This is a genomic window from Plantactinospora sp. B6F1 (assembly GCF_040120695.1).
In the GTDB taxonomy this organism is placed as follows: Bacteria; Actinomycetota; Actinomycetes; order Mycobacteriales; family Micromonosporaceae; genus Plantactinospora.
This window is the reverse complement of record NZ_JBEEAC010000011.1, coordinates 115,343-208,878: the sequence shown is the minus strand read 5'-3', so window position 1 is coordinate 208,878 and position 93,536 is coordinate 115,343. Positions and strand designations below refer to the sequence as shown.

At 71.6% G+C, this 93,536-nt stretch carries 73 protein-coding genes, 1 tRNA gene, 5 pseudogenes and 1 riboswitch (1 of these 80 cut by a window edge); of the genes and pseudogenes, 36 read left to right on the top strand and 43 right to left on the bottom strand.

Annotated features, from left to right (window positions below; all coding sequences use genetic code 11):
* On the top strand, window positions 1-960 hold a 960-nt coding region (locus ABNF97_RS17075; protein ID WP_502930499.1), incomplete at its 5' end, for a protein kinase domain-containing protein.
* A 225-nt stretch (window positions 961-1,185) separates the two neighbouring features.
* Here the strand turns inward: ABNF97_RS17075 and ABNF97_RS17070 are convergent.
* Entirely contained in the window at window positions 1,186-4,251 is a 3,066-nt protein-coding gene (locus tag ABNF97_RS17070) for an AfsR/SARP family transcriptional regulator (protein WP_349339101.1), read from the bottom strand.
* A 295-nt stretch (window positions 4,252-4,546) separates the two neighbouring features.
* Entirely contained in the window at window positions 4,547-5,509 is a 963-nt protein-coding gene (locus ABNF97_RS17065) for a TIGR03557 family F420-dependent LLM class oxidoreductase (RefSeq protein ID WP_349339100.1), read from the bottom strand.
* A 219-nt stretch (window positions 5,510-5,728) separates the two neighbouring features.
* Here ABNF97_RS17065 and ABNF97_RS17060 point away from each other — a divergent pair, with 219 nt between their 5' ends.
* Together ABNF97_RS17060 and ABNF97_RS17055 are read left to right on the top strand one after the other, a co-directional pair.
* Window positions 5,729-5,896: a hypothetical protein gene (locus ABNF97_RS17060; RefSeq protein ID WP_349339099.1), complete on the top strand. Its 168-nt coding sequence runs from the start codon at window positions 5,729-5,731 to the stop codon at window positions 5,894-5,896.
* Window positions 5,897-6,015: 119 nt separating this feature from the next.
* A complete protein-coding gene (locus ABNF97_RS17055; protein ID WP_349339098.1) occupies window positions 6,016-7,419 on the top strand; it encodes a cellulase family glycosylhydrolase in 1,404 nt (467 codons plus the stop codon).
* Window positions 7,420-7,506: 87 nt separating this feature from the next.
* Here ABNF97_RS17055 and ABNF97_RS17050 read toward each other — a convergent pair whose 3' ends face one another.
* Entirely contained in the window at window positions 7,507-8,394 is an 888-nt protein-coding gene (locus ABNF97_RS17050) for an LLM class flavin-dependent oxidoreductase (protein ID WP_349339097.1), read from the bottom strand.
* A gap of 183 nt (window positions 8,395-8,577) precedes the next feature.
* Here ABNF97_RS17050 and ABNF97_RS17045 point away from each other — a divergent pair, with 183 nt between their 5' ends.
* The gene (locus tag ABNF97_RS17045) at window positions 8,578-9,528 is read left to right on the top strand and encodes a sporulation protein (RefSeq protein WP_130463849.1); all 951 of its coding nucleotides are present in this window, start codon (window positions 8,578-8,580) and stop codon (window positions 9,526-9,528) included.
* 115 nt (window positions 9,529-9,643) lie between these two features.
* On the opposite strand, the gene ABNF97_RS17040 is transcribed toward ABNF97_RS17045, so the two are convergent.
* Entirely contained in the window at window positions 9,644-10,051 is a 408-nt protein-coding gene (locus ABNF97_RS17040; RefSeq protein WP_207230575.1) for a hypothetical protein, read from the bottom strand.
* 237 nt (window positions 10,052-10,288) lie between these two features.
* Here ABNF97_RS17040 and ABNF97_RS17035 point away from each other — a divergent pair, with 237 nt between their 5' ends.
* Complete coding sequence (locus ABNF97_RS17035) at window positions 10,289-10,690, top strand: hypothetical protein (protein WP_130466138.1); 402 nt, start codon at window positions 10,289-10,291, stop codon at window positions 10,688-10,690.
* A 121-nt stretch (window positions 10,691-10,811) separates the two neighbouring features.
* Here ABNF97_RS17035 and ABNF97_RS17030 read toward each other — a convergent pair whose 3' ends face one another.
* Complete coding sequence (locus ABNF97_RS17030) at window positions 10,812-13,109, bottom strand: HelD family protein (protein WP_502930500.1); 2,298 nt, start codon at window positions 13,107-13,109, stop codon at window positions 10,812-10,814.
* A gap of 403 nt (window positions 13,110-13,512) precedes the next feature.
* Window positions 13,513-14,631 (bottom strand): LolA family protein, encoded by a 1,119-nt coding sequence (locus ABNF97_RS17025; protein ID WP_349339096.1) that lies wholly within the window; start codon window positions 14,629-14,631, stop codon window positions 13,513-13,515.
* A 114-nt stretch (window positions 14,632-14,745) separates the two neighbouring features.
* Here ABNF97_RS17025 and ABNF97_RS17020 point away from each other — a divergent pair, with 114 nt between their 5' ends.
* Together ABNF97_RS17020 and ABNF97_RS17015 are read left to right on the top strand one after the other, a co-directional pair.
* Window positions 14,746-15,402, top strand: a complete 657-nt coding sequence (locus tag ABNF97_RS17020; protein WP_349339095.1) for a response regulator transcription factor — start codon at window positions 14,746-14,748, stop codon at window positions 15,400-15,402.
* Between the two features lie 157 nt (window positions 15,403-15,559).
* A pseudogene (locus ABNF97_RS17015) lies at window positions 15,560-16,888 on the top strand (HAMP domain-containing sensor histidine kinase); the annotation flags it as partial.
* Between the two features lie 1,118 nt (window positions 16,889-18,006).
* Here ABNF97_RS17015 and ABNF97_RS34185 read toward each other — a convergent pair.
* A pseudogene (locus ABNF97_RS34185) lies at window positions 18,007-18,930 on the bottom strand (tetratricopeptide repeat protein); the annotation flags it as partial.
* 190 nt (window positions 18,931-19,120) lie between these two features.
* Here ABNF97_RS34185 and ABNF97_RS17005 point away from each other — a divergent pair.
* Complete coding sequence (locus ABNF97_RS17005) at window positions 19,121-20,059, top strand: hypothetical protein (protein ID WP_130463845.1); 939 nt, start codon at window positions 19,121-19,123, stop codon at window positions 20,057-20,059.
* A 90-nt stretch (window positions 20,060-20,149) separates the two neighbouring features.
* Here ABNF97_RS17005 and ABNF97_RS17000 read toward each other — a convergent pair whose 3' ends face one another.
* Both ABNF97_RS17000 and ABNF97_RS16995 read right to left on the bottom strand, forming a co-directional pair.
* Window positions 20,150-20,332, bottom strand: a complete 183-nt coding sequence (locus ABNF97_RS17000) for a DUF4236 domain-containing protein (RefSeq protein WP_130463844.1) — start codon at window positions 20,330-20,332, stop codon at window positions 20,150-20,152.
* Between the two features lie 225 nt (window positions 20,333-20,557).
* Window positions 20,558-21,496 carry an AraC family transcriptional regulator gene (locus tag ABNF97_RS16995; RefSeq protein ID WP_502930498.1) on the bottom strand — a complete coding sequence of 313 codons (939 nt, stop codon included), beginning with the start codon at window positions 21,494-21,496 and terminating at the stop codon, window positions 20,558-20,560.
* A 379-nt stretch (window positions 21,497-21,875) separates the two neighbouring features.
* On the opposite strand from ABNF97_RS16995, the gene ABNF97_RS16990 reads away from it, so the two are divergent.
* Entirely contained in the window at window positions 21,876-22,652 is a 777-nt protein-coding gene (locus tag ABNF97_RS16990; protein WP_130463842.1) for a glucose 1-dehydrogenase, read from the top strand.
* A gap of 115 nt (window positions 22,653-22,767) precedes the next feature.
* Here ABNF97_RS16990 and ABNF97_RS16985 read toward each other — a convergent pair whose 3' ends face one another.
* Window positions 22,768-23,199 (bottom strand): SsgA family sporulation/cell division regulator, encoded by a 432-nt coding sequence (locus tag ABNF97_RS16985; protein ID WP_101365276.1) that lies wholly within the window; start codon window positions 23,197-23,199, stop codon window positions 22,768-22,770.
* A 328-nt stretch (window positions 23,200-23,527) separates the two neighbouring features.
* Here ABNF97_RS16985 and ABNF97_RS16980 point away from each other — a divergent pair, with 328 nt between their 5' ends.
* A complete protein-coding gene (locus tag ABNF97_RS16980) occupies window positions 23,528-24,091 on the top strand; it encodes a TIGR02611 family protein (RefSeq protein WP_130466135.1) in 564 nt (187 codons plus the stop codon).
* A 50-nt stretch (window positions 24,092-24,141) separates the two neighbouring features.
* A tRNA-Val gene (locus ABNF97_RS16975) sits at window positions 24,142-24,216 on the top strand.
* A gap of 510 nt (window positions 24,217-24,726) precedes the next feature.
* Here the strand turns inward: ABNF97_RS16975 and ABNF97_RS16970 are convergent.
* Genes ABNF97_RS16970 through ABNF97_RS16960 form a run of 3 tightly spaced genes read right to left on the bottom strand, consistent with a single transcriptional unit; the run spans window position 24,727 to window position 27,685 of the window.
* Entirely contained in the window at window positions 24,727-25,749 is a 1,023-nt protein-coding gene (locus tag ABNF97_RS16970; RefSeq protein WP_349339093.1) for a DUF1611 domain-containing protein, read from the bottom strand.
* The gene (locus tag ABNF97_RS16965) at window positions 25,746-27,416 is read right to left on the bottom strand and encodes a TrpB-like pyridoxal phosphate-dependent enzyme (protein WP_349339092.1); all 1,671 of its coding nucleotides are present in this window, start codon (window positions 27,414-27,416) and stop codon (window positions 25,746-25,748) included. Before ABNF97_RS16965 ends, ABNF97_RS16970 begins: the two co-directional genes overlap by 4 nt.
* Window positions 27,413-27,685: a BMC domain-containing protein gene (locus tag ABNF97_RS16960; RefSeq protein ID WP_349339106.1), complete on the bottom strand. Its 273-nt coding sequence runs from the start codon at window positions 27,683-27,685 to the stop codon at window positions 27,413-27,415. The genes ABNF97_RS16965 and ABNF97_RS16960 overlap by 4 nt, the downstream gene beginning before the upstream one ends.
* Before the next feature lie 78 nt (window positions 27,686-27,763).
* Between ABNF97_RS16960 and ABNF97_RS34180 the strand changes: the two genes are divergently transcribed.
* Both ABNF97_RS34180 and ABNF97_RS16955 read left to right on the top strand, forming a co-directional pair.
* Window positions 27,764-28,069, top strand: a complete 306-nt coding sequence (locus ABNF97_RS34180; RefSeq protein ID WP_502930497.1) for an ABC transporter permease — start codon at window positions 27,764-27,766, stop codon at window positions 28,067-28,069.
* Entirely contained in the window at window positions 28,069-28,827 is a 759-nt protein-coding gene (locus tag ABNF97_RS16955; RefSeq protein ID WP_349339091.1) for an ABC transporter permease, read from the top strand. The genes ABNF97_RS34180 and ABNF97_RS16955 overlap by 1 nt, the downstream gene beginning before the upstream one ends.
* Window positions 28,828-28,875: 48 nt before the next feature.
* On the opposite strand, the gene ABNF97_RS16950 is transcribed toward ABNF97_RS16955, so the two are convergent.
* The 8 genes from ABNF97_RS16950 to ABNF97_RS16915 form a co-directional block, all read right to left on the bottom strand.
* Window positions 28,876-29,364 carry a GNAT family N-acetyltransferase gene (locus ABNF97_RS16950; RefSeq protein WP_486484960.1) on the bottom strand — a complete coding sequence of 163 codons (489 nt, stop codon included), beginning with the start codon at window positions 29,362-29,364 and terminating at the stop codon, window positions 28,876-28,878.
* A 353-nt stretch (window positions 29,365-29,717) separates the two neighbouring features.
* Complete coding sequence (locus tag ABNF97_RS16945) at window positions 29,718-29,852, bottom strand: hypothetical protein (protein WP_349339089.1); 135 nt, start codon at window positions 29,850-29,852, stop codon at window positions 29,718-29,720.
* A 60-nt stretch (window positions 29,853-29,912) separates the two neighbouring features.
* Window positions 29,913-31,058, bottom strand: a complete 1,146-nt coding sequence (gene dgoD, locus ABNF97_RS16940; protein ID WP_349339088.1) for a galactonate dehydratase — start codon at window positions 31,056-31,058, stop codon at window positions 29,913-29,915.
* Between the two features lie 82 nt (window positions 31,059-31,140).
* On the bottom strand, window positions 31,141-31,851 hold the full coding sequence (locus ABNF97_RS16935; RefSeq protein ID WP_130463799.1) for an FCD domain-containing protein: 711 nt from the start codon (window positions 31,849-31,851) through the stop codon (window positions 31,141-31,143).
* A 54-nt stretch (window positions 31,852-31,905) separates the two neighbouring features.
* Window positions 31,906-32,667 carry an SDR family NAD(P)-dependent oxidoreductase gene (locus ABNF97_RS16930; protein ID WP_349339087.1) on the bottom strand — a complete coding sequence of 254 codons (762 nt, stop codon included), beginning with the start codon at window positions 32,665-32,667 and terminating at the stop codon, window positions 31,906-31,908.
* 293 nt (window positions 32,668-32,960) lie between these two features.
* The gene (locus ABNF97_RS16925; protein WP_349339086.1) at window positions 32,961-34,349 is read right to left on the bottom strand and encodes a condensation domain-containing protein; all 1,389 of its coding nucleotides are present in this window, start codon (window positions 34,347-34,349) and stop codon (window positions 32,961-32,963) included.
* Window positions 34,350-34,383: 34 nt separating this feature from the next.
* On the bottom strand, window positions 34,384-34,593 hold the full coding sequence (locus ABNF97_RS16920) for a hypothetical protein (protein ID WP_349339085.1): 210 nt from the start codon (window positions 34,591-34,593) through the stop codon (window positions 34,384-34,386).
* A gap of 296 nt (window positions 34,594-34,889) precedes the next feature.
* Window positions 34,890-35,888: a helix-turn-helix domain-containing protein gene (locus ABNF97_RS16915; RefSeq protein WP_349339084.1), complete on the bottom strand. Its 999-nt coding sequence runs from the start codon at window positions 35,886-35,888 to the stop codon at window positions 34,890-34,892.
* 323 nt (window positions 35,889-36,211) lie between these two features.
* Between ABNF97_RS16915 and ABNF97_RS16910 the strand changes: the two genes are divergently transcribed.
* Entirely contained in the window at window positions 36,212-37,231 is a 1,020-nt protein-coding gene (locus ABNF97_RS16910) for an NAD-dependent epimerase/dehydratase family protein (RefSeq protein WP_130466133.1), read from the top strand.
* Window positions 37,232-37,299: 68 nt separating this feature from the next.
* Window positions 37,300-37,839, top strand: a complete 540-nt coding sequence (locus ABNF97_RS16905) for a GNAT family N-acetyltransferase (RefSeq protein WP_349339083.1) — start codon at window positions 37,300-37,302, stop codon at window positions 37,837-37,839.
* A gap of 14 nt (window positions 37,840-37,853) precedes the next feature.
* Here the strand turns inward: ABNF97_RS16905 and ABNF97_RS16900 are convergent, their stop codons facing one another.
* Both ABNF97_RS16900 and ABNF97_RS16895 read right to left on the bottom strand, forming a co-directional pair.
* Window positions 37,854-38,633, bottom strand: coding sequence for a nucleotidyltransferase domain-containing protein (locus ABNF97_RS16900; RefSeq protein WP_349339105.1), 780 nt, complete (start codon window positions 38,631-38,633; stop codon window positions 37,854-37,856).
* A 56-nt stretch (window positions 38,634-38,689) separates the two neighbouring features.
* Complete coding sequence (locus tag ABNF97_RS16895) at window positions 38,690-39,631, bottom strand: nucleotidyltransferase domain-containing protein (RefSeq protein WP_349339082.1); 942 nt, start codon at window positions 39,629-39,631, stop codon at window positions 38,690-38,692.
* Window positions 39,632-39,934: 303 nt separating this feature from the next.
* Between ABNF97_RS16895 and ABNF97_RS16890 the strand changes: the two genes are divergently transcribed.
* From ABNF97_RS16890 to ABNF97_RS16875, 4 genes and pseudogenes are all read left to right on the top strand, one after another.
* Window positions 39,935-41,992 carry a toprim domain-containing protein gene (locus ABNF97_RS16890; RefSeq protein WP_130463792.1) on the top strand — a complete coding sequence of 686 codons (2,058 nt, stop codon included), beginning with the start codon at window positions 39,935-39,937 and terminating at the stop codon, window positions 41,990-41,992.
* A 79-nt stretch (window positions 41,993-42,071) separates the two neighbouring features.
* A pseudogene (locus ABNF97_RS16885) lies at window positions 42,072-42,332 on the top strand (DNA gyrase subunit A); the annotation flags it as partial.
* 171 nt (window positions 42,333-42,503) lie between these two features.
* A pseudogene (locus ABNF97_RS16880) lies at window positions 42,504-43,118 on the top strand (LAGLIDADG family homing endonuclease); the annotation flags it as partial.
* Between the two features lie 429 nt (window positions 43,119-43,547).
* Window positions 43,548-45,908: pseudogene (locus ABNF97_RS16875) on the top strand (DNA topoisomerase (ATP-hydrolyzing)); the annotation flags it as partial.
* 27 nt (window positions 45,909-45,935) lie between these two features.
* Here ABNF97_RS16875 and ABNF97_RS16870 read toward each other — a convergent pair.
* Window positions 45,936-46,088 (bottom strand): hypothetical protein, encoded by a 153-nt coding sequence (locus ABNF97_RS16870; protein ID WP_502930496.1) that lies wholly within the window; start codon window positions 46,086-46,088, stop codon window positions 45,936-45,938.
* A gap of 170 nt (window positions 46,089-46,258) precedes the next feature.
* On the opposite strand from ABNF97_RS16870, the gene ABNF97_RS16865 reads away from it, so the two are divergent.
* Entirely contained in the window at window positions 46,259-47,452 is a 1,194-nt protein-coding gene (locus tag ABNF97_RS16865) for a protein kinase family protein (RefSeq protein ID WP_349339081.1), read from the top strand.
* A 7-nt stretch (window positions 47,453-47,459) separates the two neighbouring features.
* Here the strand turns inward: ABNF97_RS16865 and ABNF97_RS16860 are convergent, their stop codons facing one another.
* The 3 genes from ABNF97_RS16860 to mdlC form a co-directional block, all read right to left on the bottom strand.
* Window positions 47,460-47,693, bottom strand: coding sequence for a hypothetical protein (locus ABNF97_RS16860; protein ID WP_349339080.1), 234 nt, complete (start codon window positions 47,691-47,693; stop codon window positions 47,460-47,462).
* A gap of 84 nt (window positions 47,694-47,777) precedes the next feature.
* Window positions 47,778-48,479 carry a hypothetical protein gene (locus ABNF97_RS16855; protein ID WP_349339079.1) on the bottom strand — a complete coding sequence of 234 codons (702 nt, stop codon included), beginning with the start codon at window positions 48,477-48,479 and terminating at the stop codon, window positions 47,778-47,780.
* Window positions 48,480-48,868: 389 nt separating this feature from the next.
* Entirely contained in the window at window positions 48,869-50,473 is a 1,605-nt protein-coding gene (gene mdlC, locus ABNF97_RS16850; protein WP_349339078.1) for a benzoylformate decarboxylase, read from the bottom strand.
* A gap of 255 nt (window positions 50,474-50,728) precedes the next feature.
* Window positions 50,729-50,870: riboswitch (cyclic di-AMP (ydaO/yuaA leader) on the top strand.
* A 452-nt stretch (window positions 50,871-51,322) separates the two neighbouring features.
* Here mdlC and ABNF97_RS16845 point away from each other — a divergent pair.
* A complete protein-coding gene (locus ABNF97_RS16845) occupies window positions 51,323-52,195 on the top strand; it encodes a C39 family peptidase (protein ID WP_349339077.1) in 873 nt (290 codons plus the stop codon).
* A 133-nt stretch (window positions 52,196-52,328) separates the two neighbouring features.
* On the opposite strand, the gene ABNF97_RS16840 is transcribed toward ABNF97_RS16845, so the two are convergent.
* From ABNF97_RS16840 to ABNF97_RS16815, 6 genes are all read right to left on the bottom strand, one after another.
* Complete coding sequence (locus tag ABNF97_RS16840; RefSeq protein ID WP_130463787.1) at window positions 52,329-52,862, bottom strand: DUF2231 domain-containing protein; 534 nt, start codon at window positions 52,860-52,862, stop codon at window positions 52,329-52,331.
* A 205-nt stretch (window positions 52,863-53,067) separates the two neighbouring features.
* The gene (locus ABNF97_RS16835; protein WP_349339076.1) at window positions 53,068-53,868 is read right to left on the bottom strand and encodes a GNAT family N-acetyltransferase; all 801 of its coding nucleotides are present in this window, start codon (window positions 53,866-53,868) and stop codon (window positions 53,068-53,070) included.
* A 31-nt stretch (window positions 53,869-53,899) separates the two neighbouring features.
* Window positions 53,900-55,600 carry a CDP-glycerol glycerophosphotransferase family protein gene (locus ABNF97_RS16830; protein WP_349339075.1) on the bottom strand — a complete coding sequence of 567 codons (1,701 nt, stop codon included), beginning with the start codon at window positions 55,598-55,600 and terminating at the stop codon, window positions 53,900-53,902.
* Window positions 55,601-55,673: 73 nt separating this feature from the next.
* Window positions 55,674-57,335: an SDR family NAD(P)-dependent oxidoreductase gene (locus tag ABNF97_RS16825; protein ID WP_502930495.1), complete on the bottom strand. Its 1,662-nt coding sequence runs from the start codon at window positions 57,333-57,335 to the stop codon at window positions 55,674-55,676.
* 216 nt (window positions 57,336-57,551) lie between these two features.
* A complete protein-coding gene (locus ABNF97_RS16820) occupies window positions 57,552-58,325 on the bottom strand; it encodes an ATP-binding cassette domain-containing protein (RefSeq protein ID WP_130466130.1) in 774 nt (257 codons plus the stop codon).
* 22 nt (window positions 58,326-58,347) lie between these two features.
* On the bottom strand, window positions 58,348-59,244 hold the full coding sequence (locus ABNF97_RS16815) for an ABC transporter permease (protein ID WP_130463785.1): 897 nt from the start codon (window positions 59,242-59,244) through the stop codon (window positions 58,348-58,350).
* Window positions 59,245-59,397: 153 nt separating this feature from the next.
* On the opposite strand from ABNF97_RS16815, the gene ABNF97_RS16810 reads away from it, so the two are divergent.
* From ABNF97_RS16810 to ABNF97_RS16790, 5 genes are all read left to right on the top strand, one after another.
* Window positions 59,398-60,045 carry a TetR/AcrR family transcriptional regulator C-terminal ligand-binding domain-containing protein gene (locus tag ABNF97_RS16810; protein ID WP_130463784.1) on the top strand — a complete coding sequence of 216 codons (648 nt, stop codon included), beginning with the start codon at window positions 59,398-59,400 and terminating at the stop codon, window positions 60,043-60,045.
* Between the two features lie 85 nt (window positions 60,046-60,130).
* On the top strand, window positions 60,131-61,240 hold the full coding sequence (locus ABNF97_RS16805) for an aminotransferase class I/II-fold pyridoxal phosphate-dependent enzyme (RefSeq protein ID WP_130463783.1): 1,110 nt from the start codon (window positions 60,131-60,133) through the stop codon (window positions 61,238-61,240).
* The gene (locus tag ABNF97_RS16800) at window positions 61,237-62,283 is read left to right on the top strand and encodes a Gfo/Idh/MocA family oxidoreductase (protein ID WP_130463782.1); all 1,047 of its coding nucleotides are present in this window, start codon (window positions 61,237-61,239) and stop codon (window positions 62,281-62,283) included. The genes ABNF97_RS16805 and ABNF97_RS16800 overlap by 4 nt, the downstream gene beginning before the upstream one ends.
* Before the next feature lie 25 nt (window positions 62,284-62,308).
* The gene (locus tag ABNF97_RS16795; protein WP_349339074.1) at window positions 62,309-63,913 is read left to right on the top strand and encodes a glycosyltransferase family 4 protein; all 1,605 of its coding nucleotides are present in this window, start codon (window positions 62,309-62,311) and stop codon (window positions 63,911-63,913) included.
* A 236-nt stretch (window positions 63,914-64,149) separates the two neighbouring features.
* Window positions 64,150-65,565 carry a N,N-dimethylformamidase beta subunit family domain-containing protein gene (locus tag ABNF97_RS16790; RefSeq protein WP_349339073.1) on the top strand — a complete coding sequence of 472 codons (1,416 nt, stop codon included), beginning with the start codon at window positions 64,150-64,152 and terminating at the stop codon, window positions 65,563-65,565.
* A 51-nt stretch (window positions 65,566-65,616) separates the two neighbouring features.
* Here the strand turns inward: ABNF97_RS16790 and ABNF97_RS16785 are convergent, their stop codons facing one another.
* The 3 genes from ABNF97_RS16785 to wecB all read right to left on the bottom strand — a co-directional run bounded on the left by ABNF97_RS16785 (window position 65,617) and on the right by wecB (window position 70,354).
* Window positions 65,617-67,749, bottom strand: a complete 2,133-nt coding sequence (locus ABNF97_RS16785; protein WP_349339072.1) for a glycosyltransferase family 1 protein — start codon at window positions 67,747-67,749, stop codon at window positions 65,617-65,619.
* Between the two features lie 6 nt (window positions 67,750-67,755).
* Complete coding sequence (locus tag ABNF97_RS16780) at window positions 67,756-69,099, bottom strand: glycosyltransferase (RefSeq protein ID WP_349339071.1); 1,344 nt, start codon at window positions 69,097-69,099, stop codon at window positions 67,756-67,758.
* Window positions 69,100-69,265: 166 nt separating this feature from the next.
* Window positions 69,266-70,354, bottom strand: a complete 1,089-nt coding sequence (gene wecB, locus ABNF97_RS16775; protein ID WP_130466128.1) for a non-hydrolyzing UDP-N-acetylglucosamine 2-epimerase — start codon at window positions 70,352-70,354, stop codon at window positions 69,266-69,268.
* A gap of 434 nt (window positions 70,355-70,788) precedes the next feature.
* On the opposite strand from wecB, the gene ABNF97_RS16770 reads away from it, so the two are divergent.
* From ABNF97_RS16770 to ABNF97_RS16745, 6 genes are all read left to right on the top strand, one after another.
* Window positions 70,789-72,468, top strand: coding sequence for a glycosyltransferase family protein (locus ABNF97_RS16770; RefSeq protein ID WP_349339070.1), 1,680 nt, complete (start codon window positions 70,789-70,791; stop codon window positions 72,466-72,468).
* 97 nt (window positions 72,469-72,565) lie between these two features.
* A complete protein-coding gene (locus ABNF97_RS16765) occupies window positions 72,566-74,113 on the top strand; it encodes a glycosyltransferase (RefSeq protein WP_349339069.1) in 1,548 nt (515 codons plus the stop codon).
* A 138-nt stretch (window positions 74,114-74,251) separates the two neighbouring features.
* Window positions 74,252-75,508 (top strand): nucleotide sugar dehydrogenase, encoded by a 1,257-nt coding sequence (locus tag ABNF97_RS16760; protein ID WP_130463777.1) that lies wholly within the window; start codon window positions 74,252-74,254, stop codon window positions 75,506-75,508.
* Between the two features lie 245 nt (window positions 75,509-75,753).
* The gene (locus ABNF97_RS16755; protein ID WP_349339103.1) at window positions 75,754-77,382 is read left to right on the top strand and encodes a glycosyltransferase family 4 protein; all 1,629 of its coding nucleotides are present in this window, start codon (window positions 75,754-75,756) and stop codon (window positions 77,380-77,382) included.
* The gene (locus tag ABNF97_RS16750) at window positions 77,382-78,953 is read left to right on the top strand and encodes a glycosyltransferase (protein ID WP_130463776.1); all 1,572 of its coding nucleotides are present in this window, start codon (window positions 77,382-77,384) and stop codon (window positions 78,951-78,953) included. Before ABNF97_RS16755 ends, ABNF97_RS16750 begins: the two co-directional genes overlap by 1 nt.
* Window positions 78,954-78,958: 5 nt before the next feature.
* Window positions 78,959-80,242, top strand: a complete 1,284-nt coding sequence (locus ABNF97_RS16745; protein WP_349339068.1) for a nucleotide sugar dehydrogenase — start codon at window positions 78,959-78,961, stop codon at window positions 80,240-80,242.
* A 245-nt stretch (window positions 80,243-80,487) separates the two neighbouring features.
* On the opposite strand, the gene ABNF97_RS16740 is transcribed toward ABNF97_RS16745, so the two are convergent.
* Window positions 80,488-81,045, bottom strand: coding sequence for an acyltransferase (locus tag ABNF97_RS16740; protein WP_349339102.1), 558 nt, complete (start codon window positions 81,043-81,045; stop codon window positions 80,488-80,490).
* A 45-nt stretch (window positions 81,046-81,090) separates the two neighbouring features.
* Window positions 81,091-82,842, bottom strand: coding sequence for a hypothetical protein (locus ABNF97_RS16735; protein WP_349339067.1), 1,752 nt, complete (start codon window positions 82,840-82,842; stop codon window positions 81,091-81,093).
* A gap of 179 nt (window positions 82,843-83,021) precedes the next feature.
* Between ABNF97_RS16735 and ABNF97_RS16730 the strand changes: the two genes are divergently transcribed.
* The gene (locus ABNF97_RS16730) at window positions 83,022-84,077 is read left to right on the top strand and encodes an App1 family protein phosphatidate phosphatase (RefSeq protein ID WP_486484959.1); all 1,056 of its coding nucleotides are present in this window, start codon (window positions 83,022-83,024) and stop codon (window positions 84,075-84,077) included.
* Window positions 84,078-84,140: 63 nt separating this feature from the next.
* On the opposite strand, the gene ABNF97_RS16725 is transcribed toward ABNF97_RS16730, so the two are convergent.
* Window positions 84,141-84,494: a metalloregulator ArsR/SmtB family transcription factor gene (locus ABNF97_RS16725; RefSeq protein ID WP_130463773.1), complete on the bottom strand. Its 354-nt coding sequence runs from the start codon at window positions 84,492-84,494 to the stop codon at window positions 84,141-84,143.
* 140 nt (window positions 84,495-84,634) lie between these two features.
* Between ABNF97_RS16725 and ABNF97_RS16720 the strand changes: the two genes are divergently transcribed.
* Window positions 84,635-85,504 (top strand): PhzF family phenazine biosynthesis isomerase, encoded by an 870-nt coding sequence (locus ABNF97_RS16720; protein WP_130463772.1) that lies wholly within the window; start codon window positions 84,635-84,637, stop codon window positions 85,502-85,504.
* A gap of 212 nt (window positions 85,505-85,716) precedes the next feature.
* Here ABNF97_RS16720 and ABNF97_RS16715 read toward each other — a convergent pair whose 3' ends face one another.
* The gene (locus tag ABNF97_RS16715; protein WP_349339066.1) at window positions 85,717-86,238 is read right to left on the bottom strand and encodes a hypothetical protein; all 522 of its coding nucleotides are present in this window, start codon (window positions 86,236-86,238) and stop codon (window positions 85,717-85,719) included.
* Between the two features lie 427 nt (window positions 86,239-86,665).
* Between ABNF97_RS16715 and ABNF97_RS16710 the strand changes: the two genes are divergently transcribed.
* Window positions 86,666-87,184, top strand: a complete 519-nt coding sequence (locus tag ABNF97_RS16710; protein WP_349339065.1) for an RNA polymerase sigma factor — start codon at window positions 86,666-86,668, stop codon at window positions 87,182-87,184.
* A complete protein-coding gene (locus tag ABNF97_RS16705; RefSeq protein WP_349339064.1) occupies window positions 87,174-88,418 on the top strand; it encodes a WD40/YVTN/BNR-like repeat-containing protein in 1,245 nt (414 codons plus the stop codon). The genes ABNF97_RS16710 and ABNF97_RS16705 overlap by 11 nt, the downstream gene beginning before the upstream one ends.
* Before the next feature lie 208 nt (window positions 88,419-88,626).
* Here the strand turns inward: ABNF97_RS16705 and glgB are convergent, their stop codons facing one another.
* From glgB to glgA, 3 genes are all read right to left on the bottom strand, one after another.
* On the bottom strand, window positions 88,627-90,783 hold the full coding sequence (gene glgB, locus ABNF97_RS16700; protein WP_349339063.1) for a 1,4-alpha-glucan branching protein GlgB: 2,157 nt from the start codon (window positions 90,781-90,783) through the stop codon (window positions 88,627-88,629).
* Window positions 90,771-92,819, bottom strand: a complete 2,049-nt coding sequence (locus tag ABNF97_RS16695; RefSeq protein ID WP_349339062.1) for an alpha-1,4-glucan--maltose-1-phosphate maltosyltransferase — start codon at window positions 92,817-92,819, stop codon at window positions 90,771-90,773. Before ABNF97_RS16695 ends, glgB begins: the two co-directional genes overlap by 13 nt.
* A 143-nt stretch (window positions 92,820-92,962) precedes the next feature.
* On the bottom strand, window positions 92,963-93,536 hold the 3' end of the coding sequence (gene glgA, locus ABNF97_RS16690; protein ID WP_349339061.1) for a glycogen synthase. 653 nt of this gene lie beyond the right edge of the window; only the last 574 of its 1,227 coding nucleotides appear in the window; its start codon lies beyond the right edge, outside the window; its stop codon occupies window positions 92,963-92,965.

Here is a 93,536-nt window from a genome sequence, read left to right as displayed (position 1 = left end):
ACAGGGCTGTGGGGGCCTGTCGACCCGACCGGACCGGCCGAGGTTCTGATCGGCGGCAGGTATGCGGTCACCGGCGCGATCCGGCAGGCGAACAAGGGTGGCGTCTACCGGGCTCGGGACCTGCGTACCGGAGTCGGGGTCCTGATCAAGGAGGCCCGACCCTATGTCGGGGTTGACGCGTACGACCGGGACGTCCGGGACCTGCTCGGGCACGAGGCGCGGGTGTTGCGGCACCTGCTCCCGCTCGGCGTGACGCCCCGTCCACTGCGCGAGTTCGTGCAGGGCGACCACCGGTTCCTCGTCGAGGAACTGCTCCCGGGGTCGGCACTCTCCGCTGACGTGCCGGACCTTTCGGCGGTCGATCCGCACCGGCCGGCCTGGCAGCACCTGCTCGGCCGGCTGGCCCGGCTGCTCGGCGCGGTGCACGCGGTCGGCGTGGTACTCCGGGACCTGACGCCGGAAAACGTGCTGCTGCTGCCGGACGGGGAACTCCGGCTGGTCGACCTGGAACTGGCCGCGTTGCGTACCGGCGGGCCGGACGACTGGTCCTACTTCGACCTGCGGCTCTCCGGCGCTGTCGGGTTCGTCGCGCCGGAGCTGTGGCGGGGCGCGGCGCCGGACCCGGCAGCCGACCTCTTCAGCCTCGGCGTGCTGGCCCTGTGGCTGGCCGGCCGGGTCTCGCCGGCCGGCCTCGACGTGGCGGGTACCGGCTCGTGGGCCGGATCGGCCGGGCGGCCGGTGCGGTGGCCGGAGGAGTGGGTGGCGACGTTGCTCCAGCCGTCGCTCAACGGGCCACCGGTCCCGGCGCCGTTGCGCCGGATCGTCATCGGTCTGCTCCGGGCGGAGCCGGCCGGAAGGATCGGGCTGGACGAGGTGGTCGCGCTCTGCGCCGAGGCCTCCGGTCCGGCCGCTCCGCCGATCTCCGCTCCGGTCGGGTGCCGACCTGCCGTGCAGCCGTAGTCGTGTCGGGGACGATCAGGATCGGTGGGTCGCCGCCGCGCCAGTGCCCGGCCGTAATCAGTCGGTTCATGACGTCGCGTAGCTGGGAGGGGGTCACGGCCGTGGCGTCGTCGGTCGGCCCGAGGCGTGCCACGTCCAGACCTGCGTTCTCATCTGCAGCCGGCCTCTCCTCAGCGTCCGGGTTGGTGCGGGTCCGCAACCGTGCCAGATCGACCCGGCCGGCGTTCAACCCGTCGTATCAGCCCTTACGACATCCGGCGGGCGCCGAGCTTGACCTAACCCTGGCGCCGGCGCGGCAATGGCCGGCCGGCGTGCCGGCGGCTCGGGCTGGTCGGCGGAGCAGAGGATCGGGGTGGCCCGGGGCGCGATCCCGATCCGTCGGATCACCCCGCGCAGCGTTCCTGTCCGCCGTAGCGAGGCCGGCTCGTCGACGCCGCACCGCACCCCCACACCGACCGGTTTCGCGCCGACCGGTTTCGCGCCGACCGGTTTCGCGCCGACCGGCTTCGCGCCGACCGGCTTCGCCGCCGGACCGGGATGCTGCCCGGCCAGCCACTGGCCAGGATGCTGCCCGGCCAGCCACTGGACGGCCGCGCAGGCCGCCGCCCGGTCCGGATCGTCCAGCTCGTCGAAGAGCCGCCGGGCGGCCCGCGCCGCCGTCCAGGCAGCGGCGGATTCGGCCCGGGAGAGCAGCAGCAGGGCGTTGCCGAGCGACAGCAGCGCCTGGCCGCGATCGACACCTCGCCGGTCACGTAGCGCGGCACGACCGTGCTCGACCGCGCGCTGCCACAGCTCGGTCAGGCCGCGCTGGTGCAGGAAGTTCGTCGGTGCCACCGCCAGCCGCCAGGCCAACTCGGTGTCGCCGAGTCCGGCGGCCTGCCCGGCGGCGCCGACCAGCAGGTGCCGTTCGGCACCGAGCCAGCCGAGTGGGTCGGCGTCGACGGCGCGCAGGAGTTCCTCGGCCGGCCCGAATCCGGGCGGCTGGCCGATCGCACCGGCCGGGAAGACCTGGTCGGGTACCTGCCTATCGGCGCGCAGCGCCAGGTCCAGCAGCCACCAGTACGCCCGGCGGTGCGCCGTCGCCCGGGTCGGCGGTGGATCGTCGACGCCGACCCGTTCCGCCGCGTACAGCCGGACGAGCTCCGGCATCCGGTAACGGGGCAGCCCTGTGCGACGGTCCGGTACCGGCCGCACCAGACCAGCATCGGTCAGGGCGGCGAGCGCCTGCTCGGCACTACTCTCGTCGGTGTCCAGCAGCGGGACAGCGAGCCAGCCGGGGAATTCGGCCACCGGCAGCGCGCCGAGCCGCCGCAGCAGTGTCGCAGGTTCCGTTCCCAGCAGCTGGTACGCCTCGGCCAGCCCGCGCCGCACGTCCCGGTCGCCCTCGGCGAGCCGGTCGAGCCGCCGGGTGCTGTCGGCGAGCCGGTCGACGGCCTGGGCCAGCGACCGGTCGGCCCGGACCGCGAGTCGGCTTCCGGTGACCCGGATCGCCAGCGGGAGCCGGTCGCAGAGCTGCACCGTCCGGTGCACGGCCGGTAGATCGCCGACCGCCCGTTCCGGCAGCATCCCGGTGAGCAGCCGGACCGCCGGCTCGACCGGCAGCACGTCGAGGGTGACCCGGTGGGCGCCCTCCAGGCCGGTCAGCGGGCGTCGGCCGGTCACCAGCGCCGCCGAGGCCGGCCCGGTGGGCAGCAGCGGGCGTACCTGCGCCTCGTCGGCGGCGCCGTCGAGCAGGACCAGGATCCGGCGCCGCGCCACCATCGACCGGTAGAGGTCACGCCGCTCGGTACGGCCGTCCGGAACGGCTTCCCCAGGTACGCCGAGCGCACGGAGAAACCCGCCGAGCACCTGGTACGGGTCCACCGGCACCCCCTGGCCGTCGACGAGTTCGGCGTACAGGCAGCCGTCCGGGTGCGCGGGGCCGGCGTCCCAGCCGGCTCGGACCGCCAGCGCCGTCTTGCCGACCCCGGGCAGGCCGGAGACGACCACCACCGCCGGTCCGGTCCGCTCGGTGGCGTCGTCGAGGGCGCGGCGGATTCGGGTCAGTTCGGCTTCCCGCCCGACGAAGTCGGCGACGGCGGGCGGCAGTTGCCACGGGGCGTCCCCGGTGCGTCCGGCCGTACCGTCCCGGCCGCTTGGCCGACGGCGGTCCGGGCCGCCCGGTTGCCCGCCGGGCCGCCGACCGGGCAGCCCACCCCGGCGTCGACCCGGTCGTCCGGCCACCCGACGACGGGCCGGCGGCCCGCCCGGTCGCCGTCCCGGCCGGTTCGCGTTGGTGCAGCCGGAGTCGACAGCGGTCACCAACGACGCTCCCGGCACCGCCGACACACCTTCGAACCCCGCTCCCACATCTCCGGGCGTCGTCTCCGCACAAGCGCACACCGGACCGGACACCGGAGCGGGGTACCGGATGGAGGCCGGTACCGCCGCCGTGGGCATCCCGGGCGCCGTACCGGTCGACATCGGAGCGGGTTCTCGGCCGGCGCTCCCGGGGACGGTCGTCGGCACCCGGTGGCGCGGCCCGGGTGCGGTGGTCGGGAGGTCGAGCGCGGGATCGCGGTTGAGGATCCGGTGCTGCAGCTCGGTGAGGCGCGGACCGGGCTCGATGCCGACCTCGTCGGCGAGTCGCCGCCGGAAGTCCTGCAAGGCCGTGAGCGCGTCGGTGACCCGGCCACAGCGGTAGAGCGCGAGCACCAGGTTCTCCCGGAAACGTTCGTTGAACGGATCCGCGGCAACCACCCCGACCAGTTCGGTGACCAGGTCGGCGTGTCGGCCGAGGGCGAGTTCGAGTTCGATGCGGCGGGCCCGGATCGCGGCCCGCCGCTCGGTGAGCAGGGTGGCCGCCGTGCCGACCAGTTGCCCGGGCACTCCGGCCAGCGCGGATCCGCGCCACAGGTCGAGTGCGGACCTCAGCCGAGCGACGGCCTCGTCGGGTCGGCCGGTCGAGGCGGCCCGCTCCGCCTCGGCGACGTACCGTTCGAACAGCAGCGCGTCGAGTTCGTCGGTCGTGACGGCGAGCCGGTAACCGGCCGTCTCGGTGTGCACCACGGGCCGCTGCGCGCCGTCCCGGGCGAGCAGCCGGCGCAGTTGGGACACCACGATGGTCAGTTGGCTGCGGGCAGTCGGCGGCGCGTGCCAGCCCCACACCGCCTCGATCAGCCGGTCGGTCGGCACCGTCCGGTTGGCCTCCAGGAGCAGGGTCGCGAGCAGGGTCGAGACCCGGGCGCTCCGGATCCGGAGTGGAGCACCGGCAACCTCGACCGACAGTGGACCCAGGATTCTGAACCGCATGATCGTCTCCGTCGCGTCGCCGCGCGACAGCCGTACGACTGCCTGGGGCCGAGCCTGGTGCACCGCCTGGGGCCGAGCCAGGGACAGCTGACCCGGCCGTCCGGGAGGAATGCCCGACACGCCGGGCACGCCCCGAGACGTCGGCCGGTCGGTCGAGCGCCGGCCGGCCGATCAGAGGAGCAGATTGACGAGTACGGTCAGCAGGATCGAGCCGATGATCGAGATCAGGATCATCAGCAGGCAGCCCAGTCCGCCACCGAGCGGGCGTACCTCGACGCGGCCGAATCGCATCGGATCACATCTCCCGGAGCCGGGGCAGCAGCTCGCGCTCGGCCCAGTCCAGGAACGTCGGCTGGCCGTCGACGCCGACCTGTACGAACGCCACATCGGTGAAACCGGCGTCGACGTACTTCCGGAACGCCTCCACGTGCGAGTCCAGGTCCGGTCCGCAGGGTACGAGCTCTGCGACGTCCTCGGGCCGGATCGCCGCGGTGGCGCTGACGAAGGACTCCGGCCCGGGCAACTCGGCCTTGACGGTCCAGTTCAGCGCGGCCCACCGCCACTGGTCGTGCACCGTCTTGCGGCAGTCGTCGGCGTCCGGGCCGTAGCAGATCGCCGCCTGTCCGTACCGGGGCTTGCCGGTGCCGCCGCGTTCGTCGTACATCCGGACCACGGCCGCGTCCGGGGTGTCGCAGACCAGCGCGTCGGCGTACTCGACGGCCAGCTCGACCGAGTGCGGCCCCGAGGCCGCGAGGGCGATCGGAATGGGGTCGGCCGGCCGGTCCCAGAGGTACGCCTCGGGCACCTCGAAGTGGTTGCCGGAGTAGGAGAGGTTGTCCCCGTCGAGCAGCGGCCGGATGATCTGCAACGCCTCCTCCAGCATCTCGTGCCGTTGGTGCACGTACGGCCAGGCGCCCGCCACGTGCTCGTTGAGGTTCTCGCCGGCACCGAGCGAGAGGGTGAACCGGCCGTCCGACATCACCCCGATCGTCGCCGCCTTCTGCGCCACCACGGCCGGGTGGTACCGCCGGATCGGGCAGGTGACGTAGGTCATCAGCTTGACCCGGGAGGTGGCGTGGGCAACCGCGCCGAGCACCGACCAGGCGTAGGGAGAGTGGCCCTGTGAGGCCAACCAGGGGTAGTAGTGGTCGGAGATGACCAGGTAGTCGAAGCCGGCCTGTTCCGCCCGGACCGCCTGGTCGACCAGCTCCTTGGGTCCGGTCTGTTCACACATCAACGTGTAGCCCACTCCGACCATGCCGACCTCCTCCGTCGTCCGATTCCGGTTGTTACCCCGCCTGTCGTCGGTCAACCCCGCCCCTCCGGCTCGGCGTGCAGCGATGTCCTTGACTGTCCGGCGGTGACCGGAGTAAGTTGCCTGAACCGGTTAAGACTCGCCGGTGCATCATCCTTGTGGTGGGGATGACGGCGTCCGCGGCGGTCGGTCACCGCATCGCCCGGGCGCCGCCCGGCGTGCGTGTGGCGCTTCCCCGGGGTCGACGGCTACTCCGGACGACCCGGCGAGGGCACGGTGGCGCACGAGCTGGCCGGAGGCGGTGAGCTTCTGGCGACCACCGCCGACCTGACCCGGCTCGCCCAGAAGGTGCGCGGCCCGGGCGGCGGGTTACTTAACCGGTTGCGTTAATCGGTTCATCGTCCTACCCTGATCCGTGCCGGCGCAGGGAGTTGGGCGGCGACTGTCGGGCTGCAGTTGCCAATTCCCCCACACCTGTCCCCGTCCCGGGGTCCTCCCTGAGGTAGGTCATGAAAAGACGAATCTACGCCGTCGCATCGTCGCTGCTCACGCTCGTTGTCGCCGCAACCGTCTCGCTGTTCGTGGCGGCCCCGCCGGCACAGGCGGCGGCCGGCTTCACCGTGAGCGGCGGCCGGCTCATCGACGCGCGCGGCAACCAGTTCATCATGCGCGGCGTCAGCCACGCGCACACCTGGTACACCAGCCAAACCGGTTCATTTGCGAACATCAAGTCCTTGGGTGCGAACACCGTACGGGTGGTGCTGAGCAGTGGTGCCCGGTGGACCCAGAACAGCGCCAGCGACGTCGCCAACGTCATCTCGCTGTGCAAGGCCAACCGGCTGATCTGCGTACTGGAGGTGCACGACACCACCGGGTACGGCGAGGAGGGCGCGGCGATCAGCCTCGACCAGGCGGTCGACTACTGGATCAGCATCCAGAGCGCGCTGACCGGCCAGGAGAACTACGTCATCCTCAACATCGGCAACGAGCCGTTCGGCAACAACGAGAGCGTCAGCGCGACCTGGCCGACCGCCACCAGCAACGCGATCAACCGGCTGCGCGACGCCGGCTTCGACCACACCATCATGGTCGACGCGCCGATGTGGGGCCAGGACTGGCGCTTCATCATGCGGGACAACGCCCAGAGCGTCTTCGCCTCGGACCCGGACCGGAACACCGTCTTCTCGATCCACATGTACGGCGTCTTCGACACCGCCGCCGAGATCACCGACTACCTCGGCCGGTTCCGCAGCGCCAACCTGCCGATCGTGGTGGGGGAGTTCGGGCACGACCACTCGGACGGGAACCCGGACGAGGACACCATCATGTCGTACACCCAACAGCACGGGATCGGCTACATCGGCTGGTCCTGGAGCGGCAACGGGGGCGGCGTCGAATACCTCGACATGGTGACCAACTTCAACCCGAGCCAGTTGACCTCCTGGGGGCAGCGGATCTTCAACGGGGCTAACGGGATCCGGCAGACCGCCCGGCAGGCGACGGTCTACGACAGCAGCACCCCGACGATCTCGCCGACCACCCGCCCGCCGACGACTCCGCCCACCACCCGCCCGCCGACGACTCCGCCGACGACCACGCCTCCGGTCGGCAGCCGGGGCTGCACCGCCAGCTACGCCATCACCGGCCAGTGGCAGGGCGGCTTCCAGGCCGACGTCCGGGTGACCGCCGGCAGCGCGGCGATCAGCGGCTGGACCGTCAGTTGGACCTTCGCCAACGGGCAGCGGATCAACCAGTCGTGGAACGTGACGATCACCAGCAGCGGGTCGGCGGTGACCGCCCGGAACGTCTCGTACAACGGCAGCCTCGGGGCCGGGGCCAGCACCGCGTTCGGCTTCATCGGCACCTGGAACGGCACCAACAGCGCACCGACGCTGAGCTGCGCCGCCAGCTGACCACCAGGTGCAGGCCGGCCCCGACGGCCAGTGCCGGCAACCGGTGGCCGGGTCCTTCCGCGGGCCCGGCCACCGGGCCGGGGACGGTCAGCTCCGGCCGGGCAGCCGGGGCAGCACCTCGGCGGCAACCTCCGCGAGGATCGCCTCGTCTCCGGCGTACCAGCTCGACTCGCGCGGCCAGTGCGTGACGACGTCGGTGAAGCCCAGCTCGGCGGCCCGACCGACGGCCTCGGTGAAGTACCCGACGCTGCGCAGTGAGAAGACGGGCGCGGAGTCGAGGGAGAGATAGCGGTCCAGGGTGCCGGGATCACGGCCGGAGGCGGCCAGGATCTCGTCCATCCGGCCGGCGAGGTCGGCTACGGAGCGCCACCACGCCGCCAGGTCGTCGCCGTCCGGTACGCCGGTGGTCACCCAGCCCTGGCCGTGCCGGGCGGCGAGCCGCAGCGAGCGTGGCCCGTTCGCGGCGACGACGAACGGGACCCGGGGCGTCTGGACACAGCCCGGGTTGCTCCGCGCGTCGACAGCCGCGTAGTACTCGCCCCGCCAGGTGACGCCGTCCTTCCGGAGCAGCCGGTCGAGCAGATCGGTGAACTCGGTGAACCGGTCGACCCGGTGCCGGGCAGAGAGTGCCCCGGCGCCGAGTACGGCGGCGTCGAAGCCGATCCCGCCGGCGCCGAGCCCCAGCAGCAGCCGCCCGTCCGAGACGTCGTCCAGCGCGGTGATCTGTCGGGCGAAGTGCACCGGATGCCGGAAGTTGGGCGAGGCGACCAGGGTGCCCAACCGGATCCGGGAGGTCACCATCGCGGCCGAGGTGAGGGTGCCCATCGCGTCGAACCACGGCCCGTCGACCAGGTCGCGCCAGCCCAGGTGGTCGTACGTCCAGGCGTGGTCGAAGCCCCACTCGTCGGCCTGGCGCCACCGGCGCTCGGCCACGGACCACCGTCGGTCGGGAAGGATCACGATGCCTACGCGCATGATCCCAGAGCCTACGGCTGTCGCGCCGCGGCTCCGGCCGGGTCACCCGAACCGGTGACCGGCGGACGCTCACAGCCACCTCACAGCTACGGTGAATACTGTCACCAAGGTGGTGTGTTGATCCATCGTGGAATCTGCCTGCCGAACCCGCGGCACACATCCGCCGTAAACAGGAGTATCTCTATGGTCTTCAAGAAGATGTTGAGCGCCCTCGGCGTCGGCGGTCCCAGTGTGGACACTGTGCTGACGAATCCCAACACCCGGCCCGGCCTGATGCTGGAGGGGCAGGTCAACCTGCGCGGCGGGGAGTCCGCAGCCGACATCGAGCAGATCACCGTCGCGCTGGTCACCCGGGTCGAGATGGAGGCCGGTGACAGCGAGTACGCCGGCACCATGGAGTTCTACCGCCTTCCGGTGAGCGGCGCGATGCGCCTGGACGCCAAGCAGGAACTGGCGATTCCGTTCCAGCTCCCGGTCCCCTGGGAGACCCCGATCACCGACGTTTACGGTCAGCGCCTGCGCGGCATGACGATGGGGCTGCGCACCGAACTCGCGGTGGCCCGGGCGGTGGACAAGGGTGACCTGGACGCCATCGCGGTCCACCCGCTGCCGGTGCAGGAGAAGATCCTGGAGGCGTTCGCCCAACTCGGCTTCCAGTTCAAGAGCGCTGACCTGGAGCGCGGGCACATCTACGGCGTGCAGCAGACGCTGCCGTTCTACCAGGAGATCGAGTTCCTCGCCGCCCCGCAGTACGCGCACACGATCCGGGAGGTCGAGCTGACCTTCGTCACCAGCCAGCAGGGTGTGGACGTCATCATCGAGTGCGACAAGCGTGGCGGAATGTTCAGCGGCGGGCACGACAGCGTCGGGCGGTACACGGCCGAGCACGCCGGGGTCGACCAGGTCGACTGGCGGCAGCGGGTGGAGGGCTGGCTGGCGCAGACGGTGCAGAGCTACGCCCGGCACGGCGGGCTGCAGCAGCACTACGGGCATCCCGGCAAGCAGGGTCACCACGGCGGTCACGGCATCGGCGGCGTCGTCGCCGGTGCCGCCCTCGGGATGGCCGGTGGCATGATCGCCGGCGAGATGCTGGAGGACGCCTTCGAGGGCGACTTCGGCGACTTCGGCGAGTAAACAGCAGGCGAAAGGTCGCGGTCCCCCCCCCACTCGGCGGGGACCGCGACCCGTGGCAGTCGCCACTGCTCGGGACGTTCCGGCGCGCCCGACGCATCAGGCACGCACAGCGTCGTTACCTGTTCGCCCGGTCCGCCCGGTCGGCCCGTCGCCAGGCGCTACCGAGCTTCGCCAGACCACGGCTACCCAGGTAGGCGATGGTCAGCAGGGTGATGAAGAACCACGCGTTGTCCGCGCGGAACACGTCCACGCCGACGGAGTTCCGGCCGACCAACTCGGAGGCGAGCAGAACGCCACCCACCGCGGCCAGATAGATATAGAACTCCGTCGTCTTGTACGCCGGCTTGGTCTCGCTACCCGGGTTCCGGCGCGCCGGCTCGTCCATCCGGCGCTGCATCTCCGACAGGGTCTGCTGTATCTGCTGGTTGGAGATGTGCTGGGCACCCATCTCCCGGGTCGGTGCCGACTGCATGTCCGTCACCTGCTGGCCCATCGGCTGCCTGGAAGGGGTCTGCGTGCTCATCTTTCCTCCTCGGATTCGATGAGATCTCTTCCGACCGCCGCCGGTCACGGCACTGCCGCGCCGGTGGCACCGGTTGGCTACCCGGCGGGTCCGGCCACAAACAGCCGCTGACCGGCTAACCGTTGGCTGCGCGGGCGGTGGTGCGGGGCGGCGACTGTGCCGGTGGCGTTTGCCGACCCGGGCACCGGGGACACCTCGGACAACGACAACTCGGCGAGGTGGTGGACCGTGGCGGACGTGCGCGGCGGGGACGAACAGCGGGAGTCGGCGCGGCGGAGCGAAGACCGGATCGGGGGCGGCAAGTACCGCCCCGGCGCGGTGGAGGAGGTCAGCCTGCCGGTCGACGGGGTACGGGAGGCGCACGAACGCGACATCGAGGATTCGACGGACCGGGCGGCCGATCCGGACGTACTGCGCGACGGCGGTCCGACCCGGAACCGGGGCGTGAGCACCACCACCGGTACCGACCGGCGGGCCGGCTCGGCGAACGTACGCCGTCAACCCCGCCGACCCGGCGGAAAGGTGGCACCCACCACCACCGGGGACGCGACCACCGGCGGAACCAATCCGCCGGCGGCCGGCTCCACCAGTGACGCCTCCGGACCCACGCCGCAGATCGGCAACTTCACGGACAGGTGAGCCCGTCTGACCTGAACCGCGCACGGACAGGTCAGCCCGTCCGACCTGAACCGCGCCGCGACGGTTCGCCACGACGGAGCGCAAGGCGGTTCGGCTCGCCTGACCGGCCGCCGTCTCCGGCTCAGCCGACCCGGAGGATGCCCAGTCGCTGGGTAGCCCGGGTGAGCGCCACGTAGAGGTCGCTGCGCCCGCGCGGGGACTCGGCGACGATCCGGTCCGGATCGACCACCAGGACCGAGTCAAACTCCAGCCCCTTGGCCTGGGCGACCGTCAACAGCACCACCCGGCTGGTCAGCTCCGGATCGTCCCCGAGCGCCACCTCGGGCTCCGCCTCGGTGGCCGCCCGGCCCAACTCGTCGACCCGGCCGGCCGGCACGATCACCCCGACCCGGCCGGAGCCGACACCGGCCACCTCGGCCCGGACCGCCTCGACCAGCCGTCCGGGCAGCTCACCGGCACCGACCCCGACGTCCCAGGGCTGCTCGCCGGTGTCGCGTACCGCGCGGGGTGGGGTCAGCGTCGGGTCGATCTCCGTTAGCACCTTCGCGGCCACCGCCAGGATCTCCGACGGGGTCCGGTAGCTGACCGTCAGCTCCTCCAGCCGCCACCGGTCACCGACGTACGGCTCCAGCACCGGCCACCAGGACGAGGTGCCGGCCAGGGCACCCGTCTGGGCCACGTCACCGACCAGCGTCATCGAGCGGCTCGGGCAGCGGCGCATCAGCACCCGCCAGGCCATCGGGGAAAGTTCCTGCGCCTCGTCCACGATCACGTGCCCGAAGGCCCAGTTCCGGTCCGCCGCAGCCCGCTCGGCGGTGCTCAACTGCTCCCCGTCGGCCTGCCGCTCGGCCAGCCGGTCGGCCACGAGCAGGTCGGTGACGTCGAGCATCCCGTCCTCGGCGTCGGGCTCGTCCTCGAAGTCGATCGACTTGGAACCGGCAGCGATCTCCAGCACGCCCTCGGCGTACTCGAGCTCGGCCTGCCGCTGCCGGGCTGCGCGGGTCCGGGCCGCGCGATCGTCCTCGCCGAGCAGTTCCGCCGCCTCGTCCAGCAGCGGTACGTCGGCCGGGCTCCAGCCGCCCCACGGCTCGCGCCGCAGCGCCGCCCGCTGTGCCTCGTCGAGGTTCGCCGCCGCGACCGCGAGCCGCTGCTCCGAGGCGAACAGCCCGGCCACCACCTGTTGCGGGGTGAGTACCGGCCAGAGCCAGTCCAGCACCGCCTGCACCTCCGGCTCGGCCCGCAGCTCGCGCCGGAACTCGGCGAGGTCGGCCTCGTCGAGCAGGTTCTCCCCGCCCAGCGGGTCGGCGCCGATCCGCTCGGCGAGCTGGTCGGCGAGGGCGTGGATGATCTCGATGTCGAAGAGTGGCCGGGCCAGGTTGTGCGGCCGGTCCGCGCGGCGGACCCGGTCCCGGGCGGCGGCGACCGTGGCCGGATCGAGCGCCAGCCGGTCCCGCTCGATGTTGATCTCGATCGGCTCGTCCGGCACCCGCTGCCGGTCCCGGATCGCGGCGGCCAGCACCTCGACCATGTCGAGCCGGCCCTTGAGTTCGGCGACCTCGGCCGGTTCGGGCCGGGTCGCGGTGATCCCGGGGAAGAGCTCGCCGACGGTACGCAGCAGCACGCCGGTCTCGGCGAGGGTCGGCAACACCTGCGAGATGTAGCGCAGGAAGGTCGCGTTCGGACCGACCAGCAGCACGCCCCGGGTGGAGAGGATCCGGCGGTGCGTGTAGAGCAGGTACGCCGCCCGGTGCAGCGCCACCGCCGTCTTCCCGGTGCCGGGACCGCCCTGCACCACGAGCACCCCGTCGAGGTCGGCCCGGATCACCCGGTCCTGCTCGGCCTGGATGGTCCGGACGATGTCGGTCATCCGGCCGGTACGGCTGGCGTTGACCGCCGCCAGCAGCGCCGCCTCGCCGGTCAACCCGCCCCGGTCACCGGCCTGTCCGGCGGCATCCAGATCCAGCACCTCGTCGTCGAGGCCGACCACCTCGCGGTCCCGGGTCCGGATGTGCCGGCGTCGGCGCACCCCGTCCGGGGCGGCGGCGGTGGCGAGATAGAACGGTCGGGCCGCCGGGGCGCGCCAGTCCAGCAGCACCGGCTCGTACTCGCCGTCGCCGTCGAAGACGCCGATCCGGCCGATGTAGCGGCGGGTGCCGTCGTCGAGGTCCAGCCGGCCGAAACAGAGGCCCTGCTCGACCGCGCCGAGCCGGTCGATCTGCTCGGCGTACATCCGTACCGTGCCGTCGCGCTGCGAGCGCTCCTGCTGGGTACCGCCGGTGTTGCGCAGTGCGTTGCGCAGTCGCCGGCTGGCCTGGGTACGCAGTTCGTCGAGGCGGCCGTAGAGCATGGAGACGTACCGCTGTTCGGCGGGGATGTCATCCTGGGTCCGGTCGGTGGGCCCGGGCTGCCCGCCCGCCACCGACTCGTCCGCGCGGAAGTGCGCGGTGCGTCCGATCGGCTCGTCGACCGGCTCTTCGAGACGCTGGTCGGGCGAAAAACCGGATTGCTTTGACAAACCGTCTCCCCATTGCTAGCCTTTGCAGGGAACGGCATTCTGCCGTTCTTTTTTGTTTCCGAACTGAGAAACGATAGCGCGTTTCCGCGCCGGCATCCATCGGTCGCCCCATCCCGCGGCCCCGTCACCTGGCGGGGTGTGCCGGCGTCGCCTCAACCGAGGTGGCAGGCACCCGGCGGGCACGGGAGACCGCCAGGTCGACGGCGTCCACCGCGACCTGGCGGTCGAATTGCTCGATCAGGCTCCCGTTTCGGCCCCCGGCCCGGCGGTGCCGGGAACCGCTGACCTGGCGTTCAGGGCGACCTCCTCACCTGTCCTGGGCGACCTCGTAGAGCCGTTCCGGCCGCACCGCACCGACGAGTACCCGCCCGTCATCGGTGAGCAGGGCGGTGAAGAGCTTGCCGGTGACCAGCCGACCACTGCCCCATTCGCCGGTCACCTCGGGCAGCCCGCCCAGCAGGCCCCGCAGCAGGCCGGCCTCCGTGCCGTCGGTCTCCGTGTCGTCGGTCTCCGACTCCGCGATCCCGGCGAGTTGCGGAACCTTGGCCACCAGTACGCTCGTCCATCCGCTTCCGACCACCGTCGGCCGCTCCACCCCGATCGGCAGCGCCGGTCGACCCTCCGGTCGGGCCGCCTCGGTCACCACCGTTCCGGGCGGGGGGTTGAAGGCGAACTGGGCCGGGTCCGGTCGCTCGAAGTCGATCCGGGTGAACGCCACCTCGAAGGCGGGCTTGCTGGTGCCCTCCGGTACGACCTGGAAGCGCAGCGGCACGTGTTCGACGGCGTCGATCGCGATCGTTATCCGGTCCACCAGCGAGGTGGCGTCCCGGGGTTCGAGCACCAGTTCGTACGCGTCCCGACCGGCGATCGAGGCCGACCGTCCGACCCGGACCCGGGTGCTCGGATCCACCGCCGCCAGCGCCTGCTCGGCGGCCTCCTGCGGGGTTACCGGCAGGTGGCCGGGCCCGGCGGTCGGGCCGGCGTGGTCCAGGTCGCTGTGGTCCAGGGTGCTGTGCTCGGCCCGGTTGGCCTGGCTGTCCCAGACCCATACGTCCTTTCCGTTGCGGATGACGTCGGTCTCGCCGAGCGTGCCGAGCAGCGCGATCCGGGTCCGGTCCGGACCGGCGTGCCAGACCCGCAGGGTGTGCGTGCCGGAGACCAGCGAGGTCAGCTCGGCGCTGCCGCGTCCGCCGATGCCGGGCAGGCTCGGCAGCCCGAGGTCGGCGCGCTTGATGACCGTGCCCGAGAGCCCGTCGAGGCGGGCGGTCTGCAGGTCGACGAGGAGCTGTGCGGCGCTGCGCTCGGGCAGGTTCGGCTCGGCGGCCGAGGCGAACGTGCCGACCGCCGCACCTCCGCCGAGAATCGCCAGGGCCGCCCCGGTCGGGACCAGCCACCGCAGCGCGGGCCGGGTTTGCAAAACGGACATGTTCGTACCTCCTGACCACCATGCTGCGCCTGCCGCGCTGTGAAACCACTGAGAACCGCCGTCGGCTCACTCAGCCGGGTGTGGTTGCCCCGGCCGGGATGGCACGCTTGTCCGGTGCGATTGCTGGTGGTGGAGGACGAGGCCCGACTGGCCACGGCGCTGCAACGCGGCCTCTCGGCGGAGGGCTTCGTCGTCGACGTGGCCGGTACCGGGCCGGACGGGCTGGACCTGGCCCGGCACGGCGGGTACGACGCGATGATCCTGGACGTGATGCTGCCCGGGCTCTCCGGTTACCGGGTGGTTCGGCAACTGCGGGCCGAGAAGCACTGGCTGCCGGTGCTGATGCTCTCCGCCAAGGACGGCGAGTACGACCAGGCCGACGGGCTGGACTGCGGTGCGGACGACTACCTGACCAAACCCTTCTCCTACGTGGTGCTGCTGGCCCGGTTGAGAGCCCTGCTCCGCAGGGGCGCGCCGCGCCGCCCGGTGATACTGGTCGCCGGTGACCTGAGCCTGGATCCGGCCCGCCGCCGGGTCACCCGGGACGGGGTCGAGGTGGATCTCACCGCTCGGGAGTACGCCCTGCTGGAGTACCTGCTCCGCCGGGCCGGTGAGGTGGTCTCCAAGACCGAGCTGCTGGACCACGTCTGGGACGCGAGCCTGCGTACCGCGCCGAACGCCGTCGAGGTCTACGTCGGCTACCTACGTCGCAAGATCGGCCGGGACCGGCTGGAGACGATCCGCGGCGCCGGCTACCGGCTGGTGGCATGACTCGCTCGGCGCTAGGTCACCCGGGGGCGCTTCTCCGCGTGGAGCGTGAAGCGCTCGCCGACGTCGGGACCGGAGCCCTCCGGTGATCCGGCTCCGGGGCGGCCGGCGCGGCTGGCGACGGCCGTGGCGGAAACTGAGCCTGCGCGCCCGACTCACCATCATCAGCGCGGCGGGGCTTGCCGCCGGCCTTGCCGTCGGCGGGCTGGTGCTGCTCGGCGCGCTCGGCTACGCGCTTCAGCGCACCGTCGACACCGAGGCGCTGAAGACCGCCGAGGCGGTGGCCCGGCTCGCCGGTCAGAACGCGCTGCCCGACCCGCTGCCGGTCGCCGGCGGTCAGGTACGCGTCCAGGTGCTCGACGGGCAGGGCCGAATCCGGGCCGCCTCGATCGACGCCGACCGGCTGGTCCCGATGCTCTACCCGGACGAGCTGCGGCGATTCCAGGCCGGGGAACGGGACCGGTTCTACCTGCCCGGCCGACGGCTCGGCCTGGACGGTCCGATCCGGGTCGTCGCGGTGCCCGCCGGACCGGCCGCCGATCCGCACACCGTGCTCGTGGCCAAGTCCACCGCGGACGTGCGGCACAGCGTGACCGTGGTCCGGACCATCCTGCTGGTCAGCTTTCCGCTGCTTCTGGTCGCGCTCGCCGCGGTCGCCTGGCGGGTGGTCGGCGCCACCCTCCGACCGGTCGAGGCGTTGCGGGCCGGCGCCGAGGAGATCACCGGCGGGACCCGGCCGGGTAGGTTGCCGCTGCCCGCCTCACACGACGAGATCCGCCGGTTGGCGGTGACCCTGAACGGCATGCTGGGCCGGCTGGAGACGGCCCGGGCCCGGCAGCGCGCCTTCGTCGCCGACGCCGCGCACGAGCTGCGCAGCCCGCTGGCCAACCTGCGGACCCAGCTCGAGGTCGCGCAGCGGCTCGGTCCGGCGACGCACTGGCCGGCGGTCGCCGACGACCTGCTCGCCGACACCCAGCGGCTCAGCCGGCTCGTCGACGACCTGCTGCTGCTCGCCCGCTTGGACGAGGCGGGTGCCCGGCCACCCCGGGCAGCCGAACCGGTCGAGCTGGGGGAGTTGCTGACCGAGGTCGCCGAGCGGTATCCGGCGCCGCCGCTGCGGGTGGTGGCACCGGGCTCGCCGCTCTGGGTGCTGGCCGAGCCGGACGCGCTGACCCGGATCCTCGGCAACCTGCTGGACAACGCGGTACGGCACACCGCCAGCGAGGTGGTGCTGGAGGCCGGCCCTGGCGACCGGACCGCCGCGGCGTACCACCTGGTGACGGTCACCGACGACGGGCCCGGCATCCCCGCCCGGGACCGGGACCGGGTCTTCGGCCGGTTCACCCGGCTGGACGACGCCCGGGCCCGGGACGCGGGCGGCGCCGGGCTCGGACTGGCCATCGTCCGGGAACTGGTACGCCGCCAGGGCGGCACGGTGACCCTCGCCGACGCCGGACCGGGACTGCGGGTCGAGGTACGCCTGCCGGCCGAGCGTCCGGCGTCCGAGGGCCACGACGCCCCGATGTCGACACGGCCGCCGGTCGGTGTTCAGCGTGTCGACGGTGATCTGCCGGGCCGTTCGGTGCAGACCGGATCGGCCGCACCGATGACGCTCCCGGAGTAGACGACCGAGACCGAGAAGCAGTAGTTGTCCCGGGTGTCCAGCCCGTAGACCACGTAGCCGGTGGAGCCGGCCGGCAGTTCCTGGAACGGCCGGAGTTCCTGCCCGGCCCGCCCGCCAGCCAGTACCACCGGGCCCTCGGCGCCGTTCGGGTAGCTCCAGCCCAGCGTCACGCTGCTCCGGCTGTCGGCCAGGGTCACCGAACCGGGCGGGGTGCCGGGGGAGGCAGGCGGCGGCGTGCGCGGTGATGCGGCCGGAGTGCTGGTCGCCGGCCCGGGAGCCGGCGGCGCTGGCTCGTCGTCCCCGGTGGGCCCGAACCCGAGCACCACGGCGGCCGTGCCGAGCAGGACCAGGACCACCAGGCCGGCGACGACCATCATCGGCAGCCGGCGGCTCGCGGGTTGCGGCCGGTGGATCCGTACCGGCAACCGGGGCGACCGTCTCTCCGGCAGGTTCCGGATCTCGGGTACCTGCCCGGCGGCGAGGCCGGCGGCGTGACCGTCCGGGAGTTCCGGGTAGGTCTGCTCGCCGCCCGGCGGGGTGGGTCCGGAAGGGCCCTCCGGTCGCCACGGCTCGGTGGGGGCAGGTTCGGGGTGCCGACCGACCGGGTGGTCGTCGCCGTCGGGGCTACTGCGGGTTACGTCCGGCGGCCACCAGCCGTACTCCGGATCGTCCTCGTCGGCGACCGGCCCCACAGCGGGGGAGACGCCCGGCCCGGACCGGTCCGCCGCGCTGCGGGGTGGCGGCACCGGTGGCCCGGCCGGCGGCGGGGTGCTCCACCGGGGTGGTGGTTCGACGAGCGGCGCGGGCGGCAGTCGGGGCGGCGGCACCTGCGGGATGTCGGTGCCGGCACCGGCGGGCCGGGTCGGCGGAGGGGGCCGGAAGCGTAGTGGTGGCGGCTCCTCACGCGGCGGCAGCTCGACGTCCGGCGGATGCTCCCCGCCGTGCTGGGGAGGTGCCGTCGGGTACGACGACGCCGCATGCTGCGGGCCACCCTGCCGCGGAGCGGCGTGCTGCGGGTGGTGCGGCTGCTCCGGATGGTGCGCGTGCTGCGGGGACCCGGCGTGCTCCTGGCGCACGGCGTACGGTGCTGGCTGCTCGTCGTACGGTGCTGGCTCGGCGTGCCGGGGTTCGGGGCGCCACGGCTCGGCGTACCCCCCGCCGGGCCGGCCGGTCGGCGTGTGCGGATCGTCCTCGGGCTCCGGCGGCGGGTCGGCGCAGACGTGGTCGGGATCGGCTGCCGCCCGGGCGAGGGCCGCGACCTGGGTCGCCAGCGGATGGTCGGCCGGCAGGTGCTCCCGGCACAGTTCGCGGGCCAGGGCCAGGTGTTCGTGCGCCCGGGTGAAGAGCCCACAGTCCCGTTGCATCGCGCCGAGCCGGGCCAGCATCCGAATCCCGCCCGGATGGCCGTCGCCGTAGACCTCCCGGTGCAGCTCCCAGGCGTCCTCCAGCCTGTTCCGGGCCAGCGTGCACTCGCCCTGGGCGTACTCGACGGTGGCCAGGTCGGCGTGCGCGGCGAGTACCCGCAACGACTCCGGACCGTCGGTCGCGGTGAGTTCGATGATCACGTCTCGGTACAGTCGGGCGGCCCGGACGTGGCTGCCGACCCGGTGAAGTACGGCGGCGAGGGTCGCCGCGGTCGCCACGGTCCGCTGGTCGGCGGCGCCGTACAGCCGGGTTGCCGCGGAGTGGGCGAACATGGCCCAGCCCTGCGCCGCGTGCGGGTCCCCGAGCGCCACCAGTATCCGGGCCTGGAGGCCGGCTGCCTCGGCCAACTCGACGGAGGCGTGCCCGGGACTCGGGTCGACGGCGTCCAGTGGGGGGCCGAGCAGATTCCGGGCCCCGGCCAGGTCACCGGCTGCCACGAGCGCGTTCGCGTGCTGGATGAGTTCCCCGAAGCCGGAAGCCACGCCCCATCGTGCTCGCCCGGCGACGTTCAGTACAAGAGGGCAGGTGGTGGCAGTTTCGTCGTCATGTCGGGCAATCCGTGGCCGAGCCTGTGCCCGATATCCCGACGGTCGACGGCTCGCCGAGCAGACTCGGGGCGGCGGGGCGGCCGTCGAGATGACAGGGGCGGGCCGGGCGGAGTAGAACCGCAGCATGTCCAGTGACCCGATCGGCGTCGTCAAACGGGAACTGCTGGTACGCCAGCTCGACTCCTGGGCGCCTGCCGCGCTGCACCGGTCCCGCCGGGCCACCTTCGCGCAGGCGTACGCCGGAGCGGACGGCGGCGTCGCGGACGCCGCGCTACGGGTCTTCGGTGAGTTCGCCGACCTGCTGCACGGTCGGCGGATGACGGCACTGACGTGCGGTCGGGCCGACGATCAGGACCTCGCCGCACGGCACGCGGCGGTGCAGTCGGAACTGCCCGGCGGACTGGCCGCACACCTGGTGCCGGGCGGTGTCGACCGGTTGCCGGTGGCGCTGAAGGCGGCCGCCGCGAACGGCGCTCCGATCCTCGCCTACCTGGACGTTACCGGCGCCTACCTGGACGGTGCCGGCGGTCCGGAGCCCGCCGCGCAGGTCCTCGCCGCGGTGGCCGGTGGCCGGCCCGCCGAACTGTTGCTGGTGCTCGATCCTCCGGCCTGGTCCCGTGCTGACCACCGGAGTCGGTTGACCGAGGCCGGACTGCCGTTGGTGACCGAGGTCGAGCTGGTCGCCGACGACCGGGCCGAGGTGCTGATCTTCGCTACCGCCGCCGGTAGGCGGCTGGACGCGTTCAAGAACGCGCTCTGGGCGGTGGACGAGTACGCCGGGGTGTGCTACCGGGATCCCGGCGATCCGCAGGGGCATCTGCTCGACATCTCGCTGACGCCGCATCCCGGGCCGCTGCGGCGGGAACTGCTGGCCCGCCTGGCGTCCGTCGGCCCGGCGTCCGTCACCGAACTGCGCCAGTTCACCGCCGAGCGGACCGTCTACCGTCCGGCGGACACCAACCGGGTACTCGGCGCGTTGCTGGCCGCCGGGTTGGTGAGTCGGGAACCCGAGGCGGGTCGGCTCGGCGGTGACGTCACCATCACCGCCAGGCCGCCGGCCTGAGCATCGGCCGCTGGACCGGTCCCGGGCGCTGAGCCGCAGGCGTGCGCGCCGTGGAACCGGGGTGCGGTGGCGGCGCTGGCCGCCACCGCCTCATCGCGACCGCGACTTGTCCTGCTTCCAGGAAAGCGGCCCGGGCAGGTCGACCCGGTGCGCGCGGGCCCGGGAGTTCCACGACCAGCGTCCGATCTTGATACTCCAGGACGAGAAGCCGTTCTCGGTGAAGTTGAGGATCAACGGACCGAACTTCTTCCGCTTGCGGAACATCAGACCCACGACCAGGCTCCCTTCGGGACAACACTCTCGGAGTGGCCGGGAAGTTCCCCATACGGGTGTTCGGCAAACTCGCGCCGGCATCGGTGGCGGTCACGACGTTCCGCACCGGACGGTCCGCGTTCCGCACCGGACGGTCCGCCGATGGTCGATGCCACGCACCCGGCGGGTCACCGGCGGGCGGTGGGGTTCCGGCCGGTCACGGGTGGACGGTGGTGCTTCGCCCGGTCACCGGTGGACGGTGGGGTTCCGGCCGGGCAGTCCGGCCCGGAAGGCACCGGGACTGTGCCCGACCGCGCGCTGGAAGAACCGCCCGAAGTTGGTCGGCTCCGGAAAGCCGAGCCGGCGGCCGACCTCGGCCACCGGCAGGTCGGTCGCGGCGAGCAGCCGCCGGGCCTCCAGCGCCACCCGCTCGTCGATCACCTGCTTGGCGCTGCGTCCGGTGGCGGCCAGACAGGCCCGGGTCAGGGTACGCACCGAGCAGTCCAGCCGCCCGGCGTAGTCCTCGACCCGGCGGGTCCGCCCGTACGAGCGCTCGACCTCCTGCCACAGCCGCCCGAACATGCCGGTCGGATCCGTGCCGTCCGGGGTGCCGCCGTTCGCCGAGTTCCGGCTGCGCGCTGCGACGCCGGGCGCCACCGGATCGGGAACGGCGGTCTCGCGCGGGAGCAGGGCCAACCGCAGCAGCAGTACGGCGAGCTGGTGCCGCAGCAGGTCGGCGGCGAGTACGCCGCCACCGTGCCGCTGGCAGTCCACCACCAGTTGGCTGACCTCGTTGATCACCGCGTCCTCGTCCTCACCGGCGAGTTGCCAGTAACCGGCCGCGTACGGCGGGCCGACCGGCGGGACACCGAGGTGGCGCATGGTCTCCGGGGTCCAGCAGACCATCACCGCATCGAGTCCGCTCTGCCCGCCGTGCTGGACGACCTGCCCGGGCCGTACCCAGAGCAGCGACCCCGGCCGGCACGGGTACGCCCGGAAGTCGATCTCCTGCGTGCCGTGTCCGACGGTGACCAGGATGAGCAGGTGTCGATCGACCAGCAGCGGACCTCGACGGGCTGGATTGAGCAGATAGTCGCGCAGGGTGAGAGTGCGGATACCCGCCCAGGCCGGCTGGGCCGGCACCTCGCCCGGTTCACCGGGAAGCTGACCGAATCGGACCATCACCTGCGACGTTAGCCGCCGTCTGCCCGCCACGCACCCCTCGGCCGGGCCCGCGTCCGGAACCCGACCGTGGCGGCCGGGCGCCCGCCGACCGACCTGTCGGGGTGCTGGTGCTCCCGGGCTGGTAGCAATCTCGGGGAGATCGCCCGGAAGGCGGACCAGCGGATCCCGGGTGCCGCCGAGCCGTCATCCCCGGGCGTCCGGTTGGGCTCGCCGACACCGAGCGGATGATCGCGGGCGTCGGTCGGGCTCGCCGGGACCGGGGCGCAGCGCGCCCTGCCGGGCCGAGTTGTCCGGTCGGGGTGATCGGGATTAGGTTGCCGGACAGTACGCCAACCGGGTCGGGCGACATCCGACCGACCCACGGCCTCCAGAGGTGCGCATGCCAGGGCTGTTCTCGGTCGAGGACAAGGCGGTGCTGGTCACCGGCGGTACCCGGGGGATCGGTCTGATGATCGCCCGAGGATTTGTCGAGGCCGGCGCTCAGGTGATCATCTCGTCCCGCAAGGCGGACGTCTGCGCCGAGGTCGCCGAGCAGCTCTCCGAGGTCGGACGCTGCGTGGCGATCCCGGCGGATCTCTCCAGCGCGGCCGGGGCGGCCCGGCTCGCCGAGCAGGTCCTGGCCCGGGTGCCCGCGCTGGACGTTCTGGTCAACAACGCCGGTGCGACCTGGGGGGCACCGCTGGAGGCGTACCCGGAGAGCGCCTTCGACAAGCTCTGGGCGGTGAACGTCAAGGCGGTGTTCCAGCTGACCACCGCCCTGCTGCCCGCGCTGCGCGCCTCGGCCAGCGCCGACGACCCGGCCCGCGTGATCAACATCGGCTCGATCGACGGCATCCGGGTGCCCTGGATGGAGGTGTACGCCTACTCGGCCACCAAGGCGGCGGTGCACATGCTGACCCGGAGCCTGGCCCACCAGCTGTCTCCGGAGCACATCACGGTGAACGCGATCGCGCCCGGCCCGTTCGAGAGCAAGATGATGGCGTTCGCGCTGGACGACCCGGCGACCCGGGCGACGATCGAGCATCAGGTGCCGCTCGGCCGGATCGGTCGGCCCGACGACATGGCAGGTGCCGCGATCTATCTGGCGTCCCGGGCCGGGGCGTACCTCACCGGAGCGGTCATTCCGGTCGACGGCGGCATCACCACGCATGGTTGACCACTGCGGGGTCGATCAGCACAGACCCGCGCATACGCCGCGCGGACCTCGGCAGGGTCCGCGCGGCGTGGCGTTCCGGCGACGTGACGTGCCCGCGAGGCCGTCGCGGGGACGATCAGCGACCGGCCAGCAGTCGGTTGACCGCCGTGTCGACGTCGAGGTGGTCTCCTTCCCTGCCCCGGGGGACCACCACGTACGTCCGGCGCAGGAACCTGACCAGGACGCTGCGCGGCACCTCGAACAGTGCGTTACCGTCCGGTGATGAGAGCGCGAGCGCGACGAAGTCGCCTCGGGGCGTGGCCCAGGGCCAGACCCGGACGTCGCCGATCCCGGCCGGCTCATCGAGACCGGTGACGAGCAGTTCCCGCGCGAAGGACCAGCTGACCGCTTCGCCCCCGGCGGATTCCGCATGGAACAGGACATGGACCGCATACGGGTCGGCTGGGTCGTAGCGCAGGCTGGCGCGCACGGGCAGAGCCGTGGCGTCAGGTGCAACGAGCCTTAACGACGTCTCGACCTCGACCGTGGTCGGTCGGATGACACTCATGGACGTTCTCCCCCCGGCACCGCTGCGGGACGTATGTGTCCCGCCTTTCCCATCCTCAGCTGCTACTCATGGTTACGCTCCGCCATACGCTGATATCACCCAGTAGTGGGAGATGGCTTCCTAGTCACCGATCGAAATCGAATCTTTATGTAGGATGTCCAGTTCTGCCCAGGTACTCGATCCCACCCGACGCCGGATGGTTCAGCCGTCGACTCACTCCGGTAACGTCCAGTCGTCCTGTTGAGTGACGGGCGGGGCGACACTGGGGGTTGAAATGGCTACGAATCCATCCTCAATGGAGAAATCGGCTCTGCTCGGCGCGTCAGGGATGAACGGGGTCGGCGCCGGAGTCCGCTCCGGTGTTTCGGGGGCGGTCGAAGAGCGGAGGTACGACGTGCCGGAGAACGAGCGCGTCTCACCGGGGGAGCGGCCCGGACCTGCGACGGAGTCATCTACCTGCACCAGCGCGGCGGTGCCGCTCGAGCCGTTGGTGACGCAGACCCGGTGGCAACGGGTGCGCCGGACGCTGGAGATCATCCGGGCCAATCCGTCCGGCCGGATCGCGTTGAAGGTTTTCGTGGCGGTCGCGGGTGCGATCGTCGTCACACTCGGTCTCGTGTTGATTCCGCTACCGGGCCCCGGCTGGCTGATCGTGATCGGTGGGCTGGGTATCTGGGCGGTGGAGTTCCTCTGGGCCAAACGGCTACTCGGCTTCACCCGTCGACACGTACAGAGCTGGGCAAGTTGGGTACGGGAACAGTCCCTGTTGGTCCGGATCGTCCTCGGGTCGGTCGGGCTGGTGTTCGTGGCGATGGTGGTCTGGCTGTCGGTAAGGGCGAGCCTCGGCATCGACCTCGTCGCCGGGTTCCTGCACTACATCGCGACGCACTGACCCCGAAGTCGCGCAGGCTCCGGCCAATCGGGTACAGTCGTCCGCGCTGAGGGCGATTAGCTCAGCGGGAGAGCGCTTCGTTCACACCGAAGAGGTCACTGGTTCGATCCCAGTATCGCCCACCACAGTTGGCAGTGCGCGAACGGCGTGTTCGCTGTCGGAGAGGGCTGGTCCGTCGAGGGCCAGCCCTACGTGGTTGCTGGTAGTAGGGAGTTCGAAGATCGGCCGCAGGGCTCGGCGCTGGCCCGGTGGATGTCGCAGCCGGCACCGGTGCCGTACCGGACGCGGCTCCAGCAGGTGTAATAGGGCGGTAGCTGGTGCTGCGGTCGGACGCGTACGCCGCCCGCCTTGCCAAACCGTCGCAGACGAACATGAGCACGTCGGCGACCTCCACGAGTTGGAAATGCCGTGGGGCAGTCCCCCCGAGCCTGGCCCCGCGATACCGCTCACCTCAGCGTGCTTGCCGCCCCGGCCGAACGCGGACAAGGGCTCACGCGTCGTCGCCACCACAGCCGTCGCCGCCGCACCAGAAGCGTCTGCTACCCCCGTGCGGGGCTCGCCCAGCGGCATCACGACGAGTGGCCCGAGCAGGTCCACTTCAGCGAATTGGCTCCCTGGCGGCCAGCCGCTCGGCCTCAGAACTCGGCGATCAGGTCGACCAGTTCCTCGTACCCGGAGGGCGCCGGCATGACCACTGGGCGGCCGAGGCGGGCGGCGAGGTCGGCGCGTCTCCGGGCGGCCTGGTCCGGCGTCATGCCACCGGCCATCGCGACCACGCCGACCACGACGGCGCGGCGTTGGTGGCTGGAGAGCCGTTCCAGCAGGTCGATCTCGTCGGCGACATCGGCGATGCGGCGGTCGAAGTAGGCCATCCGGCTCCGCTCCAGGTCGTGGCAGAAGACCAGGAGGTTCGGTGCGGCGCCGTGCAACAGGGCCAGGCTGACCCCGGAGTACGCGGGATGCAGTATCGAGCCCTGTCCCTCCACCAGGATGTACCGGGCGCCGCCTCGGGCCGCCTCGAGCACCATGCTCTCGGTGACTCCGGCGGCGAAGTCGGACTTGACCGCATCGACCGCCGCCCCGTCGCCGGCGATGTACATCGCGGTCTGGCCGGTGGCGACGAAGCTGGCCGCCGCCCCGCGCGTACGCAGGCCCCGCCACAGCTCCAGCGCGGTGGTCATCTTGCCCGCGGCGCAGTCCGAGCCGACGGTGAGCAGGACCGTGGTCTCCAGCTTGGCCGCCGCTCCGGTGGCGACCAGCTCCGGCACCTGCCGGTGGCGGAGCTCGACGATGCGGTGGGCGCTCCCGGTCAGTTCGGGGTGCTCGGTGAGCCGGGTGTGCAGGCCACTGACGATCCACATGTCACGCTTCGCGGCGTCGGCGATGACGGAGACCATGTGGGACGTGGCCTCGCCGCCGGGCGGTGCCGCACCGATGACCAGCTCCCGAGCGCCGATCTGGTATGCCTCCGCGACGGTGGGCACTATGGGCAGGTTCCGGCCCGCGTAGGGCAGCAGGTCCGTCAGGCGCCGGCCGGCGTACCGGTCGTCGACCACGGCGACGATGTTGTCGCAGAACCGCAGGATTCCGTGCCCCGTCTTGGCGTCCAGCTCAACGAGGCGACCGAACGTGGCCACGGCGGCCGGCGCACGGTTCATCGAGTCGCTCCCGGCTGACCCGCCCGGTCGGGGCAGCGCACCAAACGGCGGTTCAGTTCGCGCGCCTGCGCCTCGGCCGCCGGTGTCACGACCGCGTGCTCGCCGACCAGGAGGTCGCCCGGGCCGGACCGCGTGGCCTCGCGGACGATCGGCGCGGTCACCACGCGGAGCCGGGAGAGGTCCACGCCGTCGGTCGCCGGCGCCGCGGACGCGGCAGGTCCGCTCGGGGTGAGGGGCGCCGGCTGCCGCGCGGCGAAGTGCCAGCGGCGCCACGCCTCGAACGGGTCGGCCACCGTGCCCGCAGGCCCGCCGGGGTGCGACGTCGACGGGTCAGGGGTCGTCGGCAGGGCTCGCAACGACCGGGCGATGGCCGAATCCGGGGAGTCGGAATCCTCCATGGTGCCCCGGTTGAACTTGTCGTAGGCCGCCAGGTCGAAGAATCCGTGCCCGGTCAGGCAGAACACGAGCACCCGCTCCTCGCTGCGGTGGGTGCGGGCCAACTCGACCACCGCCGCGATCGAATGGGCCGCCTCCGGCGCCGGCACGAGGCCCTCGGCCCGCGCGAAGAGCGCGGCCGAACGGAAGACCTCCAGCTGCGGGTAGGCGACAGCGCGCCCCAGCCCCATGTTGATGAGCTTGCTCACCTGCGGTGCCAGCCCGTGGTATCGCAGGCCGCCGGAGTGGATGCCGGGGGCCGCGAACTCGTGACCAAGCGTGTACATCTTGGACAGGGGAGTCAGCTTCGCGCTGTCGCCGTGGTCGTAGGCGTACACACCGCGGGTCACCTTGGGCACGGCGTTGGACTCGACCGCCACCAGGTCCAGGCCGCGCCCACCGGGCCGCACCTGGTCCACGAAGGGAAAGACCAGACCGGCGTAGCTGCTGCCACCGCCGATACAAGACACGAGCACGTCCGGCTGGATTCCCTCGGCGTCGAGCTGGGCGCGCAGCTCCTGCCCAATCACCGTCTGGTGCAGGCAGACGAAGTTGAACGCGCTGCCGATGCCATACGCGGCCGCCTCGTCCTGCCGCGCGGCCTCGACCGCCTCGCCGATCGCCAGGCCCAGGCTGCCTGTCGCCGCCGTGTCGTCGGCGCCGTTCGCACGGCCGACCTCGGTCAGCCGAGAGGGGCTGCGGTGCACCCGCGAGCCGAACGTCTCCATCAGGGTCCGGCGGGCGGGCTTCGAGTCGTAGCTGCCACCGACCATGAACACCGAGCAGTTCAGCCCGAAGAAGGACGAGCCCATGCTGATCGCACTGCCCCACTGGCCGGCGCCGGTCTCCGCGAAGACCCGCTTCCGTCCGGCCCGGTGGGTGTAGTACGCCTGGGCGACGCCGGAGTTCGCTTTGTGGCTACCGATCGGCGAGCTGCCCTCGTACTTGTAGTAGATCCGGCACCGGGTGTTCAGCGCCTGCTCCAGTCCGCGCGCCCGGACCAGGGGCGTGGGCCGCCAGCGCGCGTACATCTCGAGGATCGGTTCGGGTATCGGCACCAGCCGGCGTGGGTGGTGCAGCTCCTGCTCCACCAGCTCCGGCGCGAACAACTCGGTCAGGGCCGAGGTGCCGACCCGCTGGCCGCTCGCCGAATCGACGTACGACTCGTCCAGCTCCGGCAGGTCCGCGACGACGTCGTACCATTGCTGCGGGATGCTGACCGCGCCGGTCATTCGCCCGACCGGGTGAAGCCGATGGCCTGCGCGGTCGCCCGGTGCGGGCTGGCGATCACGTTGACGCTGATCACTTCCCCGTGCCGCGCAGCGGCCTCCGCGCCCGCGTCCACCGCGGCCTTCACCGAGGCGACGTCGCCCCGGAGGATCACCGTGATGTACGCCGATCCGATCTGTTCCAGCTTCACCACCTCGACCTCCGCGGCCTTGACCATGGCGTCCATGCCCGCAATCGCGGCGGTGAGTCCCTTTGTCTCCAGCGTGCCCAATGCGTTGTCGCCGAGACGCGGTCCACCGGGCTGGTACTCGCGGTCGTCTTCGCCGCCACGTCCGCCTTGGCGCTCGGCATGCCGATGGTCGCATTCGCGGCCACCCGCCGCGGCCAGGACAGCTTCCCGCTCATCCAACGGTTCGTCGTCACTCCATTGCTGCTCTTCGGCGGCGCGCTGTTTCCGGTTGACGGTCTTCCCGTCTGGGTCGCCGCGGTGGTTCAGGCCACGCCGCTGTGGCACGGTATCGAGCTGTGCCGGGGCGCGGTGCTCTCCACGCTGGGTGGCTGGGCGACTGCTGGACACCTGGCGTACCTGTCGGCGTGGGTTGGGGCCGGCATCCTCGCCAGCGCGCAAACGTTCAGACGGCGATTGGAAGCGTGATGGGCGTCCAAGCTCTGCACCTGCTAGAGCGCAAGGGCTTGTGGGTCCGTCACGCCTGGCCGATTGTCGTCAGCGGCGCCACCGAGCCGCTGTTGTACCTCGCCGCCGCCGCTGTCGGGATTGGGCAGTTCGTCGGCGACATCAGCGTGGACGGGCAGGTGATGCCCTACATCGACTTCGTCGGTCCGGGACTGCTGGCGGCGACGGCCATGAGTGGCGCGGTCTTCGACACGACCATCGACGTCCTGTGGCGGCTGCGCTTCAGCCGCACGTACGATTCCATCCTGAGCGCGCCCATGTCCCCGACCGACGTCGTGGTCGGCGAGGTGAGCGCGGGTGCCCTGCGCGGCACCCTCAATGCCGTCCTCTTCCTTGTCGTACTGGCCGCTTTCGGCGCGGTTCCCTCGGCATGGGGTCTCATGGCCATCCCGGTCGGGGCGCTGACGGCACTGATGTTCGCGTCTCTGGGCATGGCTTTCACGACCTTTCTCCGCAGCTTCTCGGCGTTCGAGTGGCTGCCGACCGTCACCACGACGCTGTTCCTGTTCTCTGCCACCTTCTTCCCGGTGTCCGCATACGGCTCCGCGAGCAGCCTGGTCCAGCTCTCACCGCTCTACCACGCGGTCGCCCTCATGCGGTCGTCGATGGCCGGCACGATACGGCTCGCGGATGCCGGCCACACCGCGGTGCTGGTGTTGCTCACGGCCGCCGGGCTGTGGATCGCGTCGCGCCGGTTGGCCTCGCTGCTTCTCCGCTGACGTCGGAGCACTCTCCTGGTGCGAGTGCCCGACGGTCAGCGTCCGCTGCTATGACCGGGCCTTCTCCAGATAGACCAGCTCAACCGACTCGCTGACCCTGCGCCTGGCAAACGCGGCGTAGCCAAGATGCTCGTACAGTGCGAGGTTGCGGGTGCTCGCGGCGCCGGTGAAGAGCTCGAACCTGGCCACCCCCGGCGGCGCGGCCTGCTCCGCGGCCCGAAGCAGCATCGTGCCGATCCCTCTGCCCTGGACGTCCGGCGCGACGATCAAGCGACCGATATGTCCGGTCTCCCGCTCGACCGTCAGTCGCACCGCCCCGACGATGCGCTGCATGCGGGTTGCCACGAGCACTGCCTTGGCGGCGACCACAGCAGCCAACTCGGCCAACGACTCGACCAACGGCGGGAGGAAGGGATCCTGATAGGTCTGCGCCTCCGCCAGGTACGCCGCTCGCTGCAGTGTCAGGATCTCGCCCGCGTCATCGACATTCGCCAAGCGGACGCGCGCCGCCGCGATACCCTCGCGGGGCTCTCGTATATCGGTCACAACCCATAGGATACCGCCAATACGACGCCATTGTGCCGTTTCAGGAGAGGGCGGAGACGTGTTCGCCCGGCGTTGCCGCCCATGCGCGTACAGCACCGGGGCGTACCACATGAAAGATCTCCCATACCATCATGACGGCGCCTCGTGGGGGAAGATCGCGTTAGAGTGCGCGCCGTGGAAGGAATGGTGTGGTTGCTGCTGTGCCCGTGTTTGTTCTTCGTTCTGCTCCTCTTCGTCGCGGTCGTGATCCTCTGGTTCCAGACCAAGCCGGGGCGCCGGTAACCGCCGGTGACAGGTCGAGCAGGGCGTGTGCCGCCCAGCGAACCGGTGTTCCGGCTCGGCCGTCAGCCGGTAGGGCCACCACCGCGCCCGCCGCGGGCCGGGCTGGTCCACCGGCCGCCGTGCCGGTGGTCGCCGGCGACCCGCAGCGGTACGGTGACCGGCGCCGGACCGTCCGGCCAACTCACCGCCTCGCTCACCCGCTCAGCCGTTCACCGCTCCGCGCACCCGTTCACCACTTCGCTCACCCGCTCACCCGCTCACCACTCGGCGAAGGTGCCGTCGTCGTGTCGCCAGACCGGATTGCGCCAGGCGTGCCCGTGCCGGTCGGCGGCGCGCACGGCCCGCTCGTCGACGGTGATGCCGAGTCCGGGAGCCTCCGGCCGGCGCAGGTGACCGTCGACGAACCGGAACGGCTCCCGGTCCAGCACGTAGTCGAGCAGTTCCGAGCCGGAGTGGTAGTGGATGCCGATGCTCTGCTCCTGGATCAGGAAGTTCGGCGTCGCGAAGGCGACCTGGAGGCTGGCGGCGAGCGAGATCGGCCCGAGTGGGCAGTGCGGGGCCAGCACCGCGCCGTACGTCTCGGCCATTGTGGCGATCCGGCGTACCTCGGAGATGCCCCCGGCGTGTGAGAGGTCGGGCTGCACCACCGCGACGCCCGCGCGCAGCGGGCCGAGGAACTCGTGCCGGGCGAAGAGTCGCTCGCCGGTCGCGATCGGCACCGGCGAGGCGGCGACGAGATCGCCGAGCAGGTGGTGGTGCTCGGGCAGCACCGGTTCCTCCACGAAGAGCGGCCGCAGCGGTGCGAGTTCCGGCAGGATGCGGCGGGCCGCCGCCGGGCTCGCCCGGCCGTGCAGGTCCAGCGCGATGTCCCGGTCGTCGCCGAGCACCTCCCGGGCGGCGGCGACCCGGCGCAGCATGGCGGCCACCTCGGCGGCACTGGGAATGGCGGCGAGTACGCCGGAGGCGTTCATCTTGATCGCTGTCATGCCGGCCTCGATCTGCGCGGCGGCGGCGTCGGCGAGTTCGGCTGGCTCGTCGCCACCGATCCAGGAGTAGATCCGGACCCGCTCCCGGACCGGCCCGCCGAGCAGCGCATGCACCGGGGCCCCGTACGCCTGGCCGGCGATGTCCCAGAGTGCCTGGTCGAGGCCGGCGACGGCACTGGAGAGCACGGGGCCGCCCCGGTAGAAACCGCCCTTGGTGAGGATCTGCCAGTGCTGTTCGATCCGCAGCGGATCCTCGCCGAGCAGATACTCGGAGAGCACCTCGACGGCGGCGCGGACCACCTCGGCCCGCCCCTCCACCACCGGCTCACCCCAGCCGACCAGCCCTTCGTCGGTCTCCACCCGGCAGAAGAGCCACCGGGGCGGGACAAGGAAGGTCTCGATTCGGACGATCTTCACTGGACGCCTCCCTGTGATGGCTCGGCCGGTACGCCACCCGCGAGCGGCCCGGCCGGTGCCCGCGCGCCGGAACCGGTGGCGCTCACCCGCGCTCGTCCGGGTGCCGGCGTAGCTTCTGGACGTCCCGGATGGCCTTCTCCAGCAGGTCGCGCATGGCCTGCTCGGCGCCGGTCGCGTCGGTTCGCCGGATCGCCTCCACCACCGCACGGTGGCTGGGTACGGGATCGTCGTCGGGTGCCCCGCCGTGCACCAGGCGGTCCCGTTCGGCGAGTCCGGTCTCCATCACCACCTCCATGCGCTGCAGCAGCTCGTTGTGGGTGGCGGCCAGCAGTGCACGGTGGAAGGCCAGGTCGGCGCGGACGGCGGTGACCGGGTCGGTGGCGGCGGACATCTCGGCCAGCGCCTCGTCGAGGGCGGCCAGGTCGGCTCCGGTGGCGCGGGTGGCGGCGAGCCGCGCGGCGGCCGGCTCGACGATGGTACGGACCTCGTGCAGCTGGTCGAGGAGGTGCTGGCCGGCGCCCTCGGCGAACCGCCAGCGGATCATGTCACCGTCGAGCAGGTGCCAGTCCGCCCGGGGGCGCACGAACGTGCCCCGCTTCTGCCGGGCGTCCACGATGCCCTTTGCGGTGAGGACCTTCAGCGCCTCGCGCAACGCGGTGAGGCTGACGTCGAGCTCCTGCTGCAGCGCGGCCAGGTTCAGGGTGGCACCCTCGGGGATCTCCCCGGCGAGGATGCGCCGGGCGAGGACGTCGACGGTCTGACCGTGAACGCCGCGGCGTGCGAAGTGTGCCAATGCTTCCCGTGCCTTCTCTTTGGTTCGACCTCGTTGGTTCGACGGTGCTCTGGGTCAGGCGGAGGCTTTCACCGCGCTCCAACCGCCATCCACCACCAGGGTGGTACCGGTGACGTAGCCGGCGTCCGGCGAGGCGAGAAAGGCGATGGCCGCCGCCACCTCCTCCGGGGTGCCGAACCGACCGGCCACGGTCTCCGCGACGCTGCGCTGCCGGTCCACCTCGGACACCCTGTCCCAGGCGGCGGTGAGGATCGGGCCGGGCAGGACGGTGTTGACCCGCACCTCGGGGCCGTACTCGACGGCGAGCTGGCGGCCGAGCGCGACCAGACCGCCCTTGGCGGCGGCGTAGGCGGGGTGCCCGGGCAGCCCGACCATCGCGTGCACGGAGGAGACCAGGACGGCCGCGCCACCGCCGGCGCGCAGGTCGGCCAGGCAGGCCTTGAGGCCGAGGAAGGTCCCGGTGAGGCTCACCGCGAGCTGCCGGTCCCAGGACTGCCGGCTGGTCTCGTGGGCCGGGGCGACCTCGCTGAAGTAGGCGTTGCTGACCAGGATGTCCACCGGGCCGTACCGATCATGGAGTGTGGTTACCGCGCCGGCCCAGTCGGTCTCGTCGGAGACGTCGGCGACGATCGGGTGGGCCCGGCCACCGGCCTCGACGATCTCCTCGGCGACCTGGTCCGCCGACCGTACGTCGACCAGTCCGATCGTCGCGCCCTCGTCGGCAAGCCGCCGGGCAGTGGCCGCGCCGATGCCGCCGTAGGCCCCGGTGACCAGGGCAACCTTGCCGTCCAGTCGGCCCGTTCGCTGACTCGCCATCCGGCACCGTCCCGCCGATGAAAACATTAATTACGAAGAAATCTTGGCAGCCGCGATCCCCGGGTGCAACCTTCTGGATCGACCCGTTCAGCTGAGTTGATACACCCGGGACCTACCCGAGGGATACACCCGGGATCCGCCACCGGCTCGATGAGGGGAGGGACGAGCAGGGTGCCCCGCTCGGCGGGACGCCCAGCCCGGCGCTCAAGATCTGGATCAGCTGCCGGTCCAGGTCGGTGCGTGGCGGCACGTACTCCGGCGCCGTCCCCGTCGCGTCCCGGGAGACGTCGCGGTCACCGTGCCGTCTCCATCGCGACCCGGGCGGCCCGGACGCTGATCTGCGGTGTGGTGACCAGCAACCCGAGAGCCCGCTCGAAGTCGTCGGCCAGCCGGGCGACGCCGTGCGCCGTGAACATCCGGGGGTTGTACATCACCCGGACCACGAACGAGGTGTACGGCTCCATCGTCCAGAGGAAGTCCACCGGCATCACCGGCTGCTCCGCGACCACCTCCGGCGGCAGCACCATCCGCTGGTAGCGCACGGTCGCGCGGTCGTCGGCGAACTCCGGGATCGGCTGGCAGAGCTGGATCGGTGTCGGTACCACGACGCTGCTGTCGAAGGCCGAGGCGGCGATGTTCGGCAGCGCCCCCAGCACCCGGATCAGGGGTACGTCGTTGGTCTGCGCGGCGATTCCCGCCCGGTGCACCCGGGCGACCACCGTCGCGAGGGTCTGCTCGGCCGGCATCCCGAGCCGGAGCACGTGGCCGTTGACGAAGAACCCGGCGGTGTCCCACTGCTGCCGGCCCCGACCCGCCCCGAGCACCGGAATGGCGATCTCGCTGCCGCCGGTCCGCGCGGTGAGGCTGAGCGCGTACGCGGTGAGCAGCAGGGTGAAGAAGGAGGTCCGGGCGGTACGGGCGGCCCGGCGTACCTCCTGCACCATCCGGTCTGGCAGCTCGAAGGTGTGCAGGGCGCGTACCCCGCCGGTGCCGTCGACCGGGCGGGGGTGGTCCGCCGGGATGCCTACCACCGGCAGATCGCCGAGGGTCCGTTCCCAGTACGGCAGCGCCGCCCGGATCTGCTTCTCCCGCTCGGCGGAGCGGTCGGCGAGCGCGCACTCGACGTACTGCGGCAGCGGTGTGCGGTCCGGGGGCTCGCCGCGCAGCCGGCGCTCGTACCCGGCCATCACGTCACGGATGGCGAGCTGCATCGTCCAGCCGTCGGCCGCGGTACGGTGGATCACCAGCACCAGCGCCGAGGCGTCGTACCCGAACCGGACCAGGTACGCCGAGAGCAGCGGCACCCGGTCGCTGGGCTGCCCGTCGGCCAGGGCCTTGGCGGTGATCCGGGCCACCTCCGCGTCCCGGTCCTGCGGGTCGATCCCGTTCCGGTCGAGGACCGTGAGCGGTACGCCAGCGGGCGGGCGTACCCGCTGGAACGGAAAGCCCTCCTCGCGCACCACGACGGTACGCAGCGCGCCCTGCCGCCGCACCACGTCGTCGAGCGCCTGGCGCAGCACGTCGACGTCGACCGGTCCGGTGAGCCGGTGTGCGCACCAGTTGACGGAGCTCGGGCCGAACACGCTGCCGCCCCCGCGCATGGCGAACGCGGCCAGCAGCTGCTGCGGGTACGACATCGGGGCCTGGGTGGCGGCACCGTCGCGTTCGCTCGGTGGAGCCACCACTACGTTCCGCGAGGTCATGCCGGACCCGCCGTCAACACCATCGGCTTCCCATCGTCGGGACCCCTCGCTGCGGGATCTGTGCTGCGGAAATCAGGCACTCGGTCCGCGCCTGGTGGCCGACGGAGGCCAGATCGAGTCGGGCCGCGAACGTGGTCGAGGCGGCGACCCGGTGCCCGGCGAGCCGGTGCGGCAGCGCGGCACCGACCACCCCGGACGCGCCGGTGAGCAGGATCGACGTCATCCGGTACCTCCTCGGGTGGGCGACATCGCGGGTGGGCGTCGGAGCGTGCCACCGCGCAGACCGGCGCCGACGCGGACCCGCGGTGTGCGGCCGGAGGGCCCGCCCAGGCGCCGTCGCCCCGATCGCGCCCCGTCCGCATCACCTAGCAAAGGACGGTGCGGCCGGAGGCACCAGGTCTGACGCCGTTCGGAGCTGTTCGGACCAGTGCCGAATGGGTTTGAACGGGTAGGTCGGGCTTCGGTGGACGCCGCGCCCGCCGGTCCGCGGTCTGACCGGCTTGACGTCGCAGGAGGGAGTCAGCGCAGCGGTGCGGGCCGGATCTCCGGCGGTGCCGGTTCGACCAGGAAGACCTGACCGACGTGCTTCGGATCGCATGGCAACTGGAGCAGCTCGGCCCACTCGGTCCGCACGTCGTCGACCGTGACGCAGAGTCCGCTGTGTACCAGCCGGAGCCGGAAACCCGGCCGGGGCGTCTCGACCGGGTCCAGGTGGAACTGCTCCCCGGCCCCGTCCTGGCCGCAGTAGTCGTCCTCGACCCGGGCGCCCACCTCTCGGCTGCCCTCCCGGATGCCCATGCAACCGGGCCCGAACTTCGGGTGGTTGGTCCGGATCAGATAGCGGGTGCCGTCGGTGGCGGCAATCGGGGCACCCAGGCTCCGTGCCGGGAACGCCTCGGCGCAGCTCGCCTGGAAGATCTGTCCGCTGTCGCGATCGACCCGTTCCGAGAGGCAGAGCCCGGATTGCGCCACCCGGATCCGGGTCGGGCCCTGCCCGCCGGCCATCTGGGTACCCGGATCGGCACTGCCGGCCGGAACGGATCGCTCGGTCACGGTCGGATCGGGCCGGGCGGTAGCCTCCCGGTCGGCCGCTCGGGACAGCCACCATCCGGCGAGGACGGCGACGATCGCGACCACCGCACCGGTCGTGGCGGCCAGCAGCAGCGGGCCGAGCCGGGGTCGCCGGTCGGGCGGCCCGGCCGGCTCCGGCTCGACCGCCGGTGGCGCCGCGGCGGCGTCCACGAGACGCCGACGTGCCGCCAGCCACCGGTCCACGGACTCCGGGCTCTCGCCGCAGGCCCGGGTCAACGCCCGGACCAACTCCTCGCGCGGCAGGGTGTTGCGGCCCAGCATGGTGGCGACGGTGCTCGCCGGCAGGTTGTCACCGGCGGACCGGGCCAACCGCTCGATCCGCCGGAAGCTCAACCCTGACCGGTCGCGCAGCTGTCGGAGCAGTCCGACGAGGTCGGCCGGCGTCTCGGCAACGTCGGGGTTGACGTCGTCGGTGCCATCGGGCATCGGAAGTTACCTCCGGCGGACGGTCCCATGCGGTCACCGGCCGGACGGGCGACCGGTGCGGAACGGATGCGGACCGGAGCCTCGACACAGCACCGATCGGCGATCGGCGACATGTTAGCGCGCAGCCACCGCCCCGCCTTGCCGTGCCGCGACTCCCCGCGCCGTTGTGGCCCGCACCGGCGAGCGGCCATACTGACAGCCTTCCGGGGTCGGGGGATCGCCGACTCCCGAAGGCGGCCAGCACGGCGAGGTCCAGGGAGAGCCGGGCCCCGGAAAGAGGTGGGGCTCCGGAGAGGTCGGCGACGAGCACAGGAGGTGACGGCATCAGCGCCCGCAGGGTTCTCTTCGTCGGCGGCAGCGGGATCATCAGCTCCGCCTCCACCCGGCTCGCCGTCGAGCGAGGGATCGAGCTCACGGTGCTCAACCGGGGGACCACCACCCGACGACCACTGCCGGCCGGGGTCACCGTGCTCCGGGCCGACATCCGCGACCCGGACTCGGTCCGGGCCGCGCTGGGCACCCGGGAGTTCGACGCGGTGGTCGACTGGATCGCCTTCACCGCGGCACAGGTGCGGACCAGCATGGAGCTGTTCCGGGACCGGACCGGCCAGTACGTCTTCATCAGCTCCGCGTCGGCCTACCAGACCCCGCCGGCCCGGCTGCCGATCGTGGAGTCGACTCCGCTGCGCAACCCGTACTGGCGGTATTCGCGGGACAAGATCGCCTGCGAGGACCTGCTCGTCCGGGCGTACCGCGAGGATGGGTTCCCGGCCACGATCGTGCGCCCGTCGCACACCTACGATCGGACGCTGGTGCCGTTCGACGGCGGCTGGACGGTGGTCGACCGGATGCGTCGGGGCAGGGAGATCGTCGTACACGGCGACGGCACGTCACTGTGGACACTCACCCACCATGCGGATTTCGCCCGGGGCTTCGTGCCGTTGCTCGGGCATCCCGCCGCGATCGGGGACGCCTTCCACATCACCTCCGACGAGGTACTCAGCTGGAACCAGATCGCCGATGCGCTGGCGGCGGCGGCCGGGGTACGGGCCCGGATCGTGCACGTGCCGTCGGACGCGATCGCGGCGGCGGATCCGGAGTGGGGTGCCGCGTTGCTCGGCGACAAGACGCACTCGATGGTCTTCGACAACAGCAAGCTGCGCCGGCTGGTGCCGGACTTCGTGGCGACCGTTCCGTTCGCACAGGGCGCCCGGGAAATCGTCGACTGGCACGACGCCGACCCGACCCGACAGCGGGTCGACGCCCGCCTCGACGCGCTGTACGACCGCCTGGTCGCGCGGTACCGGATCCGCGACCTGGTCCCAGCCGGCTCGGAGGACTAACCGCGGAGCCCCGGGGGCTCGGGGAAATGAGGTGCTCGGTGCTCCCGGCGCCTGCCAGGCTGCGCGGCATGGACGTTCGTCTTGAGCCTTGGTCGGAAGCCGCGCTCGATCTCCTGCGCCGGATCAACACACCCCAGATGCGTCGACACGTCGGCGGTCCCGAGCCGGAGGAACAACTGCTTGCCCGGCACCGGCGATACCTTGCCATGCCGGCAACCGGCCGCGGCTGCATGTTCGCCGTACTGCTCGGCGACGAGATGGTCGGCAGCATCGCCTACCACCGGCGTGAGTGGCAGGGCGAGCAGATCTACGAGACCGGCTGGAACGTCCTTCCGTCCTACCAGGGCCGAGGCATCGCCACCGCGGCCGGCACGGCCCTGATCACGACTGTCCGGGAGGCTGCCCGTCAGTCCGACGCGCCCCACAGCCTGCACGCTTTCCCCTCAATCGAGAACGTGGCCTCCAACGCACTCTGCCGCCGCCTTGGCTTCACTCTCCTCGGCCCCTGCAACTTCGAGTACCCGCCGGGCAGCGGCTCCCTGATGCACAGCAACAACTGGCGCATCGACCTCGCCAACCCCGATCCGCCGGCCGTCACGCGCCGGTGACTCCGCCACCGGCCCTAGCCGCGGGGCACGGTGGCCAGCCGGATCCGGACCAGCAGGTCGTGCAGGGCAGGTTCCGCGGTCGGCCGCTCGGGCAGCCGGGACTCCTGCTGCGCCTCGTCCAGCGCGGCGTGCAGCGCCGTGATGTCGGTGTCCAGCCGATCGGCTGCGGGCGCGTCGGTGACCCCGGTGAGCAGATCGTGCTCGGCGGCCGCCTTGGCCGCAATCAGTGTGCCGAGGTAGCCCGGCGCCTCGGCCAGCTCCGTCGCCAGGGTCGGCAGGTGGGCCACCAGCCTGCCTGTCCGCATCAGGTGGATGCCGGTGAGCAGCGTCCGGAAGGTGTAGAGCAGCGGCTTCAGCTCTCCGGTGACGTCGAAGAGCCGGCGTTGGGTGTGCGCGAAGCCCCGATAGTGGTGTGCGTGGTGCCGGGTGAGGCAGGCCGGCGCCAGCGCCACCAGTTCGGCGTGCGCGTCCCCGGTGACCACGACGAGCGGGGAGAGGAGCTGTTCCAGGACGTACCCGTTGCGCCGCAGCAGCAGGTGGCCGAACTTCGCCGCGTCGTGGGTGACCAGGTCAATCTCGACACCGTCCCGGGTCCAGCTCCGGTCCACGGTGGACGGCCCGTGACGTAGTCCGACCACTTCGGCGGCTGGTAGCAGGTGGGCACCGCGCAGGTCGACGTCGGAATCCCGGGACGGGAAGCCGTAGAGGTGGGCCCCGGAGACGGTGGCGAAGAGCAGCGGATAGGGCTGGTCGGCCACGACGTCGCGCAGGCTGGCCGGCTCCAACCGGGTCAGGTCGGCTACCCGGGCGCTCCGCGTTGCGCCGGCGTTACCGAGAGGTTCGGAGCGGGTCAACGGAGTGCCTCCCGGGCGCTGCGGGCGCGTACCGAGTAGAGCCAGGCGTCGACCCGGGCCGTGTCGGGCATCGCCGGCAGCGGGGTGTGCGTCAGGGCGTCGTCCAGGTCGGCGTGCAGGACCAGCCGCCAGCGCTCCACCTCGGACCACGGGATCTCGCCCCGGCGTACCGCCAGCAGCCGTTCGCGGTGCGGCCCCACGTCGAGGTCCAGCCGGCCGTGCCGGAGCAGGTCACCGGCGGCGATCAGCAGCCGGAGCAGGTGCATGACGTGTTTCCATCGGGGCTCGCCCCGCTGCCGCAGGTCCGCCTCCAGCTTCTTGAACTGGCTGAGCACATATCCGGAATAGGTCTGGTAGGTGAGCTGGGACAGGAACGCCGGGCGCAGTTCGAGGAGTTCCGCGCCGACCGGGGTGACGGTGAGCACCGTGCGGGAGTGCAGCACCTCCAGCAGGTTGGGGTTCGCCTTCAGGGCCAGCTCGCAGAAGCGCTCCACCTCCCAGGAGAACCGCTCCGGCCCGGGCCCGTCCAGGTGGCTCGGCGGCTTGGTCAGCGACCAGAAGGCGGCCGACGGCGCGGCGTAGACGCCCCGGACGTCAGTGTCGGACTCCTCGGTGGCCAGGCCGAAGGCGCGGGAGCCGACCACGGCGGCGTAGATGGTGTGCCGGGCGACCAGGCCGGGGCCGTCGACGGCCGCCGTCCCCGCCTCGACCGCCAGGTTCTGCTGGTACGCCCTGCGCAGCGCGAGCCGCCCGCGCGGGCAGTGCAGCCGCCGCCCGTCGCTGAGCTGGACCAGGTAGTCGTCGCGGGCCGGGTCGTAGCCGAGCACCCGGCCGGTGGCGCCGCGCTGCACCCGGGTTCCCGCCAGGTCGGTGGCGCTCTCCCGCAGCACCACCTGGGTCCCGTCGGGTAACCGGGGGGCCGTCGGTCGCGTGGACATGAGGGACATCCTTCCGTACCGCCAGGGTGGCCCGGCCCGGCGGCCCGCAGGTTCCGCCCGCACCGCGGTGCACGCCGGCACCGACCGCCCCAGCCGGGCCGGGGGCGGTGGGCCCCGGATCCGGTCTGTCGTACCCGGCGGCGACAATCGGGTGATGTTCCTCGCCACGCGGCCCGGCAGGGCCGGACGCTGCCGGCCTCCGACCGGCCCAGTGGGTACGCTCGCTACCGGCGTGGGGCCCGCCCCGGCGCCCAGCCCCGCCGACCAGCGGCGCACGACCGGCAACTCTGGGAGTTCACCCCGTTGACTGCACAGCCTGAGATCCTGTACGGGGCCGACGACCTGACCCACCTCGAGGGTCTGGACGCGGTCCGGAAGCGGCCCGGCATGTACATCGGGTCGACCGACAGCCGTGGCGTGGGTCACCTGTTCAACGAGATCGTGGACAACTCCACCGACGAGGGCGTCGCCGGCCACGCGACCCGGGTGGAGGTCACCCTGCACGCCGACGGCTCGGTGCAGGTCGACGACGACGGCCGGGGAATCCCGACAGACGTGCACGCCAAGTCCGGGCTTTCCGGGGTCGAACTGGTGCTGACCCGGCTGCACGCGGGCGGCAAGTTCGGCAACTCCGGCTACAAGACCTCCGGCGGCCTGCACGGGGTGGGCGCCTCGGCGGTCAACGCCCTCTCCCGGCGGTTCGACGTGACGGTGCGCCGGGACGGCAAGATCCACCAGATGTCGTTCCAGCACGGTGTGCCGGGAATGTTCGACGGTCCCGGTGCCGGCGCGTCCTTCGCCGCCCACCCCGGGCTGCGCCTGCTGGGCAAGATGAAGCGGGGCGAGCGGACCGGCACCTCGATCCGTTACTGGCACGACGGGCGCTACTTCGAGAGCGGTGCCGCCCTCGACGTCGAGGCGGTCCGCACCAAGCTGCGGCACACCGCGTTCCTGGTGCCGGGCGTGACCTACGTGCTGCGGGACGCCACCGGCGGGGCGATCAGCGCCGAGACGTTCCACTTCCCGAACGGCTTGGCCGACATGGTCGACTACCTGGCTCCGGCCGCCGAGAAGCCGGTCTCCGGCACCCTGCTGATCACCGGTGAGGGCACCTACCGGGAGAACGCCGCCGACGCCAACGGGGTGATGCGCAGCAACGTCGAGCGCCGGGCCGAGGTCGAGGTGGCGTTCCGCTGGGGCACCGGCTACGAGCGGACCGTCGAGTGCTTCACCAACACCATTCGGAACGTGCACGGCGGCACCCACCGCCGGGGCTTCGAGCGGGGCGCCACCCGGGCGCTGGTCGACGCGGTCCGCAACGCACGCGGCCTGCTCAAGGCGAAGGAGGACGCGCCGGTCCTGGACGACATCCTCGAGGGCCTCACCGCCGTCGTGCACGTCCGGATCCCGGAGCCGCAGTTCACCTCGCAGACCAAGGACGAGCTCTCCACCGCCCCGGTGACCAGGGTGGTGCAGACAGTCGTCGAGCAGCACATCCGGGCCTGGCTGGAGGACCGCCGGACCCGGACCGAGGCGCGTACGGTGCTGCAGAAGATCGTCGACGCGGCCCGGGTGCGGCTGACCCAGAAGCAGCAGAAGGACGCCGCCCGGCGCAAGACCGCGCTGGAGGGCGCGGCGATGCCGCCGAAGCTGGTCGACTGTCGCTCCACCGGGGTCGAGCGCAGCGAGCTGTTCATCGTCGAGGGGGACAGTGCGCTCGGCACCGCCCGGATGGCCCGCTCCTCGGAATACCAGGCGCTGCTGCCGATCCGGGGCAAGATCCTCAACGTGCAGAAGGCCAGCCTCCAGCAGGTGCTGGACAACGCCGAGTGCTCGGCGATCATCCAGGTGCTCGGGGCGGGTTCCGGGCGTACCTTCGACCTGGCCTCGCTGCGGTACGGCCGCGTCCTGATCATGGCGGACGCGGACGTGGACGGTTCGCACATCCGTACCCTGCTGATCACGCTCTTCGCCAAGTACATGCGGCCGGTGATCGAAGCGGGCCGGCTCTACGCCGCCGTGCCGCCGCTGCACAAGATCGGCACCAGGGGCAAGAACCCGGAGACCCACTACACCTACACCCAGGCCGAGATGGTCGCCACGGTGGCCCGGCTGGAGAAGGCGAGGAAGCAGGTGGTGACGCCGATTCCCCGGTTCAAGGGGCTCGGCGAGATGGACGCCGACGAGCTGTGGGACACCACGATGAACCCGGCCAGCCGGATCGTCCGGCGGATCACCATGGACGACGCCGAGGCGGCCGAGCAGGTTCTCGAACTGCTGATGGGCGAGAAGGTCGAGCCCCGGAAGAACTGGCTGATCGACTCGGCGAACCGGGTCGACCAGGAGGCGATCGACGCCTGAGCCGCCGGGCGCGGACAGGCACGCGGAATCGACAGCGGCCGGGGCACCGGCCGGGCGAGGGAAGAGAGCGCGGTACGTCATGGCACGCCGTACGGGTAAGGGACCCAAGGTCGACCTGTCCGCCTTCGACCAGGCGGGGGCCCGGGTCCTCGACAACCCACTGGCCACCGAGGTCGAGGACTCCTACCTGGAGTACGCCTTCTCGGTGATCCACTCCCGTGCGCTGCCCGACGCCCGGGACGGGCTCAAGCCGGTGCACCGGCGGATTCTCTACTCGATGAACGAGCAGGGGCACCGGCCCGACCGGGCACACGTGAAGTCGGCCCGGGTCATTGGTGATTGTTTCGTCCGAGGCACCCTGGTATCCACTCCGACGGGCCTTCGTCCGATCGAAAGTATCGATGTTGGTGACGATGTCCTGGACGGGCAGGGACAGCCTGTGCCGGTGACGGCGGTCTACGAGAATCCAGGCTCGGGTTTGGTACGGGTCACCTGGACCAACGGTCATTCGATGCTCGTTACGCCGGGGCAGCGATTTCGGACGGTCGACGAGGATGACCTGTTCGCCAGGTGGACAGATGCCCGGGATCTGACAGGCCGACTGACCGTCGCGTACGGCAGGAGTCGCCACGAGCACCTGGCGGCGGAGGGTGGCGACTTCTACGACTATGTCCGTGGCCTTGTCGTGGCCGAGGGGTTTCCCGTCGACCGGTCCCGGCCCGGCGACGGCAGAGTCCGGATGCACATGTGTGACGTCGAGCCATTGGACGCCGCTCACGGTTGGGCAATCGCGAACGGACTGAACGCCTCGCGTGGTAAGCGCGAGGCAAAAAAAGCCAACCACCGCGATCAACACATCCTGACCTTCAGTCGGCACGAGGGGCTGCTGGACGTCGCGATGCCGCTAAGTAACGAGAAGAGGGTTCCAGCGGACGTGCTTGACAGGCGCCTCGCCTGGATACCGTTCCTCGCGGGCCTGTTCGACGGCGACGGATATGTACGTAAGCGTCATCGCGAGATCGTTCTCGTCAGCACCAGTGAGGTGCTGATACGGCAGGTCTATTCGATGCTTGCCGACTTTGGGCTGCATGGGCAGCACTGGTCGTCGGGCGGTCGGGGCCGGCAGAGGTACCTCTTCGGGCTGTCCGTCTCCGGGCGGGACGCCGCAGTGCTCGCTTCGGCGATGCTGCGCTGGGTGCGAATCGGATACAAGCAGGAAGAACTGCGGCGCGTTACGGCCGTTTCATACGCATACGGCGGGAAGCGGGGGAATGACCGCCTGCCGCTCCGCGCTGTCATGGCTGAGTTCTCCGCAGCGCACCTTGGCGGCGGATGGTTCCGGGACGAAAATGGGGTCGCGTTCCGTTCGTCTCTGTCGTCGGGCGGTGGCACCCGGGTGCGATACGGCAGGGATAGTCGAGGCGTTCCGCTCGAAGAGCGTTCCGTTCCACTCTGGCGGGCGGAACGGGACGGCTGGGTTCGACGACTCCACCGTATAGGATCGCCGCTTGCGCAACGCCTTGATGCCCTCTCTGGTTCGTCGTTCATGAGGGTCGAGTCGGTCGAGCCAGTTTCTTCCGACACAACGTACGATATTCAGGTCGGCAGCGCTGCGCATGCCTTTGTGGCCGAGGGTTACGTGGTACATAACTGTATGGGTAAGTACCATCCTCACGGCGACACTGCGATCTACGATGCGATGGTTCGCCTGGCCCAGAATTTCTCGTTGAACGCTCCACTCATCGACGGACATGGAAACTTCGGATCCCCAGACGATGGACCGGCAGCGGCGCGTTACACCGAAGCGCGAATGTCCCGGGAGGCGATGCTGCTCGTCGGCGAGCTGGGCGAGGGGACCGTCGACTTCAAGCCCAACTACGACGGTTCGCTTACCGAGCCGACGGTGCTGCCAGCCGCGTTCCCGAACCTGCTGGTCAACGGCACCTCCGGGATCGCGGTCGGGATGGCCACCAACATGATCCCGCACAACCTCGGCGAGGTGGTCGCGGCGGCCCGCTGGCTGATCGACCACCCGGACGCCGACCTGGACAAGCTGATGGAGTTCGTCCCCGGCCCGGACCTGCCCACCGGCGGCCTGCTGCTCGGGCTGGACGAGGTGCGCAGGGCCTACGAGACGGGTCGGGGCGTGGTGCGGATGCGGGCCCGGGTCGAGACCGGTCCGCTGGAGGGGAGCCGGGGCCGGCAGGCGATCACCGTGGTGGAGCTGCCCTACGGCGTCGGTGCCGAGAAGGTCATCGAGGCGATCACCGACGAGGTACGCGGCAAGCTGATCACCTCCGGTCCGCGCAAGGGACAGCGACAGGCGGCCCGGCTCCAGGGCATCGCCGACGTCAAAGACCTGACCGACCGGGAGAACGGCACCCGGCTGGTGATCGAGTGCAAGGTCGGGGTCAACCCGCAGGCCCTGCTGGCCGACCTCTACCGGCTCACACCGCTGGAGCAGTCCTTCGGGGTCAACAACCTCGTCCTGGTGGACGGCCAGCCGCAGACCCTCGGGCTCAAGCGGCTGCTGGAGGTCTTCCTGGCCCACCGCTACGAGGTGGTGACCCGGCGTACGACGTTCCGCCGGCAGAAGCGGGGCGACCGGCTGCACCTGGTCGACGGCCTGCTGATGGCGCTGCTCGACATCGACGAGGTGGTCCGGCTGATCCGGGCCAGCGAGAACGCCCAGGCGGCCAAGGACGGCCTGATGAGCCAGTTCGGGCTCTCCGAGATCCAGGCCACCTACATCCTGGACACCCCGCTGCGCCGGCTGACCAAGTTCGACCGGATCGAGCTGGAGGTGGAGCGGGAGCGGCTGCGCGACGAGATCGCCGCGCTGACCGAGATCCTCGACGACGACCGTGTGCTCCGGAAGGTCGTCTCCGACGAGTTGGCCACGGTGGTGGACGAGTTCGCCACGCGACGGCGTACCACGCTGATCGACGGTGACCTCAAGGAGGTGCTGGCGGCGTCGGCGCCGGCCGGGCCGCTGGAGGTTGCCGACGACCCGTGCCAGGTGATCCTCTCCGCCACCGGGTTGGTCGCCCGGACCGCCGCCGAGTCGGAGGAGGCCGCCGAGGGGCGGCGGCGCAACGGCCGGACCAAGCACGACGCGGTACGCGCCGTCGTGCACACCACCGCGCGGGGTCAGGTGCTCCTGGTCACCAGCGCGGGGCGGGCGTTCAAGACCGACGTGCTGCCGCTGCCGGTGCTGCCCGAGCAGGCCGGTACCGTCTCGCTCTCCGGCGGGATGTCCACCGCCGAACTGGTGCCGCTGGAGCCGGGCGAGACGGTCGTCGGGCTGGCGCCGCTCGGTGAGCGCGGTGCCGGTTCGCCCGGCCTGGCCCTCGGCACCCGGCAGGGCGTGGTCAAGGTCTGCGCCCCCGACTGGCCGGTCCGGTCCGACGAGTTCGAGGTGATCGGGCTGCGCGACGGCGACGAGGTGGTCGGGGCGACCTGGCTCACCGACGGCGCGGAGACGCTCGCCTTCGTCACCTCGGACGCCTCGCTGCTGCGTTTCCCGGCCAAGCTGGTCCGGCCGCAGGGCGTCAAGGGCGGCGGAATGGCCGGGATCAACCTCGGCTCCGACGCCGAGGCGGTCTTCTTCGGCGCGGTCCGCACCGACGAGGCGGAGCAGGGCGAGCCGATGGTGGTCACCTCCACCGGCAGTGGTGTGAAGGTGACCCCGTTCGCGCTCTATCCGGCGAAGGGCCGGGCCACCGGCGGGGTGCGCGCACAGCGTTTCCTCAAGGGCGAGTCCAGGCTGGTCGTCGCCTGGATCGGGCCGCGACCGGTGGGCATCAGCAAGCGCGGGGAGCCGATGGCGCTGCCCGAGCCGGACCAGCGCCGGGACGGTTCCGGCGCGGCGATGTTCGGTCCGGACAAGGTGGGCCGGCTGATCGAACGCGGCTGACCGCCCTGCCCGGCCGCCCCCGCCGGGTCAGCGCGGCGGTTCCGGGTCGGTGACGTCGGCGAGCCGGCCGTCCAGGGCGGCCACCGCCGCGTCGGCGTCCAGCGCCACGGCGGTACCCCGCTCGCCGGTGCCGAGCGTGATGGTGCGCCCCGGATCCGTTCGTCGGCCACCACCGGCCACGCCGTGCGGGACCCGAACGGGGTGATGGTGCCCCGGACACCGGTGTGCGGAGAGCTCGCCCCGGGGCGGGTTGTACGCGCCTGCTCAGGGTCGTCCGCCGCCGCCAGGCGCGTCACCGTTAGGCTCTCCGCGAGCCTCGGAGGATTGCCAGGTCGGAATACAGGTGAGCGGTGAGCGGACTGCCGGACGACAGCACAGACATGTCACACCCGGCCCGTGTGCTCAGGTACGGCGACGTGTCCACCTCGTTGGCACTACTCAACGATCACCAGCTCGGTCAGCTCGTCGCCACGGCACAGGAAAACGGGTCCGGCATCGGCGGCACCTGGGCGCTGCTGGACGTCGCGGGTGTTCCGGTCTTCGTGAAGCGGATCGCCCTGACCGACCTGGAACGCCAGCCGCGGAACATCATGTCCACCGCGAACCTGTTCGAGCTGCCCATGTTCTACCAGTACGGAGTCGCGGCGTACGGCAGTAGCGGCTTCGGCGCCTGGCGGGAAGTCGCTGCCAACACGATGACGACGAACTGGGTGCTCGCCAAGCGAACCGAGGCGTTCCCACTGATGTATCACTGGCGTGTGCTGCCCGGCGCGGTGCCGCTGGCCGACGAGCTTGCCGAGATCGATCGTGTCGTCGCGTACTGGGACGGATCGGCGGCGGTGCGACGGCGGCTACATGCGCTCGCCGAGGCATCGGCGAGCGTTGTGCTGTGCCTTGAATACATCCCGGGCAAACTGGACGCCTGGCTGGCTGACCAGCTCGCCTCCGGCCCAGACATCGTCGCCGACGCCTGCGCTAGGGCGCAGCGATGCCTGAGCGCCGACATCGCCTTCATGAACACCAATGGCCTGCTGCACTTCGACGCTCACCTCGGCAACATCCTTACTGACGGTCGCCGCCTCTACCTGGCGGATCTCGGCCTGGCCATCTCGTCCCGGTTCGACCTGTCGCCGGACGAGCGGAACTTCGTCGCACAGCACACGAGCCACGACGCCGGCTATCTCGTGCGGGACCTGCTCAACTGGATGGTCGCCAATGTCGTCGGGATAGCCGTTCCCGACACCGGTGGACCCGTCGAACACCACGACTACATTCGCCGCTGTGCGGCGGGAGCCCGACCCGTCGGCGTCCCCGAGTCGGTGGCGGAGCTGATCACCCGTTACGCGCCCGTCGCGGCGGTCATGAACGGCTTCTACTGGAAGTTCTTCGGCGAGACGCGGACAGCGCCGTACCCGGCCCAGGAGATCACCCAGGAGTTGAGCCGGATTCCCGGTGCCGGGGTACGTAGGTCGAGCAACAATCGCGCACGTACGAATCGCGCAGCTTCGAGCGGCACCGGAGGGAACGGCCAACCTGTCGACTGATACCTGTTCAATCCGTCGCCGTGAGGCGGTTCACCAGTTGGTCGAGGTGACCCATCACCTGAATCCGATCGTAGCCGCGCAACCGAACGGTAAGCACAGGCCGGCGAAGCTGCTCCGCGACTGCGGCACGCTCCGCCGGGGTGCCCGACACAAGCGCGTCGTTGCCCCGACGGATCAGTTCGTTCACCTCGTCCCGGTCATACCCACGCAGGCTCACGGCGAAGTCAGGATTCTGGGTCATCCCGGCAGTGTGCCAGGCCGTACCCGGAGACGCCGCTGGCCGGGCCCCTGGTGCGGGGACCCGGCCAGCGGATAGTGCGCTGGTTCAGCTGTTGGTCCAGGTGTCGGCGACGAGGTCGGCGGCCTGGTCCTCCCACTGTGCGTACGCGTCGGGGTACGCGGAGACCTGTACCTTCTGCGCGGCCACGGTCAGCGGCAGGTTCTGCCAGCCGTCAACCTGCTTCAGTCCGGTGAGGAACGCGGTGGTGGAGTACTCCGGATCGGTGATCTGTTCCACCGAGCCCCAGCCCGAGGACGGGCGCTGCTGGAACAGGCCCTGGGAGTCGTGGTCGTTGCGGGCACCGAGGTGACCCAGGTTCTCCAGCTTCGACTCCTGCAGGCTGGTACCGACCGCGATCACCGCGGCCCGTTCGTCCAGGCCGGCGTTCTTGGTGGCCTTCACGATCGCCCTGACGTTGTCGGACTGCTCACCCGACAGCGGGATCCTCGACTGCTTGCCCTGCACACCGTGCGGTACCAGCTTGTCCCGCGACGGCTTACGGTCCTTGGCACGCTTGTCGCTCTTGCCCTTGCCCTTGCCACCCTTGTCGCCCTTGTCGTCCTTGTCGGCCAGGACCGACTGCGACACCGGGGAGCCGACATGCTCGGGGGCGGCCTGCGCGGCGACGGCCGGGCCGGCGACGGTACCGCCGACGAAGGCCAGACCAGCCACACCCAGGGCGGTCCTACGGATCAGGGAGGTCTGCTCGATGGCCGGGAGCCATCGGCTGAACATGGTGGTGTTCATGATGGTCTTCCTTCCAATCGGGGATGAACACCCCACCGGGGGGATGGGGTGTCATTGGAGAAACCTGTCCCGAGACGCCACAGGTCTCCAGGGACAAGCGAGGAACGCCCGAACACCTGCCCGGGGGGTGCCGGTACTCGGGCGAACGCTATGTGTAACGACCGGGCGCCCCGGATCATTCCCGAGGGCTCGGCCACCAGCCCAGGTCACGGGCGGTGGTACTCAGCCGTACGCGTAATGTAACGACCCGCTGGCCGCCAACATTCCGCGCCCGGGAAGTCGATCATTACTCCCGCCCGGGCCCCGGTGGGGTCGAGGTAGGCCCTGCCGATCCCGGGCAATCAGCCACTGACCGTATATGCCGACCGGACCGTGACACCTGGCGGCGGTCAGAGCAGCGGGGCGACGTCCCGGGTGATCGGCACGGCCAGCACGGTCGGGCTCTCGATGCCGAGGGCGGCCCGGAATGCCGTCCGGAACTCGTCCACCGACTCCACCTGGTGAGCGGTGCAGCCGTAGCCGCGGGCGATGCCCGGAATGTCCAGTCCGGGGAGTTCCAGCCCCGGGACTCCCGGTGCGTCCTCCAGGTCGGCGAAGGCCTTCAGCACGCCGTACTCGTGGTTGACCGGCACCACGAAGACGATCGGCAGCCGATGCTGCGCGGCGGTCCAGAGCGCCTGCGGGGAGTACTGGAACGAGCCGTCACCGATCACCGCCACCACCGGCCGGTGCTGTCGGATGTCCCGCTGGGCGAGCGCGATGCCGACCGCCGCCGGCAGCGCGAAGCCCAGGCCGCCGCTGGCCATCTTGAAGTACGAACCCGGCCGGGTGATGGTCAGTTGCCGGTGCAGCACGCTGAGGTTGGAGGGGGATTCGGGGACCACGATGCCGTCTGCCGGCCACTCGGCGGCGAGTGCGCCGAAGAGCGCTGCCGGGTCGAGCGGGGGGCCCGTGGCAGCTCCGTCCGGCGCGGCGGCCCGGGGCGGTGGCATCGGTCGGTCGCTTGCTGGCAGCCGCTCGGCCAGCCCGGCGCAGGCGAGCGCGACGTCCCCGAGCAGGCTGTCGCCGACCGGTGCCCGGGCGGCCTCGGCCGGGTCGTCGGTGATGTGCAGCAGCCGGGTGCCGTCCGGCAGGTAACCCCGTCGACCGGGGACGTATGGGTAGTAACGGAACACCGGGGCACCGATCACCAGTACGGTGTCGTGGCCGACCAGCTTCTCGGCCAGTGGCCCGATGGCCGGCGGCAGCAGCCCCTGAAACTGAGGGTGGTCCTGCGGAAAGCCGACCCGGTCCGCGAATGGTGGCTGCCAGACGGGTGCTCGGCTCCGTTCGGCGAGGGCGATCGCCTCGGCCCAGCCACCGGTCCGGTCCACCGCGGGCCCGATCACCAGCATGGGGTGCCGACTGGCCGCCAGGATCTCGGCGAACCGGTCCAGCTCCGCTGGGTCGGGAGCGACCCGGGTGCTCACCCGGCGCACCTGCGCGGTGCCGGTGGCAGGCTCGTCCCAGTCGTCCAGCGGCAGGGAGAGGTACACCGGGCCGGCCGGCGGAGCTACGGCGGTGGCGAATGCCCGCATGAACGCCTCCGGGATGTCCTGGGCGCGCAGCGGCTCGTGGCTCCATTTGACGTACGGCTCGGGGAGTTGGGTCGGACGCACATTCGTCAGCATCGGCTCGGACAGGTTCATCGTCCGGGTCTGCTGGCCGGCGGTCACGATCATTGGTGTCTTGTTGTGCCAGGCGGTGACCAGGCTCCCCATGCCGTTTCCGGTGCCGGGTGCGGTGTGCAGGTTGACGTGCACCGGCCGGCCGCTGGACTGGGAGTAGCCGTCCGCCATCGCTACCGCGGAGGCCTCCTGAAGGGCCAGAACGTAGGCGAAGTCGGCCGGAAAGTTCTTCAGGAATGGCTCCTCGGTGGAGCCCGGGTTGCCGAACAGGGTGGTCAGGCCGAGGGAACGGAGCAGGTCGTAGGTCGCTTCGTGCACCGTTGTCATCGGAAGGAGCCTCCTGGAGTCCTCGTCCCATCCTCGGACCACCGGGCTAAGCCGGTCATTTCCGTCATACCGCACCCGTACATGATCATGCTGGTTTATCTGGCTGGTCGCTCGGGGCCCGGCGGCCGGCCGCGCGATGTCCCAATCGCGTTCTGGGTCACTGTTTTCGCTGTTCAGCAGGGTTGGCAACGGCAGAAGGCGGCCAGTAATCTCGGCGCGTCTGGTCCGGCCCCTTGGTCACCATCTGGTGACACCGGAGCAGACCCGCCGAGTCGTTAGGTAACGAGCCGGGGACCCACAGTTATCTGGGGTGAATCCGCGAGCCGCTGGCCCGTGGTAGGGCGGCCTTCCCGCCCGAATCCGTCAGCTAACCCGGTAGGCGGTGTCGGAAGGAGTACGTGTTCGTGCCGCACCACCCGGGCCCTGGCCCGTCCCCCCGGTTCCCTCGCTGCGTCGCGGTCCCGCGCCCGGCCGCCGCGACCGTCCCGGACCACTCGGTCCCCGGGCGGCACCCGAACCTGACCCGATAGCGGTCTGTGCCGCCGAAGTCGTCGACGCGCGGGCGCCGCGGGGCCGCCGGCCAGCTGGCCGAGAGTTCCCGCTGAGGCCGTCAGCCGGCGGCGACGGATCGTGGTGCCGCTGATTCCACAGGTACGCCGAAAGCGGCGCTACCGCCGGTCGGCGTGCCACCGGTCCGCTCGCACCATCGGTCCGTTCCGCCGAACGTTTCTCGGCGGGCCGCCCCGTGCGACTCCGTGCGATTTCACGGCACATTCCGGCAGCGACAGAAACGCCACGTCATTCCTTGCCCCCCGGTGTGGGTGACGCGCATTTCCCCTGGAGGAAACGTTGAAGCACGCGATTAACGGACGGTTCAGGACCGCCATGTCGGGCCGGCGCAACCGGCTCGCGCTCGCCTCGGCCGCGGTGCTCGCCGCAGCCGCGTCCACCGGAGTCGTCCTGACCTCGACCGGCTCGACGGAGAGCCCGCAGACCTCGACCGTCGCCGTCGCCGATCACGGCAGCCCGGCGGCGGGACAGGCCGGAGCCGCCACCGCCGCCCCGGGCGGCACCAGCCCGGACAGCACCGCCCCGGCAACCACCAAGCCGGCGACCCCGTCGCAGCCGGCGACCACCGAGCCCGCCCCGGCGGCCAGCAAGGCGACCAGGGCCGCCCCGGTCAGCAGCCCGAGCAAGCCACCGGCGCCACCCGAGTCGAAGCTGCTGGACTACCGGTTCCAGGCCCAGATCAACGGCTGGTACTGCGGCCCGGCCGCCACCCGGATCGCGCTGACCGTCCGGGACAAGCAGCCGAGCCAGGACGCGGTCGCCGCCGACCTCGGCACCACGATGAGCGGCACGAACTCGGCCCATGACACCACCCGGGTGCTGAACAAGATCATTGGGACCGATGTCTACCGCACCACCGCGATCCCCGGTGGCGCCGCCACCCCGGCCCAGATGGACCAACTCCAGGCGGACGTGGTGCGCGCCGTCACCAGCGGGCACGCCGTGGTCGTCAACATCGCCGGCTCGGCCACCGACCTCGCGGGCGGCTGGCACAGCTACCCCGGCGGGCACTACGTGACCGTGGTCGGCTACCGCGACGACGGTCGTACCGTGAAGATCGCCGACCCGGCCATCCCGGGCGCGGACAGCCACTACTGGATGACCACCATCGACCTGGCGAACTGGGTGGCCACCCGGGGCTACTCGTCCTGACCCCCCCCGCCCGCCGGTAGCGACAACCCAGACGCCGGCCCGCCCCACCCACCCGGACGACCCGTGCCGACCGGGATGTGGGGCGGGCCGGCGTCCTCTTCGGGGCGCGACCAGGCCCGCGATCAGGGGTTGATCACTGGCCCTCCCACACCGCCTGGGCGCCCGTGTCGCCGGTGCGGAACACGTAGTAGAGGGCGATCCCCGCCGCCGCCAGGGACAGCACAGCGAGCACCAGCGTCAGCAGCATCGGCGCCCCCTTGGCAGTCGTGCCGGCTGCGCCGTCCCCGTCCGCCCCACCGGTCGGCGCCGCGGCGGCGCCGCGGGGCTTGACGAGGACGACCAGCGCCAGGGCCAGCACCCCGAGCGCGATCGTCGCGAACAGGGTGTTGGTACCGAGGTCCTGGTGCTCCGCCAGCCGCGGGACGTACTCCGGGCTGACCCGGTTGCGGGACTCCAGCCGGGCGAGGAACCGGTCACCGGAGAGCTTGGCCATCAGCGCGGCCAGCGGGGTGGCGACGGCGAGCAGTCCCAGCACCCAACGCAGGTGCGGGCGGACGAACGGGACGAACGCGTACCCGACCGTGGTCAGGGCGAGCAGTGGCACGAACACCACCGCGAGATGGACCAGGAAGGGGTGGGCGGGAATGCCCATGAACTCCTCAAGCACCGGCGCTCCTCGGCGACAGATCGGCTGCGAAGACAGGGATGGACGGCAGACGTATGGACGGGGCGGACAGCCGGCCCGGATGCCTGGCGGCCCGGCGTCTGGCGGACTGGCGGCTTTCGAGAACGTTGACATGGTGCCCGCGGTGTCGACCCTTGACAAGGGTCGGACCGCTACGTGCCGGGGTCCGGTTCATCGCCGGTTCGGTTCACAGCGGACGGACATCCGCCTCGGGGGTGGGTGCCGGCTCGCCGACGGTGTACTCGGCGTACTCGGCGATCGGGCTGAAGCCGAGCCGGTCGTACAGCTTGTAGGCGGCGGTGTTCTCCGCGACGACGTTCAACGCCACCGTGTCGACGGTTTCCAGCAGCCGCCGGCAGAGTGTCGCCACCACCGTGCTGGCCAACCCCTGTCCCCGGTACGCCGGAGCCGTCGTCACGTTGCCCAGCGCGGCCACCCGGTAACGGGGCGACCAGACGTGCACCCCGGCGACGGCAATCAGTTCGCCGTCGCGGCGCAGCCCCACGTAGTGCCCGGTCTCGACCATCCGGGGGTCGAACCAGTTCCCCGGGTAGGCCGCCCGGTAGAGCGCGGTCAGCTCCGGTAGGTCGGCCTCGGTGAGCACCTCGCCGCCGGGCGCCACCCGAGCCAGCCGGTCCGGGTCGGTGAGCGCCATCTTCAGGTGCAACCCGCGCGACCTGACCGGGTACTTCCGGGACAGCACCGCCGCGCCGCCGGGGGAGAGGTGTGCCTCGAAGTGCCGGGGCAGCAGCGGGAGGAGACCGGTGAGCAGTTCGGTCAGCACCGCTGGCGAGCGGTGCAGCGCCAGCAGTACCGGGGTGGGCCCGCCCCGGTAGAGCAGCGCCACCGCGTCGTCGTACCGGTACCAGGTGGTGTACGGCCAGTAGAAGTCGTCGAGGTCGCCGAGTTCGTACGCGTGCAGGTGGGGATCGCGGCGCAGCAGGTCGGCCAGTTCGTTCCGGTCCTGACTGGTCCTGATCGTCGTCACCGACGCATCATGGCACAGCCGTCGATCGACCTCAGGAGACCGGTGCGGGGCGGGGCGACGGCACCGGGCGGGCCGCCCTGGCGCCGTCCACCTGCCGGCGGGCCTCCTCCAGGAACCCGTCGGCGTAGCGCTGCTCCGGGAAGTCGCCGAGATAGCGGGTACGGGTCTGCCACCGGACCTCGGCCAGCGGATCGCTGCCCAGCAGCCGGTCCAGTACGTCGTCCAGGTTGGACATCTGCGAGTCCAGCACGTACCCCGAGCCGGCCAGCGGGAACCCCTCGACGAACCGGTCACCCTCACCGACCCGGTCCGTGACCGCGTACGGCTTGCCGGAGTAGAGGTAGTCGGAGATCACCGCGGAGACGTCCGAGACCAGCGCGTCGGAGGCGTTGACGCAGTCGACCAGGGTCATCTTCTTCGCCGCGTCGGCGCCGAAGACGTGCTGCCGCCCCGTGCTGGTCCGGTGCTCGGCGAGGAGTTGCTCGATCCGGGCGAGTTGCCGGGCCGAGGCCGGGTTCTGCGAGGTGTAGGGGTGGGCCCGCAGGATCACCGTCACACCCCGGTCCAGCAGCCCGCGAACCAGGGTCTCGCCGACCGGCAGCGAGCAGTGGTCGACGTCGGCGTTGTGACCGGTCCAGGTGGGCGTGTAGAGCACCACCTTGTCGGCCCGGTCCCGGATCGGTTCCCGGCGCACCGCGATCGACTCCACCTGCGGCCGGCCGACGATGGCGAACTTCTCCCGGGGGATGGTCACGCCGTTGCGGGCGTACCGGTCGATCGCCGCCTGCCCGGCCACGAAGATCCGATCGAAGATCGCGGAGACCGGGTTGGCGCTCGGCGCCTTGTCGCTGTCGCCGTGGTGCAACTGGATGTGCGTGAGATGCGCGAAGCGGATGCAGTGGCTGTTCTTGGCGCCGTGGTTGACATAGAACGCCACTCGCAGGCTCGGCACGATCGCCTCGTCGATCGAGCGTGGTGTCGGGCAGACCACCACCGGCGCACTGGTGGCGGCGGAGATCGCCGGCAGGAAGTTCGGCTCCCGGAGCAGCACCATGAACGGCCGCCCGATCCGCTCCAGGTACGGCAGCCACATCATGACCTGGTATTCCGAGCCGGGCGGTGCGGAGAAGTAGAGCAGGAACTCCGGCTGGTGCCGGCGGAGCGCGTGGGTGACCGCGCTCTGCCCGCCGGAGGGACGCAGCCGGCGCAGTGCGATCGGCCCCACCGCACCGACCGTGGCGGCCGCGCCGACCAGCACGGTGAGGACCAGAGCGGGCCAGACCGGCAGGGTCAGCGCCGCCATTCCGGCGAGTACCACCAGCAGGACCAGGACCGCCGGCCCGAGCCGGTCGGCGACGAGCAGCGGCGACGACCGTACGCCGAGGTTGGCCGAGCGCACCTCCAGCTCGGCGGCGTCCCGCAGCGGCCGCTCGGTCAGGGTCAGCCCGAGCAGGGCCACCCCGGTGAGCGCCAACGCCACGGAGTTCCATCCGGCCTCGGGGACCCGGTGGGCGTACCCGACCAGGATCCCGGCGATCAGCAGGACCGGCTCGGCGACCAGGTCGGCGCGCGGGTTGACCCGGCGCTCCAGCCAGACCGCGACGGCACCGGCCGCCGCCAGGGCGAGGCCCGGCAGCTCGGCCGAGGTGAGGGCGAGGACCAGGAAGGACAGCACGGCCAGGCCGGCGCTCAGACACCGGACGGTCAGTTTCCTGACCAGATCGCCACGCATGCGCTTCCTTCCTGGGACGGACCGCCGGAGGGGTGATCGTCGCCGGACGGTGATCTCGGAGGTGCGGACCCGGCTAGGCGGTGCCGACCCGGGGCGGCGGCACCAGTTCCGTGGAGCGTTGTCGGCCGATCCGGTCGGGTCCGGGCTCCCGGCCCGAACCGTCCGACCGGCGGCCGGAGTCGCTGCCGTCGGGTGCGGCGGACCGGCCGCCGGAGTCGCTGCCGTCCGGCCCGGCGGACCGGCGGCCGGTCTCGACGCCGCCCGGCTCGACAGACTGTCCCGCGGCCTCCGCCGGGGGGGCGCCGGGGGAGCGGCGGACGTCGACCACCTGGCCGGTCAGCCCGGAGAGCAGCACGTCCAGCGAGACCCGTGCCACCGTGTCGGCCGCCAGCAGGGTGTGCTCCGGTTCCTCCCCGAACGCCCGGGTCCGCATCGGGGTCGCGGTCCGCTCCGGGTTGACGCAGTTCACCCGTACGCCGAACTCGGACCACTCGTCGGCGAGCGCCTGGGTGAGGTTGACCACGGCCGCCTTGGTGGCGGAGTAGAGGGCGTACCGGGCCCGGCCCCGGGTGTAGGAGCTGGAGGTGTAAAGCAGCAGTTGGCCCCGGGTCTGTCGCAGGTAGGGCAGCGCCTGCCGGGCGATGTCCACCGGGGCGACCAGGTTGACCTGGAGCATCTGCGCGATGGTCGCCTCGTCCATCTCGGCGAGCGCGCCCATCCGGAGCACCCCGGCGGTCACCACCACGTGGTCGATCCGGCCGGTGGCCTCGAAGGCGTCGCGCAGTGCGGCGGCGACGTCCTCGCCCCGCTCCACGTGGGTGCCGGTGCTCGACCGGCTGACCGGGAAGACGTTCGCGCCGTAGCCCCGGGCGACCTCGGCCAGCCGCGCGCCGATCCCCTCGCTGCCGCCGAAGACCACCACCGTGCGGCCGCTGAGCTCCTCGACGTACGCCCGCTCGTCGCGCAGTCGGGGCGCCTGGGCGGCGGCGAGCTGGAACAGCTTGTCGGCAAGGTGTACGTCGACCGGGTGCGTCACCTTGATGTTCTCGTCCGAGCCCTCGATGACCTTGATCGGCACCTCGGGCAGGTAACGGAGCACCACCCCGCAGTCGTCGGTGGCGCTGAAGTCCGGATCCTGCGCGGCCAGCGCGTACGCGGCTCGGATGGTGCCGGACCGGAACGCCTGCGGTGTCTGCCCCCGGCGCAGCCGGGAACGGACCGGGATGTCGGTGATGCAGTCGTCGTCGTCCACCTGGATGATCGTGTCGGCCGACGGGATGGCCACGTCGACGGCGGAGTACGTCCAGAGCGCGTTGACGCACTCCCGGACGATCCGGGGGCTCAGCAGCGGCCGGACGGCGTCGTGGAAGAGCACGTTGCAGTCGTCCGGTCCGATCGCGGCCAGCGCCAGCCGGGTGGTGGCGTTGCGGGTGTCCCCGCCCTCGATCACCTGGCTGACCTTGCGGAAGCCGGCCCTGTCGACGATCTGCCGCGCCTCGTCCAGGAAGCCGGGTGCCATCAGCACGATGATCTCGTCGATCTCGGGCGCGGACTCGAAGACCGTGATGGTGTGTTCGAGGATCGGCTTTCCGGCGATCTTGAGGAGCTGCTTGGGGATGCCGAGGCCGACCCGGGTCCCGGTGCCTCCGGCCAGTACCACCGCCACGGTCCGGGTGGGCCGCCACCGGGCGGCGTCCGGCTGGCCGGCCGGCCGCGTTGCCGGGTCAAGCACCATGCCGATCCCTCACTGACTACCCGCTGTTCCGATGGGTGCTGCGTTGCCGATGACTGCTGCTGTTGCGGTGGTTGCTGCTGTTCCGATGGGTGCCGTCACCGCCTGCCGGGGCGATCGGTCGCGCCGGGCCGCGCGGCCCCTAGGACCCTAGCGCGGCGGGACGGCTCGCCGGTGCCGAGGCGGAGTGGTCCGATCGACACCGGCAAGCCGTCCGGATCACTTCTTCATGAACTTCTCGTACTCCGGCACCACCTCGTCGGTGGGGCCGTCGGCCCGGATCAGCCCGGATTCCAGCCAGATGGTGCGTTCGCAGGTGGTGCGGATCGTCCCGATCGCGTGGCTGACCAGGAACACCGTGCCCGCCTCGGCACGCAGTTCGCGCACCCGGGCCTCGCTGCGGCGCCGGAAGCGGGCGTCGCCGGTGGCCAGCGCCTCGTCGACCAGCAGTACGTCGTGCTTCTTCGCCGCCGCGATCGAGAACCGCAGCCGGGCCGCCATGCCGGAGGAGTACGTCCGCATCGGCAGCGAGGCGAAGTCACCCCGCTCGTTGATCCCGGAGAACTCGACGATCTCCGGCGTGACCTTGCGGACCTGCTCCGGCGACATGCCCATGGCGAGGCAGCCCAGCGCCACGTTCCGCTCGCCGGAGAGGTCGTTGAGCAGGGCGGCGTTGACGCCCAGCAGCGACGGCTGCCCCTGGGTGTAGATCGCCCCACGGCTCGTCGGCATCAGCCCGGCGATCGCCCGGAGCAGGGTGGACTTGCCGGAGCCGTTGCTCCCGATCAGCCCGATCGCCTCGCCCCGGTACGCGGTGAAGCTGACTCCCTTGACCGCGTGCACCTCCCGGACGTTGGCCTGCGGGGCCCGGGAGATGATCCGCTTGAGCGTCGCGGCCGGGCTGCTGCTGGAGGCGCCCCCGTGCACCCGGTAGATCAGGTGTACGTCCTCGGCGATGACCGTGGGGATGCGCTGGCCGGCGATGCTCGCCATGCCCGGGTGGACCTGGTGTTGTTCAGCCACGGCCGTACTCCTGTTCCCCGCGCCAGAAGTAGACGTATCCGGCGACGACCGACACCAGCGTCCAGCCGACGGCCAGCAGCCACAGGCGGGGTGCCGTCGAGGTGATCGGCGCGCCCTCCAGCAGGGCGTGTCGAACCAGCTCGATGAAGACGAGCAGCGGGTTCGCCTCGACGATCGTCGAGGCCCAACCCGGCAGGTTCTGGGAGAAGAACTCCACGCTGTAGAGCACGCCGGAGGCGTACATCCAGGTCCGCATGAGAAACGGCATGAGCTGCTTGAGGTCGGTGATCTTGGCGCCGAGCCGGGCCATCCCGAGCGCCAGCCCGGCGTTGAACACCGACTGGAGCAGCAACGCCGGTACCAGCATCAGCCATTCCAGGGTCAGCGGTTCGCCGGTGATCAGCACGATGGCGATCAGCACCACCATCGCGGAGATCAGGGTCTGGAACTGGGTCAGGGTCACGGCGATCGGCAGGGCGGCCCGGGGAAAGTGCAGCGCCCGGATCAGTCCGAGGTTGCCTATGATCGACTGGGTGCCGCCGGTCACCACGGTCTGGCTGAAGGTGAAGACGAAGAGGCCGACGCAGAGGTACGCGATGAAGTTCGGGACGCCCCGCTGGGTGTCGAGGATCACGCCGAAGATCAGGTAGTAGATCGCGGCGTTGGTCAGCGGCGTCAGCACCTGCCAGATCCGGCCCAGGCGGGCGTTGGCGAAGGTGGCGACCAGCCTCGCCGTCGCGTACGCCGAGATGAAGTGGCGGTAGGACCACAACTGCTTGGTGTAGGCGATCAGCGTGGGTCTCTCGCCGGCGACGGTCAGGCCGTACCGGGCGGCGAGTTGTGCCCCGGTCAGGCCCGAGTCGGGATCGGCTACCGCCGTGGGGGCCATAGCTGGGCGCTCCGATCTGTTCGGGCTGCAAGATGGGTGCGACAAAGCGACCGTGGCCGGAGGTAAGGGGCAACGGTGGTCGTCGCTTGCGTGGAACGTAGTCGATCGTACGTCGGGACGCAACCGTACCGTCGTCGCGCTATATTGGCCGACGTGGCGACCGACAACCGGCGTGCTCCAGCGGGAGCGGCGGTGCTCCGAGGGGAGATCACCGACGCGATCCGCCGAGCCGTGATGAAGGAACTCGCCGCGGTCGGCTACGGACGGCTCTCGATCGAGGCAGTCGCGCGCCGGGCGGGAGTCGGCAAGACGGCGATCTATCGCCGGTGGCCCTCGAAGCTGGAGATGGTACTGGAGATCGTGTCCCGGGTTGCGGGGCAGAGCCTACCGTTGCCGGACACCGGCACCCTGCGCGGCGACCTCGAGGTGCTGCTGCGGATCCTGGCCCGGGCCCTGCGACACCCACTGGCCTCGCAGATCATCCCCGATCTGCTGGCCGAGGCGGCCCGCAATCCGCAGATAGCGCTGACCCTGCAAGAGGCGCTGCGGGCGAACCAGCGAGACATCGGCATACTGTTGCTCGGCCGGGCGGTCGACCGTGGGGAGCTACCCGCGGGCGCGGATCCCGACGAGGCCGTGGACCTGATCGTCGGCCCGCTCTACTGGCGGCTCGCCGTCGCCCGTACCCCCCTTCCGGAGGCATACGTACCACGATTGGCCGCCGCCGTCGCGGCCGGACTCGGCGCCATCGAGCCGGTGCCGTCGGGCGACGCGGTCGCCGCGTCCGCACACCCCTCGTGACCTACCCCGCACCACTCGTTCCCGCTACCCCGCAACGAGCTAGCATCGCATGCCGATTGCGATCCCCCACCGAAGGAGGATGCCCATGGCCGGGCAGAACGCAGACCTGATTCCACCCGCGAAACCAGTCATCGGAGACGCCGAGATCGAAGCGGCGGTCCGGGTGCTCCGCAGCGGCCGGGTGGTGCAGGGCCCGGAGGTGGCGGCCTTCGAGGAGGAGTTCTCCGAGCTGGTGGCCGGCCGGCACTGCGTCGCGGTCAACTCGGGCACCTCCGCGCTGCACCTGGCCCTGCTGGCGCTGGGCCTCGGCCGGGGTGACGAGGTGATCGTCCCCTCGTTCTCCTTCGCGGCCACCGCCAACGCGGTTCGGCTGGTCGGCGCCGAGCCGGTCTTCGTGGACATCGAGCCGGGCAGCTTCTGCGTGGACCCGGCCGCGGTCGAGGCGGCGATCACCCCGCGCACCAAGGCGATCATGCCGGTGCACCTCTACGGCCACCCCGCCGCGATGGACCGGCTGATGCCGATCGCGCAGCGGCACGACCTGGCGGTCGTCGAGGACGCCGCCCAGGCGCACGGTGCGGCGCTCGGCGGTACCCCGGTCGGCGCCTTCGGCATCGCGGGCTGCTTCAGCTTCTACCCGACGAAGAACATGCACGCCCTGGAGGGCGGCATGATCACGACCCCGGATCCCGAGTTGGCCCGTACCCTGCGGCTGCTGCGCAACCAGGGCATGGAGCAGCGGTACGCCAACGAGATCGTCGGCGCGAACATGCGGCTCACCGACGTGGCGGCGGCGATCGGCCGGGTGCAGCTGCGGCAGCTGCCGGAGTGGACCGAGCAGCGCCGGTCGAACGCCAAGTTCCTCGACTCCCGGATCACCGGAGTGGTCACCCCGCCGGTCGCCGACGCGGCGCGGCACGTCTACCACCAGTACACGGTGCGGGTGACCGGGGACCGGGACGCCGCCCAGCGGCAGCTGCTGGACCGGGGGGTGGGCAACGCGGTCTACTACCCGACCCCGATCCACCGGCTCCGGCCCTACCTGGACGAGAACGGCAGGCCCGGTCCCTGGGACCTGCCGGAGACCGAGCGGGCCGCCCGCGAGGTGGTGTCGCTACCGATCCACCCGGCGCTGACCGAGCACGATCTGGCGCGGATCGCGGACGCGGCGAACAGCCTGGGCGGTGCCCGGTGAACGCGGCCTCCCGTACCCTGCGGGCCGGGCTGATCGGTCTCGGCGCCATGGGGCGCAACCACGCCCGAATCCTGTCCAACCTGGACGGTGTGCGGTTCGTCGGTGTGGTGGACCCGGCCGGCGACCCCACCGGCGCGCTGCCGGTACCGGTGGTCTCCACCGTCGCCGAGCTGATCGAGATGAAGATCGACTATGCGGTGGTGGCCTGCCCCACCGCACTGCACGAGCCGGTCGGCATGGAGCTGGCCGCCAGCGGCATCGGTGCGCTGATCGAGAAGCCGCTCGCCCAGTCGGTCGAGGCGGCCACCCGGCTCGTCGAGGCGTTCGAGTCACGCGGGCTGGTCGCCGGGGTCGGACACATCGAGCGATACAACCCGGCATTGCAGAACCTGCGGCTCCGGCTGGAGGCGGGGGAGCTGGGCGAGGTCTTCCAGGTGGTCACCCGCCGGCAGGGACCGTTTCCACACCGGATCGCCGACGTGGGCGTCGTGATGGACCTGGCCACCCACGACATCGACCTGACGAGCTGGGTGACCGGACAGGAGTACACCTCGGTGTCGGCCCGTACGGTGTCCCGCAGCGGTCGGCTGCACGAGGACATGGTGGCCGCCGTGGGGCAGCTCGGCAACGGCACCATGGTGAACCACCTGGTGAACTGGCTCAGCCCGCTCAAGGAGCGGTCCACGGTGATCACCGGCGACCGGGGCTGCTTCGTCGCCGACACCCTCACCGCCGACCTGACCTTCTACGCCAACGGGGCCATCGACACCGAGTGGGAGGCGCTGCGGGCGTTCCGGGGCGTCGCCGAGGGCGACATGGTCCGGTACGCCATCCCGAAGCGGGAGCCGCTGCTGGTCGAGCACGAGCGGTTCCGGGATGCCGTCGAGGGCAAGGAGACCGACATCGTGACACTGCGGCAGGGTCTGCGTACAGTGCAGGTCGCGGCCGCCCTGCTGGAGTCGGCGACGACGGGCGCGACCGTGTCGGTGGCGCCGTTGGTGAGCGACGCGATCGACCGCGCTCCGGGCGCCGTCTCCGTCTGACGACAGTTCTTCAGGGGGCTTACAAATGCACAACGAGGGCGTCCAGGATCCCCGATCCGGCCGGGGCCGCGTGGTGATGCTTGTCGACAACGCCGTGCAGGGCGACTCCCGGGTGCAGAAGGAGGCGCGGTCCGCCGCGGCGGCCGGCTGGGACGTCACCCTGCTCGGGATCCTCAGCAACGCGTCGCCGCAGGAGACGTGGACCATCGGCGAGGCGACGGTCCGGCTCGTCCGGGTGCCCCGGCCACTCGGCCAGCACCCGATGCTGATGCGGCGCTCGCTGCGCCGCCCGCTGGCCTACCGGCCCGGCCGGTACGCCACGCAGCGGGTCAACGCCGTCAAGGCCTGGCGCTGGGAGATCCAGCAGCGAAGGGCGGCCCTGGACGCGGCCCGACGGGCCGGTGGTAGCCGGGTCCGACACGCGCTCGGCAGACTGCTGCTCCTGCCGCCCCGGGTCGCGGCCAAGGTCCTCGCGCTGTGGGTGAGGTTCCGTGCGGGCGAACTGCACCGGCTCCAGCAGGGCCGGCAGAACCCGGAGACCCTGATCACCCGGATGTCCATGGGCTTCTGGCAGAAGCTCATGGGTCATCGGAGCTGGCGCCGGCTGGACCCGGGTCTGTGGGACTACGAACTCGCCTTCGGACGCGTCATCGACTCGTTGCGACCGGACCTCATCCACGCCAACGACTTCCGGATGGTGGGTGTCGGCGTTCGCGCCGCGGAACGGGCCCGGGCCCGGGGGCGCGAGGTCAAGGTCGTCTGGGACGCGCACGAGTACGTCGCCGGTGTGACCGGCCGGGCGGACAACCCGCGCTGGCTGCCCGCGCAGATCGCCTACACCGCGGAGTACGCCCCGCGGGCCGACGCGGTCGTCACCGTCTCCTCGACCCTGGCCGAGCTGTTGCAGGAGGTGCACGGGCTGCCCGAACGACCGGCGGTCGTGCTCAACGCGCCGGACGGTGCGCCGCAGGACGTTCCGGGCGACGGTTCGACGCCGGATCTGCGGGCGCGGTGCGGCATCGGCCCGGACACGCCGGTACTGGTCTACTGCGGGGGGGTGAACCCCTCGCGCGGAGTCGACCTGATGGTCGACGCGCTGCCGCACCTGCCCGACGTCCACATCGCACTGGTCACGCTGCATCCGAGCGGCAACAACTCCGCCTCGGAGGAGCTGCTGGCCCGGGCGGTGGAGATCGGCGTTGGTGATCGGGTGCACCTGCTGCCGTACGTGCCGCACTGGCAGGTCTCCACGTTCCTGGCCACGGCGAACGCCGGGGTGGTGCCGATCCACCACAAGCCGAACCACGAACTCGCACTGATCACCAAGTACCTCGAGTACTCGCACGCCCGGCTGCCGATCGTCTGCAGCGACGTCCGGACCATGGCGGAGACGACCCGGTCGACCGGGCAGGGTGAGGTGTTCCGGGCCGGCGACCTGGCCGACTACGTCCGGGCGGTCCGGGCGGTACTGGCCGACCCCGAGCATTACCGGGCGGCGTACGACCGGCCGGGCCTGCTCGCGGGATGGACCTGGGAGGCACAGGCGGAGGTGCTCGACGGGGTGTACCGGCGGTTGCGACCGGACGTCGCGCCGAGGCCGGCGGTGCGGGAGCCAGCGGTGCTCGGCTGACGGGGCAGCGCCACTTGCCACGGTGATTTAGGGTGCAGTCCTCTACGCATCCGCCTGCCGGCACCATCGGTGTCGCGCTGGGCTGGTGGCGCTGACTCTGGCAGAAAAAGAGGAAAGAGATGTCGCATGTCTCGCGGCGATCAGCGCTTGGCATCCTGGCGGCCGGTCTACCAGTCACCGCCCTGGCTCTCGCAGCCTGCCAGGGGTCGAGACCAGGACCGAAGGGTGCGGCGAAGTTGACGTACCGGGACGACGTGGTGCGGGTCGAGAACAAGCGTGCCGGCACGGACGCCTGGCGGTCCGGGAGTGGAGGCCTGCGCGACTCCGACGACGAGCGGATTCAGGTCCAGGGGTACGCCTCCACGACCAGTGTCGCACCCGGCGAGGTCATCGACTTCCACGTCACCGTGGACGTGCCGCAGAGCGTCACCATCTCGATCTACCGACTCGGCTGGTACGACGGCCAGGGTGGCCGGCTCGTGTACACCAACCCTCCTCTTGCCTGTCAGGTCCATCCGGTGCCGCCGGCCGATCCGCTGACCGGGACGATCGAGTGCCGTTGGCCGCCGATACTGCGGCTCCGGGTGCCCGCCGACTGGGTGTCCGGACTCTACGTCGCGACCTTCACCAGCCAGAGTGGCACTCGCGGCTGCACGCCGTTCGTGGTTCGGGACGACCGGAATCCCGCGGAACTCTGCGTCGTGTTGCCGTTCTCGACCTACCAGGCCTACAACCAGTGGCCCAAGGACGGGCGGCGGGGCAAGAGCCTCTACTACGGATTCCCGTCGCCGGGCGCCCCGATCGACCCCGACGCCCGCGCCTTCCAGGTCTCCTTCGACCGTCCGTACTCCGACCGGGGGTGGCCGAAGCAGTTCGACCGGGACCACGACTTCGTGCAGTGGGTCGAACAACGCGGTTACGACGTGACCTACGCGTCCACGGTCGACCTCCACACCGGCCGGATCGATCCGGGGCGCTACGCCGGGCTGGTCTTCTGCGGTCACGACGAGTACTGGTCGGCGGAGATGGTTCGGGCGGCGGACCAGGCGGTGCAGCGGGGCGTGAGCCTGGCGTTCCTGGCCGCCAACAACGTGTACTGGCGAATCCGGCTGGAGCCGTCCACCGACGGGCGCGAGAACCGCATCGTGACCTGCTACAAAACCGCCCCGGATCCGACGGCCGGCGTCGACGGTCTCGGCGCCACGATGCGGTGGCGAGATCTCGGCGGCCAGGGCGAGCACGCCGAGCAGCGGCTGCTCGGCGTGCAGTACAACGGCATCGTCGCGGCCCCGAGTCCGCTGGTGGTGCGCAATGCCGACCACTGGTTCTGGGAGCGTTGCAGGGTGACCGACGGCCTGGAGCTGCCGCGGTTGGTCGGCGGTGAGGCCGACGGCTACGATCCGGCGATGCCGGCACCGGTCGGGGTGAACTCCACCATCCTGTCCGCCTCGCCCTACCGGTTGCGCAACGGCACCGTGCACGAGCAGAACACCCACCTGTACGAGACGCCGGGCGGTGCGCTGGTCTTCGACGCGGGCACGCTGCACTGGACTCTGGCGCTCAACCGGCGGGGCTTCCGCAACCAGAAGATCCAGATCGCCACCCGGAACCTGTTCGACCGCATCGTGCGGCAGAAGTCCAGCGGCCGATAGCCCAGGCCGGGGCAGGGCGGTCGACCCGGCCCCGGCAGATGGTCTGTGTGCTCAGTGCACCGGGTGGCGCAGTGGAATCCGGAGCACCTCGGCGAGGCGCTGGCCGCCGCTGCGCCAGTCCCAGGTGGCCCGGGCGTAGGCGGCCACCTCCGCACCGTTGGCCCGCCAGCTCTCCTCGCTGGCGGTCAGCTCGCGGATCCGGTCCGCCGCCTGCTGCGGCGTGTCCGCGACCCACTCCGTCGGCACGAGTGCCCGGACACCGTGCACCGAGCCGGCGAGGGACGATCCGCGCAGCACCGGTACGGCGCCACCGGCCGCGCCCTCGACGTGTGCATGCCGGAAGGTCTCCCGGATCGGGCTGCTCAGGATCACCCCGACGCCGGACAACGCCTCCGGGAATTCGTCGGGAACCCGCTCGACCCGGGCCACCGCTCCGGACCGTTCCAGCTCGACCAGCTCGGCGAGGAGTTCCTCGTGGTAACGCCGGACCACCATGCCCGGCTCGGGGGTGAGTTCGGTACCGATCAGCACCAGGCGGTACCGGGTGTCGCCGGCCCGGAGCTGCCGGAGGACCTCGACGGCCCACCGGGTGTCGACGGCGTTCACACCGAGCAGGCCGAGGGTGAAGCGACTCTGCGGCTCCTTGGGACGAGCGTGTGCGGGTAGGTCGAGCGCGTCGCCGACGACCGACAGCGTCGGTGCCGTCTCCGTGCCGAGCTGGGGCAGCACCGCGGTGGCCAGCTCCCGCACGGCCTCCGCGGCGACGACCAGTTCGTCCACTCGCGAGTAGTCGACCAGGTGCGCCCATGGACGCAGCAGGTCGGCCGGGTGCGTGCGTACCACGATCCGGGTGGTGCCCGGGTCGAACAGCGTAACCGCCGCGGCGGGCTCGGTGCCGTCGGCGAGGAGGACGTCGGCCCACTCCAGCCGGGGCTGCAACCACTCGCGCATCCGGTTGCCGTACTCGCTCGACCCGGCGAGCAGGTGACCCACCTGCGCGGCCGGATCGGTGCGTACCGCCCCGGCGTCCGTCTCGTCGCCGAGGTCGACGTACTGGACCTCGACGTCCGGCCGGTCGTCGTAGCGACCCCGGATCGTCCGGGAGCGTCGCGCTTCGCCGTCGGTGAGGACCAGCAGCCGCAGCGCCCGGTCGGTTGGCGGTGGCTCGGCCGGTGTGGCCCGGCCACGCGGGGTGGCGAGAGCGCGACCGACGGCGCTGTCGCGCAGCGGCGCCAGGAACTCCGCCGGGCGTTCGGCGAGTGGGGAGCAGGGCTGTTCGAAGTGCGCCACCCGATGGAACAGCAATTTCAGCGCCCTGTGCGTCGACTGGGTCGCCCGGGCGGTGTTCTTCTTGCGGAGCCATCCGTCGGCGACGGCCAGTTCGGTGGCGACCGCCGCGTGCAGGGCGACCGGGACGCGGCCGATGGCCAGTTCCCAGGTCGCCTCCCTGGTCAACAGGTTGGCCCGGGAGGCGACGTCCTCCAGCCGGGCCGAAGCGGCGGCCGAGGCGGCGGCCGCCTGCTGCGGGCGGTCCGCTTCGATCGCGCGTTGGTGCACCCGGTACGCGACACCCGTCCGTACCCGGTCGGGCAGGGCCGGCACCGCCACCGCGGTACGCCAGAACCAGGCCCCGGCACCGCTGCGCATCACGGCCGGGGCCATGCCGATCCGCATGGCCCGGCGTACCTTGCCCTGCGCATCCCGGCGGGTTGCTCGGGCGACGATGCCGGCACGGATCGCGACCGCCGCACGTAGCCCTCTCCTTGGCCGGGGCGCGCCGGCGAGGCGGGCCTGGACCGCCCGGGCAGCCGGACCGAGGCCGTGGCAGGCGTCCGCGTCGAGCTGCCGCTGTGCCATCTCCCACACCGCGTAGACGGCGACCATGTCCATCGACACCAGCACGTCGGCCTCGCGGACCCAGCGCCGGACCACCTCGTCGTGCCAGGCACGGACCCAGACCGCGCGGGACGGCTCGCCGCCGAGGGACCGGCGCAGCCGGTCGTCCGGTTCGGTCTCGCGGAGCCCGCGCACCTGCGCCGGGGCCGGATCGAAGGTGAGCCGGCTCAGGTCGAAGTCGCAGACCAGGCGAACCTGGACGCCCTGCTTCCGGAACCGCTCCAGGGCCTCAACCAGCACCGTCTCCTGCCGGGGCACCGTGCCCGCGACGAGAAGTACGTTGATCATAAGGATCTACCTGCCTCGGTCGGCGTAGGCGGGGGTCGGTTTCCCAGCGGCGGGATTCGAGGCCAGCCGGGCGGCCTCGGCGACGGCGGGGGCGAGTTGGGCGCCTCGGGCGAAGTGCTCGGCGTGGACCCGGGCGGCCTCCCGCTGGGCGTCGGTCGCCTCGACCGCCAACCTGGCGGCCTCGCGGAAGGCGGCAGCCAGCGCCGCCACGTCCAGGCCGACAGCTCCGGTCCAGAGCGGATGTCCGGCGAGCACGTTCGCGGCGTCGTGGTCCACCTCGTGGGCCGACATCACCGGCAGCCCGCTGGCGGCGTACTCGTAGACCTTCCCGGAGGTCACGTACTTGCCGCCGACGAGCATGAGTACCAGCGCGTCCCACCGCCCGAAAACGGCGGCGACCTCGGCCTTCGGCACCGGACCGCCGAACTCCACGTCATCGGGGGCGGCCGCGCGCAGCAGTTCACTGTGCGCGTTGGCCTCGCGCAGCGCACCGGCACCGATGTGTCCGCGTACCTCGAACCGGCTGCGGGCGAGTACCGGGTCCACCCGGCGAGCCATCCGCCAAGCGGTGAGCACCGAGTCGAGCAGGGCCGGCGCGAAGTTGATCGAGCCGAGGTAGCCGAACGTCAGTCCGGCGGCGGGATCCGCCCGGTGCGGCGCATCCGGTACGCAGTCGGGGTCGTAGCCGTTGCGGACCACCCGGACCCGGTCGGCGACCACCGGATACCGGTCCCGGTAGAACTGTGCGATCGGCTCGTTGACGCACCAGATCGCCCCGGCCTGCTCGAGGACCCGCTTCTCCCACTGCCCGGCGGGGGACTTCTCCGGGAACGCCGTGCCGCCGCCGATCACGTCGACCGACCAGCCGTCCCGGAAGTCCACCACGTACGGCACCCGGTGCTCCTGCCACAGCCGCCACGTCGCGGCCAGGTTGACGTACGGCGCGCAGGTCGTCATGAGCAGGACGGCGGCGTGTGCCCGGTGCTCCCGCAATACCGCCTTCTCCAGGGCGTACCGCCAGCCGCCGAAGACCGGCTCCGGGAAGATCTTGAGTTCCTGCCTGCGCTGCCGCTCGATCCACTCCCGAGGGCGCAACGCCCGCGCCTCGGAGAAGTTGCGGATGTCGGTCTCCAGGTCGACGCGCATCAGCGGCAGCTCGACCACCTTGACCCTCGGGTCGACGCCGGCCGAGAGGCTGTGGTCCAGGCCGTACTCGCGCTCCCACGCCTCCTGGCAGATGGTGATGACGGTGACGTCCCAGCCGATCGCGCAGAACTGGTTGGCGGTCTCGCGCAGCCGGTAGGCCGAGCTCTTCGCGGCGGGCGGAAACCCGATCGCAAGGTAGATCACGTGCGGTCGATCGCCGGGGCGCGGCCGGGGACGGATCGCGCGGGTCAGGTTGGTGAGCGAGGACGGGAGAGGGTTATGCATCCTGCTGCTGCCGATCTTCCTTGCGTCGGGGCTGGTCAGGGAAGCGTTCGCGGAGCGCGTCGGAGGTCGTTCGCCGGGCGGACGCTCAGGTCGAAGTGCTGGCCAGGGCCTCCACCACCCGCTGCGCCGCCCGCCCGTCGCCGTAAGGTTCGCTCCGCGCGGTGGTCGGCGCGTCCCGGGTCGCGGTGCGGACCCACTCGTCCGCGACGATGGCGCGAGGGTCCGGGACGAGCCGGTTCCAACCGCCGTCGAGGGTCTCCGACCACTCGGTCTCGGTCCGCAACGTGGTGCACGGGCGACCGAGCAGGTAGGCCTCCTTCTGGAGGCCCCCGGAGTCGGTGATCACACCTGCCGAGCCGAGCACCGCGGCCACCATGCCGGCGTAGGGCAGCGGTCGGCCAACCCGGATCGCACCCTGGGCCAGCTTCACGCCGTGCTCGTCGGCCCGGGCCAGCAGCCTCGGGTGGGCGAGCAGCGCCACCGGCACCGGCAGCACGGCGAGCGCGTCGACCAGGGCGGCGAGCCGATCCGCGTCGTCGGTGTTCTCGGCCCGGTGCACGGTGGCGAGCAGGTACGGTGCGTGGACGTCGATGCCCTCGGGCAGCTCGCCGGGGTGCTGCTCGCCGGCCAGCACCGAGTCGCGTACCCGCAGGCAGACGTCGACCATCACGTCGCCGACCATCCGCGCCCGCGCCGCCAACCCCTCGTCGGCGAGATGCCGCATGGCCTCCTCGGTCGGGGCCAGCAACAGGTCGGCGGCGTGGTCGGTGAGGACCCGGTTGTGCTCCTCCGGCATCGCCCGGTTGAACGAGCGCAGCCCGGCCTCCAGGTGCGCCACCGGCAGGTGCTGCTTCACGGCGCTGACCGCACCGGCGAGGGTCGAGTTGGTGTCCCCGTAGACCAGGACCCAGTCCGGACGCTCGGCGGCGAGTACCGGGTCCAGCGCCGCGAGGGTCCGACCGGTCTGTACCCCGTGCGTGCCGGAGCCGATTCCGAGGTGTACGTCCGGTTGCGGGATGCCGAGTCCGGAAAAGAACACGTCGGAGAGGTCGGCGTCGTAGTGCTGGCCGGTGTGCACGATGACGTGCCGGTGTTCGGTTCGCGCGAACGCGGCGGCCACCGGCGCCAACTTCACCAGTTGGGGGCGGGCCCCGACGATGCTTACGACCTTCACGTGGCGATACTCCAGGTTGTCGACGGAGAACGCCGGCGAACCGGCGGTGGCGCGACGTACCGGACCCGCTGCGGCCGGCGGTTGGAGTGTAGCCACTGGCGGGGCGAGGCTGTCGTGAGCGGCAGGGTACGGCAATCGGCGCCCGGGGGGATTATGGGGGATATCGTTTCGCCCGTCCTGTTGCGGCCGGCGCCGCCCCCGCCATTGAGTGAGTGCCTGGTCACGGACCGCAGGTTTGACGTGCCCGCTGAGGTTTGCCGGCGCTTTGTTCGTTGTGGCAGACTCCGACGCGCTCAATACCATGGGATCGCCGTCGAAACGCCAGCATCAGGGGGCCATGCCGCAATGATCCTCGATCCTTCGCGGGTACCGGTGACCCGGTCCGAGGTCCGGCGATGACCCTGGGGCGCACTGCCGCCCGGAGGGTCCGGCGGATGGCTGCCCGCTCCGCATCGGCCGGGCTGGGCTGGACGACCTCGCCGGCGTTCGTGCGCCTCCGACTCGGTTCCGGACTCTGGGGTGCGGTGCTCGCAGTGCCGGGCCTGCCCGAGCGGGCCCGTGGTCGGCTCGCCGGCAAGGTCCAGGCGAGCCTGCTGCGGGCCGGTCGCCCGGAGCAGGCCGCGCGGACCTCGGGCGTCGCGCTGCGCCGGATCCAGAACCGTCGGCTCCGGGCCGACCTGCTGATGCGCCAGGTGAGCGCCGAGCTCGACTCCGGCACTCCGCCGAGCCTGCCCGCCGCCGTCGCCGCCGAACTGGCGATCGCCGACAGCGTGCTGACGAAGGGGAACGTCCGGGCGGCGGCCGCCTCGCTGCAGACCGCTCACCGACAGTTGTTCCATCGCCGCCTCCAGTTCGACCGGATGACGTCGCCGCTCGCCGACGATCCGGCGGGCTACCTCGCCCAGTGGCACGCGAGCGCGGCGGTCGGGGCGCTCTCGGCACCGCGCGGCCGGAGCGGGACCCCGGGGCCGGTCCCCACCGACCGGCCGTTGCGGCTGTTGATCGCTACCTACGGCAACCATGGTTTCCTCGCCGCCATCCGGCGGCACTTCACGGAGCGACCGGACGTCGAGGTGCGGTTCCTGGACCCGGGGGAGGACGGCGGCACGCACGTTCCGCTGCTCAACAACAGCCGGGCGATGATGGAACACGTCCTGTCCGGGCGCTCCAGCTACGGCGACCGGGTCAGGGAGTGGCTGGGGCCCCAGCTGGAGTGGGCCGACGTCGTCTTCGTCGACTGGTGCGCGGCGATGGCCGTGCTCTTCTCGCTGCTGGATCCCGGGTCGACCCGGGTCATCGTCCGGCTGCACAGCTTCGAGGTCTTCGCGCACTGGCCGCACCTGGTCGACTTCTCCCGGGTCGACGACCTGATCTTCGTCTCCGACCACCTGCGCGACCTCGCGGTCGCCGCGGTGCCGGCGATGACGACGGCCGGAACCCGGCTGCACGTGATCAGCAACGCGATGGACCTGCGGGCGTACCGGCGGCCGAAGAACCCGGACGCCCGGTTCACCCTGGCCGTGGTGGGGATCAAGGCGGTGGCCAAGGACCCGGGCTGGGCGGTGCGGGTGCTCCGGCACCTGCGCGCGTCCGACGACCGGTACCGGTTGGCACTGTTCGGTCAGGACCTCAACGCGGACGCGAGCCCCGACGCCCGGCGGTTCTGGGACGAGTTGCTGGCCGAGATGGCCGATCTCGAGGCGACGGGCGCGGTGGTCCGGATGGGGCAGACCGAGGACATGCCGGAGGCGTTCCGGGACGTCGGCGTCATCGTCAGCAGCTCGGTCCGGGAGAGCTTCCACTGCGCACTGGTGGAGGGTGCGGCCAGCGCGGCCGTACCGGTGGTCCGGGACTGGCCGTTCTTCGCCGGACGGCCGGCGAGCGCCCGGACCCTGTTCCCGGTGGACTGGGTGGTCGACTCCCCGGAGGAGGCCGCCGAGCGGATCCGTTCGGTCACCGCCACCGAGGAGGCCTGGCGGTCGGCCGGTGAGGCCGCCGCGGACCACGCCATCGCCACCTGGGACTGGGAGATCGTCAAGCACCAGTTCGATGAGGTCGTGTACGGTATGGCCGTCGCGGCGACGGGCAGAGGCCCGAGCAGCAGCGCGAAATAGCGCGGTACATCCAACTCTTGCACAGCGTGGGCGTACCAGGTCGCGCCCCGTCCGCACATCGGCGCGGTGGTCGACCTGCATGAAGAGGAGAGGGCCAATGGTCGCGACGGGGACGAACGAGCCGGCGGGGCCCGCACGCATCGTGATGCTCGTCGACAATGGAGTCAACGGTGACTCGCGGGTACAGAAGACGGCGCGGTCGGCCGCCGAGGCGGGGTGGGATGTCATCCTGATCGGCCGGTCCCCGAACGGTCAGCCGCAGAGCTGGCAACTGGGTGATGCCAAGGTCCAGCTCGTGCGGATGCCAAGCCCGCTCCGGCAGCGGCGGCACGAGTTCCGGCGCCGCTGGATCATCGGGCCGCTGGCCTATCCGCCCACCGGCATCGCGGCGCACCGCGCGCAGGCGGTCAAGGCGTGGCAGGCGGACCTGGCGGTCAAGCGGGCACTGCTGGCCACCGACCGGTCCGCCGGGGTGGCGGTGCGGCGGCGGTTGCTGCGGGTGCAGGAGCTGGCCGCCAAGGGCGTCAAGAAGTGGGTGTCGTTCCGCTACTGGCAGCTGACCAGGGCGCAGGGATACCGCGGCAAGTTGCGCAGCCCGTGGGACCGCGCGTACACGGTGTTCTGGCGGCGGCTGCTCGGCGACCGGTCGTGGCGCAGGCTGGAGCCGCAACTGTGGGACTACGAGCTGGCCTACGGCGCGACCGTCGACCAGTTGAAACCGGACATCATCTACGCGAACGACTTCCGGATGCTCGGCGTCGGCGCCCGCGCGAAGATCCGGGCCCGGAGCAAGGGTCGGACGATCAAACTCATCTGGGACGTGCACGAGTACCTGCCCGGGGTGAAGCCGAGGGCGGACAACGCCCGGTGGATGACGGCCAACCAGGCGCACGAGCACGAGTTCGCGCCGTACGCCGACGCCGTCATCACGGTCTCCACCCAGCTCGCCGAGCTGCTGAAGCGGGATCACTCGTTGCCGGAGCTGCCGTCTGTCGTGCTCAACACGCCCAACGCCGGTGACGTCGAGTGGGATGCGACGGCTCCCGACATCCGCAGCACGTGCGGGCTCGGTCCGGACGTGCCGCTGCTCGTCTACAGTGGAGCGGCGGCGGTCCACCGCGGCATGGGCGTGATGGTGGAGGCGATGCCCCAGCTACCCGAGGCGCACGTGGCCTTCGTGGTGAACGACCCGCAGAGCGCGTACCTGAAGAGCCTGATCGCACGGGCCCGGGAGCTCGGTACGGCGGACCGGCTGCACGTCCTGCCCTACGTCGCGCACTCCCAGGTGGTCGGTTTCCTCTCCACGGCGGATGCGGGCGTGATCCCGATCCACCACTGGCTCAACCACGAGATCCAGCTCATCACGAAGTTCTTCGAGTACTCGCACGCGCGGCTGCCGATCCTGGTCAGCGATGTGGAGACGATGGCGGCGACGGTCCGGGAGAACGACCAGGGCGAGGTCTTCCGGGTGGACGACGTCGACGGGTACGTGCGGGCGACCAGGGCGGTACTCGCCGATCCCGAGCGCTACCGCACGGCGTACAAGTCGATGGATCTCGCGGCCTGGACCTGGGAGGTCCAGGCGGAGGTACAGGCCGGCATCTATCGTCGGCTGGCCCCGGACCGGGCGCCCAGCCGAGGCTGATCGGCCCGGAACGACGGGGTGTGCGTCTCGGTCAGACCGCGATTGCGGCCATCCGGAAGCGGCGGCATCGTGGGATAGCATTCGCAGGTTGTTGTAGGCGGAGTTCGAACAGATCAACCGCGGCTTGAGGGACGAGCAATGACAGATGTCGTAATTCTGGGACTGGGCTACGTGGGACTTCCGCTTGCGCGAGAGGCGGTGCGTTCCGGGGCGTCGGTTCTCGGGTTCGACGTCAGCTCCCGCGTGGTCGAGGAGCTCAACGCCGGCAATTCCCACGTCGACGATCTTTCCGACGCCGACATCGCCGAGATGGTCGCCGGGGGATTCCGGGCCACCACGGACGAGACCGAGATCGCGACGGCGTCGACCGCGTTGATCTGCGTACCCACGCCGCTCGCCGAGGACGGTGGGCCGGATCTGACGGCGGTCGAGTCCGCCGCGCGTTCCGTGTCGCGGAACCTCCGGGCCGGCATGCTGGTGATCCTCGAATCGACCACCTATCCCGGCACCACCGACGAGATCGTCCGTCCGATCCTCGAGGAGTCCGGGCTCAAGGCCGGGGTCGACTTCCACCTCGCCTTTTCGCCCGAGCGGATCGACCCGGGCAACCGGGACTTCGGCCCGCGGAACACTCCGAAGGTCGTGGGCGGGCACACCCCGGCCTGTACGGAACGCGCTGCCGAGTTCTACGGTCGGTTCATCGAGACGATCGTCCGCACCAGGGGAACCCGCGAGGCGGAGACCGCGAAGCTGCTGGAGAACACCTACCGGCATGTCAACATCGCGCTGGTCAACGAGATGGCGCGGTTCTGCCACGAACTCGACATCGACCTGTGGGACGTGATCAGGGCCGCGAGCAGCAAGCCGTTCGGCTTCCAGCCCTTCTATCCCGGTCCCGGGGTCGGTGGTCACTGCATCCCCATAGATCCGAACTACCTCAGCCACAACGTCAGAATGCGGCTGGGATACCCGTTCCGGTTCGTGGAGCTGGCGCAGGAGATCAACGCCACGATGCCGAGTTACGTGGCGCGGCGGGCCCAGAACATCCTCAACGATGCCGGCATGGCCACCAACGGCGCCAACATCGTGCTGCTCGGCGTGACGTACAAGCCCGACATCGCCGACCAGCGGGAGTCGCCGGCCGTCCCGCTGGCCCGGCTGCTCGCCGGACTCGGCGCCAAGCTGAGCTATCACGACCCGTACGTGACGAACTGGACCGCGTCCGGGGTCGACGTTCGACGGGTGGAGGACGCGGAGACCGCCGTCGCCGAGGCGGATCTCGCCATCCTCGTGCAGAACCACCGCGGCTACGACGCGGAGAAGTTGGCGCGGCAGGCGCGGCGGTTCTTCGACACGCGCGGGGTCACCAGCGGCGAGGGCTCCTACCGGCTGTAGCAGCGGTCCCACCGGGTGCGGGGGATCGACCCGCCCGGGGTGGGAACACGCTGTCCGGAACGGGCGACCGGAGGCTGTCGCGCACGCTCGCGGCACTGGTTGCCCCGACGGTACGGGCACCGGGCAGATCGCCGGCGGTGACGTAGACTCGCCCGCGTTCGCGGCGGGACCGGAAGAGGCGGAGCATGGGCGAAACGGATTCTGGCGGCGCGGTCGAGGCGCGGAGTGTTCGGGGTCGGATCGTGATGCTCGTGGACAACGGCGTCAACGGTGACTCCCGGGTGCAGAAGGTCGCCCGCTCGGCCGCCGAAGCCGGCTGGGACGTGACGCTGCTCGGCAGGTCACCGCATGGCGCCGCGCAGACCTGGCGACTCGGTCCCGCCGAGGTCCGGCTGCTGCCCATGCCCGATCCGCTGGCCCGGCGCCGGCACGAGTTCCGGCGGGCCTGGTTGCGCTGGCCGCTGGCGTACGCGCCGAACGGCATCGCCGCGCACCGGGCCCAGTGGGCAAAGGCCTGGCAGGCCGACATCCGGCAGCGCGAGGCGGAGTTGACCCTGGCCGTCCGGGCCGGGACGACCGATCGCCGGCTGGAGCGGCGGCGGCGCCGGCTGCGGCTCGAACGGAAGGCCGCGCATCTGCTCCGCCGGTGGGTGTCGTTGCGGTACTGGATGCTGACCCGGGCCCGGAAGGGCCGCAAGCTGACCAGCTGGTGGGACCGGCTCTACACCTGGTTCTGGTCCACGGTGCAGGGTGGCCGGGCGTGGCGCCGGCTGGAGCCGGGGCTGTGGGACTACGAGCTGGCCTTCGGGCCGGTCGTCGACGAGCTGGCACCTGATCTGATCCACGCGCACGACTTCCGCATGATCGGGGTCGGCGCCCGGGCCAAGGTCCGGGCCGCCGTGGCCGGCCGGGAGCTGAAGCTGGTCTGGGACGCCCACGAGTTCCTGCCCGGGGTGCAGCCGTGGCAGGACAACGCCCGCTGGCTTCCCGCACACCGCGCACACGAGCGGGAGTACGTGCCGTTCGCGGACGCCGCCGTCACCGTCTCGGCGAGCCTCGCCGAGCTGCTGCGCCGGGAGCACGGGCTGGCCGAGTTGCCGGCGGTGGTGCTCAACGCGCCGGACGTCACGGGCGACCCGGCGGGGGAGACCGGACCGGCACCGGAACTGCGCGACCGGTGCGGGATCGGTCCGGAGGTGCCGCTGCTGGTGTACAGCGGCGTGGCCGCCCCCAAGCGGGGCCTCGGCACGATGATCGAGGCGTTGCCGCAGTTGCCCGGGGTGCACGTCGCGCTGGTGGTCAACAAGCCCGACGGCCCGTACGTCCGGGAGTTGCTGGCCCGGGCCGGGGCGCTCGGCGTGGCCGACCGGCTGCACGTGCTGCCGTACGTCGCGCACTGGCAGGTGGTGGCGTTCCTGTCCGGCGCGGATGTCGGGGTGATCCCCATCCAGCACTGGCCGAACCACGAGATCGCGTTGATCACGAAGTTCTTCGAGTACGCGCACGCCCGGTTGCCGGTGGTGGTCAGCGACGTGCGGACGATGGCGGAGACGGTCCGGTCGACCGGCCAGGGTGAGGTGTTCCGGGCCGAGGACGTCACCGACTACGTCCGGGCGGTCCGGGCGGTGCTGGCGGACCGGGAGCGGTACCGGGCCGCATACCAGCAGCCGGGGCTGCTGGCGGGCTGGACCTGGGCGGCCCAGGCCGAGGTCCTGACCGGGGTCTATCGCCGGCTGCTGGACGGCACTGCCGAGCGGTCGGCGGCCGGTGCCGGCGCCGGTCCGGCCGGCCCGGTCGGCTCCGCCTCGGGGCCGACCGGTCCGGAGTCCGTCGTGAGCCCGGGCAGCCGGCCGGCCGCAGGGGTCACCGCGTGATGACGGAACCCGACGTCAGCGTGGTGGTGGCGGTCTACAACACGATGCCCTACCTCACCAAGTGCCTGAACTCGCTGGTGCGGCAGAGCATCGGCCGGGACCGGATCGAGGTCGTCGCGGTCGACGACGGCTCGACCGACGGCAGCGGCCGGGAGTTGGACCGCTTCGCCCGGCTCTACCCGGGTACGGTCAAGGTGATCCACCAGGCCAACTCCGGCGGCCCGGCGGCACCGAGCAACCGGGCCCTGGACCAGGCCACCGGCCGGTACGTCTTCTTCATCGGCGCCGACGACTACCTTGGCCCGGAGGCGCTGGAGCGGCTGGTACGGGCGGCCGACGAGTACGGCTCGGACGTCGTGCTCGGCAAGGCGGTCGGGGTGAACAGCCGCAACATCCACCAGGCGGTATTCGCCCGCAACGAGGTGGAGATCGACCTCTTCGACTCCGCCCTGCCATGGTCGCTGGCGAACACCAAACTGTTCCGCCGGGAGTTGATCGAGCGCCATCACCTGCGCTACCCGGAGGACATGCCGGTCGGCAGCGACCAGCCGTTCACCCTGGAGGCGTGCTTCCGGGCGAAGCGGATCTCGGTGCTGGCGGACTACGACTTCTACCACGCGGTGCGCCGGCTCAACGCGCACAACATCACCTACCGGTCCCGGCACGTCGAGCGACTCCGCTGCGTCGAGTCGATCATGGAGTTCGTGGCCGGGCTGATCGAGCCGGGCGAGCGCCGGGACGCGGTACTGGTCCGGCACTTCGCCTGGGAGGTCGCCCGGCTGGTCGAGGACGACTTCCTGGGGCTGGACCGGGCGGTGCAGGAGCGGGTGCACTCGGGTGTCCGGGGCCTCGCCGACCGCTACCTCACCGACCGGATCCGGGCCCGCCTGGAGATCGAGCCCCGGCTGCGGATCGGCACCGCCCAGCGGGGCACCGTCGACGACCTGCTCGCGGTCATCCGGCAGGACGCCGAGCAGGGCGTACCGCCGACGATCATCGACGGCGACCGCTGGTACGCCGGCTACCCCGGCTTCCGTGACCCCCGGCTGGACCTGCCGGACGCCTGGTTCGACGTCTCGGACACCGCCGCCGACTGGCTCGCCCGGCTGGAGGTGGTCGCCGTCACCTGGGAGACCTGCGACGACGGTGAGCGGGCGCTGACCGTGACCGCGCGTACCCCCCGCCGGGACCTCGCGTCGCTGGCCTCCGGGCCGATCGGACTGACCGCCGGCGATGTCACGGGCACCACGCTGGAGACCACCCGGGACGGTACCGGCAGCACGGTCCGGGCCCGGTTCCGGGTGGGGCTGCTGCTGGCCGGCTCGGGGGCCGGCGGTTCGCTGCTCGGCGTCCGGTGCCAACTGCCCGCTTTCGGCGAGGTCGGCTCCGCGGCGGTACGCGCACCGGCCCGGCCGACCGTGTCACGCTTGATGTACCGCCGGGGAATGCGGTTCTTCGTGATCACCCCGACAACGAGTCACCGAGGCCAGCTCGTGATCGCCATCGCACCTGTCACCCCCCGTCGGGTCCTGGCCCGACTGCGGCGCAGGTTGCCCCAGGGAGGAAAGTAGAAGGCATGAAAATCTGCGTCGTCGCTCTCGGAAAGATCGGCCTGCCGCTCGCCGTCCAGTTTGCCGACAAGGGGCACACGGTGGTCGGCGCCGACGTGTCCGAGCGGGTCGTGCAGCTGGTCAACGACGGCGCCGTGCCGTTCCCGGGCGAGACCGACCTCGACGTTAAGCTCAAGGCGGCGGTGGCGGCGGGCCGGCTCTCCGCCACCACCGACACCACGGCGGCGGTCGCCGAGTCCGAGGCCGTGGTCGTGGTGGTGCCGCTCTTCGTGGACGCCGAGGGGGTGCCGGACTTCGGCTGGATGGACGACGCGACCCGGGCCATCGCCGCCGGGCTCAAGCCCGGCACCCTGGTCAGCTACGAGACCACGCTGCCGGTCGGCACCACCCGCAACCGCTGGGCGCCGATGCTGGAGGAGGGCTCCGGGCTCAAGGTCGGCCGCGACTTCAGCCTGGTGTTCAGCCCCGAGCGGGTGCTGACCGGCCGGGTCTTCGCCGACCTGCGGCGTTACCCGAAGTTGGTCGGCGGGGTGGACGAGGCGTCGGCCCGGCGCGGTGTCGAGTTCTACGAGGCGGTGCTGGACTTCGACGAGCGTCCCGACCTGTCCCGGCCCAACGGGGTGTGGGACCTGGGATCGGCCGAGGCGTCGGAGCTGGCGAAGCTCGCCGAGACGACCTATCGGGACGTCAACATCGGCCTGGCGAACCAGTTCGCCCGGTTCGCCGACACGGTCGGGGTCGACGTGATCAAGGTCATCGAGGCCTGCAACACCCAGCCCTACAGCCACATCCACTCCCCGGGGATCGCGGTCGGCGGGCACTGCATCCCGATCTACCCCCGGATGTACCTGTGGAACGACCCGACGGCCACCGTCGTACGCTCGGCCCGGGAGGCGAACGCGGCGATGCCGGAGTACGCCGTCGACCTGCTCGCGGCGGCCGCCGGTGACCTGACCGGCGTCGAGGTGCTGGTGCTGGGCGCCGCCTATCGCGGCGGGGTGAAGGAGACAGCCTTCTCCGGCGTCTTCCCGACCGTCGAGGCGCTGCGCCGCCGGGGCGCGAAGCCGTACGTCTCGGACCCGATGTACACCGGCGAGGAGCTGACCGCGCTCGGCCTGCCGGCGTACGCCGGTGAGCCGGTGACCGCGGCGGTGATCCAGGCGGACCACGCCGAGTACCGCACCCTCTCCAGCGCCGACCTGCCGGCGGTCGAGGTGCTGGTCGACGGCCGTCGGGTGACCGACCCGGCGCGCTGGTCCAACGTCCGCCGGGTCGTCATCGGCGGCTGAATCGGCGGCTGAGCCCGCACGGGTTGCGGCTGAGCCCGCACGGGTTCCGGGCCCGCCCGGGTCCGGTGCGGTGGTGGGGCCGCTCGGGACCTGGGAGACGCGTCGAGCCCTGACCGGACCGGAAGGGATCGGTCAGGGCTCGTCCGTCGGCACCGCGCGGCGTGGCCGAGGGGTCGGACGAGTTGTTGGTCAGGCCCGGAACACCCCGTCTACGGCGGTGGCGGCGGCCGCGTCGGCGTAACCGGTCAGCGGGGGTCCGCCTCGGCCTGGGCCGGCGGCCGCTCCGGGTCGCGCGAGACGACCTCGCCCCGGGCGTTCACCCAGCCCTTGGGCCGGGCCGGGTTCCCGACCACCAACTGGTACGGCGCGACGTCCCGGGTCACCACCGAGCCGGCGGCGATCATCGCGTACGAGCCGATCTCGACCCCGCAGACGATGGTGGCGTTGGCGCCGATCGAGGCGCCCCGGCGTACCGTCGTCGGGGTGATCTCCCATTCCGGGTTCTGGGCCCGGGGCCGGAGGTCGTTGGTGAAGACCGCGCAGGGACCGACGAAGACCTCGTCCTCGATCGTCACGCCCTGGTAGACCGAGACGTTGTTCTGGATCTTCACCAGGTCGCCGACAACGACGTTCGCGTCCACGTAGACGTTCCGGCCGATCACACAGTTGGCGCCCACCCGGGCGGTCGAGCGGACGTGGGCGAGGTGCCAGACCTTGGTGCCGTCGCCGATCCGCGCACCCTCGTCGACCTCGGCCGAGGGGTGCACGAAGACCGTGTCGGGGAGAGCGGGGGGCTCGTTCATCGCTTGAGTCACGGCTTGGCAGGATACGCCGAGGTGCCGGGCCGGTCAGCCCGGGGGACGGAGGGTCGACTCCGGCAGGTAGACCGTGTGCCGTCCGACCCGGGTCACCCGGGCCGGGACACCCGAGCGGCGTAGGTGGGCCCGGAACGCGGTGTCCGCGGGCGTGCCGGCCTCGAAGACGTAGCCGGGCCGGTCGGCGGCGGCGACCCGCCTCGGGTACGCCGGATAGCGGTCCTGTCCCGGCCGCAGGTCCGCACCGAGCACCGCGCAGGCGACCCGTTCCCGGGTGACGAAGACCAGCCGGTTGCAGGTCCAGTATTCGGCGTACACGGCGGAGGTCCCGGTCCGTTCCAGGGTGCGGGCGAGCTGCCGCTGCTGCCGCTCCTCGGCTCGGATCGTGCCGATCTCGCCGATCAGGTGCCCGGTGGTGCCGAGCAGCAGCACGAGCAGCAGGGCGAGTACGGCGGTGCCGAGTACCCCGGCGAGCCGGGTCAGCGCACCGGTGCGCAGTCGCCCGGACCAGCGGGCGACCAGCCAGAGCGGCCAGAGTACGGCGGGCAGCGAGATCTGCAGGATCGACAGGTACCGGGCGCTGGCCAGCGGTGCGCTGCCGGCGAGTGAACTGCGGGCGTACGCCGCCACGGTGAGCGCGGCGCCGAGTACCAGGGCGAGCCGGCCGGCCTGGCTGATCCGGGCGGCCCGGACCATGTCACCGGCCTGGACTTCCTCCGGCGTGCCGCCGGACCCGGCGCTGCCCGGCGTCTCCCGGCGCCCGGCGCTGCCCGGAGTTCCACGGTGCCAGGCGTCGCCGGACGGTGCGGCGGGTCCGGTGCCGTCACCCGGCACCGTAGGCGCTCGACCGGCCCGGACCAGTCCGACCACCGCCAGCGCCCCGGCGGCGAGCAGCAGCGCCAGGTAGAGCCCGGCCCAGGACATCTCGACGGCGTCGCAGCCCTCCGGGCGGCACAGGCCGCTGGCGAGCGGGATGCCGACCAGCAGCGCGCCGTGCAGCCGGCTACCCGGGGTCGTCTCCGCCTCGCCCTCGCTGACCTGCCGCAGTACCGAGATCGAGTCCTGCCCGGCCGGTGCGGTCAGGTTGTCCACGAGCAGCGGCGCGACCCCGAGCAGGAATCCGGCGACCAGTACCGCGCCGGCCGGGCCGAGCAGGTCCCGCCAGCAGCCGACCAGCAGGACACCGAATGCGACCACCAGGTAGGGCAGGACCAGCCAGTCGTCCCAGACGCAGACCCCGGTGACCAGGCCGAAGAGGCCGAACGCCAAGAGCCGGTGCCGGGTCCGCCGTTGGCCGAGGGCGAGCGCGATCAGCAGCAGGCCCAGTACGGCGGGCTTGACCTCGGGGCGGCCGCCGACGGCGGTGATCTGGTCCCGGATCACGCGTTCGCCGCCGAGCGCGAGTACCCCGACGGTGAAGGTGGCCAGCCAGGGGGAGTAGAGCCGCCGGGTGAGTCGGTACGCCAGGTAGAGGAAGGCGGCGTACAGGAACAGCAGGGGTATCCGCAGCGGAATCCAGCCGGCGCCGAAGAGCAGGAAGAGCGGCGCGGCGAGATAGCTCTGCACGGTGCCCATGTAGTGCTGGCCGTAGAGGAAGACCGGCAGTTCGCGGCCTTCGGCGATGTGCAGGGCGGCGAGCCCGAAGGTGGCCTCGTCGCTGTTGGAGCCGGGTACGGTCAGCAGGACCAGCGCCAGCCGGTAGCCCAGGGCGAGCAGGCCGAGGCCGAGTGCCACCGCGCCCGGCCGGTCGAGTGCTCGCCACAACCGCCGCCCCCTGCGGGGCACCGCCACCGACACCCCCGTGCCCCCGTCGCCGTCCCGCCTCGAAGTCTCGCACGGCCTTCCGGGTCACGGGCTCGGATCGGCGCAGGTCGGGGCGGTTCCGCCCCCGCCGCGGGCGGGCCCCGGGGGGTCAGTTGATCTGTCTCGTAGCCGGACCGGGCGTGCTGTGGCAGGGTGGCAAGGTGTCGCTGATACCCGCCGGTCCAGCGCCCGCGCCCCGGCTGCACCGAGCGGCCCGGATCGAGGACGCGGTGCACCAGTTCATCGAACGCCGCCTGGGGCAGGGTGGATGGGATGTCACGGTCGTCCCGTACGCCGGCTACGGTGCGCCCGGCTGGACCCGGGTGCTGGGTCGGGTCCTGCTGACCCGGTTGGGTCGCCGTCCCCGCCGCAGGCCGGAGAAGGTGCGTGGCTGGCGCAGCTTCGCCACCCTGCCGGTGCAGCACGCTCCGGTGGTGATCGAGGCGGGTGGTCGCCGGCACGAGGCCCTGGCCGACCGGAGCGGATTCGTCGACCTCGTCGTCGAGGCCGACCTGGCACCCGGCTGGCAGAGCGTACGCCTGTCCAGTCCCGGTGCCGAGCCGGTCGACGCGCCGGTCCGGATCGTCGACCCGGCGCTGCGGATCGGCGTGCTCTCCGACATCGACGACACGGTGATGGTGACGGCGCTGCCCCGGCCGCTGCTGGCCGCGTGGAACACCTTCGTGCTGGACGAGCACGCCCGGATGGCGGTACCCGGGATGGCGGTGCTCTACGAGCGCCTGGTCAACGCGCATCCCGGCGCCCCGGTACTCTACCTGTCCACCGGTGCCTGGAACGTCGCTCCGACCCTGACCCGGTTCCTGTCCCGGCACCTCTATCCGGCCGGCCCGCTGCTGCTGACGAACTGGGGCCCGACGGCGGACCGCTGGTTCCGCAGTGGACGGGAGCACAAGCGCGCCGCCCTGGCCCGGCTGGTACGCGAGTTCCCCGAGATCCGATGGTTGCTGATCGGCGACGACGGCCAGCACGACCAGGAGATCTACGCCGAGTTCGCCGCCGAGCACCCGGACAACGTCGCCGGAGTGCTGATCCGCCGGCTGTCGCCGACCCAGGCGGTGTTGGCCGGCGGTTTCCCGGCTCCGACGGGCAGCACCGACGACAGCACCCCGGCGGCCGGGCTGCTGGGCGAGCGCTGGTTCTGCGCACCTGACGGCGCCGGGCTGTGGCGGCTGCTCCGGGACGCGAACCTCGTCTGAGCCGCAGCGCCGGATCCGGGCCGGGCCGCGCGAGCAGCGGTACCGCCGCGCCGCTGCCCCGGTTCAGTCCTCGCCGCTCGGTTCCTCCGCCCGGCGGCGTTCGCGTCTGCCCCGGGTGATCTCCGTGCCGAGGGCGTCCAGCCGTTGGGTCCAGAATCCCCGGTAGCGCTCCAGCCACCGGTCGATCTCCTGGAGTGGGGCGGGGTCCACCGCGTAGAGCCGCCGCGTGCCGGCGGCGCGTACCGTGGTGAATCCGTTCTCCCGGAGCACCCGCAGGTGTTGTGAGACGCCCGGCTGGGAGATCCCGAACTCCCGCTGGACCACCGCGCTGACCTCGCCGGCCGACCGCTCCCCGTCGACGAGCAACTCCAGGATCCGTCGCCGGACGGGATCGCCGAGAACGTCGAACGCGTGCACGCCGCCACCTTTCAGCGCTCACTTATATAACTAGAGTCTACCCAACCCGGGGAGGGTCCGGACGACCCTATCGGCCCGAGCCCGCCCCGGGCCGGCCACCGGTCCCGACGACCCCGATGCGGTGCTGGTAGACAGGGGCGATGCGACTCCGCTTGATCCAGATCGATGCTTTCGCCGACCGGGTGTTCACCGGTAACCCGGCGGCGGTGATGCCCCTGCCCGGCTGGCTGCCGGACCCCGTCCTGCAGGCCCTCGCCGAGGAGAACAACCTCTCGGAGACCGCCTTCTACACCGCGGAACTGCCGACCGACGCCACCCCGCCGCCGGGTGCCGACCCCGCCTACCACCTGCGCTGGTTCACTCCGGCGGTCGAAGTGGACCTCTGCGGGCACGCCACCCTGGCCACCGCCGGGCAGCTCTTCGACGACGTGCATCCGGACGCGTCGCGCCTGCTCTTCTGGACCCGCAGTGGCTGGCTGCCGGTGAGCCGGTCCGGCCGGAAAGGCGAACTGGAGCTGGACTTCCCGGCCGGACGGCTGGGGACCGTACCGGACGGTGACGAGGTCAGCGCCGCCGCCGTGGCCGCACTCGGCATCGAGCCGGAGCACTGCTTCCAGGACACCGACCTGGTCTACGTGCTCCGCAGTGCCGCCGAGGTCCGGGCCGTCACGGCGGACTTCACCACGCTGGCCCGGCTACCGGTGCGCGGCGCGATCGTCACCGCCCCGACAGCCGCCGATGGCACCAGCGGCGCCGGAGGCGTCGACTTCGTCAGCCGGTGGTTCGGGGCCGAGGCGGGCGCCTTCGAGGACCCGGTGACCGGTTCCGCGCACAGCCAGATCGCGCCGTACTGGGCGGAGCGGCTCGGCCGGACGACGCTGAGCGCCCGGCAGCTCTCCGCCCGGGGCGGGGCGGTGCACTGCGTGGTCGACGGCGACCGGGTACGCCTGCGCGGCGGTTACCGCCGCTACCTCGACGGCACCGTCACACTGCCGGAGCCGCTCGGGTAGTTTCCGGGCGGCCGGCGGCGCCGGAGTCCAGAGCGGCTGGCGGTGCCGGAGCCCAGGGCGGCCGGCGGCGCCGGAGTCCAGTGCGGCTGGCGGTGCCGGAGAGTCCACGGCCAGCCGCCGAGAGCCGCCCGCCGGTCCGCGTGCCCGACGGCCACCCCGGGGGGCGTCGCGGACCAGCCGGACGGCGCCCCGGGGCGGTCGTCACCGGCTGGTCAGCTCCAGTGCAGCGAATAGATCTGGGGCGTCCCGCAGTATCCGGCCGGAATCGGCAGCGGGGTCGGTGCGTTCGCCGTGGCGGCCCGGCAGACCTGGACGACGAGGGTGTCCACACCGATCGACGGCTCCCGGGGGCCGAGTTGGAAGCTGTACTTCGTGATGTCGTTCTCCACCCTCGCGGCGGCCTCCGTGATGAGGCGGCCGCTGCCGTAGGCGTAGAAGGTGACGAAGCTGAACAGCCCGTCGTCCCGGCAGACCGGGCCGGGATCGCGCTCGTAGGGGCGGTCGGCGATGGTGCCGGTGACGGTCACCGAGCCGAGCCCGGGAGGTGCGGAGATCGGAAGGAATTCGAGGGTTCCCTCGGCGACCCCGTACCGACAGCTGTCGCCGCTGTCGGCGGCGAACGGCTGCGGGGCGAGGTCGGCGTCGGTGCCGGCCCGGGCGGGGCTGGCCAGGGTGGTGAGGGTGAGCAGGGCGGCGGCGAGCAAGACCGCCGACCGGCGGATCGGTCGCGGCATGGCGATTCCTCCTGACTGGACGGACTGTGCGGGTGGCGGTGCCTGTCTCGACGATGGCGGAGCGGGCGCGGGTGCCCGGCGGCTGGAGGCCCGCACGCGGGTGGGCGGGACCTGCCGGCCGCCGGTCGGGACGAAATCTCAGCCCGGCCAGCCATCGAAAGCCATTGTCACACGTCTATCTGCTATCTCCAGGAGCTGCGCCGGATGTTGCCGCATCCGGCAGCCCGGGACGAGCGGGTACGCGGCCGGCGCCGGCACGGTCGCGGCGTGGCTCGGTCCCCGGAGCCCGGTGCGGTCCGGCCGCGGCCGGTCGGCGGTGTGCCGGACCCGGTGTCGGCCGCCACCGCTCGACGCGGAAATCTCTGGCCGGTCCCGTGGAACCTTTCCCTCCGCTCGTCAGTGGGATTGATGGAGAAGGGAGGTGACGGTGACCGACGGTGATGTGATCTCCGAGTTGTACGCAGGCTGTTTCCGGCGGCTGGTCGTCCAGCTGTACGCCGTGACCGGGGACCTGAACGAGGCACAGGAGGCGGTCCAGGAGGCCTTCACGAAGGCGCTGGCCGCACCCCGGCGATTCGCCCAACTGGACAACCCGGAGGCGTGGTTGCGCCGGGTGGCGGTGAATGTTGCCCGTACCCGACACCGTCGGCGCCGGTTACTCGGCGGGCTGCTGCACCGGATCGGCCCGCCACCGGTGGTCGCCGATCGATCGCCGGAACACCTCGCCCTGCTGGCCGCGCTGCGGCAACTGCCACGTGGACAGCGGCACGCCCTGGCCCTGCACTATCTGGTCGACCTGCCGGTGGACGAGGTGGCAGCGACCCTCGGGGTCTCGGTCGGCACGGTCAAGTCCCGCCTGTCGCGGGGCCGGCACGCGCTGGCGGAACTACTCGACGACTCCCCCGCCAAGGACAGCACGAGCACCGGGAGGATCAATGCCCGTTAGTGAACTCGCCGGCTTCGACGTCGACACCGTTTCCGACGCCGTCCGGCAGCCGCCCCTCGACGACCTCCGGTCGGTGGCCCAGGCCCGCCGCCGACGCCGCGCCGGTGGGCTGGCGCTGGCCCTCGTGGTGGTCCTCGCCGGCATGGTGGCCCTGCCCCTGGCCACGAACAGGGGTGCGGCCGAGTGGGGCGACCCCACCCTGCCGCCCCAGACCCGGGTCCGCAGCACCGAGCTCTTCATGACCGGGCCAGACTCCGGCGTCGGTGTCGAAACCGTCGACCACGGTTGCACGCTGCGCTTCGCGTACACCACGGACGGCGGTCGAAGCTGGACCCGCTGGGACCAGGCCCGCTACCGGTCGGCGGACTGCTCGCCCGGGGCCACTCCGGGCAGCGATCTCGACCTGCGGTTCTCCGTCCTCGGCGAGCGCTCCTATCTCGTCTTCGACGGCGGCAAGTCCCGGCTCTCCACCGACTACGGTCGGACCTGGCAGGACGCGGAACATGCGATGATGGCCGTGTCCGCCTTCCCACCGAGAGCCCGTAGCGTCTTCTGCCAGGACGGCTGTGACGCGGTCCGCCAGCCGCTTGCCGTCGACCCCTCGACCGGAACGGTGTACCGGCTCAGTGGTGCACAACCGTCGCCCTATCCGCCGTCCAGCATCTACCCGAGCGCGGACGGGACGATCTGGGTGACCTACTGGCCCGGCGACATCGACGTGATGGTCGTCGCCCGGAGCGCCGATCGAGGCGCCACCTGGAACACCTGGCGGCCCGCCAAGGGGGCGGACGTGATCGCCGTGGCCGGGGTCAGCAAGCGGGAGGCGTACCTGCTGATCGAGCCCCCACCGCCGCCCGGCGCCCAGCCGATGGAGCGCGACCGCCCGTCCCAACTGCTGCAAACCACGGACGGTGGAGTGACCTGGCAGGACGCCGGAACTGATCTGCCGGCGTCGCCGGCGAACAGGCTGTTCACCATCGGCTCGGACGGCTCACTACTGGTCGCCGAGTCCGGCGCCCTGGCATCGGTGCTCACCTCGTCCCTGTGGGTGAGCCGGGACCGGGGGCGGCACTTCTCCAACCAGCACGGGCCCGGCGGGAAGGAAGGATCGGTCGGAGTCGCTCCCGGTCACGCGTGGCTCTACGGCCGGGACGACATCTCGGCAGTCGGCCCGGACCACGCCCTGATCACCGAGGACGGTCTCTCCTGGAGCCGGTTCGCACTCCCCGAGTGAGCCCGGTGCGTCGGTGCGACCGGACGGTTGCACCGACGCACCGGCGGGACATCGGGCGGCGCTGGACGGCGCGGAGCCCGTACTCCGCCCGTTCCGAGTTGACCTCAACCAAGCTCCAGGTCCGACCCTGTGTTCACGACCACCACCCGGGAACACGCCGCGACCCCGCAGCACCGTGTCGGGGCCGGTCGTGCCGGCCGGCCGGCGCTCAGCCCGGGCGGAGCCAGAGCACGCCGAGCGGCGGCACCCGCAGCGCCGCCGAGGCGGGCAGCCCGTGCCACGGCTGGTCCTCGGCGGTGACCGCGCCGAGGTTGCCCACCCCGGAACCGCCGTAGCAGTCCGCGTCGGTGTTCAGGATCTCGGACCAGCGCCCGGCCACCGGCAGCCCGATCCGGTAACCCTCGTGCGGCAGCGCGGCGAAGTTCGCCACGCAGACCAGCAACGAACCGTCGGCGGCGATCCGGGTGAAGGCCAGCGTGTTGCCGGCGGAGTCGTCCGGGACGATCCACCGGAAGCCGGCCGGCACCGTGTCCTGGGACCAGAGCGCGGAATTGTCCCGGTAGCCGCGGTTCAGGTCCCGCAGCAGCCGCTGCACGCCGGCCCGGCCGGCATCGTCGACCAGGTGCCAGTCCAGCCCGCGGGTCTCGCTCCACTCCCGGTCGTCGCCGAGTTCGCAGCCCATGAAGAGCAGTTGCTTGCCCGGGTGCGCCCACATGTACGCCAGCAGCGCGCGTACCCCGGCCAGCCTGCGCCACTGGTCGCCGGGCATCTTGCCGAGCAGCGACCCCTTGCCGTGCACCACCTCGTCGTGGCTGATCGGCAGCAGGTAGTTCTCGCTCCAGGCGTACACCAGGGAGAAGGTCAGCTCGTCGTGGTGGTGCTGGCGGTGGATCGGGTCCCGGCCGAGGTAGCCCAGGGTGTCGTGCATCCAGCCCATGTTCCACTTGAAACCGAAGCCCAGCCCGCCGGAGTCGGTCGCCCGGGTCACCCCCGGCCAGGCCGTCGACTCCTCGGCCACCATCAGCACCCCCGGATGCTTCCGGTAGACGGTCGCGTTGACCTCCTGGAGCAGCGCGATCGCCGCCAGGTTCTCCCGGCCGCCGTGCTCGTTCGGCAGCCACTCGCCGTCGGAGCGGGAGTAGTCCAGGTAGAGCATCGAGGCGACCGCGTCCACCCGCAGGCCGTCCACATGGAACTCCTCGAACCAGTAGAGGGCGTTGGCCACCAGAAAGTTGCGGACCTCGGGGCGGCCGTAGTCGAAGACGTACGTGCCCCAGTCCGGATGCTCGCCACGGCGCGGGTCGGGATGCTCGTAGAGCGGGGTGCCGTCGAACCGGGCCAGCGCCCAGTCGTCGCGGGGGAAGTGCGCCGGTACCCAGTCCAGCAGGACCCCGATGCCGGCGGCGTGCAGCCGGTCCACCAGGTGGCGGAAGTCGTCCGGGTCGCCGAAGCGCGCGGTCGGGGCGTAGTAGCCGGTCACCTGGTAGCCCCAGGATCCGCCGAACGGGTGCTCCATCACTGGCAGGAACTCCACGTGCGTGAAGCCCAGGTCGAGCACGTACGCGGTGAGCTGGTCGGCCAGTTCCCGATAGGACAGACCCGGCCGCCACGAGCCGAGGTGCACCTCGTAGACGCTGATCGGCTCCTGGTGCGGCTGCCGTCGGGCCCGTCGGGCCAGCCAGTCGGCGTCGGACCACTCGTAGCCGGACCCGTCCACCACGGAGGCGGTGCGCGGTGGCACCTCGGTACGCCGGGCCAGCGGATCCGCCTTGTCCCGCCACTGCCCGTCCCGGGACAGGATCCGGTACTTGTACCGATGCCCGGCCGCCGCCTCCGGGACGAAGATCTCCCACACCCCGCTGCGGCCCAGCGACCGCATCGGCCATCCCTGGTGCGCATCCCAGCCGGTGAAGTCGCCGACCACCCGGACACCCTGGGCGTTCGGCGCCCAGACCGCGAACGACACCCCGCCGCCGTCGGCGGGTGGTCCCCCGTCGCCGCCGGCCGGTGCCGGGCCGCCGCCCTCGGTCGGTCGGGCGCCGAGCGCCGTCCAGAGCCGTTCGTGCCGGCCCTCGGCGATCAGGTGCAGGTCGAGTTCCCCGACGCTCGGCGGGAAGCGGTACGGGTCGTCGCGCGGCTCGCCGCCGTCCACCGCCACCCGGTAGTCGAGCACCGTGCCGGGGACCGTCACCTCGAAGATTCCCTCGTCGTGTACCCGGCGCATCGGCCGCCGTTCCCCGCCGAGCAGCAGATCGACCCTGCCGGCACCCCGACGCAGGGTACGGATCACCGTCCGGTCACCGGCCGGATGGGCACCGAGCAGGGCGTGCGGGTCGTGCACCGCACCGGCGATCAGCTCGTCCATCCCGGTCCCTCCGCCCCGCCGGGGCTGCCGCTCAGGTCGGCTCCGGTCCCGGGCGCGTCGTCCGGCCGGCCGCCGTGCCGGTGCACGGTGAAGACGTGCGCGGGGGAGAGGGCCGGGTCGAGGCGTACGGTGTTGTGCTGTCCCCAGTCGTACCGGGTACCGGTCAGCTCGTCGTGCACGGTGAACCGGTCGTGCCAGTCGAAGCCGAGCGCCGGCATGTCCAGTACGGTGTTGCCCCACTGCACCTGTCCGGGGTCGACGGCGCAGACCACCAGCACAGTGTTGCCGCTCCGGTCGTCCCGTTTGGACCAGCAGAGCAGCGTCGGGTTGTCGATCTCGTGGAAGACCAGGTTGCGTAGCCAGTGCAGGGCGGGGTTGTCCCGCCGGATCCGGTTGAGCTGTGCCAGGAACGGAGCCAGCGAGCGGCCCTGCGCATCGGCCGCCGCCCAGTCCCGGGGACGCAGCTCGAACTTCTCGTTGTCCAGGTACTCCTCGGCGCCCGGCCGGGCCACGTGCTCGAAGAGTTCGTAGCCGGCGTAGATCCCCCAGGAGGGGGAGAGCAGGCTGGCCAGCACCGCGCGGATCCGGAACATCGGCGGCCCGCCGTGCTGGAGGTGCTCGGGCAGGATGTCCGGGGTGTTCGGCCAGAAGTTCGGTCGCATGTGGTCGGCGGCGGCGACCAGCTCGGCGCAGTACTCCCGCAGCTCGGTGCTGCTGGTCCGCCAGGCGAAGTAGGTGTACGACTGGGTGAAGCCGATCTTGCCGAGTCCGTGCATCACCGCCGGTCGGGTGAACGCCTCGGCCAGGAAGAGCACGTCCGGGTGGTGCCGTTTGACCTCCCAGATCAGCCAGTGCCAGAAGTCGAACGGCTTGGTGTGCGGGTTGTCCACCCGGAAGATCCGGATGCCCTGCGCCACCCAGTGCAGCACCACCCGCAGCACCTCGGCCCGGATCCCCTCCGGATCGTTGTCGAAGTTGACCGGATAGATGTCCTGGTATTTCTTCGGCGGATTCTCCGCGTACGCGATCGAGCCGTCCGCCCGGGTGGTGAACCACTCCGGATGATCGGACACCCACGGGTGGTCCGGCGCGGCCTGCAGCGCCAGGTCCATCGCCACCTCCAGACCGACCTGACCGGCGGCGGCGACGAACGCCCGGAAGTCGTCCAGCGTGCCAAGGTCGGGGTGGATGGCGTCGTGCCCGCCCTCGGCGGCGCCGATCGCCCACGGCGAACCGACGTCGTCGGCCTCGGCGATCAGGGTGTTGTTCCGGCCCTTCCGGTTGATCCGGCCGATCGGATGGATCGGCGGCAGGTAGAGCACGTCGAAGCCCATCGCGGCGACCCCGGGCAGCCGTTCGGCGGCGCTGCGGAAGGTGCCGGAGCGGACCGGTTTCCCGTCGCCGGCCAGCACCGCGCCCTCCGAGCGCGGAAAGAACTCGTACCAGGCGGAGAAGAGTGCCCTCGGCCGGTCCACCCAGATCGACCGGGCCGGCGCGCTGGTCAGCAGCGTCCGGACCGGATGCGCCCAGAGCAGGTCGGCCAGGTCCAGCGCCGGGGAGACCCGCTCCGGCAGTGGCCGGTCCTCGTCGCGCAGCGCGGCGGCGGCCTCCCGGACCCGGTTTCGCTCCTCCCCGGGTACGCCGTCGGCGGCCCGCTCCATCAGCTCGGCGCCCTCGGCCAGATCGTTGCCGAGTTCGGCCGCCCCCTGCCCGGCGTCCAGCTTCTTGACGACCGCATCCCGCCAGGTCAGGTACGGATCCTCGAACGCCTGCACGGTGAAGCTCCAGTCGCCCACCGCGTCCGGCCGGATGCCGGCGTGCCACCGGTCGTCGAAGTGCGGGCCGGGACGCATCCGGACCACCGGACGCTCGGCGCCATCCGGACCCCGCCAGGAGACCTGGCAGCCCATCGCCGCGTGCCCCTCCCGGTACGACCGGGCGCTCACCGGCACCAGCTCGCCCACCACCGCCTTGGCCGGGTACCGACCACAGGCCACGGACGGCGTCACGTCCTCGATCGGAATCCGCCCACTCACCCTGCCAACCTACTGTGACTGATCGACGGGCGCGCGGCGTAGCTGTTCCGACCGCGCCCCCGGCCATCCTTGCCCAGCAGCGGAGGCCATGAGCGGCGTAACGTGACGTCCGGGCCGGCCCGGACGTCACGGACTCTTCGGGATCACGCGAGGAGCTCGCGGTAGACCGCCATGGTGCGGTCGGCGATGGCGTCCCAGGAGAAGTGCTCGACCGCCCGGCGCCGGCCGGCCCGGCCCAGCTCGACCGCGCGTTTCGGATCGTCCAGCAGTTCGGTGATCGCGTCGGCCAGGTCGGCGACGAAGCGCTCCGGGTCCAGCGGGGTACCGGTGCCGTCGGAGGCCTGGGCGATCGGCACCAGCAGGCCGGTCGAACCGTCGGCCACCACCTCCGGGATGCCGCCGGTCCGCGTCGCCACCACCGCGGTCTCGCAGGCCATCGCCTCCAGGTTGACGATGCCCATCGGCTCGTAGACGGAGGGGCAGACGAAGACGGTGCTGTGGCTGAGAATCTGGATCACCTCGGGCTTGGGCAGCATCTCGGCCACCCAGACGACCCCTTCCCGGCTGGCCCGTAGCTCGGTGACCAGCTCCGTCACCTCGGCGGCGATCTCCGCGGTGTCCGGGGCACCGGCCAGCAGCACGAGCTGGGCGGCCGGTGGCAGTCGGCGGGCGGCCCGGAGCAGGTACGGCAACCCCTTCTGCCTGGTGATCCGGCCG

What these genes read in the sequence shown, in the direction of transcription:
- glgB (WP_349339063.1), bottom strand. Translation starts at nt 90,783, where the DNA reads ATGGACGAGCTGATCGCCGGTGCGGTGCACGACCCGCACGCCCTGCTC.
- ABNF97_RS16820 (WP_130466130.1), bottom strand. Translation starts at nt 58,325, where the DNA reads ATGGCGAGCATCGCCGGCCAGCGCATCCCCACGGTCATCGCCGAGGAC.
- ABNF97_RS16745 (WP_349339068.1), top strand. Translation starts at nt 78,959, where the DNA reads ATGAAAATCTGCGTCGTCGCTCTCGGAAAGATCGGCCTGCCGCTCGCC.
- ABNF97_RS17045 (WP_130463849.1), top strand. Translation starts at nt 8,578, where the DNA reads ATGGTCTTCAAGAAGATGTTGAGCGCCCTCGGCGTCGGCGGTCCCAGT.
- ABNF97_RS16765 (WP_349339069.1), top strand. Translation starts at nt 72,566, where the DNA reads ATGGTCGCGACGGGGACGAACGAGCCGGCGGGGCCCGCACGCATCGTG.
- ABNF97_RS16930 (WP_349339087.1), bottom strand. Translation starts at nt 32,667, where the DNA reads ATGGCGAGTCAGCGAACGGGCCGACTGGACGGCAAGGTTGCCCTGGTC.
- ABNF97_RS16715 (WP_349339066.1), bottom strand. Translation starts at nt 86,238, where the DNA reads ATGCCGCGACCGATCCGCCGGTCGGCGGTCTTGCTCGCCGCCGCCCTG.
- ABNF97_RS16795 (WP_349339074.1), top strand. Translation starts at nt 62,309, where the DNA reads ATGCACAACGAGGGCGTCCAGGATCCCCGATCCGGCCGGGGCCGCGTG.
- ABNF97_RS16970 (WP_349339093.1), bottom strand. Translation starts at nt 25,749, where the DNA reads ATGAACCGTGCGCCGGCCGCCGTGGCCACGTTCGGTCGCCTCGTTGAG.
- ABNF97_RS16750 (WP_130463776.1), top strand. Translation starts at nt 77,382, where the DNA reads ATGACGGAACCCGACGTCAGCGTGGTGGTGGCGGTCTACAACACGATG.
- ABNF97_RS17040 (WP_207230575.1), bottom strand. Translation starts at nt 10,051, where the DNA reads ATGAGCACGCAGACCCCTTCCAGGCAGCCGATGGGCCAGCAGGTGACG.
- mdlC (WP_349339078.1), bottom strand. Translation starts at nt 50,473, where the DNA reads ATGACAACGGTGCACGAAGCGACCTACGACCTGCTCCGTTCCCTCGGC.
- ABNF97_RS17070 (WP_349339101.1), bottom strand. Translation starts at nt 4,251, where the DNA reads ATGCGGTTCAGAATCCTGGGTCCACTGTCGGTCGAGGTTGCCGGTGCT.
- ABNF97_RS16860 (WP_349339080.1), bottom strand. Translation starts at nt 47,693, where the DNA reads ATGACCCAGAATCCTGACTTCGCCGTGAGCCTGCGTGGGTATGACCGG.
- ABNF97_RS16830 (WP_349339075.1), bottom strand. Translation starts at nt 55,600, where the DNA reads ATGCGTGGCGATCTGGTCAGGAAACTGACCGTCCGGTGTCTGAGCGCC.
- ABNF97_RS16920 (WP_349339085.1), bottom strand. Translation starts at nt 34,593, where the DNA reads ATGACGTCGATCCTGCTCACCGGCGCGTCCGGGGTGGTCGGTGCCGCG.
- ABNF97_RS16955 (WP_349339091.1), top strand. Translation starts at nt 28,069, where the DNA reads ATGGGCGTCCAAGCTCTGCACCTGCTAGAGCGCAAGGGCTTGTGGGTC.
- ABNF97_RS16770 (WP_349339070.1), top strand. Translation starts at nt 70,789, where the DNA reads ATGGCTGCCCGCTCCGCATCGGCCGGGCTGGGCTGGACGACCTCGCCG.
- ABNF97_RS16980 (WP_130466135.1), top strand. Translation starts at nt 23,528, where the DNA reads ATGAACGGGGTCGGCGCCGGAGTCCGCTCCGGTGTTTCGGGGGCGGTC.
- ABNF97_RS17065 (WP_349339100.1), bottom strand. Translation starts at nt 5,509, where the DNA reads ATGGTCGGAGTGGGCTACACGTTGATGTGTGAACAGACCGGACCCAAG.
- ABNF97_RS16990 (WP_130463842.1), top strand. Translation starts at nt 21,876, where the DNA reads ATGCCAGGGCTGTTCTCGGTCGAGGACAAGGCGGTGCTGGTCACCGGC.
- ABNF97_RS16825 (WP_502930495.1), bottom strand. Translation starts at nt 57,335, where the DNA reads ATGGTGCTTGACCCGGCAACGCGGCCGGCCGGCCAGCCGGACGCCGCC.
- ABNF97_RS16805 (WP_130463783.1), top strand. Translation starts at nt 60,131, where the DNA reads ATGGCCGGGCAGAACGCAGACCTGATTCCACCCGCGAAACCAGTCATC.
- ABNF97_RS16720 (WP_130463772.1), top strand. Translation starts at nt 84,635, where the DNA reads ATGCGACTCCGCTTGATCCAGATCGATGCTTTCGCCGACCGGGTGTTC.
- ABNF97_RS17005 (WP_130463845.1), top strand. Translation starts at nt 19,121, where the DNA reads ATGTCCAGTGACCCGATCGGCGTCGTCAAACGGGAACTGCTGGTACGC.
- ABNF97_RS16905 (WP_349339083.1), top strand. Translation starts at nt 37,300, where the DNA reads ATGGACGTTCGTCTTGAGCCTTGGTCGGAAGCCGCGCTCGATCTCCTG.
- ABNF97_RS34180 (WP_502930497.1), top strand. Translation starts at nt 27,764, where the DNA reads ATGCCGATGGTCGCATTCGCGGCCACCCGCCGCGGCCAGGACAGCTTC.
- ABNF97_RS16740 (WP_349339102.1), bottom strand. Translation starts at nt 81,045, where the DNA reads ATGAACGAGCCCCCCGCTCTCCCCGACACGGTCTTCGTGCACCCCTCG.
- ABNF97_RS16855 (WP_349339079.1), bottom strand. Translation starts at nt 48,479, where the DNA reads ATGAACACCACCATGTTCAGCCGATGGCTCCCGGCCATCGAGCAGACC.
- ABNF97_RS17025 (WP_349339096.1), bottom strand. Translation starts at nt 14,631, where the DNA reads ATGTCCGTTTTGCAAACCCGGCCCGCGCTGCGGTGGCTGGTCCCGACC.
- ABNF97_RS16705 (WP_349339064.1), top strand. Translation starts at nt 87,174, where the DNA reads ATGCCCGTTAGTGAACTCGCCGGCTTCGACGTCGACACCGTTTCCGAC.
- ABNF97_RS16965 (WP_349339092.1), bottom strand. Translation starts at nt 27,416, where the DNA reads ATGACCGGCGCGGTCAGCATCCCGCAGCAATGGTACGACGTCGTCGCG.
- ABNF97_RS16915 (WP_349339084.1), bottom strand. Translation starts at nt 35,888, where the DNA reads ATGCCCGATGGCACCGACGACGTCAACCCCGACGTTGCCGAGACGCCG.
- ABNF97_RS16815 (WP_130463785.1), bottom strand. Translation starts at nt 59,244, where the DNA reads ATGGCCCCCACGGCGGTAGCCGATCCCGACTCGGGCCTGACCGGGGCA.
- ABNF97_RS17055 (WP_349339098.1), top strand. Translation starts at nt 6,016, where the DNA reads ATGAAAAGACGAATCTACGCCGTCGCATCGTCGCTGCTCACGCTCGTT.
- ABNF97_RS16760 (WP_130463777.1), top strand. Translation starts at nt 74,252, where the DNA reads ATGACAGATGTCGTAATTCTGGGACTGGGCTACGTGGGACTTCCGCTT.
- ABNF97_RS17050 (WP_349339097.1), bottom strand. Translation starts at nt 8,394, where the DNA reads ATGCGCGTAGGCATCGTGATCCTTCCCGACCGACGGTGGTCCGTGGCC.
- ABNF97_RS16755 (WP_349339103.1), top strand. Translation starts at nt 75,754, where the DNA reads ATGCTCGTGGACAACGGCGTCAACGGTGACTCCCGGGTGCAGAAGGTC.
- ABNF97_RS16895 (WP_349339082.1), bottom strand. Translation starts at nt 39,631, where the DNA reads ATGTCCACGCGACCGACGGCCCCCCGGTTACCCGACGGGACCCAGGTG.
- ABNF97_RS16785 (WP_349339072.1), bottom strand. Translation starts at nt 67,749, where the DNA reads ATGATCAACGTACTTCTCGTCGCGGGCACGGTGCCCCGGCAGGAGACG.
- ABNF97_RS16985 (WP_101365276.1), bottom strand. Translation starts at nt 23,199, where the DNA reads ATGAGTGTCATCCGACCGACCACGGTCGAGGTCGAGACGTCGTTAAGG.